We start from the raw sequence: 115343 nt of genomic DNA on the forward strand, positions 1-115343 counted from the left end.
ATATTGTTCAAACTGCGATGAACTATTTTCAACTCCCCGTAGATCTTATTCTGGGGGGATTTCACCTCTCCAAAGAACCTAATATTCGTCCGACCATTGAACAGCTTCGAGCCCTAAAACCCCGACGCCTAGGTGTGTGCCACTGTACGGGGATGAATCAATACTGTTCAATAAAGCAATCCTTGAGTACACCCGTCGAATACATGTACACCGGCAGAACTATTTCTTTAAATACGGAGGCATAATCTTCCCATGCGTTCCACTATCCGCCTCGATAATTGGCAGTTTTCTCCGGCTTCCTCCCCCGACCCCCCCGCCTGGCAGGATATAACCCTCCCCCACACCATGGTGGAACTCCCCTACAATGGTTTCGACGAGGAAGAGTTCCAGGTAACCGGGTATTACCGTTGTGTCGTCTTCGGCTCCTTGGAATGGCACGATAAGGAGGTGATTCTCGAATTTGACGGGGTTATGGGCGATGCAAGGGTATCTGTCAACGGTGAACCCATTACATCCCTCCAGGGAGGATACATTCCCCATCAGGTGGCCATCCACCCCTACCTCAATCTTGGCCAAGAAAACCTCATTGCGGTAGCCCTGGACTGCCGGGAAAACCCTGAAACCCCGCCCTATGGCCGGGTGGTGGATTTTCTTGGTTTCGGGGGATTATACCGCCCGGCGAGACTGATCATCCGCAATTACCTGCACCTGGAAGATCTCAGGGTTACCACCATTGGCATTGGCGAAGGGCACCCGGGATTTACCCTGGGTGTACGTATTTCTCCTGGGGGTTCACTAGACCAGTCTCACGATGCGGAGGGCCTTCAAATCACCCTAACCCTCACCTCCCCGGAATCCGTCCCTTGGCATTCAGAGCCCCTAGCAATACAAGGCGCGGGGATAGATCTTAGCTTTCATCCCCCGGACCTCATTCTTTGGGAACCCGATAGGCCCCATCTCTACACCCTGAGGGTGGATCTGATAGCTCCGGGAACCACCCTCCTTGACCGGATTGAGATGAGAACCGGGTTTCGTGAAGTGGCATTTACCCCGGAGGGATTTTTCTGCAATGAACAGAAACACTTCCTTATTGGCCTAAATAGGCACCAGACCTTTCCCTACCGGGGGGCAGCAATGCCGGAACGCATCCAGCGTCGGGATGCGGAAATCCTCCGGCAAGATCTGGGCCTGACCGTGGTCCGAACCAGCCACTACCCCCAGGATCCCGCATTTTTGGACCGCTGCGATGAGCTTGGCTTATTCGTCATGGAGGAGATTCCAGGGTGGCAGTACATCGGTGACGATTCTTGGAAACAGCAAAGCCTCCGGGACTTGGAGGCCATGATCCGAAGAGACCGACATCATCCATCGGTGGTTCTCTGGGGAGTGCGCATTAACGAAAGCCCGGATGACACGCCGTTTTACCGGGAAACAAACGCCCTGGCCCGGGGCCTTGACCCAGGGCGGCAGACCGGCGGGGTCCGGAACTTCGCCAGGAGTGAGCTACTTGAGGATGTGTACACCTTCAACGATTTCAGCCACGACGGCAGCAATCCGCCCCTGCTCCCAAAACACCGGGTAGCACCCAGATCCGCGCCCTACATGGTAACCGAGCATACCGGGCACACCTTCCCCACAAAACGCTACGATCAGGAGGAGCGCCTGATCGAACATAGTCTGAGACATCTGCGAATCATTAACCACGCCCTGGCCATGAAGGGCCTCGCCGGGGTGATCGGATGGTGCGCCTTCGATTACCACACCCATCGGGAGTTCGGCAGCGGCGATCGGATCTGTTATCACGGGGTGTATGACGCATTCCGACAACCCAAGTGGGCAGCCGCTGCGTATTCGTCTCAGATGCCCCCGGAACGCCGTCCGGTGCTCCAGCCCCTGAGCCTCTTTGCTCTAGGAGAGCGCAACGGCGCACTCACCATGCCCCTGACCATCCTTACCAACTGTGATTCCCTGCGGATTTATCGAAATGAGGAATATCTCGGTGAGTTCTACCCGGACCGCCGCTCTTGGCCCCATCTACCCCACCCGCCGGTACACATCCAGGAACTGATAGGAACCCGCCTTAGCGCATATGGCTTCTCTCTCCGGGCTCAAACCCGCCTCAAGAGGATATTCGGCGCCATCATGGAAAAGGGCGAAAAGGGGATTTCACTGCTTCAAAAACTACAGTTGGCCGGGATTGTCCTTCTCCGGGGCATGAGTCTGCTCCAAGCCCGGAGAATGTTCGAAGCCGTTAGTACCGGCTGGGGGGAACCGGAGCAAATCTGGAGGTTTGAGGGAATAGTTGGTAACCGCCCAGTGCTGCAGCGCAGCTTCGGATCCAGCCGGGCTTCAGCACTACTGGTAGACCCGGACAATACACTGTTAGAAGCTGGGAAACCAGACGGAACCCGGGTAGCCATATCCTTGGTTGATCAACACGGTAATACCATGCCCCATGTAAGTGAGGCTGTACAGGTAGGGTGCACCGGCCCCGGCCATCTCGCCGGACCGCGCCAAGTAAGCCTGACCGGTGGGGTGAGTGCCCTTTGGGTCCTCACTACCGGCGAACCTGGAATCATCACCCTAACCGTGTCCTCCCCACGGTTCGGTGTATCCTCCCTACGCATAGAGGTACGATCTGCACCGGACGTGGCTCGGTAAAAATGGAGTTTTGAAAGAGGCTCTTGACAGTATCACTCCAGAAAATCGAAACTAGTAATGGGTATATTTAAACGAAGAGCCAATTGAAAACGTCATCTGCACATGGCTTGTACAATAATTGTAAAAACGTAACGAGGTACTATTGTGGCACGAGGAACTATACATCAGACCATCGATTTATTACAGCGAGCCATCACCCAGCTTGGGGCAGAACTCCCCCCCGGGCAGGTGGAGAAAATTGGCGTTATGGTAAACAAGGCCATGAGTGTCCAGGGTAGGACCTTTCACACCCCTGAACATGTCTTGGCTCTGGCGGATCGAAGCAATCCCCACATCACCTTGGCAGCCCTGTTCCATGACATTGTGTATTTTCATGTCGACGAAGGTTTTTTACCCGAGATTAAAGAAATTCTCGAACCCTACCTATCCACCAATGCAGCCGGCGACCTGACAATTTCCCAGGGAATCAGCCGAAAAGACCGCGCCTTTTGGGGTACCTGTGCAGTCTTTGGATTCAACCCCGGGGATGTATTGAATCCCTTCTCCGGAATGAATGAGTTTCTCAGTGCCCTGGTCATGAACACGCTGCTGGTGGGGTTACTGAAAGATCAGGATTTGTTCATTACCACACCCTGTATAGAAGCAACCATACCCTTTCGCCCCACCACTCCCGAGGGGAAGAGTCCGGCGGAGGTATTGGCCGAACGTCTTAAGCGGATCAACGTACAATTTGAACTCAGCCTTCCTGAGTCCGGCATTGATACCTCGGTGCAGTGCGCCGTACAATTCGCAAACCGGGACGTAATGAACTTCGCCGAGGAGGACGTGGCGCGTTTCTTGGATAACACCTGGAAACTCCTGCCAGAAACCAACCCCGCCCTCCGCCACCAAGGAATATACACCATCGGGCACTACCGCCATGCTCTTCAGAAAATGCTCGGGTTCTTAACCGGGCTTGAACCCCAGCGGGTATTTTCCCAGTACAAGGGGGAGCCGTCTGATGAAAAATACCAACGTCTGCTGGCCGGTGCTGACCGGAATCTAAAAACAGCCCGCGACTACCTGGGAATTAAACTCGTGACGGCGGTCATTCTTGAGGCCTTTGCCATGGCTACCGGGGGTGATGCTCCTATTTCCCTGTTCCTCGGCGATTTGGATCCCCATGGCCCCGGGGGCAATATCGAAGATTACCTTCCGGAGGTTTCCAAGGACAAAAAGCCTAAAGATGACCGACTCTTCGCCCTGCTTTCAGAAGGACGGGCGAACGAATCCTACTTCGACCTAAAAAACTCTCCCCTGTCTTGTTTCATCTATCAACACCTCGGGATAGAAGAATGCCGAGTAGTTAAGAGTAAAACAGAAGAACTTATTGCCGGTTCGATTTCCCCAGAAGGCTTTTTAGCAGGGCTTCCCCGGGAGATGGTTTCGGCTGTGGCCTCGGCCATCGGGACCATGGCATGGACAAGAAAAGCCGCCCTGGACTCACTCATGGCAAGACTGAGATCCTAGGACGCGGCCCGTCAGACGTCAGCGTACCTAAAAGGGGGTACCCGTATGGCTGAATGGCTTGTACTGTTCCAACCTGAGCCTAGGGTTCCTCCGGGAATGAGCTCACATCAGCCCCACGGCCGAAGGTGATCTCATCTCAAATTCCGGCCCTGCTGAGCTCCTCCCGCCGAGTACGCGCCCCCTCTTCTAATCCCCGGGCATTCATAATCAGCATCTGTAAACGGTTCTCGATATTTGCAAAACTCGTATCCGGGTCATAGTCCAAAGAGAGAATCTGAATATGGGGATACAGCTCCTTGAGTTTTTTAATCATCCCCCTCCCGGTGATATGGTTCGGGATACACCCGAAGGGATTAATAATGACGAAGGAGTTTACCCCCCGTTTTGCCAACTCAGCGATCTCTCCCGGAATGAGCCAGCCCTCTCCGGTGGTATAGAGGGGATCAATGATCCCCTTCATGGATTCCATCATATCTGTCAGATCAAAATGCCCCTCATAGAGGTGGAACGCCTGCAACTCCCGTTCCACCTGGTGAACCATCCACGCAAATAACTTGGATGTTACCCGGCCGACAACCGTGGATAACTGGGGGAAGGGAAGCAGCCTGCGTGCCGCCTTGATGGAATCGATTACAAAATCTCTTCGAAAGAAATCACTCAGGGTCGCCTCCACAACCTCCAAGCCGTTTTGTTCCAAATAGGATTCCACATGACCGTTAGCTACCGGGTGAAAGTTCATGAGTATCTCGCCGATTACCCCGACCCGGGGATTCCGTGTGGTCCGATCCACTTCGATCCGGTTAAACCGCTGGACCATTCGCCGAACACTCTTCCGTACCCCGCGAACCCCCCGGTGCACGGATTCCAAGATATCCCTCAAGGATGCTTCATAAGCCCTCTGAGCCTCACCGGGACTTCGTTCATAGGGCCGCACCATACGTACCAACCGCTCAAGAGCATCAATGGCCGGAAGCCCGTGCATCATCTGCAGCCGGAACCCCAGCCCAAGACGGAACCCGGGATGAATCCCCTTATCATCTCGACCGGTGGTAATAATCGGAACCTCCGAGTATCCTGCATCGTCCAGGGCCTTTCGAGTGAGGGGTACATAGTGTCCGGCCCGGCAGTCCTTGCAGTTATTAGCAATACCCACGGCTGCCCTGGATCCCTTCAATATCCCGGATTCCAGACTGCGCAGAGCCTCCCCGATGTTGATCTGCGCAGGAAAACAAATATCGTTATGAACATAGCGTTTTCCCAGCTCAATGGCTCGTTTATCCGCCAGCGGCATTACCTTGACCCTGTAGCCCTTGGATTCTATCACCCTGCCGATGAGCATAGAGAAGGATGGCGAAAGATTCGGAATCAGAATGGTCCGTCCCTTCCGGTCCCGTTTGGTAAACATGGTTTTATATGGGTTATCCAGGGGATTCCAATGATACCGGCTCCTCTGTAGCCGCCGTTTCGCCTTGATGGTTTCTATGAAGGAGGTGATCCGAACATGCAGAGGCCCGAGATTTTCCCCCTCGTCAAGTTTCAGGATGAGCATCTCCTTCTCAGATTTCGCATGGAGAATCCGTACCATCTCATCGCTAATTACTGCATCATGCCCGCAACCAAAGCTTACAATCTGCACGAGCTCCAGCCGGGCGTTCTTCGCCACCCCCATGGCAGCAGCCAACATCTTCCCATGAAAGGGATTCCACACATCCATCCGGGAGGCCCCCAGGTCTTCCCGTCCGAGACTTGGCAGGGAATCCAGGGTGAGCACCGGAATACCCAGCTTTGTAAAATGCTTCGAGAGGGAATGGCAGACCAACTCGTCATAGTGATAGGGCCTGCCGGCTAGGACGACGCCGAACTCACCTTCCTTCAACCCTCCAAGAACCTGTTCGCCAGCCTCTTCCAGGGTACGTTTGTACATGGCCATAGCCCGTTCCCCCACCTCGATGGCCGTGTACACGATTCTATCGGATACTCCAAAAACTGCCCGAGCCCAGGATAGAATCTGCTCATCCTTGCGCTGTTTGTCATACCAATGGAATACCGGATTATCCAGGGGAATTCCGTGGCGACCCAAAGGATCATCGCTGTTCCGAATTACCAGGGGATACCCAGCGACCACGGCGCACATATGCTTGCTGTCCCGGGCAGTGGTAATTTCGGAGGGCACACGAATCATCATGGGCATAAAAATCCGATCTACCCCCTTGGCTATCAGATTCTCAACATGTCCATGGGCCAACTTCCCCGGAAAACATACCGTATCCGAGGGAACCAGGGGTAACCCTTCCTCGAAGAGCGGGTAGCTGGACCGGTCGGACACCACTACAGTACATCCCAAGGCTGTAAAAAAGGCCTTCCAAAAGGGCAGACTCTGATAGAACTCCAAGGCTCGGGGCAGCCCGATGCGGATACCAGCAGATTTCCCCTTGAACTCACCGCCATAGTCCTGGACCAGCAGCTTATTCTGGAGTTCGACCAAATCCGGAACAGCCGAGAGTTTGGTATTAATATCCTTCAGGCGTTGACGTACCCCCGGATCATGGGCCTCCCCCAGAACCTGGCCGCGTTCACAGCGGTTACCTGTCACATAGATCCCCTGACCCGGAAACTCTACTGCAGTCCGATTGCAGTTATTCGAACAGAAGGGGCAAATCAGCCCCGGGGTGGTCCGATAGGTGAACCCCTCGATCCCTTCTAAACCGATGAAGCTGCTAGTGCGCGGACGTCTCTCCATATCCTGTTTGGTCAGCAGGGCTACCCCCAGGGCCCCCATCTCTCCCGGAAAAGGCGGCCGCACCACCCGCTTGCCCGTATAAAGCTCCATGGCCCGCAGAACTGCATCGTTCTTAAAGGTTCCCCCCTGTACCATGATGGTCTCTCCCAGACTATCAATGTTCGATACCCGGACAACCTTGGTGAATACATTCTCGATAATGGACTTACACAACCCCGCCAGAATATCGCCGGTGGTTTTGCCGTTCTTTTGTTCGGTGATGATGGAGCTGTTCATAAACACCGTACAGCGGCTTCCAAGGCAGGAGGGCTCGGTGGATTCAAAGGCCCGCTCCGCAATCTCCTCCAGGGGTATTCCCAGGCTCCTGGCGTAGGTCTCGATAAAGGAACCGCAGCCGGCTGAACAGGCCTCATTCAATACAATCCCCGTGACAATACCCCCATCCAGTTGAATCGCCTTCATATCCTGGCCCCCGATATCCAGGATGAATCCTACATCCGGGTTAAAGCGTTTTGCCGCCTCTGCATGGGCTACGGTCTCAACATTGTGGTAGTCGGCCCTGAGGGCTGCAGCGAAGAGATGCTCAGCGTAACCCGTCGTTCCAACCCCTAAAACCTCGACTCTGGGATTGTTCTTCTTAATCTGGAGTAATCCGGTCTTCAGGGCTTCCAGGGGCTCACCGGCATTTCCGGAATAGTATCGGTCAAGGATCACCCCATCCTCGCTAATAAGCACCATCTTGGTGGTCGTAGAGCCTCCATCAATCCCTACATAACCCCGGGCACGATCCGCACCGGCATGTGATGGGGTTGGCGTACCACGCTGATCGTCCGACCCGGCACTCCCTGGGACCAAGCCGGTACTCTGATCGTCCGGCCCGGCACTCGAAGAAGCCTTCGCCTCACACGATTCGATCCCCCATACCCTGGAATGACGCTGGTAAAACTCGGTACGCTCTCCGTCATGCAAAAATAGGGGCCGGGAGGAAAAATCTGACCCGTTTACATCCAATCCTTCAGGAAGTGCTGAGCCCAGCCCCCCCGCCTTCCCGGAAACTGCTTCAGACACACCGGTTGGGAAAGAACGATCCAGACCTCGGCCCGGAGAGGGGTGTTGGAGCATGGCAAGTCCCCGATCCAGGGAGAAATCACAGGGCTGCTGGGGAAACATCCCGTCCCCCCCAAGGGCAGCACCGTAGGCAACCAAGATCTCCGGCTTTGGAGGGAGGATGATCTGATCCTCCGTCAGCCCCAAGCGCTGGGCGAATACCTGGACAAGTACGGGGTTAAAGGTCAGCGGGCCGCCCTCGAAGATAACCGGGGGATGAATCTCCATTCCCTGGGCAAGTCCGCCGATGGTCTGTTTGGCAATAGCATGAAAGGTTGAAAGAGCGATGTCTTCCCGGGAAACCCCCTGATTCAGCAGAGGCTGAATATCTGTTTTAGCAAAAACACCGCATCGTCCGCTGATCTCGTATACCCGGGATCCATTCTTGGCAAGAGTGCCGAAATCCTCGGGCCGTACATGGAGCAACTCAGCAATTTGATCGATAAAGGCACCGGTTCCCCCGGCGCAACTGCCATTCATCCTCATATCCGAGGCAATGAGCTGCCCGGTCTTCTCGTCCTGCCTGAAAAAAATAACCTTCGCATCCTGGCCGCCCAGTTCAATTGCTACCCTGGTTCGGGGGAAGAAGGTCTTTACAGCGAGGGTATTTGCCACAACCTCCTGAATAAAAAATCCACCGGTACGGGAGACAAAGGATTGACCACCGCTCCCGCAGTAGCTCACCCTCCAGGGGACCGAACCGAATCGTTCCGCCAAGTCTTCAAGTACATTCCGCACCACCAGACTCGGTGCAGCGTTATGCCGCTGGTATCGGCTGTAGAGAAGTCTAGTATCGGCTGGATTCACCACCGCCGCTTTAACCGTGGTAGACCCCACATCTATTCCGACAAGAAGGTAGGTAGTATTCATATCTGGAGATATGCTATCCCATTGGCTATTTTTGGGCAATATACTGGTTATGCTGGACTCTTTTTCCCAGGAGAAGTATGTTGAATGGTACACAATGCGAAAACTCCCAGAACCCCGGTTCTGAAAGAGGTGTACACAATGATAGGAAAACTTGAAGGCCTGATGTTAGGATCCCTCCTGGGTGATGCCTACAGCCTAGGCGCCCATTGGATATATGACACGGATCGTATCGATGAACTCTACGGCACCCCCGAAGGGCTTACCAACCCCCTGCCCGATTCTTTCCATCCCGGTAAGACGGCAGGCGATCAATCCCCCTACGGCGATCAGATCTTGATTCTCATGGAATCCCTTCTTCAATGCCGTACCTTTGACCAGGGTGATTTTACTGCCCGATGGAAAAAGACCATGACTGAGTACCCGGGCTACCAAGATCATGCCACCAAGGTAACCCTGCAAAATCTTTCAAGAAAAAATCCTCCTGTCCCCTCGGGTTCAACCTCCACTGATCTATCAGCCGCTTCCCGAATTGCCCCCCTGGCGGTGCTTTACCATGAAGACCTGCCGTCCTTGGTAGACGCTGCAAGGTCCCAGAGCGCGGTGACCCACAACTCCCCGGGAGTACTTGAGGCAGCGGATTTTTTCGCCCGGGTTCTCTACCGGGTTCTCGGGGGCGAACACCCTACCCTGGCTATGCACCAGGTTATTTCCCAGGGGCTGTATAGCAAACAGACCACAGATTACATCAATGCCGGTTTGAACCATACCACTGCAAGCACCCGCCAAGCCGTGGCCGACTTCGGTCAGGCCTGCGGGATTTCCGGAGCCCTCCCCTCAACGGTGTACATTATTAAGAAACACGAAGGCAGTTTTCTCCACGCCCTGGAGCAGAACCTTTTGGCAGGAGGAGACAGTTGCGCCCGAGGCCTCGCTATTGGTATGATCCTTGGGGCATTTCACGGAGCATCAGCCCTTCCGGACTCCTGGCTTTCCCAACTGAAGGCCAAGGACGAGGTCGTTCATTTTCTTGACAGTGTAATCCTCAGGTAAAGCATTCCCAATTACCCACCGACTCAAAGATTAGTTTTTTCCGTGATGAGTTAAAAATGGTTTGGGGAGAACCGATAATAGGTGCTATAGTGTGGTTGTAAATTCTGGTACTAATAGATAGGAATTCTTGTGATAAAAAAAAGTAGCCTTCATATCGAAAAACGACCCCTTTCCCTTAAAAACAATGGCCACCTTAGCCTCTTTCCCGTTGGTACCGGCAGTGCCTTCACCAAAAAGCTGTACCAAAACAACGTTCTCCTCATCAAGGGAGACCAGCATATCATGGTAGACTGCGGCACCCGGACTCCCGAGGCCTTCTATACCCTGGGAGTACCGATCACCACCATCGAGAACTTCTTGGTCACCCACAGTCATGCAGATCATATCGGCGGTTTAGAAGAGGTCATGCTCATGGGCAGGTATGTGACCAAGAAAAAGCCGAATATCATTATAACCCCCGAATACCAGAAGATGCTCTGGGAATACTCCCTCCGGGGCGGGGCAGCCTACAACGAGCGAAACGGGGGCAGCCTGCTGCATTTTGATGATTTTTTTACGGTGTACGCCCCTGAACCGGTGACCGGTCTGGGCAGGGATGCGTGGCGGATTGAATATCGAGGCTTTTCCCTGACCCTCATCCGTACCATGCACTACCCCGATAGTGCGAAATCATGGCGGGAAAGCGCCTACTCCATCGGACTGGTCATTGACGACCGCATCTTTTTTACCGGGGATACCAGGTTTGATCCCGAACTGATCCACGCGGTAGTGGACTCCTACCCCATCGAGTGGATTTTCCACGATGTCCAGTTTTTCCCCGGGGGTGTCCATACCCCCTTTGATGATCTCCTAACCCTGCCGGATCAATACCGAGAGGTCATGCACCTCATGCATTATCCCGATACCTTTCAGGAAAAAGAACAGCTGGTACTTGATAACGGCTTCGCTGGCTTTGTACATCAGCATCATTACTACGATTTCCCAGCAGTCTGACCCCCGGCACCTGAATCACCTCAAATTCCAGGGGAAAATCCTGGGGTTCGATCCATCGGACCTCACCGTCTAACTGCATGGGAAGCCTACCGTGGTAATCCACCACCATCTTCGCTGCCCGGTGCAGACCCACCCGGGGATCCTTCCCGTGGCTTCCACGGTAGAGCTGGGATTTAAGAGCGATGTTCTGGGCTACCGTACCCAGGGGAATAATACAGACATTCTCCTCCCCGGGCAGTACGGGCAATCCGTTTCCGTAGGTACGAAAACCGCTGGCACCCATGCAGATGATCCCCGGGATTAATGCTGGCACCTGGAAATTCTGTACGGTTTCCGAAGCATGGGACTCCCTCGGATTCATTCCGCGACCCTGGCCGGCCGGCTGCTCCGTGGAGCCAGGGTACGTCTGCAACCGGATCCGGGCCTCTCCCAGGTTGTATCGGCTCTTGTAGGAAAGAACCCCCAGGTCCGCGGCAAACTTATAGATATTACCGGGTAAAATCCGCTTATACCGTTCTGAGAGGAAAACCACATAGGCATCCAACCCGAGACCGGCAATATTCCCCGCCACAGCCACCTCACCCCGGGCCGTGGTCACCCGAACAGCCCTGGCCTCAGGAGCCGCCAGACCCGCCCGGGCATACAATACCCCGGCTATATCACCCGAGGATAAAAGATCCACTCCGTCATTCCCCGTTCCCATGGGGACTCTGCACAGCCCAACCACCGCGTCATCCGCCCCCGGTGAAGAACCCGAGGTACGCGCCGAACCCAGAGATGGACCATTCCCCGCCCCGGATCCCAGGGATTCTATCAACCCGTTCAGAACCTCCAAATGGGTGCCGTCACCCCCGATGCTCATGATGAGATGCTCCGGCCGATCCGTTTCTCGGGACGGAATCCATCCCCGAGCCCCCTCGGTTTCTGGAGAATACGGCCAATCCCGCCCTGACTCGCCCTGGGATCGGTTCTCCCGGGAAGAAGCCGGGGGATACTGATCATCCTCCTGCACTCCAGCCAGCTGGAACCGGTCCAGGATATCCCTGGCAATAATACTGCCACTGCCCGGAGCCTGGGTGGGGTAAATGCTTATCCGTGCCCGGGCTTCAGAATGGGACATGACCATCTCCATAGGCAAAAACGCCTGGATTCGCGATTCCAGATCATCAAAAAACTGGTTCCGCACAGCCTCCCGCATGAACCCCCCGGCGGCGGGATTAAGGATAACATGCAGCATGGGTCTACAACCCCGGGATTCACTCCAATACGGACTCCGGGATATGATGTGCGCACATAACTCGGTCAGGTGCCGGGAAATCTGTTCTACGGTCATTGGTCCCCTCTCTGGTGCCCTCCGCCGGCGGATACTGGGTGTAGAATTTGAGGCAGGGTATACACATCCCCGACAGAATCCACAAGAATCCCCCCCATTCCCAACTCCAGGGCTGGCTCTATATCAACGCCGAATCGATCACCCACAGAAATACACTCCCCTGGGGGTAATTCCAGAGCCTCACAGGCGGACCGGAAGGGCTCAAGGCTTGGTTTTGATTTCAGGGTCGTATCCAGCCCCACCAAAACCCGAAACCCCTCCCCGATCCCCAGGGCATTCAGGGTTCGCCGGGCAAGGTCCACAGGATTATTGGTTACAACCCCGAGGGAGTACCCTTCCGCCAAGTGAAAAAGGGTGTGCCTAAGGTCGGGATCGGCCGTCAAAAAATCCTCCGGACGAATTTCTTCATTCCGCCAACGTACGCTGGTGGCCATATCCACCCCGAGAGCCAAGAAGGTATTGCCGAGACTAGGCTTGTTACCCCGATGTCCGGCTGCATACCCGCGCCGAAACTCATCGACCCTATGACCAGCCTCATTCAGCTCCCAGCCCATCTCCTCCGCCAACCGCCGAACCAGCACCGCTTCCTGATGCTCAGCGTACTCCCGGTGGGTGTACAGGGTATTATCCATATCAAAAATTAATGCCCGCCCTCGGGGCGGCAGGGAAAACACTCTCATGGCATCATTGTAGATTGCCAATATGGAAATTAGCAAGTAAGTTTAGACAGTGAACGGCATCTTCCATTATTCCACAACCTACCTCCTTGCCCTCCGGGCCGGATTCTCTGCAACCGATGCGCAAATCTTAGCCTATGCAGCCAACTATGTGGATCACAACCTCGTCCCCCTTCAAATCCGTCTGCCCTCCGGACAGGTATACCGGACCATACCGACCCACCATTTCGGATTCTGGGATCCCAGCCAAGAATCATCGGTATGGCTCCCCTTTCATTTTTTTCCCTCGGGCGACCAGGCATGCCGGGAATCCTTCCGGGGTGATTCGAAGGCCAGAAGCTCCAATCAGGCAGCCCTAAACACCCTGCCCTCCGGCGCTCCAGTCAAAGAACTGCTCATCCAGGCCCTCAAAACCCGAAATCTCTACCGGATCGGCATAGCCCTCCATACTTTCGCGGACTCCTGGGCCCACCAGGAATTCACCGGCCGCAACCAACCATGGAATACCCTGGAATCCCTCTCCCCCGTGCCCCCCATCGGCCACGCCCAGGCCGGCCGCAACCCCGATGCCTACCACACCATATGGTACGACCCTCGGTTAACCCCGGAACACCGCATCATCCTCAACCGCCGGAGGTTTATCGCCGCTGCCAGGAAGATTTACCGCTATCTCGCCGCCTACAACCACCGATCCCTGGACAACACCGACCTGGTCATCATGGAATTGGAGCAAATCCTGGGACCCCAGAATTTCTCCGCCAGCTACGAAGATTATTTCTGGGAAAAAACCGACGAAACCCGGCGCAGCAAACCCTACAGCCTCCAAGGGCTTGCCTGGAAAGCCGCTCGCCAGTTTGGTTTCTCCGGTCCCCTCCCTCCGGCTCAACATCTTGGTAAGACCGATGAAGAGCTGGAACTGGACTTCTCCCTGGCCCTGAATCTGGCCCCCTACCACCGTCAGGAGTGGAAAAGCCAAGCCGTCGAACTCCCCGACGCCCCGCTCCTGGATGACCAGCAGCAACGCCGGAGCGACACCTACCTCTGGCTGAAACATGAACTGGGGGTGAAACAAAACCTACTGGAACCCCAGGTTGTCACGGCAAAACCCAATTTCGAGCATTCCCACTATTACGCCTGGATGGAGGCCGCTAAAGAACAGGCCAGGGAAGCCGAGGGGATTATCGCCAATACGGTGTAATCTAAGGGCCTACCCGAGGACGACTATCTCCATACCAGCCCGGGTATGAGCTGGTACGACATACCATCCTATGTCCCCAGCCCACAAATTCCGTCACCCCCACCCGAGCCGATCAGGTCCGGCACTGATGTATCCACATCGGTCTTCATCACACCCCGCAGTCTCCCAAAACAAGCTCCTGCATCGCCCGGGACCATAAGCCTTCCAGCCCCCGGCCCCGGGACGCTATTCATAACCACCGAAATCGGCTATACTCCCTGATCAATTCCAACAATAATGTTTATGATCCCTTCCGGTTTATAAAATAAGGAGAATATAAGGTGTCCTCGACCCGTGTACAAAACCCAAACATTCGTAATATTGCCATTATCGCCCATGTAGACCATGGAAAAACCACCCTGGTAGACGCCCTCTTCCGGCAGAGCGGAGTCTTCCGGGATAACCAAGAGGTAAACGACCGTATCATGGACCGGGGAGATATCGAACGGGAGCGGGGTATTACCATCTCGGCTAAAAACTGTTCCATCCTCTGGCGCAATACCAAGATTAATATCCTCGATACCCCGGGACACGCCGACTTCGGCGGTGAAGTGGAGCGCGCCCTCTCCATGGTGGATGGTGTCATTCTCCTGGTCGATGCCGCCGAAGGCCCCCTCCCTCAGACCCGGTTCGTACTGAAAAAGGCCCTGGAAGCAGGCCTATCCCTGATTACCGTTATCAACAAGATCGACCGCGGAGATGCCCGCCCCCAGGAGGTCCTGGATGAGGTGTACAGCCTGCTCATCGACCTGGATGCCCAGGAGGATCAGCTGGAATTCCCCCTCTTTTACGCCATCGGCCGGGACGGAATCGCCCAAAAAACCCTGGATGAGAAGGGAGACAATCTCCACCCCCTTCTTGACGCCATCCTCGATGAGCTGCCCGGTCCATCCTACAAACCTGATGCCCCCTTCCAGATGCTGGTCAGCGACCTGGATTACAGCGATTACCTCGGCCGCCTTGCTATCGGTAAGGTTGTCAACGGCAGCGTCAAAGCAAATCAAGAAATGGTCTGTGTGGGTCATGGTGATTCTGTGACCCCCCTCCGAATATCAAAACTGCAGACCTATCAAGGGCTCAGCCTGGGCGACGCCGATTCTATACAGCCCGGGGACATCGCCATCATAAGCGGTGTGGAAAACGTCCACATCGGCGACACCATCTGCACCAAAGAACAACCCCAGGCCCTGAAGCGTATTACCGTGGATGAACCCACGGTAGCCATGAATTTTTACCGGAATAACGGTCCCCTAGCGGGCTCAGAGGGGAAATTTGTTCAGGGCAGTAAAATCTGGGAACGCCTGCAAAAAGAGTCTCTCCGGAATGTAGCCATTCACGTGGAACCCGGGGAAGATAAGGAAAGCTTCGTGGTAAAAGGAAGAGGCGAGTTCCAGATGGCCATTATCCTGGAGACCCTGCGCCGGGAGGGCTACGAACTCTGTGTAGGCCGTCCCCGTGTCCTAAACCGCCAGGAGAACGGTCAAACCCTGGAACCCATTGAACATGTGTTTGTCGACTGCGAAGACCAATACGTTGGGGTTGTTACAGAAAAATTATCCATCCGCAAATCCCGAATCATGACCATGGTTAACCACGGAACAGGCAGAACCCGGGTCGAATTCTCCGCCCCCAGCCGGGCACTCATCGGATACCGGGACGAATTTCTTACCGACACCCGCGGAACGGGACTGCTGAATTCCTACCTCATGGGCTATGAGCCCTACCGGGGAGACTTCCCCACCCGAACCAGCGGCTCCCTGGTGTCCGACAGGGCAGGCAAGGCCGTCCCCTACGCAATCTTCAACCTGGAACCCCGGGGCCGGATGTTCATTCAACCCGGCGATGTAATCTATGAGGGTATGATCATCGGAGAACACAATCGATCCGGCGATCTAGAGGTAAATCCGGCTAAGGAAAAGAAGCTCTCCAACATGAGGGCTGCTGGCAAGGACGAAAACGTCGTACTTACCCCCGTTACCCCCCTAACCCTGGAATCCGCACTGAACTTCCTCAGCGCCGATGAACTCCTCGAGGTTACCCCGAAAAGCCTCCGGCTTCGCAAACGCATCCTCACCAGCCATGAACGCAAAATCGCAGAAAAGCGGGCCGCCGGCAACTGGCAGGGCTAACGACCTGCCCTAGGACAGGCTTCCCTTCCGGGTTAGGTGGACCGAAAAACCGGGCCGGATAACCAGGTTTCCCCAGCAGCCTACCCCGGATCCTTTCTCAGGGTGCTTTGTTCAATCTGGAGCACTATCCAGCCTTGTACCCACCTTGTAGCCTATCCCGCACCGGGTACAAAAAAACCCAAGCTCATTCCGAGCCTGGGCTTTTTCTTCCGGGAGCACCCCGGTTCAATCTAATCCGAACCTAGATTCGGATTCAATTAGAACCGACGGCCGCCCCGTCCGCCACCGTCAAACCGACGGGGACCACGATCCCGATCCTGGGGAGGCTGAGCTACGTTAACCCGCAGTCTGCGTCCATCGAATTCCTGATCGTTCAGAGCTGAAATTGCATCCTGAGCAGCTTCGTCGGTTTCAAACTCAACGAAACCAAAGCCCTTGGAGCGGCCAGTCTGACGATCGATGATGATATTCGCAGAGAGAACCTCACCGAACTGTGAAAAATGATCCCGAAGAGAATCTTCGGTGGTTTGGTAACTCATGTTACCAACGTACAATTTATTATTGGCCATTGCCAACCTCTTTCGTCCGGGCTACAAATCCGGACTTGAATTAAGGACACCGACGGCGTCCCCTTCGTCTTCTTCAAAGCTTCTCTGTAGCCCACCCATACGAGGTTCGCAACGATCAAGAAAGTCTTCTCTGGAAAAACGGCAGTCAAAAGCTCCAACGGAGTCCTAGGTGACTACAGGATCAGAATAGGGCCTTTTACAGGGGTTGTCAACAGAACGGACCGCTAAGAATACGAAAAGATAACCCCATCACTCAAAAATACAGAATAATCAGGAGCATTTATGATTCACCTGCCTCTAATACCTCCCGCAGCATCTGGGTATAGGGCCGGCTCTCCACCCTATCCCTGGAAATACCCAATTCCTTCAGAAGGGAGAAGAGCTCAACCTCGGTTTTTTGAATGAAGGCAGGATCATCTATCCGGGTATGTTCATGAAACACCGACTCCAGTTCTATAAAATGCCCAAGCCCCTCCACCTCGGATAATTCCAAAAGCACCCTGCCGTAGGCAAAGGCCTCACCGCGCTTACGCTTGCGAATCCGGAGCCTAGCCCCCATGCGCTGGATGAACTCCCGAAACACCCCCGGATCATCAACCCGGAATTCCCCTTCACGGTTCATCTCCAGGCCATCCCGAATGGATTTGTCCTTAAAGGTTACCGTTGCCCTGGAGCCATCCACCCGGAGTCGAAATTCTCTACCTTCATCCCGAGCCTTCCCGGAAGGGCTGATCCTGTAGTATTCGTCCTGTTTATCGTAGCGGCCCGTACTACGGGCACCGAGCCGCTCTATCTGCTTCCTCAAAGCCCCCGGATCATCCACCCAGGCCTTTATCTCAATCTCCCAGTTCATGGCTCACCACCTCGTCCGATCCGGAACGCTCTCAATCAAAGACCACGGTTTTGTTGCCGTAGGCCAGAACACGGTGCTCAAGATGCAGTTTAACAGCCCGGCTCAACACCAGCTTCTCTAGGTTCCGCCCCTTCATAATCAGGTTATGCACCGAATCTTTATGACTAATCCGGGTAACATCCTGTTCGATAATCGGCCCCTGGTCCAAATCGGCAGTGACATAATGGCTTGTCGCCCCGATAATCTTGACACCCCGGGCAAAGGCCTGGTGGTAGGGTTTCGCCCCGATAAACGCAGGCAGGAAGCTGTGGTGAATATTGATAATCCGGTTTGGAAACGTGGATACAAAATCGTCGCTGAGAATCTGCATATACCGGGCGAGCACCACCAGATCAATCTCATGCTCCCGTAACAGCTCAATCTGCCTAGCCTCAGCCTCCGCCTTATTCTTCTTTGCTACCGGCACATGGTAGAAGGGGATCTCAAAGGCCTGGCAAATCTCTTCCATCTGGGGATGGTTACCGATGACCAACCGGATATCCGCATGGGTCTCTCCCTCCCTATTACGCAGGATCAAATCATACAAACAATGATCGTACTGACTCACCATAATCGCCATCCGGGTTGCCCGACTCGAGAAATGAATCCGGAAATCCATATCAAACTTTAACGCAACCGGTTCAAAGGCTGTATGAATTTTTTCCATGGGGATTTTAAAGCCAGCCAGACTCCATTCCACCCGCATAAAAAAGGTCCCGGACTCTCCGTCGCTGTGCTGATGGCTATCCAAAATATTACCGCCGTAGGTAAAGATAAAATGACTCACCTCAGCAACGATACCCTGGGTATCGGGGCAAGAAAGCAGCAAAATAGCCCGTTGGGGATCATCACCCCCGGAATATGCAAACGCCATACAAACCTCCCTGTTGAATCCCCAGTATGGCAGAGAATCCCTGCCGAACTCAAGAACAGCCCTCACAATTCCAGGGCATTAACTTGGGTAAAAAACCCCAGGGTTTGTACCTCATCCTCGGTTAATCCCCTACCCAGTTTACCCGCGTACTCTTCCGCGCATCCCTCTGCATCACCCCTGTCCCCCACGAACTCCGCCATCTCCGCCATGGGCAGAAGAAGCTCCTCCAACCCCTGACGGCTCAGGGGATCCATATGGCTAATCACGTACCAATCCGTCCCGAAACCCAAGAGCCGGTGTACCATGGCAATAAATTGCTCCACTCTGTAGCCGTACACCCCCCGGTACCGCCGGCCGTAGATCGCATCGCCCAAAAAAGTAACCCCGTACTCGGGCACCACCACGGCGAGGCTGTCATCCGTATGGGGTGAATCCAGGGGCACCAGGCTAACCTCCAGCCCCCCAAGATCGAGACTCCTTTCATCCCCTACCAGAATATCCAGACCACCGATCTTCCGCTGAGCAGCCTCGGGGATCTCTCGGCGGATGCAGTCCCGGCTGAAGGCCGGCAGATCACCGGCGCGTACCATGGCATCCAGGCCCGAATCGCTCCAATCCTTGCCCCTCAAGCCCTCCAGTTCCCGGTCGGTTTCCCCTCTCCCGTAGGCCTTCAGCCCGCACCGAGATAAATCGTCCAGACCGAGAACGTGGTCCCAATGCCAGTGGGTCAGCACTACCCGATCCGGCGACGGTAGAACATGCTTCCGAATCCCTTCAAAAAAATCAGCCACATGCCCGGGGCCCATTCCGGCATCCACCATCAACGCCCCTTCGGTACCCCGGACATACCCCAAAACAGGCCGGTCCGTCCGTTCATCCTGGGGAAGGTACCACACTCCGCCGTTTAGACAGCGTAATCTTCGAGACTCATCGGTAATCATACGCCACTGTACCAACCGAGCCTTCCCGTCTGCAAGCACTTTTCTTGTTCCACCAAGTCTGGCATACTCCTAGGTACTATGAAGGATGATTCGAATGCCACCCCAACCCAAATACAGGAACTGCAGCAGAAGGTAAGCTTTCTGGAAGCCCAACTCCAGGATATGTCCGATGTCGTCTACCAGCAGCAAAAAACCCTGGATCAGCACCGCCGCACCATCCAGGCCCTTACTGCGAGGTTCCAACAAGCCGCCGAGCTCCTGCCCGGCCTCGCATCCCAGGCCCCCCACGACGCCCCGCCCCCCCATTATTAGCTCCCCGCGCAACAACCCCTAGTTTTTTCCGGGTAACACCCCAAGTTTCTTGAATTGTTACACCCAGGGAGTATACTGTACAATACAGACCAACTTTTCCTGGAGGAAAACCCTATGCGACTAAAACCAACCAACCTGGCGATCCTCGCCATAAGCCTTCTGGCCCTCTTCGGCCTCACCAGCTGTGAGTGGTTCGAAGTAGAGGTACTCTTATATCCCGACGGTTACGTAATCGACGTAAAAACCGGCTCGCCCCTTGCGGGTGTAGAAGTAACCCTGACCAGCACCGACGGTAAGTTCACCAAGACCTCATCGGAAACCGGTACAAACGGGTATTATGAGTTTACCGGTATTCCCAATGGAAACTACAATGTCACCGCCTCTAAATCCGGGTACACCTTCACCAAGGAGCGGACCCAGATCAGCAGCCTCTTTACCCGGCTGCCCCAGCTCGGGGGCTTCGTAACCGATAATGCCGCGGTGCTCACCTTCGTAACCTTCTGGGACGAGGATTATAAGGACGTGGATACCTACTTCAACTATCCCACCGCAGTCGGCGGGGGCCTGTATGATCCATCAGGTGCTTTTAATATGTTTACTGATGCATCCGAGTACAACAAGTTTTATGTTCCTTCATCAATCGGTGGTGCTCCCGACTATGCTCACCCCGAGTTCAGTTCAGATAACCGCACAGACGTCTACTACAACAATCCCATCGTAAAAGACGGAACCGAGACCCTGGTAGAACTGGATGTAGACAACCGGGGCGACTCGGATGACCAGCCCGGGGGACCGGAAACCATATCCCTGTATTGGGCCCCCTTCATGCAGCATAATTATGGTGCTCTGAGCGGCGGAACGGAGTACGTTGTAACCAGCGCAGATGATCCTTCCAAACTCCCCCCGGGAACCTATAAGTGGGTCGCCTCCTTCGATTACAAGGTAAACGCCTTCAATGCGACGAGCTCCACTGGTGGCGATAGCGACAATAGCCTTCTCAGCACGGCAGACGGCACCGGCGGGGCCAACCCGGTATCCTACGTCTTCTCCGGTTCAACCCTCCTGGGCAAGTTCACCCTGCCGGAGAACATCGACATAAAACACGCCAACATGGTGCGTATAAACTACTTTATGAACTCCGATAGCAAGGAGTATTTCCAGATCCTCCCCAACATCGAGGCCCTGGCACCCCGTAGCGCGGACGATCAAACCGTCAACCAGATCGTTGTTGCCCCGGGGCATCAGCGCTAACAACCAGTATCTGCGGGCTCCGGAGACCCTTCCGGAGCCCGGACTTATGATGAGGAAACCAAACTATGAAGCGAAACAGTGTACATACCAGCAGAATCGGCACCCTGATTCTGGCAGCCCTGCTCATGATCCTTGCCGCCTCAGGGCTCTTTGCCCAGGCATCTGCCGGGGGCCGGTCCCGGGGCGGGGTATCCACGGTAACCCTGCAGATTGATTCCAACATTCGCGGAGCGAATGTTTACATCAACAACGACCTCCAAAACCGCGGTGCCCCCCTGACTCTGGAGCTGCGGCCCGGAACCTACAGCATCCGGGTAACCGCCAAGGGCTACCAGGACTTCGAAACCACCGTCAACCTGACGGGTAATCAGACCATCCGAGCCGATCTCCAGCCCCCGCAGTTCAGTTTGTCCGTGAATACCAACGTATCCAACGCCCAGGTCTTTGTGAACGGCAACCGAATCGGCACCGGCAACAGCTCTGCCAGCCTGAACCCCGGCACCTACACCATCCGGGTAACCGCCGACGGATTCCAGGAGTACTCCGGCCGGGTTACCCTGAACGGGAACCAGACCGTTAGCGCCATCCTCCAGCCCGTCCGGCACACCCTCACGGTTAATTCCAACGTAAAAGAAGCATCGGTCTACATCAACGGTGACCGCCTGGGAGATAGCGGAGTCTCTACCAGCCTGCCCCGGGGCACCTACACCATCCGGGTTACAGCGCCGGGCTACCAGGAATTCACCACCAACCTGACCCTAACGGGCAATCAGACCCTCCAGGCGGCGCTCCAACCCCTAAACGGCCGTCTGAGCCTGGCCTTCCCCAACAATACCGCCAATGTGTTCTACTTCGTCAACGGCACCCGCTACCAGGTTAACTCCCGAAGCGGCCGCAGCGACCTTGATCTGCCTCCGGGTAACTACCGCATCAAGTTTACTGCCGGTGGTATCGAAAGCCCCGAGGTCCTGGTTACCATCCAGGCGGGTCAAACCACCGCCCTTACCCCCGTTCTGGGGTTCGAATAGATCCCTAGGATACAAAAAAAGGCTGCTCACCCGAGCAGCCTTTTTTTATTAGTCTTTTATAATGCGTTACAGCTTCTAACTTTGCCCATCCGTGAGCTCCCCCTGGAGCCGCGACACGGGAAGTCACGGTATATCCGGTGTGGCTTACAGGCTTTTGCGCGCTAGTAGCTCATCTCATCCGAATTAGCTTCGGGGCTTGTAGTACCGGATCCAATCGATGTACATGTATTTCGGAAACCCTGTAGTGGCGTCGGGATCGTAGGTGTAGGTTCCCCCGACGGCGATATTGAAAATCACATAAAAGGGCTGATGAAACTCACTCAGGTGGTCCTTGTTTATAAATTCCCGGTGCACTTCCCTGCCGTCGATGGTCCAGAGGATTTTCTGGGAATCCCACTCGATCCCGTACACATGGTAATCATCACCCCAAAGCCCGTCGGGATGCCCTTGGGAACCGTGACGGTACTCCCAATTATCCGTTTCGTTGGAATAATGGATCGCCTGGCCCACCGTGGCATGTCCGTAGTAACTATCCACGTTTTTTGCTCCTGTTTCCAGGATATCTATCTCCCCTGAAGCCGGCCAATCGGTATCCCCCCCCGTTTCTCCGATGGAATCACCCAGGAGCCAGAAGGCTGGCCAGATCCCCTTCCCCGTGGGTAGCTTAATCCGGGCCTCCAGACGTCCGTAGAGGAAGGTTTTGCCCGGAATATCCGAGGTTCCGTCATTGCCCCCGGGATTCGAGATAACCCTGGCGGAGGTATAGTTGCCCGCCTTGTGAAGCCCACCGTTGTGGCTGGCTTTGATGACCAAATTACCGTTCTGGGTATAGGCAGTGGATTCCTCGGCGGTGTACCGTTGCCATTCACCGTTATAGGGGTTCAACAACTTCTGGCGGGTCCAGGTGTTTGTATCTAGGGTTTCCTGGTTGAACTCATCGTACCAGGTTAGCTTCCAATACGGGTCTTCGTCAGGGGGTGCATCTCCGTCCTGGCCTTCCTGGGTTGAATCTTCATCCTGGGAATCGGGTTCCTGGGTTTCCGAGGGATCCTGTTCCGAACTGAGAACCCACTCGCATCCCAGGGCGGTGAGGGTTAACCCGAGCCCAAGGAACAGTATCAATACTCGTCGAACCATGGTTCGCATGTAATCTCCTATGTTTGTTTGTTTCTTATTAAAACTTATGATACCAGCGAATACCCCAACTGTCCAGAATTTACCTAGAGTGAACGGATTCCCGCGTCTACTCTACGGTAACCTTGTCGATGTCGCTGGTATAAATGGGAAGGGAAAAGAGTTCAAACTCACCGAGGTAGTCCGGGACAGCTGCCCGGGATTCGCCCAGGAACCAGCGGTACCACTGAAGCTGCCGGAACTGTGAGCCGGGCATGAGAACCCGGGTGGGTTCAGTGCCAGATTCCCGGAGAGCAAGTATCTGCCGGTACACCTCGGCGATGAGCTCCCGGGGATCATCGGGCGTACGGCCGTTACTGGGGTTCATGCGAACCTCTTGGGTTGTAGAAGGGGGAGCAAGAAAAAGGACCCCGGCGGCCTGACGCGTTGCGGCGGATCGGCACCCGGAGTCCTGGCATTACAATCACCTTTTAAAAACCTACTTGAATAGATCGAAGAGATTGTATTTCTGGTAGATGGAAACCATGATGATGGAAACCACCGACATGATCTTGATCAGAATATCCAAAGAAGGACCGACGGTATCCTTGAGAGGATCGCCCACGGTATCCCCGATAACTGCTGCGCTATGAGCCTCGGAGCCCTTACCGCCATGATGCCCCTGCTCGATGTATTTCTTGGCATTGTCCCAGGAACCGCCGGCATTGGCTGTGTAGAGGGCGAGGAGAATCGCAGACAGGGTCGTACCGATCAGAAGCCCGCCTACAAAGGTCGGCCCGAAGAGGAAGCCCGAAAGGATCGGGGTCAGTACCGAAATAACCGCAGGCAGCTTCATTTCCCGGAGGGCACCGGCAGAGGAAATTTCGATACACAGCCGGTAATCGGGTTTGCTTTCACCGGTAAGAATCTTCGGATCCGCCTTGAACTGGCGCCGAACCTCCTGAACCATCTTCCTGGCTGCGTTCGCCACTGCCTCGATGAGAATTCCCGAGAACAAATAGGGAAGCGCTGCACCCACCAGGGCTCCGGCGAGGATCAGCGGATCAATCATATTGAGCATAAGGGTGAATCCGTCGAATTCTTCGGGGGTTACCTGGGAATAGAGAAAGCTTGCGAAGAGCGAAAGGGCTGCCAAGGATGCCGAACCGATGGCAAACCCTTTTCCGATGGCAGCGGTTGTATTGCCAACGGAGTCCAGTTCATCGGTGATTTCCCGGACCTTAGGGGCAAGTTTGGACATCTCGCTGATTCCTCCGGCATTATCCGCAATGGGGCCGTAGGTATCTACCGATACCGTGGCAACCACAAAACTGAGCATTCCGATGGCTGCCATGGCGACGCCGTACAATCCGGCAACCAAGTAGCTTCCGATAACGGCGGCAGCCAGAACGATTACCGGAAAGAAGGTGGATTTCATTCCGGTGGCCATTCCCTCGGTTATATTGAGGGCAGTTCCTTCTTTGCTCGCTGCCGACACATTCTGGGTCGGTTTAAAATCGTAGCTGGTGTAGCGTTCGGCTAATTGCCCTACCAGGATTCCGCTGGCGATACCGAGAAGCGCCGCGATCCAGGGGCTCATGAATCCGAGGTTAAAGCCCATGGCCAGAACCTCCTGGGCAGTAAAATCACCCAAATACAGATAGGTAAATACCCCCGTTCCGATTACCGTCAATCCGGCGGCGGCAAACACCGATAGATTGAGCTCCCGGTGGGGATGGTCACTGACCTTCTTGGTTATGAGGAAGAGAATTCCGAGGATTGATGCAATCACACCGATGGCGGCAAACACCAAGGGAAACATGATAAGCGCTGAGATAAACTCGTCGCTGACAACCCGCTTAGCGGAAGGCAGTGTGTAAAACATGTAGGCGGCCAATACGACGCTGGAGATCAGCGATCCTACATAACTCTCCAATAAATCGGCACCCAATCCTGCGACATCACCCACATTATCACCAACATTGTCGGCGATGGTAGCAGGGTTCCGCGGATCGTCCTCGGGGATATGGGCTTCGGTTTTTCCAACCAGGTCGGCTCCCATATCAGCGGCCTTGGTGTAGATTCCGCCCCCTACCCGGTCGAACATGGCAATAATGGAACAACCCAGGGCGTAGCCGGAAACGGTCATGGTAAAGGGAATAAAGTTGATACCAATCCAGTTTGCTTCAACCTGCAGGGCTGCGGGTTTCATCTGGCCCATGAGCTCGCCGAATACCAGATACACGCCTGCCAAGCCGAGAAGGGAAAATCCGCCGACACTTAGCCCCATTACCGAACCGCCCCGGAAGGCAACCTTCAGGGTCTGGCCGAGACTTGAGGTCTCCCGGGCCTTGTTCGCAACCCGGACATTCGCGATGGTGGCTATTTTCATACCGACCCATCCGGCGGAGGCGCTCATGGCTGCTCCCAGAATAAAGGCTACACCGGTGTACCAGCTAACCAGAATGCCGAGAACCACCGCGATGACTACCGCAATGGAAAAAATCACCTTGTATTCGTGGCGAATAAAGGCATCGGCACCCTCTTGAATGGCTGAGGCAATTTCCTTCATTGTGTCCGTTCCGGCATCCATGCGCTTAACACCGTAGAAGTTGATTGCTGCAAAACTAAGAGCACCGACAATGGCAACAATTAGGATTCCAATCATACCGTTTCATCCTTTCCGATCCCAGGGGATCTGTTGGGGGTTTCTGGTGGTTCTGCCAAGTTTCTGGTAGAATGATAGCATTGAAGGATTGTTCCCGCAATGAAAATTCTCGGTTCTTGGGGCATTATTTTTAGTTAATTAAAATTAAAAGGGATTTTTATGTCAGATTTTTCACCACCTTCGGGGCATCATGACCTCGGATCTTGGCACCAATGGACTCCCCAGGAGCGGGCTGTACTAATGTTTATTCAGAGCGGCGACGAGGTACTGTTAATCCATAAAAAACGCGGACTTGGCAAGGGAAAGATCAACGCCCCGGGAGGGAAGCTAGAGGAAGGAGAGAGCTTCCGGGAGGCGGCCATCCGGGAATGCCAGGAAGAAGTCGGACTGACGCCCCTAAATCCACACAAGGTCGGGGAGTTACGGTTCCGTTTTATGGATGGGTACAGCCTGTACGGAGAGGTCTTCTGGGCCTACGATTACCGGGGTATTGCCCGGGAAACCGATGAGGCTGACCCCTTTTGGTGCCCATTGCATTCCATCCCCTACCAGTCCATGTGGCGGGACGATCCCCTCTGGCTGCCTCTGGTGATTCAGGGGTTTCATATCGCCGGGTGGTTCGACTTTGACGGAGACACCATGCTCTCCGGCCGGGTTGATTTTTTACCGCTTAAATCCCCTAGGCCCCTTCCTCTGGATTATTCTGCTCAAGCCACCGGGCCATAATGAAAAGCCAATCGCTCAACCTATTTATAAACTGCTGGGGTACCTTTAGGTAGCCCAGGTTCAACCACCCCAGATACCCGACCAGATCGCGCTCTAGGCGCCGGCACACCGCCCTGGATACATCCAGGTGAGCCCCCGTCAGGGTATCACCGGGCAGAATGAACCCGCGAAGATGTATTTCGCCGATATCCTGGGTCTGCCACTCCTCAATAACTGCAACCTGCTTCCTCCAAAAATCTTCACCATACCCGCTCCCAAGGTACTCCGGGCCAAGGGTATCCGCCTTATGGATGGGCAGGGCCAACAGTCCTCCAATTTTTTGCAGTAGATCTTGGACGGTATGAATTCGGGTTCGGTAATCTTCCAGGTGATTAAGGTACTCCATGGCGGTGTTTTGGGCTCTTCCCCCGGCATGGTACTCCTGGATGTACTGGCTCATGGACGCCCGGGCCAGACCCAGAACGCTGGTGAGCTCATCGACATCCCCTAAAATGACAAAAACCTCATCGGATTTGAACCGTCGTTCACCTCCGATGAGGCTGCTCTTACCCTCATCACCACCCCGGGTGGTTATGGTAGAAAAATCAGTCACTCTTGTCTCCGTCTGTTACCGCATTAGCCCCGGGTCATCTCGACCGTATAGGAGGCTGACCTACACGGTGTAGTTTTGATATTCCTTAATTTTGCTCATCCCACGCAGCTTCTTCATGGCCTTTTCTTGGATCTGCCGTACCCGCTCCCGGGTAATGCCGAGGTATTTACCCGTTTCCTCCAGGGTGAATGGCCCCTCGCCCGCCAGACCGAACCGAAGCTGTATGATTTTCATCTCGCGATCGGAGAGCTGACGCAGAACCTCGTCCAGGGTGTCCTGGAGGGTCAGCTGGAAGACCATCTCGAAGGGTTCCTCGGTATTAGAATCCATAATAAGGTCGGCGAGACAGGTCATGTTCTCATCATCCACCGTTGTGTCTAAACTGGCGGTCTCCTGGCTCAATTTCATGATGTCCTTAATCTTGTCCGGCGGCATATCCAGGTAGGAGGAGAGCTCATGGACATCCGGATCGCGGCCCAATTCTTGGGTTAAATGTTTGGCAACAAAGTAGCATTTTTTTATGGTATTGAGCATATGAATGGGGATGCGTATGACCCGGCCCTTATCAGCAAGGCTCTTAATAATCGCCTGGCGTATCCACCAGGTGCCATAGGTACTGAACCGGCAGCCCTTGGTATAATCGAAACGCTCAACAGCTTCGATAAGGCCGATGTTCCCCTCATCAATCAAATCAAGAAGCGAAAGACCGCGGTGTTGGAATTTCTTCGCAATACTGACAACCAACCGCAGATTTGCGTTGATCATCTTATTCTTCTCTTCCCGGAGGGCGAATTCCAATGTATTTACCGCATCCTGGGACTCCCGGGTCTGAGAATCCTCATACTCCTTCCGGCTTTGGTTATACGCCTGGCGGAGATTCTGAATTCGCTGGCCGATTTCCCGCTCCTGGTCTACCGTTAGCAGAGGATAGTGGGCGATCTGCTTCAAATAGAGGGCAAGAAGATCTGTATCATAACCTGCTGGTTGGGAGGGATTGTCCTCAAGCATCTGAGGACCGGCAAGGGCGGGGACCACTGACTGATGTGCTTCTTTCATGTGCGTACCTTCCACGAAAATGATAATTGAGGATCATTCCTAAGTCAAGTTAAAGTATTGTGAGGCAGGGTCCTTATGGATGGTTTCAGGGTGATTCGACGACCGTATTTACCGTGGTGCTGATGCGGGGTCCACGTAACTGCCATCCTTCCAAACACTAAAATAGAGCTGCGGCTTTTGGATGACAGGGGTGATGCCCAGGGTTCCTAATTGTTGTCCGGTCTTAACCTCATCGCCGGTGGAAACCAAAAGGGTTTCGTTACCCCCGTAGATATAGATATACCCCCTGGGATGCTGCACAAAGGTTACCTGCCCAAGGGTGGAATGCGGTCCAGAATAAATAACCCTGCCGCTGGTCACCGCCAAAACCGGAGCCCCCCGCTGCCCCATGATGGATATGCCCGGAAATTTTCCGGAAAAGGTAAAACGATCCCCTTCCACCGGCCAGGAGGTACCGGTCTCGTCCCTATAGACCTGGGACTCAAACATTGTACCGCTTACCGAACTGGAGGTTGGAATGTTCGCCCGATTCTCCTGACTCCGATCAGCTCCGGCAGCCTGGGAATCCGGTTTATCTTGGCTTTTTCCGGGATTATCCGAAGGCGTCACGACCCTGGGGGCATTGGAATCACCCTGGCCTGAAGAATTCTGACCGCGGCTACCCGTTTCCCCGGAACGCTGGGCAGCCTTCGAGACGGTTAATACCGTACCAACCCGCAAGACGGAGTTTTGATCTACATTATTGAGTTCCAGAAGTTCATTGAGACCCATATTGTAGCGCCGGGCTATACTGTAGTAGGTATCCCCGGCTTGGACCTGGTGGGTGGAGGGAATTACCAGCCGCTGCCCCACAAAAAGCTTAGAAGGATCGCTGATATCGTTTTGGGTTTTGAGAAGTTCCACCTCGGTGCCGTACATCCGTGCGATGCTGTACAGGGTATCGCCGGGTTCAACCTGATGGTATACCTGCTCAGGCAAGACTGCAGGGACTAATAACACAAGCATCGCTATAACAGAAGAACCGATGATGAAGGCTCTTGAAAGTTGCCGCATACTGTTTCACTCCAGGGGGTCCTTGTGGACATGGGTCTATTCATTAACATCGGCTGCCCCGGTCGACTCTTTAGGAAAAGGCATAAAAACAGCCCCCTTGGCGGCGCATGGGGGATACTGGGGTACACGCCCATACCTTCTGTCCCAGATCCAACCTTGCGGTGCGTGGGGGATGCTGGGGGGGGCCAGGGATGGTTTTTTATAGCGGCGGAATGAATCGAGTTTCCTATCATCTGGTCTTCAGATTATCTCTCAAATCATTCCATGGGGTAACATTAAAAACCCTGTCACTATTGCGTCACACTTTTTTTAACAACAAAAAAGCCGCCTTTCGGCGGCTCTCTAATTCTTTATCTCGTAACGCTTTATAGTCGGGATGGCGGGACTCGAACCCGCGGCCTCCTCGTCCCGAACGAGGCGCGCTAGCCACTGCGCTACATCCCGAAAATGTATAAGATCGGAGTACAACCTACCGGAATATGGGAATACTGTCAATCCGCACGTGTCGCGAACTACTGATGTCCGGACAGAGAATCCCAAAATCCTGGAATTCGGTCGGATTTTACTTGCCCGGCGCTTGTAATTCCTGGAGGCAATTTGTGGAACGATCCGATAATTCCTTCCTCCCCATGGTTCGGAGCTTACCCTCCCCTGGATCCTGCTTCTGACTCTACCCCTCCGACAGGTTCGGATTGATTGACAGCCCATGGTGACCATGGTATTGTTTTCACCAATTTACCATCCCATGATTTAAATCAATAAAGGATTATTCTATGGCTGAAGAGCAGCAAAAAAAGCAAAAATTCCCGGGGGAAAATTCTGATGCTAAGAGGAGCCCGAAGGGCCGCCTGCAACACCCCGTGGTATACATCATCTCCATTATTGTCCTCCTGATAATTGCCGTAACCTTCGTGGCAGGGCCGAGTTTAAACATATTTTCACCCCAAGCCGAAAATGTTTCCTTTGGCTCCATTTACGGAAATTCCATTGAATATACCCCCGGAAGCTATTTTGCCCAGCAGCAACAGGCCTTGGCCCAGGAGTTCGCTCAGAGCGGCCAGGATGCTTCTATTCAGACCATCTATCAAATATGGCGTATCGCCTTCCAACGAACCCTGCTGCATTACGCATTTCTGGAGGAGGCCAAGAATTCTGGGTTTCGGGTCACCCAGGAGGCTGTGGATAAGGCTATGGCACAGAACCCACGATTCTTTGAAAACGGTGAGTTTAGCCCTGAACGCTACCGTTCGGTTTCCAATGTAGAGCGACTTCAACTTCGGGAGACCACCCATGCCGGTCTGATACACCAAGAAGTCATCAATAGCATTTTACAAGCTGCCCAGCCTTCGGATCCTGAAAGTGATTTTATCGCCCGGATGGGAGCGGACCGGCGCAGCTTTACCCTGGCTCGTTTTCCCTTCGCTGAGTATCCCGCTGAGGAGATTATCGCTTTCGCCCAGGAGAGCCCGGATACATTTCGGGTTAGGGAGATTTCCAGCATTACCCTGAATTCACGAGAAGAAGCCCAGGTACTTCTAGAGAGAATAAAGGCTGAGGAATTAAATTTCCAGGAAGCCGCCCGAGAGTACTCTACCGATGGCTTCGCTGCTCAGGGTGGATCCCGGGGAGCGGTCATTTTCTACGACTTTCAGGCAGAATTCTCCGATGAAGAATCAGCAGAATCAATCTTCTCGGCAGACAGGGGTTCCCTGACAGACATAGTTGAAACTAGAAACGGTAGATTTGGTTTCTACCGGCTGGACTCAGAGATACGATCCCTGGATCCTGAAAGCGACAGGGAAATGCAGCGGGTTCGTGGATACATCTCCCGGTTCGATTCCCAGCGTATTGAGGACTATTTCCGCTCCGAGGCAGATTCCTTTCTCCTTGCAGCCCAGAACCGTGGATTTGTAGCAGCCGCTCAGGAAGGTGGCATCTCGACTGTCAAAACCAACGAGTTCCCTATCAACTACGGTTCCGTAGCCCTCTTTCCCACTGTACAGGACGCAGAGGGCAACCAAATTGCTGGAACCGGAAACAACGAAGAGTTTTTCCTGGAACTGTTTTCACTGGAGGATCAGCAAATTTCAAAACCGATCGCTCTCGGCGGTGAGATCATAGTAGCCCAACTTAATTCAACCCGGACTGTTGAAGAGGAGGAACTCAACTACCTTAAAACCTTCGCTGGATACATTATTCAGGATTGGTTGGGTGCTGAGCTCGAGCGGGTATATCTTGATCCTGAGGTATACACCGACCGGTTTGATCAGGCATTTCAGCAGCTTGTGATGGGCAATTAATCCAGTTTAGTCCCATAACACTGCTGATGTTTCCTGATAGACTAGGGCCGCTGATATTTAGCGGCCCTATTATTTATCCGTACCAATCGTCCGGAGATCTAACAGTTGGAGCGTATGCATGAAGGCCATGGCAAGCCACACCGAGCCCCAATGTGCGATTCTTGTATTTGGAAGCCCGTGTCTCGTGCAGATTCAAGAATTTCTTATCACGGTTCACCCCACCTCACGTGTTTTTTTTGTAGGAAATCCTGAACAATTACCCGCCATACCCGGTTTAGAATACCTAGGTGCGGATCTAAAAACGATTCAAGAAAAGATTATAGGAATCAACTTCCGTGGTCTTCGGAGGGTCTGTGTAGAATCCCTAGGCCGCTTGGGCAGCCTACGTAGACACCTTAGCCAAATTCAACAGCTCTTCTATCAGGCCTTCGAACAATACTGGGCCAATGCGCCGAGCGTAATGGTGCTGGGGGACCGATGGATCGGCAATATCCTTCGGAACCTGTCATACCTTGGAGAATGGGGAAACTCCCCGATACCTCAGCAGCAAACCGCATTGCCGGTTCTTCTATGTGGCGCCGGTCCGTCTCTTGCGCGGAGTATCCCATTGATCCATGAATATAGAGCAAGCCTATTTATTCTCGCCGTAGATACGGCCCTACCAATCTTGCTTCAACAAGGAATCATTCCCGATGCCCTGATTGTACTTGAGGGACAGATGTGGAATATCTATGATTTCCTTCCCCTCTCTGATCGGGAGCGGAAGTCCCTCTCGTCCATGGTAATTTTCGCGGACATTTCAAGTTTTCCCAGCGCAGCAAGAATTCTCCCCCGGGAAAATGTCCACTGGTTTCTTAGTAGATTCTGCAACAGCCCTATCCTGGATACCCTGTATGCCGCGTTCCCCTGGATATCTGAGGTGCCTGCTCTCGGCAACGTAAGTACCCTGGGGTACTACATCGCCCACCATTTCATCGCCAGGAATGATGATAATCCCATCCTACTGGCAGGAGTCGATTTTGTTCCTTCCTATCCTGTCGCCCCGAGTCGTGGCAGCCTCCACCATCGCTACAGGGAATACCACCAAAGCCGGTTGCACCCGTTAGAGCCGCCCCCGGCCAAGGATTCTTCAAGCCGAGTTCAAGACAGGGACTTCAACCTATTTACTTCCCTCGCCGAGAGGTGTAACAGACCGGTATTTGTGCTAACCAGCCTCCGTACCTGGCCTTTCCCCCACCTTGATTCCATAGATTTTTTCAAACTATCCACAGCGGATGTAAACACCCCGGCGAGCGCTGTTAATTCCGGGGACCAAGGAATAGACCAGGAAACACCAGGTACCAAAACAGAGGCTGACCCGCTATCTGATTTTTTTTCAACATTATTAGAGCAGCTTGCTGAATTGCAGGCTCTTCTGCGTACAGCCTCAGATAATACAGAACAACGCACCCTTGCCCTTCTCCAAGAACTTGATTGGTTATTCTATCCCCTGCCGCCGAGCTGGTCGTTCGCAGAAATTTTCACCCATAGATCATGGACCCTCGGCCGAATTGCACGGACCCAAGACATCTTGGGAGCATTCCGGAGAACGCGATCAACCTAACCTACCCTGGGTTCACATCAAAAAGACCCAGCCCACTTCTGGTACGGGTGACCAATGCCAAGTGTCCAAACGTTAGAAAAGAGCACTCGATCCAATTGCCCCGTCCAATGACCACGTCACAGATCTGACCAGGAGCGCCGAAGGCTACAACCCCTTGCGCCTCAAAGACCCGAGAGAAGTAGCCGATGGATTACCCGGATTCGGGTTTATTCTTCGCTAGTTTTCAGGACTGATAAGAAGGCGCTCTGGGGTAGTTCGACGTTCCCCACCATTTTCATCCTCTTCTTACCTTCTTTCTGCTTCTCCAGGAGTTTGCGTTTCCGTGAGATATCTCCGCCATAACACTTCGCGGTCACATCCTTGCGTAGCGCAGTAATGGTCTCGCGGGCGATTATGGTTGAGCCGATGGCTCCCTGGATCGGAATTTTGAACTGATGTTTGGGAATTTCGTCCCTCAGTTTTTTACAGATGGCCCGGGCTCGCGGGGCCGCGCTGTGCCGGAATACGAGCTGAGATAGGGCATCAACTATTTTCCCGTTGAGCAGGATATCAAGTTTCACCAGCTCCGTAGCTCGGTAATCCAACATTTCATAATCAAAGGACGCATACCCGCGGCTCAACGACTTTAGTCGGTCATAAAAATCAAACATCACCTCCGCTAAGGGCATTTCATAGGTGATCTCTACCCGAACCTCTGTTAAGTAGACCAGTTCTGTCTGGATTCCTCTCTTCTCAACACAGAGATTCATGAGGTTTCCAAGGTAATCTGTGGGGGTGATAATAACCGCTTTGATATACGGCTCGTAGCTAGTCTCAATTGTCCCGGGTTCGGGCATCTCTTGGGGACTCTCCACAAATAACGTCTCATCATTTTTGGTAATAACCCGGTACCGCACCGATGGGGCCGTCAGTACAATAGATAGGCCGAACTCCCGTTCCAGACGCTCCTGCACCACCTCAAGATGGAGCATCCCCAGGAAACCGCATTTGAAGCCGAACCCTAGAGCTACCGAAGCATCCTTCTCATAGATCAACGATGCATCGTTTAGCTTCAATTTTTCCAGAGATTTTGTTAACTCTTCGTAATCATTGGAATCTACCGGGTATATGGATGAATACACCACCGGTTTTACCTCCCGGAATCCCGGCAGGGGGGCATCACAGCGGTGCTTACTTCCGGTTACCGTATCTCCCACACGTATGTCTGATATATTTTTTATTCCGGCAAGGAAGTACCCAACCTCACCGGCTTCGAGGACTCCAGTTCTTTCAAACCCTACCCTAAACCTTCCTGCTTCCTCTACATCGTATTCAGCATCGCTAAAATAGAAACTTACCGTCTGACCTTCCTTCAGCTGGCCTTCAAAAACACGAATATGTACAATTACGCCCCGGAACGGATCATAGTGGGAGTCAAATACCAGAGCCTTCAAGGGTTGTCCGGAATCACCTTGGGGGGCGGGAATCTTCTGGACAATGGCCTCCAGAAGATCTTCTATGCCAATTCCCATTTTTGCAGAAACCTGCACGGCATCCTCGGGATCCAGACCAAGATCCTTTTCTATCTGCTTGAGTGTTCCAGGTATATCAGCCCCGGGCAAATCTATTTTATTGATAACCGGAATGATCTCGAGCCCATGATCAAAGGCAAGATACAGATTTGATAAGGTCTGGGCCTCCACTCCCTGGGTAGCGTCCACCAGCAATAGTGCGCCCTCACAGGATGAGATGGCCCGAGACACCTCATAGGTAAAATCCACATGGCCGGGAGTATCGACCAAGTTGAGTTCGTACATACTTCCGTCTTCACTCTCGAAGGGAAGCGTCACTGCCTGGGATTTTATTGTGATGCCGCGCTCGCGCTCAATATCCATGGAATCCAGCATTTGATCCTTAAAATCGCGATCAGCAACTATCTTTGCCTTTTGTATAAACCGGTCAGCAAGGGTTGATTTTCCATGGTCAATATGGGCAATAATGCAAAAATTTCGTATTTTATCTCGGGTAATCATCTAAGGGGACTATACCGCATTCACCCTGGCAAGTGCAACTGGATTACCTATATATCAAATCCGGCCTTTCGGATTTCCTCGAATAGACTATCCCGCTGAATGGGCTTTATTAGGTACCCGGTTGCCCCCCCCTTGTTAAACGCTTGAATAACATTACTTGGATCCTCAAGGGCTGTTACCATAATCGCCCTAACCTCGTCCTTCTGCCGAAGACCCATGGTTTTTTCAACATCGCGAATCTGAACCAATGCCTCTTGACCGTCCAGCCCAGGCATCATAATGTCCATGAGAATCAAATTATACGGTTTTTTTTCCTGCCAAGCTAATTTGAATGCCTCCAAAGCCTCGTTACCGTCTACTACAAGATCCAATACAACACCGGGAATCTCTCGTAACAACGTACTGATAACCTTCCGAGAACCAAAATCATCTTCCGCCACCAACACTTTCATTGCTGTACTCCTTTTACCTTCACTATTCGGCACCTTGATCAAACTGCACCAGAGGCTCCATCTGGGTAATTATATCCGTGACGCCGGCGATATCATCCCGACGTACCGCTAACAGAAGCTTAAACAGCAGGCGTCTAACCTCCCCCTCCTCATCCCCGGAAACCTGCCGCTTTAACACTGCAATGGACTTTTCCACTAATTCCGTTTTACCCTGACGCACCAGGGCGACTGCTCTGGAGCAAAGCCCTGAAAGATCCAGTTGATCATCAGGTTTTTGAAAATCCAGAAGGATTTGACTTATACTGCTTTCTAAAGCCGCTCCCCGTACCGGTTTAACCAGAATGGCGTTAATCCCATTTAAATACATTTTCCTAGCATCATCGTGGGAGGAGTAGGCGGTAACAGCGATAATAGGCAACTGCCGTGCAACCCCGGCAATTTCGCCATCCCGAATTCGCCTGGCAATCTCAAATCCGCTTACCCGAGGGAGCCCGATATCCAAGCAACAGATATCCACTGTTTCACTCTGAAGAATAGCGATAGCCTCTTCAGCATTTCCTGCTTCCCAGACCAAGGCTCCCATCTTTTCTAGGTGCTTCGTGAATACCAGCCTATTTATCCCATCATCCTCCACAACCAGAACTCGCACTCCGTCCAATTGGCCGGAGAACTTCTTTGCATCCAAAGCGTCCTCTGAAACCGGGATATCCCGTGCCTGATGTATGGTTGTTGTAAAATCCTCCACCGATGCAGATATCGGTAAAAACAAGCCATGGGGATTAACTCTCCGCCATTGCAATTCCCGGGATCCCAGACCCGTTGAACCAAAAACGATTGGTCGAGCGGTATAATGTATCAGGGATCTAAGCCTCGGTGAATCCAGCTCAAGCTCACTACTCAGGAATAGTAAATCAGGGGACTCCCTCCCTTCCATGGTTGATTCCTCTGGTGTAAATACAATCTCCACCCCCTCAAAGGCTTCCTTGAGCCATGCAATGAGCCCCGAGGGCTGTTTGTTGTTATCGCAGATCACCCCAACCGTACATGATCCGATATCCTCGAGGCGCTTCCGGATTTCATCACCAATGGTATGAGAGGCAGATTCTCTGTGAACCGGGAGTTGAAACATAAAAGAGGTTTCCAGGGGTGTGGAATATTCTAAGGAGAGTTTCCCACGGAGGTACTGTGCGATAAGGGTGGAAATTGTAAGGCCTATGCCCGTCCCTCCGAAACCACGATTCCTCCCCCCCTCAGCCTGATAAAAAGGCTCGAATATTTTCTTACGTCGGTTCTCAGGGATTTCTCTTCCCGTATTTCGGACAATAAAGACAAGCTCGGAAGCCCCTCGGGTTACGTGTAGGGAAACGGACCCAGCTTCCGTAAATTTAACAGCGTTACTGATAAGGTTATTCAGGGCCTGGTGTACTCGTTCCTCATCGCTCAGTATTTGTGATGGTATTTTAGGGTCGATATGTAGGGAAAATTGAAGCCCCTTTTTCTTGCATTCATAGATCCAAGGGATTACGAGGGTCTTTAGGGAATTGGTAATCTCAAAAGGCGCTGGTTTTACAGATACCCCTTGCTCGCTCATTCTGGAATAATCAATGATGTCGTTTATTAATACCAGCAGCCGAGAAACAGCATCTTTGGAAACACCGAGAAAATCACGAACCTCCGGATCTTGTACCTTCTCAAGAGATAAATCAGTCATTCCTTGTATGGAATTCAGGGGTGTGCGGAGTTCATGGGTGAAGGCAGCCAATAAGCGTCTACGGTACTCTATATCATCCCTATCGGTCTGGTGGGAGGAAAACACCGGCATGGTTAGCCGGCACTCACCCTTGAGGATCTCATCCTCAGAAAACGTCTCCCAGGAGATACTTCGGATATACCTACGGATGGATTGGGATTCTAAAGACTGGTCTTCCTCACCGTTCAGGAGAATACTCACTAATCCCATTGCTTCCGCCCGAATACAGCATTCCTGACTCGGTAGTTCAGTAATATCCAGAGAACTCGGTACTACCCATATTTCCGGTGTTAGTGTCTGAGAATGCAGATTATAGGGACGCAGGGCATCACCCTTCCAATCCGCGCTATATTCTATAGTTTCCCCGGGCAGCAATAATTTCACGAGTGAATCAATACGTTTCTTTAGGTTTTCAGAAATTTCATTCGGGTGATGAGTCCCCACAACGAACACCACCAGGGGTTGATTCATCCTATCCTTCTTGCCTTTCGATTATTGAATCAATCTCATCGGCAGAGAAAATTTTATCGATGTCCAGAATAATAATAAACTGCTCATCTCGTTTTCCAACCCCTTGGAGAACCTCATTCTTCAATCGAGTTCCAATACGCGGTGCGGGGTCAATTTGATTTTCTGGAATCTCTATAACCTCATTTACCTTATCGGCCAGAGCGCCAAGCACCACTTCCTCACCATTAACCCCAACCTCAAGCACAACTATCCGGGTATCGAGGGTTTTCTCTGCCTGCTCAAGGCCGAACTTCAACCTCAAATCCAATACCGGTACTACGGATCCCCGAAGATTAATTACACCCCGCATATACTCAGGCATCTTTGGGATCCTGGTGAGGTCGTTGAGCTCAAGCACCTCTCTTACTCGCATAACCTCGATCGCATAGGTCTCTCTACCTAATTCAAAGGTTAGGTACTGATTTTTTTGTACAATATTATCCGCCATAGGTATCCTCCCGCTTATTATGAGATGGTATGTACTGCCTCTAAAACGCCCTGGGGAATTTTGTCCAGAGGCAGAATCCGGTCAATTACTCCCCGTTTTATCGCCTCCTTCGGCATACCGAACACAACGCTTGACTCCTCATCCTGGGCAATGGTAAACGCACCCGCTGATTTTAACTCTTCCATTCCCCGCGCCCCGTCATCACCCATTCCTGTCATTATTACACCTATACAGTTTTTCCCTGCATAATTCGCTGCAGATCTAAATAATACATCCACCGAGGGGCGGTGCCTGCTTACCAGGGGGCCGTCCTTGATCTCCACAAAATATCGGGCGCCTTGGCGCCTTAATAAACAATGCCGGTTGCCCGGCGCGATTAACGCCGTACCCCGCAAGACAGGGTCATTTGTTTTGGCTTCTTGCACGGTAATCGTACAGAGGGAATTTAGCCGCTGCGCAAAGGCTGCAGTGAATTTTTCCGGCATGTGCTGCACGATCACAATACCCGGGCAGTCCAAGGGCATCGCCTCCAGAAACTCTCGTAATGCCTCGGTCCCCCCCGTTGACGCACCAACAACACAGAGCTTTTCCGTTGTCTCGATAGCTTGGCTCCGCCTTCCCCGCTCCAATACAGCATCAGCAGTGAGCTTCGGCTTAACCTCCATCCGCGGCAGCGACGCCACAGGCTTACCGGTAATTGCCGTCTTTGCCTTGGCTGCTGCCCGGATTGTATCGGCAATCCTTGTTCTGGCTTCCTCTAAGAATATTTTGGTCCCGACCTTCGGCTTTTCTATGATGTCAACCGCCCCTAATTCGAGGGCTCGTAAGGCATTATTGCTTCCACCCTCCGCTTTCGATGAACAGATAACAACCGGAAGGGGATGTTGACTCATCAACGCCTTCAGAAAGGTGATACCATCCAACCGTGGCATCTCTATATCCAAGGTGATTACATCGGGAATGATTGACTCCAGCTTTTTAGCTGCAACCACCGGATCGGCTGCCGTCGCAACCACCTCGATATCGGGTTCCGCATCTAGGAGTTCACGTAGGGTCTCACGTACCACCGCTGAATCATCGACAATTAACACTCGGATCATGGAATCTCCATCGCTCCTTATCTGCTCTCTGCTTCAATCTGCCCAGCCAACCGGACCAGACGCTTTACATCAAGGATTAAAGCCACCGATCCGTCCCCCAGAATCGTAGCTCCCGATACCCCCTCAGCATCCCGGTAGAGCCTGCCGAGGTTCTTCACCACCGTCTGATGATCTCCGATGACAGTATCCACAATGACACCGACCTTTTGATCTCCAGAATGCACGACCACAACCTGTTGGAGTACCGGACTATCTCCAGGCACCTCCAGTACATCCCGAAGATCTAGGATGGGGAGGGCCTCATCACGGTGCCGCATAATGCCTTTACCGCTCTGCCGCTGTTGAACCGAGTATTCCAGGCATTCTTCAACCAAAGATAGGGGAAACACGTAGTGTTCGCCGCCGGTATGAACCAAAAGGCCTTCGATAATAGCCAGAGTAAGGGGAATTTCCAAGATCATTCGGGTATATTGACCTATCCTGCTCTCAATTCTGAGGTTTCCACCCAGGGATTCAATCTCCTGTCGAACCACATCCATACCCACACCACGGCCGGAAACCTGGGTAACCTGCTCTGCCGTGGAAAAACCGGGTTCCATAATCAGCTGAAATAGTTCCGTCTCGGGTAAATCAGCGTTACTGGGTAGAAGGCCTTGCTCAATCGCCTTCTTCTTGATCCGTTCGGCATCTAACCCTCTTCCATCATCCTCTATAGTGATTACAACACTTGCCCCTGAATGTTCAGCCCGGAGAGTCAGGGTGCCCTGGGCCGGTTTTCCCGTGGATGAACGGATATTTGGCAGCTCAATACCATGATCAATGCTATTTCGGATGAGGTGTACCAACGGCTCATTGAGGCGTTCAATTACCGTTTTATCTAATTCGGTCTCACCCCCCACGGTATGAAAATCTATATCCTTGCCAAGATCCGCTGACAGATCACGTACAAGTCGCTTAAACCGGGTAAAGGTAGTGCCAATGGGGAGCATCCGGATACTCATGGTGCTGTCTCGCAGTTCCGCAGTGAGCCGTTCCAACCCTTCGGCGATGAGTTTCAGTCCTGGGTTGTCCCCCTCTCCTGCTGTTTGACTGAGCCGAGCCTGCAGGGTAACCAACTCTCCAACCAGATCCACGAGACTGTCCAGTTTTTCACTGCTCACCCGGACTGAATTGGCAGCACTTTCCTGCTGCAGTTTTTGCCTTGTTCGACGGATGTGTTCCTGTTCTTCCAGAGCGGCCTGAACATCCCGGGATGACAGACCCTGCTCGATGAGTACCTCACCGATCCGTTTCTGAAGCTTAATGGCCTCCTTGAGCCTGGTATCGTCAATAACCCCACGCTCTACCAAAATTTGTCCAAGACGAAAATCCGTTGCATCCTGGTTATCCTGGGGATGATCGATTATCCGAATCTCTACATCCGCAGTATCCTGAACGAAAAGAAAAATATCCTGAATCTCAGGTATTCCAGCATGGGTGGTTATAATAACATCCCAGGAAAAGTAACAAACCTCAGGATCAACCTTTTGTAAGCTGGGCAGGCTATGTACGTAGGGTACAATGGTGCTTTCACCCAAGGCGCGCAATTCTGCAAGCAGGTTTAATGGTCTGGTGCCGTTCTGGAAAATCTCCGGCTTCGGTTTGAATTGCACCCGGTATGTGGTCAGGGATGAACTCTCCCTGGAGTCCTCTCTTCCACCCGGATGGTCGTGCCGCCCTTCCCCCTCCTGTAACGGGGCGGCCACCACAGCTGTCTCATCTTCCTCATCATGGGAAGCTACGCCGCATAAATCACGTACCTTTGTAATAATTTGCTCTGAAACACCGTCAAGCTCCGGATCCGGTTGGCCGTCAAGTTCCAATAATTCACGAATATGATCCCTGGCGTCGAGCATGACGGTAACTAAATCGGAAGTAACCGCGATTACCCCTTTTCGGACCTGATCAAACATCGTTTCCAATTCGTGGGTGAATTGCGAAATGTGCTCAAAGCCAAACATGGCTGCGGAGCCCTTGATCGTATGCATCGCTCGGAAGACGGCACCGATTTCTTCGGTATTACCGGGATTTTCCTCTAACGAAAGCAGCGATTGCTCTAATCCGAACAAGAGTTCCCGGGCTTCTTCTCGAAAGGTTTCTTTAAACTTATCCATCCCGGTTTTACTCATACCATACCCTCCTCTACCCATTGATCAAAGATCTTTCCGAGTTCCTGGGGGGTTAAGTGTTCCTGTTGGATAATACCTGCATCGGTGAGGGCTTTTACAAAACTCGTCGACAACGGTTCGGTAAACGCCAGTTCTAGGGACCGTGTAGCCTGGGTTTTCTTGAGTGCAAGAAGTATCTGTATTCCCGATAAATCCATGGATTCAACGTCCCCGGTCTGTACCATGATCGGACTTTTTTTCTGAATCAGGGCCTTACAGGTTTTTAAAAGCTCGGGAATATGGGCTATGGTGCAATCCCGAGGCAAGGGCAGAACAGATAATTCTCGCTTCATCACAAACTCCTCTACACACGATGCTTCACGCCCTTTTAGTATAATCTAAAAAAAGCTGTTTATGGATATATATGTAGCCAATTGAAGGAGCTCATCCATATACGCCTTTTCTCTACGGTTTACCTTTATTTGGATGGCAGCTACCTCGTCCTCCTCCATGTATATCCAGTTATTCAATTCAAAGGTATCGTACTCACTCAATCCGGCAGACTCCGCAAGTCCATCGGGGAATACCTCAGTAATAGAAAATTTCGGGTTCCATCCGCCGAGGTTCTGAACTTCCATGCCGAATAAGGGAGGAAACCAGCTTTGCAGGAATCGTTTTGTAGAAAGCACCTTGGCAAAGGGCATAGCCGGTCGCTGTTCTAAAAACACAGGTATTTGGAGGTCTTCACCATTCTTGCTCTGAATACCGAGTACAACTATATCACCAATATCCCTGGTGATGATTTCATACTGCAGATCCGGCAGGCTCGTTATACTTAGACCGTTAATCGAGGTGATTCGATCGCCGGGCCTAAGGGGAATATCTGCCCCTGGACCAGTAGGATGTATATACGTAATGACAAGTTCATTTCCCTTTCCCTGGGCAGCAACACCTGCCCAAGGATACATCACCGGTCCTTGGGTAAACAGATCACCGAAGATAGGAAAAATCCACTGAGCTGGAATGGCAAAGTTCACCCCCTCAAACTGCTCAATCCCCGCGAACACGACCCCAGCTACTCGACCAGATGGTTCAAAAATCGGTCCGCCGCTATTGCCGGGATTTATCGGCATGTCTATTTGGGTAACCTCTCCGATTTGTAAAAACCGGCGTCCGAGTGCCGAGACGATTCCCAGGGTAAGGGTGTTCTCCAGTCCACCCGGCGAGCCTGCGGCAAACATGGATTCACCTGGCTCAAAACGGGTAGAGAAATCAAGGGACACCACCCCGGGAGGATCAAGTTCAACCTTCAGTAGCGCCAGATCCAGTACCTCATCATACCCCACCACCCTAGCCGGCACCCGATATTGGGAATTGGATGATTCGGAAAACGGCTTAATGAACAGTCGAGAAACCCCCTTATAGGCAGGATCCACCTGGGAAGCAATGACATGGTAGTTGGTTACAATATACCCTTGGGGATCGACAAAAAATCCGCTGCCGAGAACCTGATCAGGTATCCCCATACCTGATTCGATTCTCATTCCTTGATCTACCCACACAGTAACGGCTGCCCGAAGTACAGCGGTTGTCCTCCGGTTTGCGGTAAGGCTGACAGGTTGATTTTCTTGAACATCCATACCCAGGATTTCCAGGAGTTCGAAGTCATTCAAAACCCGAGCCAACCCAACCAGGACCTCTTTTTCTTCAGATGGTAACTGTTCAATTCTCTCGATAAGGGAGCGATGCTCTCGAATCAGCCACTTAAACTGGTAGGCTAACATGGCCGGAGGATCGTCGTTGGCCATAACGCGATTTACCAGAGCCCTCCACGCCTCTTCTACCTCTTCCTCAGCATCCCCATCCCGGGTTAACGGAGCAGATTGAACAGTATCCGGAAAAAACCGGGCAAGCAGAGCCAGGTTCCTTCGGGCTTGCTGGTCATCTGAGCCTGGGCTATGGGTGGACGGCTTTGTACTGCGTAGTTCAGCCTCGGATTTCTGTATTACCTCATGAAGATATTGTTCCTGATCCGGGAAGCTTTGGGTCTCTAACAACGCTATAGCCTTGGCTATGCGCTCTAGGGGCATAGATATTTGATCAAAAATGATAGAAATATCCGGCTGCGATTTCCAGCTACCACCGTCAGTACCCGGTTCAATCACAAAGGTTCTACAGGCGGAGATGCTGAGAGCTACAAGTCCCAGCACGACCATGTGCTTAATTCTCGTCACGGGAGCTCCTCAATGCTGCTTGTATTTGGTAGTAATGAAACTCTGAGGTTTTTATCGACTCAAGTATCATCGGATATCTCTGCAATGGGGGTGATGGTCCAGCGGGAATAAAAACCTCTAACTCACCCCTGGGCTCTGGCTGGTAGATTTCGAGGCCTCCAGGTTCTAACCGCATGATTTCAAATCTCCCGTCCTCCTCAGTGTCAATCATGATGACCTGATCTATCCCGGATAGTCCTTGGGGCTTATCAAAACGCTGTATCTCAAAATAACCATTTCGATGGTGATCCTCCGCAACCCCAGTGATTTCACCTTCAGACAAGAACTCTATCCTGAGGAAATCGGCAGATCGTTGGACCCGTTGGTAGGCGAGATTCTCCGCAACCGGTACAATCGACTCAGCCGAAGTATCACCCATAACGAGGGTGTGCATATAGCTTCCTGGAAACCCCTGAAACCGGGTTAGGTCTAGGGACGAATCCACGGCTCTCCAGGGAAGAGTCAGGCCCGGCAGAATCCAGGTCTCCTCCCTAGATGCACCGCTCCGAAAGTGAACCCTATCCAAATAGGGATACCCGGAAAAAATAAACTCATGGTGAGCTCCAGGATGATTCACCCGGACCAGTACGGGAAGCCGAGAATCAAATTGAATAACCCTATCCATGTATCCGTCCTGATCCTCATCGTATTCCCATCTCTTGAGCGCTTCCTGATCATACCAATAGTACTGGTCATACTGGTTGTCCCCATCGCTGTCATAGACCATGGGGCGTGTCCCATTGCCAAACATTTCCAGAAGGTAGGCTCTAAGCCGATTAAGAACCTGCTCATCACTGACTGTATCAAGTACTGTGGTTATAACCTCCCTATCTATGATTTCCTGGGAGAAAAAATGTTCCTCTAAGGCAGCCAAGATGCGTGGATTATTCCCTCGAACGTCCTGCAGGTAGAGTGCAACCAGACCGCCGTTGTCACGCCCGCCGGATTGCCAGTAAAACCTGATCCATTCCTCCCTGGTTTGTCCCGCATCAAGTCTTTCGATGAATCTACGAAGATACCACAGGTAGTCCTTTTGTTCAGTTGAAGTCAAGGATAGGAACTGCTCCTCCTTCAATCGAGGCGGAATATGATCCGGGAATAACAATCCCCTGATTTTAAGTGAGTTCGGATACCGCCCTTGGGCCTGCCGGATAAAGGATTGAAAATCCGCCCTTCTACCAGCCTTAAGGATGAGTTCTAAAGCAGTGGCAGTACTCTCTGAAGACTCCAGGATCTCCTGCTGAGTTAAGGCCTCCAGGTGATAAAATGCCCGGTCGAAGTTTTTTGTTGTGGCATACAAACCTATCAACTCTTCACGGCTTTCCCGGGGCAGAACGTGATGATAGCGGGAATATATAATCGCATCTTCAAATAGTTCGATACGATCCTTCACCGGCTGATGGGAGGTTACCCCGAGGACATGCAGCAAATCACTGTTAGTACCATCAAATTCCACACCTGCCTCGGCAAGAGTCCTACTTGATTCAATGTCGTTCCGTCGTAACAACTCGACCGCTTGTTCAGCGTAGTAGTTGGCCAAGGTTCGGTTGATAGCCTTGACGGAGCCTTCATCAGAAACCTCTTGACCGGTGAGGCCCCAGCTTACTGCGATAAGATAAAAACACAAAAAGCACCACCCTTTGGGCAGTGCTTTTCTTGAAGTGGGAATAGATGGTGATAGCTGATTATTTCTGTGTTTTTTCTTCAAGACCGACAACTTCACGCACCTCCACATCAGTAAGCGTCTCTCGGCTCATGAGAGCACGAGCCAGGGATTCCAATTTATCTTTATTGTCGACAATAATCTTCCTAGCTTTTGCTAATCCGTCATTGAGGATTTTTGAAATCTGCTGATCAATACGCTGTGCAGTCTCTTCGGAATAATCCTTATGGGTTGCGATTTCTTTTCCGAGGAAAATGGGTTCGTCCTCCTGACCGAAGGAAACCGGACCAAGATCGCTCATTCCCCATTCACAGACCATCCGTCTTGCCAGATCAGTAGCCTGTTTTAAATCATTCTGTGTCCCAGTGGTGGTTTCTCCGTACATCAGATCCTCGGCGACATACCCCCCGTAGGCAATTACAATCCTATCCTGCAGCCAGCCCTTGTTACGGCTGTACTTATCCTCATCGGGCAGACTGATAGCAACACCCAGAGCCCTGCCTCGGGGTACTATGCTCACCTTATGCAAGGGATCCGCATTGTCAAGGTAATAATGGAGCAGGGCATGACCTGCCTCATGATACGCCGTCGCCAGCTTGTCTTTTTCACTGATAACCTTTGACTTACGGGCAACTCCCATGAGCATCTTATCTCGCGCCTCTTCGAAGTCCTCCATCTCAACATACTCCCGGTTTTTCCGAGCAGCATAGAGGGCCGATTCGTTCACGAGGTTTGCAATATCCGCTCCAGATGCTCCGGGGGTAGCTTTCGCAATTGTAGTCAAATCAACCGATTTGCCAAGGGGGATTTTTGAGGCATGAATTTTTAAAATCGCCTCCCGCTCCTGCATATCCGGCATATCTACGACAACTTGCCTATCAAACCGGCCCGGGCGTAGCAGCGCCGGATCCAAGACATCAGGCCGGTTGGTGGCGGCGATCATAATGACCCCGTCTTTTGTATCAAACCCGTCCATCTCTACCAGCATCTGGTTCAGGGTCTGCTCCCGTTCATCGTGTCCGCCGCCATACCCAGCACCCCGGGTTCTGCCCACAGCATCAAGTTCGTCGATAAAAAGAATACAGGGGGCATTTTTCCGGCCCTGATCAAACAGATCCCTCACACGGCTCGCACCCACACCTACAAACATTTCCACGAAATCCGAACCGCTCATATGGAAAAACGGTACGCCTGCCTCCCCGGCGGTAGCCTTGGCTAACAAGGTTTTACCGGTTCCGGGCATACCGACCAATAATACCCCTTTGGGTATCTTCGCGCCCATTCGGGTAAACCGTCCGGGATTTTTCAGGAACTCCACCACCTCCTGGAGTTCGTACTTCGCTTCGGTTTGGCCGGCAACATCGGCGAAGCTGATCCGCTTATCATTATTTACATCCACATACCGCTTGGCCTTGCTTTTTCCAAAGGTAAAGGCCTTATTTCCCCCACCCTGAACCTGGCGAAACAAAAGCCATATAAATACAATTCCAATGAGTATGGGTAGGAACTGAATTATCACCGCGAAGGGACTGATGGGGCTTTCTTCACCGCTAAACCGTACGCCCTGTTCTTTGAGAAGAGGAATGAGGGTCTGATCTGTGTAGGGAATCCGACTGATGAACCGGCCGTATTCTCCCTCCTGGGATGCTAATTGCCCCTCGATCTTTCGGTAATCAATGATTTTTACCGATGCTATCTCGCCTTGCTCAAGATAGGCCAGGAACTGGGAATAGGGTATTTCTCTACCCATACCACCCGTACCGGGAAGAAACATGAGAATAAACAGTCCAAACAACCCTATAACCAGAAACAATGCAAATCTATTGTTCTTAAAATTAAAATTAGGTTGTCGCGGTTCCTGATTACCGTTGTTTTTATTCTGATTGTTGTCACTCACTGTGTAACTCCATACCGCGGCTCTATGTGAAAAACCAAATCAGGTTCAGATGCCGCTGAATTTCTTTTTTTTAGCGGAATAACCATGGGGGATTCCTCTTGCTGAAACACAAGAATTGCAGTCTTCTCCCCTGCCTGCTCCAATATAATACAGAAACCCCGTAAACGCATAGGAACATGATACTCATGCCATAGTTTGGAGATTGGTTTTTTAATACCATTCTGTAACAAGAAGTACTCACCCAACCGCGGAGAACGCAGTAGTATATCTCCTGGGGGAAGCCCACCGCTTTGGCGCACCACTAACTCATGGGTTTTTACGGGCAAAGGCAGTCTTCGTTCAAAGCTACCACCCTTCTTCAGTACACAAAGATACCCTCTTTTGCTTTTCAGGGCAAGCTCAGGATTAATCACCACCTCCCGGTTATCACGGTAGATGACAATCCCGTAACCCGAGGTTAGGGCTCCATCCTTGAGATTTTGGACCGCAGAGGAGATAAATCCTCCGGAGAACCGTAACCCCCGGGGGCCACCATATCCGTATAACGCGTCTTTTCGATTCCCGGGGTGACGGGTATGCAGCAGGGCAATTCCCCTCTTAATCCATTCCCCAAGAACCTCGGCCTCGCCTGTTTCTAATGCAGAGACTGAGCCCAGGCAAGAACTAGTCGAGGCGTGATATTCCCAGGGGAAACGCTGGAAGAATGCCGATTCCAGGATCTTTAAGGTTTGATAATCTTGCTTAGAACCTTCGAATCCCCGTAGAAGATTCTTATCCAGGCCGGGGTACAGACTTCGAAGCAGGGGCAGGGCCTCGTGTCTCAACCGATTCCGCAGATACTCCGACGAAGCATTGCTGCTGTCCTCATGCCAAATCCGGTGGTGCGCTCCAAATACCTGATCGAGGTAGGCCAGAAGCTGGTTCTGGGGTATTTGAAGCAAGGGGCGAAAAACCGGAGGGGCTGACTCAGGCATTCCCTCGATACGATGGAATGACCGACCGGAACAGATTTGATGCAGGATGGTCTCAAGCTGATCATCACGGTGGTGCCCCAGGAGGACGGCTTCGGCGTTGAGTTCCTTCTGCAGCCGTCTGAGATGGAAAAGCCGGAACCGGCGGGCCCGTTCTTCGGTACTATACCCCTTCTCTACCAGAGATGTTCCTGGATTGAGGAGATTTCCATGGACACGAATCAGGGGGACTCCCAGGGAAATACAAACGCGCGAAGCCAGGGCGAATTCGTGAGCCATTTCATCCTCTTCACGTAAATGGTGGTGGATGTTGACGGCAATCAACTTAATACGTGGAGAACCAGAGGTGGAATGGGGGCCCCTTGGGCGGGATTCCCCATTGCCGCCCCATCCCCCTGGAAGGGTCAATCTGGCAAGCAATGCCAATAAGGCGGTGCTATCTTTACCCCCAGAGAACCCCAGCAAAAGGGTGGCTCCGGGACTGATTCCAAACTCATCCAGCTTCCTATTCAGGAAGCTCGGTAGGTCGGTTAATATAGTGGAGGCCATATTCAGGCTCCTTAATGAAACGCTTGATTCCTTCTACAGCATGGATTATTGCTTGCCCATACCGGAACATCTCCGGCTCATCGGGCTGCCCCAGGACATAATCGATAACCGTTTCTCCGGGACCGGGTCTGCCAATACCAACGTATAGAGGAATAAAATTCTTCCCTAAAAATGATGATACAGATTTTAATCCATTGTGGCCTGCAGTGCCGCCCTTACTTTTCATACGGATTCTGCCCGGTGCTAAATCCATATTATCCACCACCACCAGAAAAATGGTGTCCTGTTGGGCAATATTGGGCGGCTCGTGATCCTGGGGCTGATCCGTTCTCAAGAAGGATTGTACCCACGGAATGACATCACCGCTGCGGTTCATATAGGTTTGGGGCTTAACGATAAGAATTCTGGCAAACCGGGCCCCTTCATCGGGATATGAAAGACCTATAGATAGGGGTTTACACGGTACCCGGCGCAGTTTGCAGGAAAGCGTCTCTGCCAAGGCATCAATAATCCAAAACCCGGCATTATGCCGGGTTTTGTCATAGCGGGATCCCGGATTACCGAGTCCTAAGATTACCAGTGTTTTACCGGGGGAAGGGCTATTCTTCTTCAGCAACAGCTTCTCCGGCTGCCTGTTCCTCGGTCTCTTCAGTGATCACGGCCTTAGCATGACCGATGGATGCAATAACCTGCTCGGGTGCATTCAGAATCCGGATGTCATTTCCTAGTTTAACATCACCGACGTGTACGGCGTGTCCCGCATCGAGGGTGGTTATATCGATTTCAACTACCTCGGGCAGGTCCTTGGGAAGACACTCAACCTCGAGCTCATGAATGGTGTTCTCCAGGATTCCGCCCTCGCGAACCCCCTTAGCGGTTCCGTTAAGTTTGATGGGCACATGAGTTCTGAGGGTTTTCCCCGTTTCAATTTCATAAAAATCCAGGTGAACCATTTTGTTTTTAAGAATGTCCGCCTGGTAATCACGAATCAAGACGCTGTGTTTCTTCTTTCCGATGGTCAATTCAATGATTTCGTTTTCAGAAATGTGCTTAAATGCTCGTTCAAATTCCTGGGCATCTATGGTTACACTTTTTGGTTTTTCGTGGCCGTACACAACAGCGGGAATAAGGCCTGCAGCACGCAGACGCCGGGCTTCGCCGGTACCATTCTTATCCCGGAGCTGTGCGTTCAGGGTTTTAACTGCCATGTAATATCCTCCATAAAATAGTAGCTGGGACGGCAGGATTCGAACCTGCGCATGCCGGGACCAAAACCCGGTGCCTTACCGCTTGGCGACGTCCCAATATGCTTGGTGGTGCTAAACCATAGCCAAAATCGTGAGCATTGTCAAATGGAAATAGTAAAAAAAACTGGGAAATAAGCCGGATTCAGACCCTCGGTATGCTAACTGAAATCGTGAAAATCATCACCCTCTATCGTCTCGCTATCCTCGGGCAAATCTTGATATGCCTTCAGAATAGTATCTTGTAAAGAGGTCCTGAAATCGGAATTTATCGGGTGGGCTATATCTTTATAGTCACCGTTCTTCGTTTTTCGGGAGGGCATGGCGATGAATACCCCGTTTTTCCCTTCGATAATTTTTACATTGTGTACCACAAAGCAATCATCAAGGGTAACAGTTACATACGCCTTGAGCTTACCGTCGGAATTCACTCGCCGAATCCGGATATCTGTGATCTGCATATCATGCTCCTTGCATACTCGGTGCACCGAATTTCAGCCTCTGCTGCGGCACTTGCGTGACCACCTCTGACAGGCGTTATAGTAAAAGTATATGCCGTTTTACACGTCTGTCAAATAAACTATGGATTAACAAAGAGAAAGTTATAGTAAATGAGGTACCGTTAAAACTCCGTTTTGAAAGACCCCTCCGTTGGAGTACCAGAAATAAATCATTCTTTTATCATGAGTTACTTTTATTCCACCAGAGTACAGGCGAATGCCTGATGCAATGTGCCCGATAAGGATTATTTTAATGCATTGAATCCGTTCGGTAGTGACAGCCCAAGGATCGGTGGTTCCCGGCTGCTGCCTTAGTGATGAGCGTACCGACCAGTACGGCATTTCTAAGCGCCAAGATAGATTCCCCAGCCCTGGCTTCCTGATAAAACTTTTCAATTCTATGGGTAAAGTAGTTAAGATCGGCTAAGGCCCTGTCTAAACGACGTTTACTCCGCACTATTCCCACATAGTTCCACATCGTGGATTGCAGGGTGAACATATCATGTTGGATGAGGAGGGGATCAAAATCAATGGGCTGTTTCGGATACACCCAATCGGGGATGGATGCTATAAGGTTATCCCGTAGGGGTTTTTGCTGGATTGCAGCATGATGTCCTGCCCTGATTCCGAATACCAGGGCTTCTAGTAAACTGACCGATGCGAGACGGTTAGCCCCATGCACACCGGTGCAGCTGCTCTCCCCAACCACATACAGCCCGTCGATCTCGGTTTTACTGTGTTCATCCACCTTTATGCCCCCGCAGAAATAATGGGCAGCCGGCACTACGGGGATGGGTTGATTTACGATATCAATATCCAGGGCCTTACACTGCTCGTATATGCCAGGAAAACGATCGGCGATGTTTACATGGGTGATATCCCGGGCATCCAGGTACACATATCCGGTTGATCCGTCCATCTCTCGGTAGATAGCTCGTGCTACCTCGTCCCGGGGAGCAAGGTCACGCAGCCGGGGATGGTACCGCTCCATGAAATACTCGCCTTTAGTGTTGAGCAGCCGCGCCCCTTCCCCGCGTAGAGCTTCAGTAATGAGAAACCGTTTCACATCCCGGTGGAAGAGCACCGTGGGATGGAACTGGACATACTCAGCATTAATTATGGAACAGCCAGCACGGTAGGCCATGGCGATGCCGTCTCCGGTAGCGGATTCAGGGTTGGAGGTATGGAGGTAGAGATTGCCTATTCCTCCGGTGGCTATGACTGTTGATTCTGCGTAGAAAGGCCGTATTTCACCGGTCTGTTGATTCAAAACGTATGCACCCAGGGCGCGGTGTCGTTTGTACCGTTGTTGATAATCCGTACTATGGTGGGTATTGGTAATTATATCCACCGCGATATGCCCGGAGAGCAGGGTTATTCCCGGGCAGGACCTGGCATACCCAAGCATCTGCTCCTGGATTGCTCTTCCCGTCTGATCATTAACATGGAGGATTCGCCGAACCGTGTGGGCTCCCTCCCGGGTACGATCAAACTCACCTTCCTCTCCGCGCTCGAAGGGTACCTCAGCCTTGCGTACCAGATAATCTGCGACGAGTTCAGGACCGGACTCAGCCAGAATCCGCACCGACCTAGAGTTGTTCAGACCTGACCCGGCGTCGATGATATCGCGAATGAGGAGGTCGGGGCTATCGCCGATCCCGGTTTCTACAATACCTCCCTGGGCGTAGAGGGTATTTGACTCGGTAAGATTTTCGGATTTAGAGAGTACGGTCACAGTGAGTCCCTGCTCTGCCGCAGCCACCGCTGCCGAAAGCCCGGCGAGGCCCGATCCAATAACTAACAGATTGCTTCGTCTTGTCGTATCTTCCATTTTTTCATCCTCACCGGTTTTACCCGGCACACCCCCCTCAGTCTAGTGCACCGGTAAATTGCAGAGAAAAATTCATGGTTTGTACCGAGTGAGTCAGTTTTCCTGCAGAAATATAATCCAGTCCAAGGCTGCCAAATACCCGGAGTTTTTCCTCATCCATATCACCCGAGGCTTCAAAGGGTACAACCCTTCCTCGGTCCTGACGAAGGGACAGCGCCATCTCACAATCCCGGGGGCTCATATTATCCAGCATAATCCAGTCTGCCCCCGCATCAAGGGCTTGCTGTACATCCTCCAAAGATCGGCATTCAACCTCTATGAGAAATTTTGTTCCGTACACCTGCCTCACAGCATCCACCGCCCTCCGAATACCACCGGCGGCATCAATGTGGTTGTCTTTCAGCATGACCATATCATACAGTCCCATGCGATGATTCCTCCCGCCGCCGTCTCGAACAGCCTGTTTCGAAAGCCTCCGAAGGCCCGGAATGGTTTTCCGAGTGTCAAGTATTTGGGTATCGCCCACGGCAGATAAAATCTCTTGATAGTGCCGGGTTTTTGTTGCGACACCGCTAAGGTAGCCTAAAAAATTCAACGCGAGGCGCTCAGCGGTCAGGATTGAGGAGATTTTTCCAATCACCTCAATTATGCAGTCTCCCCCTTCAACCGCTTCTGAATCATTCCGTAGAATTCGGAGAGTAAGTCCGGGATCGACCGTATGAAACACCTCTTGTACAACCCGGGTACCGGAAAGCACGCCCCTCTCCCGGGCCACGATTTTTGCCCCGCCGGTCTGCTGGGAAAAAACCGCCTGGGTTGTGATGTCCCCGGCAGAATCGAGATCTTCTTCCAGGGATAGTTCCAGAAGCCGCTGTAGAAACGAGGGATCGTCTGGCATACTCATTGGTCCTGCTTTGTATCCTGGGGATCAATATCGATGGATTGTCCCTCGAACCATAATCGCTCCAGGGCATAAAAATCCCGGGCCTCCTTCGTCATGAGGTGCACCAGGAAGTGACCACAATCAATGAGGGTCCAAATATCTTCACGCAGATGTTTTGTGCTGCCCCTGGTGTATACGTCCTGCTCTGAGAAAAATTCTTGTAAATTCCGTACAAGTCCCTTGAGCATTGCAAAACTTGATACCGTACCGATTACGAAGTAATCTGCGATACTGCTTCGGCCGGTTAAGTCGATAAGACTCACATCGCCGGCATTGCTTTCTTTTAGGAACTGGGCCGTCATTTGTGCCTGCTCCAATTTAGTTTTCTGGTCTAACATACCAACCATCAAAATCCTTTCCTAATATCACCGTTACATCAACGGCGTTTTCGTTTTCTCCGCTACCGGGAATTATATTTTCGCCCCGGATCATAGCCCCCACACGCTGGGCAGCCTCCTCTATAGTATGGTAAATGATTTGCGTCTCCTCTACATCCTGTTGATCCGCATTAGCAACCTCGACGACCTCTATCCCCTGGTTTTGGAGCATCTCACTGGTACGCCTTGCCAGACCGTTAATCCTGGTACCGTTTAGTACCTCAACCCGGAGGGTTCCCTGAGCAGCAAAGAGTTCATCGGGGGTTTCAAGATTCTTTTTTATTTGATTTACCGAATCTCGAACTAACTTGCCTTCAAAATGGGGAAACAGCAGTGATAGCTGTCCCTCCCCGGTCTGTACCAGCCGCTCTGTTCCTAGGATTCGCTGGGTTATCGGGGTTTCGTAATCTACTTCCGCTAAGAACTCCGAGAGTTTTTCAATGGAAGAGAGCTCAAGATCGGACTCGATGAGAGAGCCCATAATTTCCTGGAACACGCCCTGAGAAAAATACTCATGGCTCGTACCCAGCCGCTGGAAAAACCCTTGGGTAAGGGTGAACTGGCGGTTTGTGCGTTCCGCTGGCTGCTCCTCGCTCTGAACGAACCCCAGAAGATCAAGCACCTTATCACCGTCCAGCACCACGTTTCCATTGGGAATCCGGTTGATGTCATCCGCATCCTCTCCCCAGGTATCTATACTGTGTTCCAGGAACACCGGAAGCCCGCCTACCAGATCGGTGAACCGGGAGAGCCCCGATTCTTCAATGATGAGATAATGGTGGATTGGTGTTCCGAGAAACTTGGTGAGAAGCTCCCGGTAGGCTTGAATGCCCTGTTCTTCGTAAAGCACACCTACACGGTCAACTCGGTTTAGTTGGTTGATTATCTGGCCTAAATTATTGGGGATGGAAATTTGAGCCATCTTTCCGCTGGATTTGTTGAAGATTAACACTTGGGTAAGTTCGATATTATTCTCATCGGTGATGGCGAATAATACCGTTACGTTCTCGGTGCTCTCCAAGGTCCTTGAAAAGGGATCCTGTTGGAGCTTTACCCCGAGAAAGATTCCAAACATAATCACTGAGAGTACAATCAACCCAATAAAGATATAGATTGGATCAAATAGCCTGGGTTTCATAGGACACCTGCGTTTTTGTTGAATCGGTATATGCGTTCCGGGCCTCTTGTTCCATATCAAGAGCCTGACCACTCACTGTTTTACCCCGGGACCGAGCATGTTCGATCACCCCTAGTACCATCCCGTGGATGGAGGATTCAGCCAGGATCTGTTGGTAGAAGCCCTGGTCTATGTATTTTCTCCCCGGTTCCACGTAATCCGCCACATAGAGAATTCGACCTACCAGCCCCATACCGGGTTTTCCGAGGGTGTGATGCTGTACGGCCTCTAATATATCTTCATCGTGGATTCTATACTCCTCTTTTAAGATCTGTGCTGCCACCGGCCCGTGGAGTAAAATCGGGCGTTCACGGAACTCGTACCGTATCGAAAACCCTCGGGCTTCCAGGTATTGAATATATTTAGATCCGTCCCACTGCCTTGCCAGGTCATGCCCGAGAGCGGCGAGTCGCACCTTTTCCAAGGAGCATCCCAGGTTTTTTGCAATTTCTTGGGCTGTACCGCTGACCCGAAGAATATGCTCGAAGCGTCTGGGGCTCACATGCCCGGGTAAACGTTGGAGTAGGAGGCGAGATACCTTCCTAAACCGAATAGAGCGAGTTTTCTCGTATATAATCATACACATCCTCTGGAAGAAGATATCGATAGGGCTCATCCCTTCGAATCGCCCGGCGTATCATACTAGATGATATTTCCAGGCCTGGGTTTTCCAGGGGGATAATCCAATCAGGATCCCGTATGAATCCCCCCAAAAGATTCTCCTCATCTTCCTTGGTGTAAATAATGCCTGGTCTCCGAAGGACAATCAAGCGTACAAGAGAAAAAAGTTCCCCTGCCCTGTACCAGGTCGGTAGTCCCTTTACCAGATCATATCCGACCACCAGACCGATTTCCCCGGGACTGCAGCCTAGTTCTGCCATCAATGCAACCACGGTGTCATAGGTATAACTGAGCCCGCCCCTACGAAGCTCGGAATCGGACACCACAAAACGCCGGTTTCCCCGGGTCGCCAGGGTCAACATTTCTAGGCGGTGACGAGCTTCGACGGGGTTATGGTCCTGTTTATGGGGAGAGACTTGGGCAGGCATGAAGATGACAGACTCCGGTCCCACCCCATGAAGGACGGTATCCGCTATGAAGAGGTGCCCGATATGGACGGGATCAAAACTTCCACCCAGGAGCGCATACCTTACCATTCAGAATCCTGCTGGATATCAGCTAGGAGCTTTGCAGGCCTTGAGTTTTTCTCGGGTTCTTCTTCTGGGGTTTCTGGCTCAACGGTTTCAGTCATCCAGCCGGGAGCCTGGATTGACGGGGATGTTTCCTTATCCTGGGAACTAGCCTTTGATTGGGCTAGGGCAAGAAATTTTTTACTCGCCTCGTCCAGATGGAGACGGCTGGTAGCACTTATGCTGAGGATATCTTCATCGGGTAGAAGATCAGCAGCCTGAGCTGCCGCCTCCTGTCCTTCCGGGATATCCACCTTATTAAGGAGAATGACCCGGGGTTTTTCCAATAGAACAGGATTGAATCCCCCTAGTTCAACCATGAGGTTCTGAAAGGCCTTGTCAATGGGCATGGGATCAGACGCATCGATGATAAATGCCAGTGCCCGGGTGCGTGCGATGTGCTTTAGAAAGCGCAGACCGAGTCCGGCTCCGTCATGGGCGCCCTCAATAATTCCGGGGATATCCGCCAGAACAATATCTTCATTGTACACGTTGAGGACCCCGAGGTTGGGGATCTTTGTAGTAAAGGGGTAGTTTCCAATCTTGGGGTTCGCGGCGGTCATCAACCGTAGGAGGCTAGATTTACCCGCATTGGGATACCCAACGAATCCTATGTCGGCGATGAGGTTTAACTCCAATCGTACTGACCGGGTTTCTCCTGGCATCCCGTCCTGAGCGTACCGCGGGGCCTGACGCCGCGAAGTCGCAAAATGGCTATTGCCCTGACCACCGATTCCGCCCTTCAAAAACACGATCCGTGTATCGTCTACCAAATCCAGGAGCACCTCACCGCTGCTGCTATCCCGTACCAGGGTTCCGGGCGGTACCTGGATGATCAAATCCTGGCCGTCCGAGCCGTGTTTTTTTCTTCCCATGCCGGGCTGGCCGTTCTTCGCGGCATAGGTCTTGTTGGGGCGTAGATGGGTAAGCGTCTTCAGGTTACGCCGGACCTCAAAGATGATATCTCCGCCACGGCCTCCGTCCCCGCCGTCCGGCCCTCCCTTGGGTACATATTTTTCTCTTCGGAAGGAAACACTGCCATGTCCGCCGTCTCCGCTGGTTACGGTAATTTTTAATTCATCTACAAAGGAATTCACCACTTTCTCCCATAAGATACCCTACACGGGTATAACAGCAAAAAAAACGCCACAAACCCTGAGTACTCAAGGATCCGCGGCGTTTTGTCCTAGGGGCTGATCAACCCAGCCCGGTATTGTCTAGTACCCGCTATTGGGCTGCAACAGGGGAGATGTTGATGAGCTTTTTGCCCCTTCGGGTTTTAAACTCAACCGCACCGGCAGTGGTGGCAAACAGGGTATCATCCTTCCCTATGCCAACATTCTCGCCGGGGTGGAATTTTGTTCCCCGCTGCCGGACAAGAATCTCACCAGCCTTCACCAGCTGTCCGCCAAATCGCTTTACGCCTAACCGTTTACTTTCTGAATCGCGGCCGTTTTTGGAACTACCGCCACCTTTTTTATGTGCCATGGTTCTTCTCCTACCACAATAGTACTGTTACCGGTGTATCTCATCCAAGTGAACCTCTTGGGGAAATTCACTCGATGCGCCGATTAATAGGCTGTAGAGTACATCCACAGCCCCCTGGAACCACTCCTCTGATGAAGGAGCAACCCCTCGTATTTCAATTTCAAGATGGCCGGGTCCCCTGCTCGTTCCATGCAATTCCACTCCGGACCTGGCGCTCACCGCCATCCCGAAGTGTTTTAGTGCTGCAGAAACAATAGCGCAGGGAATACTCACGCCATTATAGGGTTGGGCATGACCGGATGAACTAATGCATTGAAGCTTTCCATGGGAAAACTCAAGTTCCAGGTTAATCATGCCCCGTACGCCTCTAGGCCAGGCTTACTTCCTTTATTCGGATAAAGGAGTAGTTCTGGCGATGTCCCTGCTTCCGCTGGTAATCTTTCCGGCGCTTGTACTTGTAGACGATAACCTTGTCGCCCTTGGCATGCTTTTCCAGTACTGCAGTCACCTTCGCACCCTCTACATAGGGCGCACCGACCTTGATTGAATCATCTCCGCGGAAAAGGAGAACCGTATCAAAGTCCAGATCCTTTCCCTCTTCGGCTTCAATCTTATCTACCTTCAGCAAGCCACCCTTTTCAGCTTTATACTGCTTGCCTAAAATCTCTACCATTGCGTACATAATCGTTCCTATTCATCCTTTTGAGATGCAAAATATTTTGAGGTAAACAAATACCATCTTTTCCGGGAGAGGTCAAGCTCCCACCGAGGAAGTGTCGTCTCATTTATCATGAGGCAATAACCAATTACAAATGAATTTTGCACGTGGCATGCGCAAAAATGGGAAAAAATAAATCTTTTCACAGAAATGATTTATTTTCATCGGTCCCGCGCATGGTAGTTGCAAAACACAGGTTTGCAAAAACCTCGCTCTACTATAAATTACTTGTAAAGAAGTGTCCAGTAATTTGGCACAGCCTCCCCCCGGGGCACTTCTACCCCGTCTTACCCCGGAAGATTCGAACTACCCATGAGTGCGGTGTCGATTTCTTTTGCCGCACCCCGGCCTTCATTAATCGCCCAAACAACCAGGCTCTGGCCCCGACGGGCATCACCGGCAGCAAAAATCTTTTTGCGGCTGGTACGGTAGGATCCGTATTCAGCTTTCACATTGGATCGTTGATCCGCTTCCAATTCTAAGGCCTGAAGTAGTTCCTGTTCCGGACCAAGAAACCCCATGGCAAGAAAGACGAGATCAGCGTCCCAGACTTCCTCGGATCCGGGCACCTCTTGAAATGTGGGTCGCTCCCCAGGCTCCTTACTCCACTGGACGCGCACAGTTTTGATCCCCTTCAGTTCACCCCTTTCATTACCGATGAACTCCTTGGTTAAAATCGACCACTGTCGGGGATCCGCCCCATAGGCATTATGTGCCTCCTGGTGACCATAATCACTTTTAAGTAACCGGGGATAGGTCGGCCAGGGGAACTCGTCGGTTCGCTCCGATGCGGGTTGAGGCATGAGCTCAAAGTTGATTACCTGGGCCGCCCCGTGACGGACGCTGGTTCCGATACAGTCATTACCCGTATCTCCCCCGCCGATGACCACCACACGCTTGCCAGCTGCAGAAATATAGGCTCCGTCCTGCAGGTTTGAATTAAGTAGACTCCGGGTGTTTTCGGTAAGGAATTCCATGGCAAAATGAACGCCCCGAAGCTCTCTTCCGGGAACGGGTAGATCCCGCGGCTTGGTGGCTCCGGTGGCAACAAGAATTGCATCGTAGGATTCTACCAAGTCACCGGTACTAACAGTACGCCCGACCTCAGTTCCCGGGCAAAACTCCACCCCCTCCTGCTCCATGAGCTTGATACGTTTGGAAACCAATCCCTTGTCCAGTTTCATATTGGGTATACCGTACATGAGCAGGCCGCCGATCCGGTCCTCCCGTTCATACACGGTGACAGAATGCCCGGCTTGATTGAGCTCATCTGCGGCAGACAACCCAGCCGGCCCGGATCCGATGATGGCAACCCGTTTACCGGTCCGCTTTTTGGGCGGGCGGGGCACTACCAAACCGCTGGCGTAGGCCCGGTCGATAATGGCAGCCTCGTTATCCTTTATCGTTACTGCGGGTTCATTAATCCCCAGTACACAGGCCGACTCACAGGGAGCAGGACAAACCCGCCCGGTGAACTCGGGAAAGTTGTTCGTTTTCCGCAGGCGGTAATAGGCCTCTTCCCATTTTCCATGGTAAATGAGGTCGTTCCATTCTGGAATGAGATTATGAATAGGACACCCGTAACTGGACTGGCAGAAGGGAACCCCACAATCCATACAGCGAGCTCCCTGGTCCTGGCGGGTCTTGTCATCGTATTCCTGTTGGAATTCCGAGAAATCTCCAGCCCTTTCGGCGGGTTCCCGCCACTGTACCTTCTTCCGTTCTATTTCCATAAAGCCGGTGGGTTTACCCATGGATGGCCTCCTTCTGTAATTTCTGTTGATCAAGAACGTGCTGAAACGCGGGAGCGATTACCCGTACGAAACGGGGCAGTTCTTCTTTCCAATTATCGAGGATGTACTGTGCCCGGGTGGATCCCGTGAGGATTAGGTGTTCTCGGATCATAGCCTCCAGGTAGGCTTGTTCATCCTCCCCGGTAACTGGTCCCAGGGTAATCATTTCCGGGTTAACCAGATCCTTGAAATCACCCCTATAATCCCAGACATACCCAATCCCTCCGGACATCCCTGCCCCGAAGTTTCTTCCGGTTTGACCGAGAATAATAGCCCGACCACCGGTCATGTATTCACATCCGTGATCTCCGACCCCCTCGATAACCACCTCAGCTCCTGAGTTCCGAACACAAAACCGCTCCGCTGCAGTTCCGCGAATAAATGCCCGTCCGGTAATGGCTCCGTAGAAGGCCACGTTTCCGATGATAATATTATCCTCCGGGGTAAACACCGACTCCTTGGGGGGGTACACGATGACCTCGCCGCCGGAAAGTCCCTTACCGAGGTAGTCGTTGGCATCCCCTTCCAGCTCAAACCGGACGCCCGAGGATAACCACCCGGCGAATGTCTGCCCGGCAGAACCGGTGAACTTCACATGAAGGCAGTCCTGGGGGAGCCCCTCAAGGCCGTAGCGGGATGCAATTTCGTGGGAGAGCATGGTTCCCACTGCCCGGTCGGTGTTTTTCACCGGCAGCTCCAGGCGTGTCGGGGTTTTGGTATCCAGGGTGGATTTTGCTCTGCGGATGAGCTCCCGATCCAGTATTTCGGAGATTCCGTGGTCCTGGGGAACACAACAAATGCTGCCCGAAGGGGCTAGGTCGTTCCGGGGCCGGGCAAGGATCCGAGACAGGTCTATACCCCGGCTCTTCCAGTGTAAAACGCTGTCATCGGGTTCAAGCATATCGGTACGTCCTACCATTTCTTCAATCGTCCGGAATCCGAGCTCAGCCATTAACTGCCGGGCTTCCTCTACCATGAACCGCACATAGTTGACCACATGTTCAGGCTTGCCGGTGAATTTCGCACGTAAGCGCTCATCCTGGGTGGCGACACCCACGGGGCAGGTATTTTTTTGACATTTCCGCATCATAATGCATCCCACGGTTATCAAGGCCCCGGTGGCGAATCCGAATTCCTCCGCTCCTAACAATGCAGCAATAACCACATCCCTTCCGGTTTTAATCTGACCGTCGGTCTGGAGCACAACCCGGCTTCGAAGATCATTCATCACCAGGGTTTGATGGGTTTCGCTGATTCCCAACTCCCAGGGAAGTCCGGCGTGTTTAATACCGGTAAGGGGGCTGGCCCCGGTACCTCCGTCATGGCCGGAAACCAGGATGTGATCCGCATGGGCCTTCGCAACACCGGCCGCAATGGTACCAACCCCCACCTCGGAAACCAGCTTCACACTGATCCGAGCCTTGGGATTCGCGTTTTTAAGATCGAAAATCAGCTGGGCCAGGTCTTCAATCGAATAAATGTCGTGGTGGGGAGGCGGACTGATGAGTCCTACTCCGGGAGTGGAGTGTCTGGTTTTGGCAATTACCTCAAATACCTTATGGCCGGGAAGCTCTCCCCCTTCCCCCGGCTTGGCTCCCTGAGCCATCTTTATCTGTATTTCATCAGCGTTTACCAGATAATCGATGGTAACCCCGAACCGGCCAGAGGCGACCTGTTTAATGGCAGATCGCTTGGAATCTCCGTTCGGCAGAGGTTTAAAGCGTTCAGGCATCTCTCCACCCTCACCGGTATTGGATTTCCCGCCAATTCGGTTCATGGCGATAGCCAGGGTCTCATGGGCCTCCTGACTAATGGAACCAAAACTCATGGCTCCGGTAGCAAAGCGTTTCATGATACTCTCGGCAGACTCAACCTCATCCAGGGGGATTGGGGTTCCCGGCTTAAAGCGCATCATACCCCGGAGGGTGGCCTGGTCGACGGATCTCTGGTTTTGATGCTGGGAGAAGATGTTATAATGATGCTGGCTCTCCTGGCGAACCGCGATCTGAAGGTTCGCGATAGACTCAGGATCCCACATGTGCTTTTCCCCGCCATAGCGGTAGGAATAGTCCCCAGGATTCAGAAGCTCTGATCCAATGGGCTCGTTGCCCTCCGGAAAGGCCAGGTGATGCCGCCGGGATGCTTCGAACTCTAATTCAGCAAAGCCGGCCCCCTCGATTCGGGAAGCGGTGCCGGCAAAACAGCGGGATACCACCTCAGATGCTAATCCCACTGCCTCAAATATCTGGGCACCCTTGTAACTTTCCAAGGTTGAAATCCCCATTTTTCCGAACACTTTCAACATCCCGTACTCGATGGCGGAGAGATAGTCCTCCTCGATCTTCTGCCGGCTGATCTCTCCCTCAATCTGTCCGTCCTGATCCATCATCCACATAGCCTCAAAGGCCAGGTATGGATTAACAGCATCAGCACCAAAACCGACCAGGGTACAAAAATGGTGAACCTCCTTGGGTTCCCCCGATTCAAGTACGATGCCGATCTGCGTACGGGTATGGTTTTTTACTAAGTGATGATGTACTGCACCAGTGGCCATCAGGGCACTCAGGGGAATCCGTTCGGCGCCTGCCGACCGGTCGGAAAGGACGATTACGCTAAACCCCTTGGCAATAGCATCGTCAGCCTCGCTGCAGATCCGGTCCAGGGCCTCTACCATGCCCTCCTCGGAGGACTGTACCAAATAGGTAATGTCAATGGTCTGGGCCTTCCAACCCCGGTGGTCCATGGTTTTTATCTGCGCGAGCTGGGTATTCGTGAGAACAGGATGCTCCAACATCAACCGGTGGGCATGCTCCGGTTGAATATCCAGGAGGTTCCCCTCGGGCCCGATGTAGGTCTTGAGACTCATAATAACCGATTCACGGATGGAATCGATGGGAGGGTTGGTGACCTGGGCAAAGAGTTGTTTAAAATAATCATAGAGAAGTCTTGGTTTATCAGAGAGTACCGCCAGGGGCGTATCGTTGCCCATGGACCCCAGAGGCTCCTTACCCAATTCTGCCATGGGTTTTAACACCTCACGCAGGTGTTCAAGGGTAAATCCGAACATCTTCATCCGCTGGAGGATGGAGGTACGGTCAAGATCGGGAACCATGCCTGGAACCGCTAAATCCGCCAGGGTTATCCGCTGTTCTCCTAACCAGTCTTCATAGGGCCGAGCGGAGGAATAGGTCTCTTTGAGTTCCTCATCGCTGACGATTCGTCCCTGCTCAAAATTTACCAAAAACATCCGGCCCGGCTGAAGGCGTCCTTTTTTAACCACCCGTGCCGGATCAATATCCAGAACCCCCACCTCGCTTGCCATGACAACATGGTCGTCATCTGTCACATAGTAGCGGCTGGGACGCAAACCATTCCTATCCAACACCGCGCCGATGTACCGTCCATCGGAAAAAACCACCGATGCCGGACCATCCCACGGCTCCATGAGATTAGAGAAGTATTCATACATAGCCCGCTTTTTGGCCGGCATATGCTCATGGCGCTGCCACGCTTCCGGAACCATCATCATTACGGCTTCCGGGAGCTCCCGACCCGACATAAGCAGCAACTCAAGGACGTTATCGAAGTTTCCAGAGTCCGAAAGATCAGGTTCGTTGATCGGGAGAATCCGGGTAATAGAATCACCAAAAACAGGGCTGGCCAGTTTGCCCTCACGTCCCCGCATTTTATTCACATTACCACGAAGGGTATTAATCTCCCCGTTATGACTCATGAACCGCAGTGGCTGCGCCCTATCCCAACTCGGAAAGGTATTGGTAGAAAAGCGGCTATGCACCATAGCGAGGTGACTCGTATAGTCCGGGTCTTGGAGATCAGAGTAATAGGCGAAGAGCTGCTCGGGTGTCAGCATGCCCTTATACACCATAACCCGGGTTGAGAGGCTGCAGATGTAGAAAAAATCCTCAGGATCATACTCCTTGGAGCCCCGCAGGGTGTTGGTGGTCTGCTTCCGGATTACATACAATGCCCGTTCAAAATCCCCGGGTTCGATGTGCTGACCAGCCCCGATAAAAACCTGCTTCATCACAGGCTCAGCACTCAAGGCCGATGGTCCAATCATTGAATTATCCCGGGGCAGCTCCCTCCACCCGAGGAGCGTCAGACCCTCGTCCGAAATGGCTTTTTCCATCACCGCAATGCAGCCCCGGCGAAGATCATCATCCTGGGGAAAAAAGACCACCCCTGCGGAATACTGTCCCCTTCCGGGAAGCTCAAGCCCCAGATCTTCTCTGGCAGCCTTTTCTAAAAACCGGTGCGGCAGGGTTGTTAAAATCCCAGCTCCATCACCGGTGTTTTTTTCTGCCCCAACGGCTCCTCGATGGGTCATCCGGACCAGGATTTCCCGGGCGTCATCCAGGATCTTTCGGCTTTGCACTCCCTTAATATGAGCGACAAACCCGACTCCGCAGTTTTCATGTTCATAATCCGGACTGTAGAGTCCATATTCTTTAGGACGTTGTCTTAGCGCCATAGCTGCTCCTCTAGTTACAGTGATGTCCAGGATCTTCAAAGGCTTGGTATTCAGATACAGCGACTGGATCTCCGGTATCCATGGAGGAGAGGTTCCTCTGCCCCCAAAACCGCCGTAGTAAGATGCTGGTCTTTCTCTTTGTTCGTATCCCCTGGATGGATAAATATGCAATTTTTATGCCAAGACGACGCGAAACAAAAATAATTCACCATCAGGGACCGTATTTGAAGCCGCCGCTCCCCAACTCTGGGGAATCGCGAGAGGAATCTTTGATAATCCCTTACCTTAAAAGGGGTTACAGAATCACCCAAAACACGACAAAACCGGTAGTAAAATAAAAAAATGGCTACCCACGATCAGAAATGAATCCTGAAGCATGGATAGCCTGCATGGGAGAACCAGAAAACCTACATAATAGTAGGTAGGCATACATTTATGTACTACATTGATGAAAGAAATGGCACATTAATAAGATTCATTCCTGATTTAAGCACCTGCAATACAGCCCCGGCTAAGGCAACCCGGGCCTGCACCAATTCCGGAACAGGGGCATTCAACATGGGATGATCGTGATAGAACCGACTAAAGGTCTTTGCCAGCTCGTACAGATAGCCAGTCATTGACGCGGGGTTGTATTCCATACCCGCCTGGGACACAATGCCGGGGAAGGAGCCGATGAGCTTTACAAGCTCCCACTCCACCTCTTCAGTAAGAACTGCGGCTAGATCCTCCGTCATCGGGGGCAGATCCTTACCCCACTTTCTGAGCATGCTAGATATCCGGGCACCGGTGTACTGCAAATACGGTCCGGTGTTCCCGTTGAATGCCAGGGAATCCTTCGAATTAAAAATCATATCCTTGGTGGGGGTTGTCTGCAGCAGATAGTAATGCAGGGCCCCCAAGGCGATTTGGTGACTTGTGGCATTCAGGTCTTCTACCTGATCCTGGCGTTCCTTGGAGACTATTTCCTCCTTCGCCATGGCTGTTAGCTGGTCAAGCAAATCGTCGGCGTCCACCACCGTTCCCTCGCGGCTCTTCATTTTACCCTCGGGCAGATTCACCATACCGTAGGATAGGTGGTAAAGATTTGAAGCCCAGGGATACCCGAGCTGAGACAGCACATGGAACAACACCCGGAAGTGGTACTGCTGCTCCGAGGCCACCACATAGATAAGGCGATCAAAGGGCCAGTCCTTGTGACGGTTTATGGCCGTCCCGATATCCTGGGTGATGTAGAGGCTTGTGCCATCCTTGCGGAGCAGAACCTTTTTATCCAGACCGATGGGCTCCAGATCAATCCAAACCGTCCCCTCCTCGTCCTTGTAAAAAATATCATCCTCAAGCCCCTGGAGAATCTCGCTTCGGCCCAGAAGGTAGGTTTCGCTTTCGTAATACACCTGATCAAAACTGATTCCGGTCCTTTGGTAGGTTTCCTCGATCCCCTCTACGGCCCATTCATTCATCTGCTTCCAGAGCTTCATGGTTTCGGCCTCGCCCTGCTCCCATTGGTGCAGCATTTCCTGAGCCATGGCCTCAGCCTGGGGATACTCCTTTACCCAGTTGGCATAGGCTACATAGTACTTTCCTACAAAATGGTCGGGCTTAATTCCCGTGCTCTCCGGGGTCTCCCCCTCGCCAAAGCGCTGGTACGCCAGCATGGATTTACATATATGAACACCCCGGTTATTTATCAGATTCACCTTGCGAACCTGGGCGCCGTTAGCCTTCAAAATCCGAGCAATGCTTTCTCCGAGGGCATCGTTCCTCAGATGCCCCAGATGCAGGGGTTTATTGGTGTTCGGACAGGAAAACTCAACCATGATCTTTTGACCGGCCAGACTATCGGTAATCCCAAAGCGGTCCTGCTGGGTATGTACAGTTTTTAAGAGATCTAGAGTGATTCGACGGCGGGGGAGTCGCACATTCACATAGGGCCCCATGGCCTCGGCGGTTCCAAGATTACCCCGGCGGAATTCCTCCGTCAGACCATCGCCGGTGACCTGTTCCCCACCCGGAGAGGTCAGCGTCTTCTCCCCGGCGATCAACGCCTCCAGCACACCAACCACGGAAGCACTGATCTGGGGCGGCCCCACCCGCAATACCTTGGCGAAGGCAAACATAGGAAAGGCCACATCCCCGAGCTCAGCCTTCGGGGGCGTTTCCACCTGAAAATCAGCCAGACTGCTGGTGAATTCGATATCCCGCTCCCTAGCGATCTCCGCCAAAACAGCAAATAAGAGTCTGCGCCACCGTTCTTTCATCTGTTCCATCTCAACTCCTCCACGATTCATAAAGCTCTGCTGTAGGCAGCCAGAACGCAAGCATCCGACCGGCCCCCCGCCGTTCCCGGCATCTATGGGACCATAGTACTTCCTGCTCAGCGGTACAGAGTCCGGTCCCCCCGAGCCACTGCATCCCCATATCCAGGGTAGCCAACCGGTTTGCTTCCTGAATATCAATACTCGGCATGAGCCTGCCGGAAAATTCACCCGTACCCTGTGCCCTTCCGACAGCCCCGGCGCCGAACCGGGATACAAACACCGCAGCCCTATCCTCGGTCACCGGATAGCAACGGCTGCAAATGCCTGGCCCACTATACACAGAGATATCTGAAAAAGGAATCCCCCAGTATCTATTCATTGCCCGGCCGGCTACCATAGAAATCCCGCATCCCTGCCATCCGGAATGCAGAATTCCCCTCACCTCCCTACCTGGAAGTTCGCCCCAGATATAGAGGGGATGACAGTCCGCCACCAACACCCCGGGGACAACCTGTTCCAGGTCGGTAACAACGCCATCGGCATCCATGCTCCGTGCTAAGGCACCAAGCTCATCCTGATTTAAGACAGGCATGGTCCGGAAGGATACCGAAAGGGTATACCGATCCTCGGGTGAATCCGGCAGGTGGATCCACCGCCCCTCTGCTACTCCCAACCGACCGGTCCATCCCTTGCCAGTCCGGGTAAGCATCTCCGAGGAATAAATCACCACCCGAAGGCTGTGGACCTGGGAATGCACCAACAGAGTTCCATTAGCAGAACCGCTTCCGGCAGCCCCGGTAAGAGCAGCATATATAGAATCAGGATCCGGCTGTCCGTCTCCAATCCGGCGGGTGCTTATACCGGCGGTGAATCGGCCTCGGGACAAAAGGCTGAGAAAGTTCCTATCCATGGTACTCTTATGTCAAAAAAGTTTTAGCAGGTCAATTAATACGCCTTGACAACAGAAAAAAAGTGGTTCACCTTAGTATTGTTATGAACCATTACGATTCTGCCCAAAACTCCATCATCATTCTCATTATTATTGAGTCTCTGATGTAGTGTTGGGAAGGAGCCTGTAGGGTAACAGCCGTCTTCCTGGAAGACGGCTTTTTTTTTAATCAAAGGAGTGTTCTATGTCGGCACATACAAAATCGGTAGCTATCTTCGATACCACCCTCCGCGATGGTATGCAGGGGTTGGAAATTAACTACTCCCTGGAGGATAAACTCTCTATAGCAAAAAAATTGGACGAAATAGGCATTGATTATATCGAGGGAGGATTTCCCCTCTCCAACGATAAGGAGGCCGCCTTCTTTAATCACTGCAAGTCCATGAGCTTTTCCCATGCCAAGATTGCCTCCTTCGGTAGCACCCGTAAACCTGGCGGAAAAGCTGAATCAGACGGCCATATCCGAGCGCTCCTGGAGGCCCAAACTCCAGTGGTGGTTATTGTCGGCAAAACCTGGATGGCCCATGTGGAAAAGGTATTAGGGACCACAGCGAAAGAGAACCTCGCCATGATTGCGGATTCCATCAGCTTCTTAAAAAGGGAGGGCCGTGAGGTTGTCTTTGATTTAGAACATTTTTTCGACGGATACAAGGATCACCGGGACTACGCCCTGGAGGTTCTTAAAACCGCCAGCCATGCCGGAGCAGATGTTCTGGTACCCTGCGATACCAACGGCGGAACCCTGCCCCACGAGGTATCCGCTATCTACGAAGATCTAAAAAGCCAATCCTTGGCACCCCTCGGCGGCCACTTCCACAACGACTGCGGTACTGCCGTAGCTAATTCCTTAGCAGCGGTCCAAGGTGGAGCGGTGCATATCCAAGGCACCATCAATGGATGGGGGGAGCGCTGCGGCAATGCGAACCTCTGTGCGATTATGCCCAACCTTACCCTCAAAATGGGGTATCACGCCGCCTGCGCGGATCATATGGAAAAACTTACCAGTTTATCCCGGTTCGTTGCGGAAAAGGCGAATATCATTCCAGATAAGCGTCAGCCCTACGTCGGTATCGCTAGCTTTTCCCACAAGGCAGGTCAGCATGCCGATGTCATCCTCAAGGCCGCCCATCTCATGGAACATTTGGATGGCAGCCTGGTAGGGAATCATCGCCAAGTGCTGCTCAGCGAACTTGCCGGAAAATCCACCATCGTGGAAAAAATGAAGAAATACGGCAGCTTCGAAAAGAATCATCCTGCGGTTGAGACCCTCATCCGCACCCTCAAGGATAAGGAAAACGACGGGTATGAATACGAAGCCGCAGAAGGAAGCTTCGACCTGCTCATGCGTCAGGCATTAGGGGAGTACAAACAGCTCATTGAACTCAAGAATTACCATCTTGAATCCTATAAAACGGCGAATGCCCAGTCCAAGACTGTCGGCAGGATGTTTCTCAGCGATCAGGGACGGGAGGTCATGGGAGCTGCGGTTTGTATCGGCCCGGTTGAGACCCTGGATGGTTCGCTCCGGGATGCCCTCAGCCCCCACTACCCCTTCCTGGATGGTCTCCGGCTTACCGACTACCGGGTCAGGGTACTCAACCCGGAGAGTGCCTCGGCAGCCAAGGTCAGAGTCTTTATAACCTCCACCAACGGAGATGAGGAATGGACAACGGTGGGTGTAAACGAAAACATCGTCGAGGCGTCATGGGAGGCATTGGTGGATAGTTACGAATACTATTACAACAACCACTATGAGGAACTACCGCCCGAGGCCCGTTGATGCTATACTAAACCCATGGGGTAGTGAAAAAGTACATGGGAGGCACCGTTTGAAAATTCAAGGCCGTATTTTTTCCGTTATTTTCTTGGTCCAGATTACCTTTCTTATCTCAATTGCGCTGTATTTTGTGGTTCTGCTGCAGCCTGTCGCACGGATCCAATCCGAACAGGTGGTGCTTCAGCAACTGGAGGGTTCAATCCACCGGGAGGTACTCACCCTGCACAGAATCCTAACCGGGCAGTTTGATCTGGAGACTCAGAACTACCGGAGAAGCTCCCAACAGACCCTAGAAGCCTTTGAGAATGTTGCAAGCTTGGAGTTTATTCCGGGGATTTCCAACTCCGCTGCAGAAGCCATCAATTCCATAGGTCGGCTGAGCGGTTTGATTCAGAATAACCGGACCCGGTTTTTTGAGGCAGCTACAACCCTGGCCCAGGCTGCCGAAGCGCAATTTAGTTTCCTGCGGACCTTCCAAATTAAGCGGCTCATCGAAGAGGGCCAAGCGTACCCCGAGGTGCGCCAGGCTGCCGCCCTCACCCTCTCAAGTAAGGCGAATCTTATCGATAGTCTGGATTCGTCTCTGACCGTATTAGATACCCAGAAAGACAACCTCGCCGGCAGTATTCAACGCTTTGAAGCACGTTCGAACCGGATCGCTCTCATTCTGATCGCCGTATTCTTTCTCATCAACTCGGTCTTATCCATATTTATTTCACGGTCTCTGATAACGGGCATCCGGGGTATAGAAACCCTTATCAGCGGATTGACCGAGGGAGACCTTCGGGCCAGAAGCGCCAGCACCAGAAAGGACGAGATCGGTCGTCTGAGCAGAAACCTGGACAGCTTCACCCTCAGACTTCAACAAATTATCGGCCAAATCCAGCAGGAATCCCAATCGAACAGGGTGGTTCGGGAGAAGATCGTATTCTCTGTTGATGAAACCTCCGGAGCTGTTAACGAGATCCAGGGGAATATGCAGTCCATTCGCGGGGTGATGGAGCACCTGGATACCACCATTGAGGGCATCGTATCGGCGAATAAGGAGCTGATTAACGGCCTCCAGGTTACCGATCAGATGGTCCAGGACGAGACCCAGATGGTTCAGCAGGTTAGCACCGCGGCGCATACCCTCTCTCAGTCCTTAACCGGAACTCTAGAGATTACCAACAGCAGTAACGAGTCTACCAAGGAACTGGTTACCATTACCGAAAGTAGTAAAAAACAGTTCACGGAAACCGTCCGCGCCATATCCGAGGTAGATCAACGGGTAAGCGATATTACCCGGATGACCTCTCTCATTGAGGATATCGCAGCCCAAACCCAGCTCCTAGCCATGAACGCCGCCATTGAGGCCGCCCATGCGGGTGACCGTGGAGCGGGTTTTGCCGTGGTCGCCCATGAGATCCGGAAACTGGCTGAACAATCATCGGGGAACAGCAAAGAGATTTCTGATGCGGTTAAGCGGATTCTTGCGGTAATAGACAGTGCCGGCGAACAAAGCAAGGAGATGGAAGCCGCGTTTGATACCATGACCCAGGCAATTGACGAGGTTTCTTCGCGGTATGACCGGCTCTTTAAGGAAATAGCTTCCATGCAGGAGGTGGGAAATCAGATTCTCGGTTCAGTTTCAGGCCTCTTGGAGGTAGCGAAAAAGACCCAGGGGACATCCCAAGGCATGAAGGGGCAGGCGTCCGACGTACACAGCCATATGGATGAGGTACAGAACCTGTCCCACCAGGTCTATGCAGGCATGGAGGAAATAACCATTGGAATCACCCATATCAATCAGGAAATGCTTAGCCTGAGGGAACAGACCGATTCAATGGTTAAGACCAGCGAAACCCTTGACCAAGAGCTGCAGTTCTTCAAGACCGCCCGGGAGCCTGAATCGACCCCCGGGGAAGCAGAACCCGAAACTACCGAGTCTCCGGAACCTACAACCGCCCAGACGGAAGGGGACGGGGAATAACCTCTCCGGTGAGCAGGTATTTGATTCCTTCCAAGGCGGCCTTGGCTGCTGAGGTCGTGGTGGTGTAAGGCACCTTGTTCTTCATAGCCTCAATACGCAGGTATCCGTCATCCTTCTGTGTATACCGTCCCAGGGGTGTGTTGATTACCAGATCAATTTTACCAGCCTGAAGGTGATCCACGATATTCGGGTGGCCTTCATGGTATTTAAGAATGACCTCCGCGATTATGCCCTGGGAGAACAGGTATTCCGCGGTGCCCCGGGTTGCCTTTATGGCGAAACCCATCTGCTCCAGCTCCCGAACAATGGGCACGATCTTCGGTTTGTCATAATCGTTGACAGCCACAAAAACACTGCCCTTGGTGGGAAGGATGGTACCGGTTGCGGCTGTGGCCTTAGAGAAGGCCTCGCCGAAGCTTGCTCCCAGCCCGATCACCTCTCCGGTGGACTTCATCTCAGGACCGAGCATGGGATCGGTATCGCGGAAGCGGTCGAAGCTAAACATCGCCTCTTTTACCGCCCAGCCTGTTATGCAATCGCCGAGACCCACTCCGGGAATTCCGGTGTGGTCGTCGTTTATAAGCCCTTGGGCGGCAAGATCCGTGCCCTCCCAGAGCTTAACCGCCGCATCTACCAGGTCCACTCCGCTGGCCTTGGAGATAAAGGGTACGGTTCTACTGGCCCGGGGATTTACCTCGAGAACGTAGAGAACTCCGTCCTTCACAGCAAACTGGATATTCAAAAAGCCCTGGACACCAACCTCCCGGGCTATCCGGGCAGTAGCATCAACCAACTGTGACCGAATATCCTGACTTGCCTCATAGGGCGGGAATACACAAGCACTGTCCCCGGAGTGAACTCCGGCTGCTTCGATATGCTGCATGAGCCCGGCAACGTAGACATGTGTCCCGTCCGCCAGAGCGTCCACATCGTATTCGTATGCATCCTCCAGGAATTGATCCACCAGGATGGGTTTTTCCTCCGAAACTTCCACATCGGTTCTGCCCAAATACTCGGCGAGTTCCTGTTCATTGAAGGCGACCATCATACTCCGTCCACCAAGGACGTAGCTTGGCCTTAACAGTACCGGATACCCGATCTCCTGGGCATAGGCTCGAACCTGACTCATGGTTCCAGCGCTCCGGTTTTCCGGCTGCCGCAGGCCGGTCCGGGTTATCAATTCGGCGAAGAGCCGCCGATCTTCGGCGCCTTTGATGCTGCCAACTGGGGTTCCTACAACCCGGGCACCCCATTGCTCCAGGGCTTCAGCCATGTTCAGGGGTGTTTGACCGCCCAGCTGGACCACCACATCCCTGATTCCCTCAGCACGCATAATCTCTTTTACGTCCTCAAGGGTAAGCGGTTCGATGTATAACCGGTCGCTCACATTGAAGTCCGTGGAGACCGTTTCCGGATTCGAGTTGATGATTACCGTTTTTACCCCCTGACGCCGGTACGCCAGAGATGAGAGGGTACAGCAGGTATCAAACTCCAACCCCTGACCGATCCTGTTCGGCCCTGATGCCAAGATTATCACCCCGCGATCTTGCATAGGGTGGCTCTCGTTTACTTCGCCGTAGGTGCTGTAAAAATACGGGGTTTGAGCCTCAAATTCTCCGGAGCAGGTATCCACAAAATGGTACCCCGCATGGATCCCCGCCTCTTCACGGCGGGCTTCGATCTCCCGAGGACTCAGATGGGAGGCGCGTTCACCGAAGGTTGCCTGGCCTACCAGCTTCGAGATCCTCTTATCGCTTAATCCGAGGCGTTTTGCCTCCAACAGGAGTTCATCGGTTAATTCCTGGCGCGCCAGCTTCTTTTCGAGCTCGGCCTGCTCATGCATCCCGTAGAGAAACCAGGGGTCGTAGCCGGTCAGATCGGCAACCTGCTGAATTGCAGGATACCCGCCCCTCTTAATGGCTGTGTATGCCGCGAAGATTCTCCGAGGATGCAGTTTTTTTAGCATGGATAGAATTTCTTCATCGTTTAGGTGGGCCAGGTCTTCCAAGCCCTCAAAGCCGAACTCTGCGGCACGGATGGCTTTATTTAGTGCCTCCGAAACGGTCCGGCCCAGGGCAAGACTCTCCCCCACACTTTTCATCTGGGTACCCAGCTCAGCATAACCCCGGGGGAATTTTTCAAGCTCAAATCGGGGCACCTTTACGGCGGCATAATCCAGAGAGGGCTCAAAACATGAGACCGTCTTGCCGGTGATATCGTTCATGATCTCATCCAGGGTAAACCCGACGGCTAACCTGGCAGAGCTCCGAGCAATGGGAAAGCCCGTGGCCTTACTAGCCAAAGCCGATGACCGGCTTACCCGGGGGTTCATCTCAATGACGATCATCCGTCCGTCCTCGGGATTAAGGGCGAACTGAACATTCGATCCGCCGCAATCCACCCCTACCGCCCTGAGTATTTCTATGGAGGCTGTACGCATGCGCTGGTACTCCACATCCGAGAGGGTTTGTATTGGTGCCACGGTAATGCTATCCCCGGTATGAACGCCCATGGGATCTATGTTTTCAATACTGCAGATGATAACGGCATTGTCCGCCTGATCCCGCATGACCTCCATTTCGAATTCTTTCCACCCCACAAGGCTTTCTTCAATAAGGATTTGATGGACGGGGCTCTCAGCCAAGGCCCTCTTAATGAAGGGCCCAACATCTTCCCAATTGTTGGCGATACTGCCTCCCCGGCCGCCCAGGGTATAGCTGGGCCGGATAATGAGGGGCACACCCTGCTGCTCAGCGAAGGCCATGGCCTCATCGTAGTTGTGAGCCAGGGTTGATCGGGGACTGTCCAGGCCGATTTTGGTCATGAGGTCCTTAAACTTGCCCCGGTCTTCGGCGAGCTCGATACTTTCGATGCTTGCCCCCAGAAGCTCTACATTGTACCGCTCGAAGACTCCGGCACGCCCGAGGTCGAGGGTGACATTGAGGGCGGTCTGGCCGCCCATGGTGGGCAGGACTGCATCCGGGCGTTCCTTGGCGATGATGGCTTCCAGGTAGGGTACTTCCAGGGGATCCATGTAGATGGTGTCAGCGGTACCCGGTGTGGTCATGATGGTTGCCGGGTTCGGGTTGACCAGTACTACCTCGTAGCCTTCTTCTTTTAGGGCTTTTACGGCTTGGTTACCCGAGTAGTCGAACTCACAGGCCTGACCGATTACAATTGGACCGGAACCGATGATGAGGATTTTCTTAATGTCTTTTCTTGCGGGCATTAGCGATTCTCCTTCGTTTTACTGGTACCGGCTGGTTTGCTGGGTGAGTAGCCCGGTATTCCCTGGAGGAATGCCTCGAAAATCCAGAGGCTATCGTAGGGGCCCGGTGCGGATTCAGGATGGAACTGGGCACTGTATATCCGAAGCTCATCGCTGTATATGCCCTCGTTACTATGGTCGTTGGCATTGCGGAACCAAACCTTTACGGTGTCGGGTAAGGATGCTTCATCCACAGCAAAGCCATGATTTTGACTGGTAACAAATACCTTCTTCGTTCGTTCATCCCGTACCGGGTGGTTGATGCCATGGTGCCCAAACTTCATTTTGTAGGTCTTAGCACCCACCGCTTGGGCAATTAGTTGATGCCCCAGGCAGATACCGAAGACGGGCACCCTACCGATGAGTTTTTTAATGGTCTGTATCTGTTGATCAAGGGTCGCAGGATCCCCTGGACCATTGGAGATCATGACTCCCTGGGGCTTTTGGGAGAGGATTTCTTCCGCGCTTGCCGTAGCAGGATAGCTTACAACCCTGCACCCCAGCTTGTTGAACTCACGCACAATATTAGCCTTCACCCCGCAGTCCAACAAGGCGATGGTGGGCCCGCCTTGGGCGGGATTTTCTACCACAGCCCGGGTACCTACCTCTGGAACCAGATTAAGACCTTCCATGGCGGGATAGGCCTTCAGATATTCCATCCCAGCCTGTTTCTCTTGATCGGACAATTCTGATGCCTGGGGATCGCCGGAACGCAGGATAAGTCCCTTTTGGCTCCCCCCGTCCCGGAGTGCCAAGGTTAACTCCCGGGTATCGATTCCGCTAATGCCGGGGATTCCATGTTGATTAAGAAAGGCGTCCAGAGTGATGCGCCCCTTGGGGACCGGTCCCCGATACAGACTTCGGACGATAAACCCAGCAGCCTTTACCGGCCGGGTATCGCAGCTGGCACCCCGGTCATCTATAGCGCGGCTGCTCTCGTTCCAATCACCCTGGGCACCGTAATTCCCGATATGCGGGTAGGTCATGGTGATCAGCTGACCGGTGTAGGAGGGATCGGTGAGAACCTCATGGTACCCAGACATAGCAGTATTAAAAACTACCTCGCCCACTGCCGAGAACCGCAGAATTCCCTTATCCAGGTCGCCAACCAAGGGGGCTGGATATCCAAATGCCTCCCCGGTATACACTGTCCCGTCCTCCAGGAGCAGATAGGTTCGCTCGTTCATAGGCCGTCCTTTTCCCATTGAGGTTTTACCCATCGTATGCTTGTAGCCGATAGCGTAACTAACCCTCGGCAGGCGCTCAAACCTTACCCAGTGCGCAAAGGGCTGTAGCTGTTCACCCCGGCGAGGCTACCTCGGATTTTATCCCGGACTGCTCCGCCCTATCTGGCATACTGTACATGGTTCTACGTACTACATTCGCCTTAGGTTAAAAAAAAACCGGCTATGGAGCCGGCATACGATCGTCACGGGTAGCGACAGCACATTCGTGCAGTATGCCTGGACGCTTCCACAGGCATCGGTTTACTTCCCGGGGAGGATTTGAACCCCCACAAACAGAACCAGAATCTGTGGTGCTACCGTTACACTACCGGGAATTGATTCGACGAAAAATTATCAGGTTTACAGTACCCTGTCAAGCAGATTCATTCGCTTTCATAGGTAATGATGGTACGAACGGGAACCGGGTCTAAAAATTTTTCATAGCCTAAAAACGGTAGACCGATTACTCCCAAGGCCCCCACAACCATTGCCCCAGCTTCCTGAAGCATTGCACCTCCAGCCTTTAGGGTACCCCCGGTGGCAATGAGGTCATCAAGCAGCACTACCCTGGATCCCGGAGTAACATCCTCTTGGTGCACGAATATCTCATCCTCACCGTATTCCAAGGCATAGCGTTTGCTCAAGGTCTTCCCCGGCAGCTTTCCTTTTTTCCGGAGTAACAGCACCGGAAGCCCTAATGCCTGCGCAACCGGGGTGGCAAACAGAAATCCCCGAGCCTCAATTGCGCCAATCACCTGGGCGTTCAAATCCTTGGTGATAGCCGCTAGTTGGTCCACACAATAGCGGAATGCTTCGGGGTTCATAAGGATGCTGGTAATGTCATAAAAACAAATACCCGGTTTGGGAAAATCCGGCACCCGCCGGATGGCCTTATCCAGTTCTTGTACTGTCATAGGTAGGGACTATACCATGGGAGGCCGGCCTTGCAAAGAAGCAAGAAACCCGTAATTACCTGGATTCCGCCGCCTGATCCCAGTTCCAAAAAAACCGCCTTGCAAAGTCTCTATGCTGCCCTCATACTTTAGCCATGCCGGTAATTGTTCCTATAGCCAGTGGAAAGGGCGGTGTTGGAAAGACTATCACCGCCCTGCACCTCGCTCTCGGTCTTGCCTCCCATGGAAAGGCAGTGGTTTTGGTAGACGGGGATTCAGGTAGTTCTAACCTGCACACCCTGTTGGGTGTGCCGAAGGAACAACCGGGTATCGGGAGCATCATCCAACGGCAAGAGCGCCACATCTCCGATCTAATTCTCGCCACGTCAGCCGATCATCTGTTTTTTATCCCGGGCGACGGCTGGAATACCGGCACCTCCAACCCTCCCTATTGGGTAAAACGTCGTCTCGGGAAGGAGCTCCAGGAACTGGTGGCCGATTTTGTGATTCTCGATCTGAGTCCGGGCACCGGATTGTTCACCCTGGATATGTTTCTTCTTTCAAATTTTGGGCTGGTGGTAACCACTCCGGAAATTCCATCCCTTTTGAACAGTTACTCCTTCATAAAACATGCGGCTCTGCGGAGCATGCAACAACTTACTCCGCGGAACACCCCGGAAGGCGCATTTTTTGAGAACCTACACCGTCGCAACATCGGCAGCAAAGGCACAACACTCCCTCACCTCATCGAGGAATTGCATTCCCAAAACCCTGAATTAGCTGAGCGTTGTAGCGAACAGCTAACCCTGCTTAGACCCCAATTGGTTTTGACTCTGGGGACCAATCCCAAGGATTTAGATTTCGGATCAACCCTCCGGGACGTAACCATGGCGCATCTGGGTGTAAAGAGTGATTTTATTGGTTTTGTCCCCTGGTACGCCCAGATGCGGAGTCTGGTCAACGGTAAGAACAACCTGTTTTCTCAGGCACCCGATAGTTCCACCGCTAAGTCATACCGCCACCTAGCACAACGGGTCCTGAGTTTTGAAAACAGCGTCACCAACCGGTACATTCCCCCTGATCTTGAGGAACTCGGGAAAGAAAGTCAGTTTTAATCTCATGAACGCATGGGCTTATGAGGTAATCCGTCTGAATCCTGGAACCTTGGCATACACGGTCTCATCCAGTCCAGATCGCAGACCGGCGGTAAGATAATGGAAGGCAAGCCCAGCAATCATGGCTCCGTTGTCCGTACAGAGGTCCAAAGGCGGGTAGTATGCCCGGATATCCTGCATACCCTGCAACCGGTCGCGTAGGTAGCTGTTTGCAGCCACTCCACCCCCCGCAACAACCCGGTTGATTCCTGTATCCCTGCACGCTGCCTGAAGCTTTTTCAATAGGGTGTCTACAGCTACCCGTTCAAAGGAAGCACATATATTCTCGATACTCCGGGGCGATTCCCCATCCCAAAAAAGGTCCTGCTGATTGATGACCGCGTTTTTAAGGCCTGAGTAACTCACATCGTAGGCATGACCGGATTTATACAGATTGGCAAAGGGGAACTGGAAGGCCTTGGCATTACCCTTCCGGGCGAGATCATCGATAACCTTTCCGCCGGGGTACCCCAACCCTAGATGCTTGGCGACCTTGTCAAAGGCCTCCCCGATGGCATCATCTATACTGGCGCCCAGCACCTCCACCGTTAGTGGCCCGGATACCCGGGCTATGATGCTGTGGCCGCCGGATACCAGAAGCCCGATAAAGGGATAGTCGATTTCTGCAGAGAGTTGGGGCGCATATAGATGAGCTAAGACATGATCCACCCCTACGAAGGGAACCTTCCAGGACAGGGACAGGGCTTTTGCGAAGGTTAGTCCGACAATCAATGATCCCGAAAGTCCCGGGCGATTTGTTACCCCTATACCCTGAATATCTCCCGGTGATAGCCCCCCCTGCTCCAGAGCCTGATGAAACACCGGCAGAATCCATTCTACATGTTTTCTGCTGGCAATTTCCGGTACGACACCGGCGAAGGGTTTGTGAAATTCTATTTGAGTGGCGACTACGTGACTGAGTATGGTTTTTCCATCCTCCACCACCGCGATAGAACATTCATCGCAGGAGCTTTCTATCCCTAGGATCTTCACGGCTCACCCCTCATAATAATACTTGAGAGGTTATTAAACTCGTACCCGGATTCTAATATTGCCGGATACATATCGATGAGGACCTCCGCAAGAGTCTCGGTCCAGATATGACCTATCATCACGGCGTATCCCCGCTTATTAGCTGTTTCCAAACCCTGTAGTACAGCTTGACGGATGGATTCCCGATCATTCTGATTGTCTAAAAAAATATCCCGTTCCACTATTGTCATTCCTATCTCAGCAGCCACCCGGGGGGCCACTGTTTCTGCGGTTGTTCGCGAATCCAGAAAAAACAGATTCTGTTTTTTCAACTCATCCAGGATAATATTCATCAGCCGGGTATCCTGGGTGCCAGCCGATCCCATATGGTTATTTACCCCGACTAAACCCGGTACATCCTGAAGGTTGCGTCGTAGAAGGTCACGCACCTCTTGGTCCGGCATCTCATCCCGGATGGTTCCGGGACCCGGTTCTATTCCACCCTGGGATTCCAGGGGTAAATGAAGGATTACTTCCTGTCCCGATGTGCGTATAATCTCGGCGGATATCACCGAGTCATTCAGGGCTGGAAGTACGGCAAAGGTCATTTTATCCGAAAAGGACAGGAAGGGAGTTAATAGCCCCGCATCGTATCCCACATCGTCAATGACCACCACCAGCTGGGGTGCTCTACCACCCATGGTTTGCGCCGGAGGAATTTCCGGAACAGGCTCCCGGGTACCAGGAGGGCTGGTTCGATCTTCCCCTCCCTCCCCCTTAGTTCCTGGATCTTCATCGTACTCACCCTGGGGTGTTGCATCCCCCTCGGGGTAGGTTTCCGGACCAATGGCCGGTTCCTGGGGTTCAGTGGGTTCTGGGATGATCTGGGTCCTGGAGTCCCAAGTATCAACCCCCTGATCCTGCTGGTCCGAGGAAGGTTCAGGGGTACCGGGGGCATGAGAATCACCAGGAGGATTTAAAAGCAAAACCAGGGCAAAAAGAAGCACAATGATCCCCACCAGCAATACCGTTACCTGGCGGATAAACCTGTTTCGAGCCTGGCTGGGAGTAGGCTTTTTTTTATTGTTTCTGTTGGGTGCCCCATGGGTTGTTGATTGTGTCATGCGTTAGATATGAAAAGGTACGATAGTTCGCGTGGTTGGTCAATCGAAGACTTTCGGAGATTTAACCCTCCGGCCGGCCCGGCAGCTGGAGCCACCGGGGATATTCAGAGAAATACATCCTTAAGCTCTTCGGCCATGATCCGAAGTTTTCGTATGGACCGCATTTCAATTTGCCTCACTGTTTCCGGACTCACGTCGAAGACCTCTGCAATCTCTTTCAGGGTCCTTTTTGCTTCACCGTTCAGTCCGTATCGAGCACAAAGCACCCGCCGCTCCCGGGCCTCCAGACGATCCAGGAGATCTTCCATGGTATCATGAACCACCTTCTGCATAAGAAACCGGTCAGGAGAATAGGAATAATCTAGGCAAAGATCATAGAGGGTGCCGCCGTCGCTTTGAAGCTCACTATCGAGACTTACTACTGTTTCTGATAGACTCATAATGGAAACCACCTCGTCCCGGGTTACCCCTAAAAAATCGGCGATTTCTTCTGCCCTGGGTTTACGCATAAATCGCTGACTGAGGACGTTATAGGCAGCCTGAATTTTTTTCAGGGTATCCTCTTTCCGGTGGGGCAAGCGGATCTGACGCTTTTTATTCGCCAGGGCTCGGGTGATGCTCTGCTTGATCCACCAAGAAGCGTAGGTAGAAAACCGTACTTCCTTCCTGTAATCATACTTGGACGCGGCCTGCAGTAACCCAAGATTCCCTTCTTGCACAAGGTCGAGGAAGGTCACGCCGGGACAGATGTACTGCTTCGCGATTTTAATTACCAGGCGAAGGTTAGATTCGATAAGGCGTTGTTTGGCATCAGGATCGCCGGCTTCGATTCTTCTGGACAATTCAAGCTCTTCATCGAAGGTCAGCAACGGATTTCGTTTGATGTCATCGAAGTAGGATTGAACACTGTCCTCACCATTTACCTGTTCGGATTTTGTTTGCTGTTTCACCATTGGTAACCTCCGCTATTGATAAAGCAACATCCATGCCAAGCATGAATTTTTTGAGGCGTTTTTATATCTCTTTATATTGCAATGGTATAAAAAACGCCCCGGAGATATAACATCACCAGGGCGCCACTTGTGTTACTTTTTTTATACAAATTCAAGAATTACTACGATATGCCCGGGCAGCCTGATCCGTTCGAGTTATCTGTCCCGCAGCCCGGGCTATCATCCCTGTGTCCTGGACTGCGGACAATTCCGTCGTGTCCCTGGAATACTGCTGTACAATCATTTCTGCAATCCCGAAATTCCCGCTCTTAGACATTAGACGGGAATACTCGGTGTACAGCATGTCTTCGAAAACGTTCTCGGCCATACCACCATCCACTAACCGGTTTTCTTTGTTGAGGGTATTTTTCATGGTGTCCAGGAGTTGCTTAATAAAGATAGACTCAAACTCCTTAGCAACCTCGCGAAGCTTGCTGTTTTCCATGGAGGCATCTATCCGTGGAAGACTGCTATCCTGACTTATGGCTTGAAACCGACCCAGTACCTGAGCTGCACCTACATCCATGATCTACGCTCCTACCGCTTCAGGTTTGCCGCGATTCCCAACATGGAATCACTGGTCTGAACAGACTTCGAGTTAAACTCGTAAGCCCTCTGAGCAACGATCATATTGACCATTTCCTTTACTATTTCTACGTTTGACATTTCCAGGAACCGGTGGACGGTTTTTCCCATCCCATCGAATCCCGGCTGCCCGCCGATGGGATCTCCACTAGCGTTAGATATTTTGAAGAGGTTCTCTCCCACAGCCTGAAGTCCAGCAGGATTGGTGAACCGGTACAGTTCCAGCTGTCCCACCGTCACAGGATCATCCTGTCCGGGTAGGTTTACGGTTACGATACCGTCCTGGCTAATAGCAACCGATTCTCGGATAAAGTTTTCCGGCAATACCAGCTCGGGCATCAGACGGTACCCGTTGGAACTGACGAACTGGCCATTGCTATCAATCTTGAAGGCTCCGTCCCGGGTATAGCCGTAGGTACCGTCATACATAAGCACACGGAAAAACCCCTCACCCTCTATAGCTACATCACTGACGTTCCCGGTATTTTGTAGGCTCCCCTGGGTAAATATTTTCTGGGTAGCGCTTACCTTCACTCCATGACCGATCTGAACCCCTACGGGGACTAGAGTCTCTTCCGTGGCAGGAGTTCCTGCCGTTCTGGTCGTCTGGTAAAGCAGGTCTTCGAAGTCAGGACGGTTCTTTTTGAATCCTGTTGTATTAACGTTCGAAAGGTTGTTGGAGATTGTATCGATATTGAACTGTTGTCCAATCATACCGCTCGCAGCGGTCCATAACGACCTCATCATAATTTAGGGCTCCTTCTTCGATTCAAAAAGATTCAAAAATCCGTCTACTATCGGGCTGCCTGCATGGCGCTGTTAATGAGTTTATCGGCAGCTTGGTCCTGTGACTGAATGACCTTCTGGTTGGCCTCATAGGCCCGGTTTACTTCGATCATCTGCACCATCTGTTTTACCGCATTGACATTTGAGGTCTCTAAAAACCCTTGGCGCACCTGAGGCCGGTCGTCACCTACCAGCTCCCTAGGATCCCCTGAATCAGGGGTAAAGCGGTAGAGACTCGAACCCTGTTTCTGCAGATAGCGGGTTCGATCCACTGTTACCAGGCGAAGACTATCCACCATCTCGGTCTGATTCCATTCATTTTCCTGCATGGAGACCAAGCGTTGGGGATCATCGGCGAATTCTGCATTATGAAAAATGCGCCCCTGTTGATCCACCATAAAATTATTAGCCTTTACCGAAATTGGGCCGTTCTCGCCCAGCACCGGATAGCCCTCTTTTGTTACCAAAAGCCCCTCGGGTCCGAGGTGAAAGGAACCGTTGCGGGTGAGTCGTTCGCCCAAGGGAGTCTGCACCACGAAAAAACCCTCGCCTTCCAAGGCGACATCAAAGGGGTTCGTTGTTTCCTTAAGAGATCCCTGTTCAAAGATGGTGAATAACTCGTTGAGTTCAACCCCGGTTCCCAGCTTCCCCACCACAGGGGCCTTATCGACACTTCCAAGAATGGGATATTCCTGGGAGGGAGGAATCATGGTGAGATTCGTATTCATTCTCCGTAAGAGAAGTTGAGGGAAAGCCTTATGGATGGACCTATCCTCCTTGTACCCTGTGGTATCAACATTGGCTAGGTTATTTGAAATGGCATCCAACCGCCATTGCTGGGCCATCATTCCGCTCGCGCTGGTGTACAATCCTCGTAACACGGTTCCTCCCTGGGGTCGCGCCGATCATCATCAGATCACGGGTTCTACCCGCAACGTTAATAACCAGGGTATGCGCTCATGATACCCTGCTCTTTTCTGTATCGGCCGCATGGCCCGGGAAATTAACCGTATGCATAGACGGATTTCGTTATTTCTGGTATAAACTTTTTATTAATTGGTGCCAAAATAGCTCAGAGGTAGAGCAGCTCACTCGTAATGAGCAGGTCGAGGGTTCAACTCCCTCTTTTGGCTTACGAAATGCCCAAGTGCCTGTGAACCATGTCAGATATAGGGGAGCCCCCCAGGATTAATCCTGGTGACGGTGTCATTACGGTGAAGGCGGTTCAACCCTTTGAGCACAGGTATAACGCGCCTACGGTTGTACCAGAGCAGCTATTAGACGTGGGACGATGGTTGTCAGGCAGGAGGTGAAGGAATTAGACCTTCCTGCCATCACCATCGGTGAACATTCCAAGAATGATAAACACAAGATCTACAAGCCAACCAATCCCGAACAACCCACCGGTAAATAGGTAGAGGAGCCCGGTTCCGGTCTTGCCTACGTAAAATCGATGAATCCCAAGGTATCCGAGAAAGAAGCATAGCAACAATGCCGCAAGCCTGCTCTTGGGTGACGATCCATATGCCATAATGTTCCTCCTATTCAATTGCATCATACTACGGGGCCTATTCCGGGTCTGCAAGCATTTTTTTTCTTGGGTGATGTACCCCCTAGGTCTTGGGTAACAGAAGGTAAACAACGCTGGATACGACGACTCGGTTTACTGCCCACGCCATGGGTAGGATCACCAGCACCAAGGGGTACAACCTTCTGCATACAAGGTGACCGGGAGTAGTCACACGCCAGGGGCTTGTCAACCAGGAGTTGTCATTCTGCCAGCCGGAAGATGGTAGCGGGGAGGTTATAGGCTATCGTAGAATAAGCACCACGGAGGAGTGCTATGATACTGAAAGACAAGATACGGGCCCTACGGGTAGCATCGGGTATGAGCCAGGAGACCATGGCGGAGCAGCTTAGTGTTTCCCGACAAGCCGTTGCAAAGTGGGAACTTGGCCAGAGTGTTCCGGAGGTTGAAACCCTGGTGACCCTGAGTCGCATGTTTCAGGTAAGCCTCGACCGGTTGCTGAAGGATGAGAACGACTGTCTCGGGCCCCTTCGTCCCGGGGATGCCGCCGGAGGGGTTGACTCCCTGGTGGAAGAGGAGGCCAAGCGGTACGGGGTTCAGGGCTTCTGCTCATTCCTGCTCCGGGCGAAGGCAGCAACCTATGCCGGGAAGGGCCCGGAGACGGAATCGTCACGCCCCTCCAGCCACGACCTGGAATACCGGGAGGGCCCTCTTCTCTATGTAGATACATTTCTGGGAGGAATGGCGTTCGCCGGAGAGGAGGCAGTGTGGCTTGACCGAACCCCCCTATGGAGCATGAATTACCTAGGAAGGGTTACCGGGGAGGGGTTCTCCGGGGACTTTCTAAAGGAAGCCCTGAAATCAGGGGTTCCTAGTCGACCATACCGGGGGCCTGAATACTTCTCCCGGGGCGAATACACCTATATCAGCCAGGTCAGCGGTACCATGGACTGGTTTGAGGGAAGAGAATTCATCTACGTCCGGGGAACAGAGGTATACCAATGCCTGTTTCATGGCGGGAGAATCGTGTAATCCCCCAGAACCCCAGGAGAAAACCATCTCGACATGACACCCATGAGTGATTATGGTATATACAGTGAGATGGAGGTTTGGGCATATGAACATAAAAAGGCTTTTCCTTGGCGTACTGACCGCTGGACTACTACTTTTGGGAAGCTGTAATCTACCCAATTCTTCGGGGCTTTCAGGCAGCATTACCGGCACGGACAGCTCTGGGACCACGGAAATTATTGTTGGAGACACCACCAGGGATCTGCAGCTGGAAGGGAGTTACCAGATTGATGCAGGAACCTTGACAGTCGTAATTACCAACCCCGATGGTGAAGAGGTGAGAAACGAGAACTATGGCCAGGGAACCTCGGGTTCCGTTAACTGGGCACTGGAAAGCAGCGTCGGAACCTGGAACCTCCAGGTGAATGCCAAGAGCTTTTCCGGTTCCTATGAATTCCGGTTCGTATACTAGGAACTCTGGAAATCATGAACGTTATTATACTCGGCGCAGGCCGGGTCGGTTTTTAGCTGGCGAAACAGCTTTCGGATGAGGGACGCCAGGTAACCCTCATCGAGAAAGACCCGGCCAAAGCCCGGTATGCCCAAGCCCAACTGGACTGCATGGTGCTGAACGATGAAGGGAATAACCTGACCCTTTTAGCTAAGGCCGGTGCTGCGGATGCGGATTTCTTTATAAGCGTTACCGAATCGGACGAGATGAACCTTCTCAGCTGTGGTCTTGTCTCCGGGGAGTTTCAGAAACCAAAAACCATAGCCAGGGTGCGAAACTACGACTACTCCGAGGCGACGACCTGGGACAACCCCCTATTCGGGATTGATCACATCATCAATTCCGAGATTGAGGTTGCCCGGGAAATAACCAATATTATTAAACACGGCGTTCGAAGCAATATCATGACCCTGGAAAACTCGTCGCTGCAAATTCGCAATCTGACGATAGACGAAGAATCACCCTTCAAATATAAGCCCCTCCAGGAACTGCGATCATCTATTGCAGTAGATTTTATCGCACCCTTTCTGCTCAGGATGGAGGAGTACATTATTCCCACAGGAGCCACCCGTCTCTTGGAGAATGACAAGCTTTTCATCCTGGCCAGCGAATCAGGGTTCGAAGCCATCTTCGAACTCGCCCACAAAAAACCCCAGGGGATAAGAAAGATTGCCTTTGTAGGCGGGAGGAATGTTGCCTGCTTCCTGGCAGATTACCTCGGAGATCAACAACACGACCATATCTCCGATACCGTTACGATCTGCTGATTGCCACCACGGGAAATCAGGAGCTAAATATCATTTCTTCCATGTATGCAAAGCGGAAGGGGGTTCAGCGGGTAATCGCGCTTGTAAACAAGGTGGGCTACACCAGTATTACCCAGGAGTTGGGAATTGATGTCGCGGTGAGCATGAATACAACAACGGTAAAAAGCATCCTGAAACGGATCCGGAAGGGCAATGCCCGGAGTATTCATACTATATCGGAGAGTAAATTCGTGATCATTGAATTGTCTATTGTAGACAACTGCCCCGTTCTGGGTCAGGCAATCAAATCACTTCGCTTTCCTAAAGACAGTCTCATTCTGATGGTAACCCGGGATGGCAAGAATATTATTCCCCGGGGGGATCTGACCTTTCAAACCGGCGATCATGTGGTGGTGATTTCCCATCAATCAACCATTAGCGCATTGATGAGTTATTCAGCGTCCTATGATTCATGGATTTTTTGTACTAGGGGTAGTTTCGGCCATCGTGGGCATTCTCTCGGGTTTTATGGTGATTCCCCTGCTCATTGCCCTGGGGTATGGTGAGGGTGCTTCGGCGGCAGGCTTCGGAATTGCCATTGGAATAGCCGCGGTTTTTGCCCTGGTAATCCAAGTCGTTACGAAGCTTCTGTCCAGGGGCAAGACTGCTGAAAACCTGACACCCAATGATGGGTTCCTGATTGTAACCTTGAGCTGGGTGTTGGCTTCTGTGATGGGGGCCCTGCCCTTCTATATTTCGGGCTGACGGCGGTTCAGACCATGTTATTGATGGCGGGGGGTATGGACTGGTTTGATGCGTCAACCCATAGTTTCGCAACCATGGCTACCGGTGGATTCAGTACCAGGAATACGAGCCTCGGGGCCTTTTCATCCCCCTACATTCATGTAGTGGTGACCATCTTCATGGTTTTAGCAGGGTTGAACTTCAGACTTTACACCGTACTGGTAATCCTTACTCCCACCTTTTGGCGGAAGTAGACGGAAGATCCGGTTTGTCCCTACAATCCCAACTCCAGCTGATCGGAGAGGGGTGAGAGGCTCGTGTAGGGACCGGGGCCGGAAGAAGGTGTTCCCCGGAGGAAGCTATCTCCGAGATCGGCGGCTTCGGCGAGGCTCTGCCAGACAGGCAGCAGCTGGTGTTGTATATAGTGGGCGTAGTCTATGGGGGCGTGGCGAATCGAAAGGGGCTGAGGTCCCTGGGTTGTCATGAGGTATTGAATCCGGCCCTTTTGACGGGTCCAGCCCAGGAGCCGGGCAGCCCGAACCTGGGGCGGTGCGCCTTTTTCGTATTCCTGGGCTGGCCGCCGGAGAATTTTTTTGTAGACTAGTTGATCATCCAACCTGCCGGCGGTTAGGGAGGCGGTGAATTCCCGGACGAAGCGTTCAAGGGTTTCCGGGGGAGCATCGGAGAAAAGCAGGGTCAAGAGCTCCCGCTGAAAGTTCTGAGCCAGGGGGGTGTAGTCGCTCCGGGCCGCCTCCATGCCCTTGATTTCGATTGTCTCAGGGTCTCCCCTTGTACCGGCATAGCCTTTGGCTCTTCCCCGGATCGGTTCGCCAGGGAGGGTTGAACGCAGGGGGGGCAGGAGAAAACGGCGGTACCAGGTTTCAAAACGGAGCTGGATGCGGCTGGCAACCTTGTAGGTTTCTTGGATATATGCGCCCAGCTCGGCAGTGGCCTGCTCTGCCATGGATGAGCCACGGGCATTCAAATCACCCTGTACCCCCCCGGGTAGGGTAACAAAAACCGAATCCGTATCACCGTACAAGACGCTGTAGCCCTTACGGGTAAAAAAATCCCGGGCGAAATGCAGACACACCTTCCCAAAACCCGTGATGGCACCGGCGAGCTCGGTTCGGCCGTAGGTGCACCCCGGCGAACCCAATACGCCGTAAAAACTATTCATGAGAATCTTGTAAACAAAGGCTCCGACCTCATCCCCGGATGCGAGGCTGGCTTCCCGGTTGGTTACATAGGTATCTAAGAGACCCGGAAGAATACCCGTCTGGCGGGAGAAGCGTGCACCGTTGGGCGCGGTGATGAGGGTTTCCGGGTTATCTGGGGGGGATGCTATCGATTCAGCCCGTTGGAAGGAGAGGGGATCAATATTGAAGGTGCGCATGATGGACGGGTAGAGGCTGCGGAAATCAAAGACCATGACCTGGGAGAAGAGGCCCGGGACGGGTTCCAAAACCGTGCCTCCCGCAGCACCGGTGACGGGTTTCTGGGGTTTTTCGGCGGGAGGAAGAACACGGCGTCGTATGAGTTCCATGGCGTAGATCCGTTCAAAGGCGGGGATGCTGGTCCAGGACATTTCCAGGTTCATCCCCGTGAGGCGGGCCCGGGAGACGGTTAACTCATCCATCCTGGTTGTCTTTAGGATGTCTAGTACCAGGGTTGCATCTTCCAGACAGTACAGGCAGTAGTCTTGGGGGGATTCCCGGCGAAGGGTTTCGAGGAGCTGTATTTTTTCCGGTCCGCTCTGGTGGATGAGCTTGCCCCGGCCCAAAATTTGGTTAGCCACCGTCTCAAGGCGGTGGTCGGGAAATTTCAGGCCTGAACTGCGCATTATCCTCATGGCATCCACCACCTGTCTGCCGGGTACCAAGACCCTGGTGAGTCCCGAATTGGTCTTCCGAAGGGTGGAAGGTTCCCCCACTGCCCTGCCGAAATCAAAATCCATTCCCAGTGCCTGGAAGCGCTGGAACAACACAGCCATATCAAACTCCGCCACGTTCCAGCCGGTTATGACATCCGGATCCCATTCCAGGAGCATAGCGGCGCATCGATGGAGCAGCTGGGCCTCGTTTTCGCAGATCAAGATCCTGGGGTCCCGGATTCCGTGGTAAGACTCACCCCAGAACAATACCGCCTGATTTCCTCGGGTATCTGCAAGGGATATTGCCCGGACTTGGTTCCTGGGATCTGTTTCGATGTCCAAGGAGAGCCACACCAGGGTGGTGTTCCCATCCCAGGGGGTGATCTCCGGATTATGCAGGAAGTAATCGACCCGCCTGCCGGCAGCCCGGGTTCCCCGAAGGAGCACGGGGCCGCGGATGCCTGTGAAGATAAGAAAATCATCCGCCGGGGAAAGCCCCGACCCGAAGGCTCCCGGATCGGAAGGCCGCGCCTTCTTGAGGGGTTCGCCCGCAAAGCTCTGCCATACCCCCTGAGGATCGGGTCTGAAGAATGCGGGCCGGTACCCGAGAATTTGAGCCGCGAAACTCCCTCCTTCGGCGAACCGTCCCGCAATACGGAGGGTATTCCGGTAGTTCCAGGTATCGGTAATAAACCCGGCGTAAAGACCGGGCTCTTCCGGAGAAGATTGCTGGATGCTGGAGATCATTGCACTTCAATACTACACTAGGAATTGGATTGTTTCTGCACCCGCCGGTAGGCGTCCGCCCACTGAACAAATGCGGGGGCGAGCCGGGTCTGAATCCATACGGTTCCCCGTCCGGTAAACCGGCACACCAGCCCCTCTCCGGAGAAAAAGAGGCTCTTGAGGCCGCTGACCGGCCGCACATCGTAGGTCAGCCCCTGGGTGAATGCTGCAATGTATCCGGTATCGACTACATAACTATCCTGGACATCGATGGCCAAGATACCTCCATAGGAATTGAACCAAAGATCCCCTCTGCCCTCGACCCCGATCATGAAGAGTTTCTCACCGGAAAAGAACCCTTTCCAACCTTGGAAGTCGGCGCGAACCTCAAGTTCGGGACTGGAGGCCAGATACGCGGAGTTTTGAATGTAGACCCCCTCGTCCTCCAGGTAGAGATGGGTGATATCACCAGGGCAACCGGGGGCTATACCGATGGTGCCGGAGCCCTGGGGTGCACTAAACTCATTCTGGAATAACCGCTCCCCGGAGAGCAGCCGTCCAAGGCCGCCTTTGGCGCTGGTCTTCATGGCCAGAGAAGAATCCATATAGGCCATGGCTGAGGCCTCCACCCGGAGAGATTGGCCTTGCTGGAGGGTTACCTCCGCCAGGGCATAGTCCGGGGATGCCTCAATGGAATATCTATAATCGGATTTTTGACTGTTCATGCCGTTCTCCCTACTGTTTCTTTGCGGTCAGATGGGGTGTCAACTTCGCTCCCAGGGCTCGATCGCTGTGGGTCTGACACCATACCCTTCCGTGACCGGTGAAGCGGCAAACCAGCCCCTCCCCTCCCAGAAAGGAGGATACCCAGCTTTTTCCGGCCTTGCTGACCGAGAACTCCAGCCCCGATTCAAAGGCTACAATATTTCCCGTATCGACGATGTACTCCCCTGAAACATCCACGGGGTATATGGCACCGAAGGCACTGAGCAGGACTACACCACTCCCCGAAAGATTGAGCCATACGAAATTCTCTCCTGAAAACAGGTTCTTAAAGCCTCCCCATTGGATGTCCATGGTGATTTCATCGCTATGGGCAACAAAGGCTCCGCTCTGGGCTGTCAGCTTCATTCCCGGCTCCAGCTCTACCACTTGCATATCTCCCGGCAAATCCGTCGCAAGGTAGATCTCACCGCCTCTGGATCCTGCGGTAAAATGATTGAGAAAAAAGCCTTCACCGGCCAGGCTTCGGCTCATTCCCTTGAGGGCTGCCTTCAGACCCTTACCCTTGCTTACCCGGGTTTGAATCCCCATATCCTCGGACATGGCGATCATAGCACCACCCTCGGCGGTGCAGGTTTCCCCGGGAGCCAGGGTCAGATGCGCGGCGGTGTTCGCCGGACGTTGCACAAGATTTATAGTCATCCTTCTTACCCCCTTACCGGAATTTCGGATTTAGCCAGGCTGCCAACCCCCGGATACTCCGGGTCTGAAGGTACACCGTTCCCTGGCCCTGAAGACGGGTTACCAATCCCTCCCCGCCAAAAATGGAAGCGAAGGCACCGCCGGGAGCACGGATTCCCAGGGATAGGCCGGGATCGTAGGCTACCAGATGCCCTGAATCCACCAGAAGCTCGCCCGAAACCTGGCGCGTGAGAATCCCCCCGTAGGCACCGAACCAGAGAATACCCTGCCCCCGGGCCCGGAGCTTCACCAGTCCCTCGCCACCGATCCAGGAGGCGAACCCCGCCCAGGCGGTGGAGAGACTGACCCCGGGGGTGCAGGCAAGAAAACTGCCCCGCTGCAGGCAAATCTCCTGGTCGGGACCCAGGGCGATCTCCACAATTTGGCCGGGCACGTCCTGAGCTAACACCAGATTTTGAGAAACCGTCTTGTTGTTCCGGAAATGGTTTACAAAGAAGGATTCTCCCCCGAAGGTCCGCTTACCCAGGGCTGAAAAAAACCCCCCGTTGGGTTTAGCGTCCATATCTAAACCGGCATCCATGGATTGCATAGCACCGGATTCCGCAATGACCTGTTCACCCGGGTCAAGGGTAATGGTTATGTAACTAAAGGCTGTTCCGCCCTCAAGTACCGCCTTCACAACCGGCCTCCTTGTTTCTAGTCTCCTAGGTATACGGATGGGATAGCGAGGCTCCTTCGGAATACCGTTATACCGGAACCTTGCGCTGGACTAAGAAAAAAACTCACTGTTATGCCAATTGCAGATGACTTGCGCGATCGGCTGTAGTGAAAGTCTAATGCAGGATTTTGGACTCTGCAAACGTCCCTTTTACTGGAGGCGTTAATCCTGGGATGTCTTTCGCAGCCCAGCCGTCAAATACCGCCAGAACGCCTTGGGATGCCACCACGGTTCGCCCTTGGATTCGGTCTCTGCGATACCCTGGGGAACGGCGTATATCCGTACCAATACGCTGGAGATGAGTAGGATATCCGAGAGGATTCTCATGTAGAATAGTACCACCAAAACCGAAGCCACCGCCCCGAGGATGAGTAACCGTGCACCCAATCCCAGGATAATCCGGGAACCCAGAACCGCAAACGCCTGACTCGCACCCGCCGCCAGGCCGGCGATTACCAGGGTCGGTATAAACCGCAGGATACGGCCGGAAAAGAGATAGTACATGCCTGCAATAATTACTGTGTACAGCATCCAAGCCGCAAGACGGGACAACAACCCCGATACCCACCCCGGCAGTACCACCAGGGAACTCGCCACATCCAGCAGCGGAGTGAGCACAGCACCGGCGTAGAACAGTAAAAGAAACACCGCCATGAGCGGAATGGCAACCACCCGGTATACCAGGGTCTGCTGCATACTAGAACCGAGCATGGTGGCCATACCCGTACCAAGGTCGGTGAACAGGGTATTCACGGCGTAGAGAAACGCACCGATGGTCACAAAATCCAGGGATGACAGGGACGGAGCCTCCCCGAGAACCCTGTCTATTACCTGCTGCTTTATATCCGGGGGTAAAAAACCCAGGAGCTGGTTCTCGATGAGGGTCATTACCTCGGGGACCAGGAGTACGGATCTGAGGCTTACCAGAATAAAGAGCAGGGGTATGCTTCCGAAGAGCAGGCTAAAGGCTATGCCCTTGGCCAGGATCGGCCCGTTGTTGGCATCGTAAATGCGGAAGAAGCGCAGCAGCCTCATGGTGCTGGTTAGTTCCCTGGCCTTCGCCAGTCTACGGAACCCGGTACGGCGCCGATGCACCTTCGGTTTCCGGTCCATTAAAAGCCGCTGCACCCGCTTCGAGCCCTTGTCGGGTATCTCCTTCCGTTCTTCTCTAAATGCCATGGAACGGCTCCGGCTTAGGTAAGCTCAACCCGGCCGCCGGGGGCTGAGGAACGTTTTTTCAGTACGGTGGTGCAGTGAGGACACCGCAGGGCCTTGATGTGAATGACCGACTGGCAGTAGGGGCAGGTCTTGGTGGAATCGGGCTCCCCGGCTCTTTCCGAGGCGGGGCCTTCAGGAGTACCCTGGTTCGAGGGCGGTTCAGGTATCCCCCCTGGTTTTTTAGGCTGCCAACCTTCCTTAAAGCCTTCTGCCAGGGAGTCCCTGGTTCGCACGGCAATGAAAATCACCAGGGCAATGATGAAGAAATCGATTACGCTTTGAATAAAGGATCCGTAATTCAGTACCACTGCCCCCAGGGTAATACTCAGGCTGGAAACATCCACCCCTCCCAGAAGCACCCCTACCCCGGGCATGATAATATCATTTACCAGGGAGTTTACGATCTTCCCGAAGGCACCACCCATGATAACCGCGACGGCGAGATCAACCACATTTCCCCGTTTAATGAACTCTCTGAACCTCATTTCCCCTCCTTCTGAAAATCCCGGCTGGGAATGTTATGGGATATCTCCTTGCCCATGCTGATCCGCGGCTCGGCTGCATACCCGTTTTTACGGTAGAACTCCTGAACGCGGCCGTTGTAATCCATTATTTGCAGATTGATTTTAACGCACCCCAAATCCGACAAGGCCTGCTCGGCCCGGCGGAGCAAGGCGGTACCCACCCCTTTGAGGCGGCTGTTCGGATCAACCCCCAGGCTGTAGATCCAGCCGCGGTGTCCGTCGTATCCGGCCATAATTGTGCCCAGGAGATTCTGGGATTCCCGGGCAATGAAAAACAGCCCGTCCTGCCGGGACAGCTTCAGATCAATGACAAAGCCGGGTTCGTTCCGTGCATCCTGGTAGCCGAAGACCCGTTGCCACAGGTCTTTGACCGCCTCTCTGTCCTCAGTATCATTGTAGATTCGTATTTCCATGGTTAGAATTTATTGCCCTTTTCTGCCTATTAGTCCATGGGTAACAGAGAAAAATCCGGCGGCTGCACAGAGAATCAACCCTACAACTGCAAAATCCGATAGCTCCTCCGCCTTGAGGATGGAATACCCAAGGACTGCCGGGGAATACAGCAGCAGGGCCAAGCCGCCGAGAATCTCAAAGCGCACCGCCAGGATGGTGCACAACAGCAACATAAACCAGGTGAACAACCGCGGCAGATGCCGGGCATACCCGGTAAGTCCCGGCTCGGGGTGATGCATGGAATAAAAGAGCACGAACCAAAGAGCAAAGAGGATGGTAGAAACATGGAGCCCCATGAGTATACGGGTACCGGTGGAGTGTTTCTTCACGTTCATATCCGCAGTATAGTTCATTTTTTCACAGCCTTCCTCACCGGAGAATAAAAACCGGTCTAGTGCCGCAGCATCAAACCCTGGGAACCCGGTTTCGGTTCCCAGAGAATCCATGGGTGTACCGAGGGTATCCCAGCCTGGTATGCCCCGATCCTCAGCCAATACAAGCCATGTATGCCCGGGAAGTTTCTCTGAATTGATCTAATTTGGCCAATCAGGGGCCTATGAGCGATGAAAATCATTTCTCCCATAGATAGAAAAACAGCGCCTGCCTCTGTTTGTAGATAATCCAAAAGTATCTATTTTGCCATAGCCAATTTTGGTCATTCGTCCGGAACCGTCTTGTGCATACCGGAAACTGGGGCCAAAATTCAAGAAACCAAATTCAAGGAGGTAGTTCGCCATGAATGAACTGCACAGGGAATTATTGGACGAGGAAAAAATCCTCTGGAATACCATTGTGAAGCGTACTCAGGTTGCCATGAACCTCAGTGATGATGAGACCCGGAAGGTGGAGGAACATAGTCTTCTGCGGATGTTCGGGCTTCTGCCCAGCTTTGCCGGCTGCCCGAATCCCGAAGGAACCGGATTCCTCAATGTGTTAACCTATCTCGGTGAGCGTAAAGCCGGCCGGGATCTGTTCCTGCACGGCCCCGAACATGACCGGGACATAACATCCCGTCTTCAGCCCTTCCGGAATATCATGATCCAGGGAGATCAGGATGTCGTAGAAAAGGGTCTTGCCCTGGCATCCCTGGTAATGCTGAAAGATTATCAGGAGGACCTACAGACAGACCGCGAGCAGAACAAGTATAATCCCTTGGCTGCTGGAGCATGGAATTTCGAGGAAATCCAGAAAAAGCTCACCGCCACGGTTAGACGCGTTACCTCCCGGCGGCTGGACGCTGTCTTTGCCCTGGGGATGGTGACAATGGCGTTTTGGAACGTAGGTTAAAAAGCGCAACAAGGATACGCATGGAGAAGCGGATAAATATTCTGTTCATAGGATTCGGGTTGATTGTCACCCTGACAAACAACCTCTTTCTAATTGGGAAACACGGTATAAGCCTGGCTCTATTCACGGATCCACTGTTCCTTTTTCCTGTCATCGGAACTCTGTATTTCTCCCTTCTCCAACTTACCCGAGGTATAATAGTCAAGATTTCACATATTGTGTTCTTGTTTATCATCAGTGCAGTAGGGATTACTGATGATCCCAATTCGGTTTACGGCCTGGGGTTCATGCTTATGTGCATTTATCTATTGTATAAATATGGATACCTGCACAGCCACTTCGTGGCGAAGAGCATAGGCCTCATGGCCGTGGTGTATGCCCTGATCTTGACTTCTATTCTCGGAAAAACCCATGTGAGCATAGGGTTGAATGTTATGGCCTTTGTCCTGTTTTTCTTTGTTGCCTTCTTCCTTGGCGAATGGCAGTGGATTCAGACCCTCCGTCAACGGGATAAGGACTACAAACAGCGCATTCAGGCAATGTCCGGGGAGCCGATTGATCTTGAGGCCCTCAAATTTACTAAACGTGAGATTGATGTTGGCCGGTACCTCATCCATTTCCAGGAAACGGATAAAGAAATCGCCTGGCGGATGCAGGTATCACCCGACACGGTGCGGAATCACCTGAAATCCATGCGGCGCAAGGCGGGGGTCGGTACGAAGCAGCAACTCATCGAGAAGATACGTTGGTACTACGGGCACGAAGATTCCCCGGATTCCACTATTTCTTAACAGCCCACCGTACCCCGGAACTGAAACCACAGCAGCCTCGCCATGAACTGGGCCGGGACCCTCGGTCGGCGAGTCTCTACCGGTTGGCCCGATCCCGGGGCTGGGCCAGTGGTTTTACTGAACGGTAAATCCGCCGTCAATCATCATCGTATGGCCCTGGAGGAAATCCGGAGCCTCACTAAGCAGCCATAGGGCGGCTCGGGCGATTTCCTCGGGCTCGCCGATGCGTCCGATGGGATGCCCCTTGTTGTACATCCGTTCCTTCTCGGCATTACCCTGGGTACTCCGGTAAAAGATATCGGTACGCACCGAACCCGGGGCGACGGCGTTTATTCGAATCCCCTTGGAAGCAAACTCTAGAGCCGCCGTTTTTGTTATAGCATCAACACCGTGGCGGCTGGCTGTATAGGCGACCCTTCCCTGGCGAGCAATGGTTCCGCACACGCTGGACATGTTAACGATACTCCCGTGGCCCTGGGGCACCATCATTTTAAGCTCCCGTTGAACCAGCATGAAGGTTCCCCGGAGATTTACGTTCATAATCTTATCCCATTCCTCCAGGGTGCTGTCCAGGATGGAGGCTTTTTCACCGTCAATACCTCCGCAGTTAAATGCGCCGTCTAACCTCCCGTACCGGGTCCTGATGTATGCGAAAAGCTCGTCAAGCTGATCCTCCCGGGATATATCGCAGGGCCAGTACTCCGCGCTAAACCCCTTACCCCTGAGGCCGTTCTGAACCTCAACGCCCCTGTCCTCCCGGCGGCCAACGAAGATGACCTGGGCGCCTTCTCTGCAGAAGAGCTGACAGCTGGCTTCTCCGATACCGCTGGTACCGCCGGTTACAAGGATTCGTTTATCATCCAGTTTCATTTAAATAACCGCCCTTTCGGGTACCTTACAGTACCGCTTCAGAATGAGTTCCAGCTGTTCTTCTTCCGTACGGCTCAGGCTCTCCAGGGTAAACCGAAGCAGACCGTTACTCAGCCTGCTGGCCAAGGTGCACTGTCCCTTGGCTGACCCCGCACCCGATACGACGAGTACAAAGTCGTACACACCTCGGTTGGGAGGGCGGGTATCCCTGGGCGGAACCCTGAGGACCAGGGTTTTCAGGTTTAGCTCCTGCAACCGGGCCTCCTGCCATACAGATTCCTCCTGGGGTTTGACCAGAAGGGTATAGTCCAGGTCGGGACCGGGGATAAAGGGCAGCAGGCCAAGCTCGTCCCGTTTTAGCCGCCGGATCCGCTTGAAGGCTCCGCTGCCTACGGTGCTTCCGCTACAGGTTACGCGTCCCAATTGGGAGCCGTTCTGGTGGATGGTGATATCCAGGGTGACGCTGGTCCATGCACCGCGATGCTCCCGTTTTTGGATGACCTCCGCCCGAAGGATGATGGGCGCATAGAGTTCCAGGAATCCGGTGAACCGCGCTTCCAGGAGATCAAGAATCATGTGGGAGTGTTCTCGGCTTACCCCGCCGAAGCTGTGGGAACAGGCAATGATCATTTGGCGGCAGGCCTCGAGGATCATAATTCCCGGCACATGCTCATTGGGATGCTCGAAGAAAAACTCATGGGAGGTATCCACCACCATGTTGGCTAAAAAGATATCCCTGATATCCTCCTGGGGAACCTGAGGGTAGCCGAGGGATTCCAGAATTGCCGAGGCCCGGGCCTGGGTTCCGTTATCGATATAGTATTCGGCCTTTCCACCCTGTTTTATAATTCGATTGAGCAAATCGTCATCCACGGGGGACTCGAGATAGTAGCGGGTGCGCTCCCGGGAATCCTGGTGGGGGCTGTACAGCCGGGTAAATTCTTGGGATGTTTCCTCGGGCAGCGCCTGTAATACCTCCTGATACTGTCCCTTGGTCAGCCTGAGGGCACCCAGGAATTCCCGGAGGATGTAGCGTTTCCCCTGGCCGAGGATGGTAGGACAGCCCAGGGGCCGGTACACCCGGAGTAAGAGTTGGTAGTCTTCCGGGGATACATGCCCTGCTGCCAGCTCCATGGTTTCCAGGGGAAGCGCCCGGGGTAAGATCCGCCGTAGATTCGAGAGCAGAACGTTCTTACTATGCTGTTTATGCACCAGGGTGCGGTTTATGTACTGGTCCATTGCTGACCTTCCTTTTCTAGTTGAGCACTCTGAAACTTGGAGAGGATGGCTTGGAGCTGGTTGACCACCTCCATGTTTCCCTGGGACGTTTCCTTCAAGCGGGAAATCATCTGGGATACCTCCACATTGCTCCGGCTCTGTTCGGTGGTCGCTTCTCGGATGTGGGTGGCTACCTGCACCAGATCCTGCATTTGCTGGTCCATAACAGAACTCTGATCCTGGAGCTCCCGGGTCCGTTCTTTGATGCTGTTACTGGCATCCACCACGCTGCCCACCGAGGAGAGAATCTCATCGGTTCCGGCCTTCTGCTGCACCATGGCGGCTGACACCTCGTTGATGAGCTGGGTTGTTTCCTGGATGTCCTGGAGTATGCTGCGGAAGGCTTCGCCGGCCTCCCTGGTTTGGGTGACACCGGCCTCCACCCGGCTGGTCATGGTGCCGATCTGCTGTACGATCTCTTTGGCTTGTACCGCACTGTTCTCTGCAAGCTTCCGGATCTCCGCCGCCACTACGGCGAAACCCCGGCCGGCATCCCCCGCATGGGCTGCCTCGATGGCGGCGTTCATGGCGAGGAGGTTTGTTTGGCCGGCGATATCGGAGAGGACCTTAACGATGGCCGATACCGTATCGGTGGCCTCCTCTACGGCCCCGATAGCCTGTACGCTCTGGCGGATTTTCTCCTCCCCGGTCCGGGCTGCCCGGGTTAGTTTTTCCCCCAGGGTATTGGCCTGCTGGGTGTTCCGGGAAACCGAGGCTATGTTTCCAGCCATTTCTGTCATAGCACCCGAGGTCTGTTCCACAAAGGATGCCTGGTTTTCCATATCGCTGCCGATGCGCCGGATGCTCTCCTGCATGGCGAGAATTTTCTTCCGCGCCGAATCCACCGCCAGGGCCTGATCGTCCGAACTGGAGCTGATCTGTTCCACCGTGGTTACGATCTCGTGCATGGCATCCGAGGCCGCAGAAATGGAACCGTCCACCACCTGACTGGAATGGGAAATAGAACCCGCACTCCGGGCTATACCGGTGAGCATACCGGCCAGGAGATCCATAAACCGGTTGATAAGGTCTGACAGTTGCCCTACCTCGTCGTAACTGGTAATGGCAATACGCTCGGACAGGGCATCGCTGCCCTCCAGGATGTCCCGCATCTTACGCTGCTGCATGCGGATTTGCATGATCAGCTCCCGGGAGTACACCAGGGCTATCAAGGCAATGATTACTGCCAGGGCTATCCCCGCCCCGAAGAGAGACGACCGGACCTGAGCCTGCTGGGCGTTAAAATCCCTTTGCTCAAGACTGAAGGCGGGAGGCACCGAAAAATCCCCGAAGCGCCGGGAAAAATCCTCCTGGGCCTGGGCGAGGCTCTTCTGTCCGAGAACAACCTGCTGCAACTCCGCGGAATAGGCGAGCTCGATCTCGTAGGCAAAAACCAGCTTGGGAACAAAATAAGAAATCCCATACAGAGCCAGAAGCACCGTGATGAGCATGGTCTTCCGGTTTAGGCTCATGTCCTTGAATCCCTGCTGTTCAATCCGGTGGATGCCCATGAGGCTCCGGGCCCGGGCCAGAACCTGGTTGTTCATGGAGGTTTGCACGAAGGCGTAGACGCCGGAACTTGAGAGGGTAAACACCAGTTGAAACCAGAGCCGAGGGCTGGCTATATCGCTGAAATATCCCTGGGTGGAAAAGAAGAGAATGGTCCCCCCGAAAAAACTCAAAAAGTTGAGGAGGAGGATGATTCGGGGCAGAGCAAATATACGGCCCTTCGCCCGGGCCATTTCTTTGGGAGCGACCGCCTGGGAGGATTCCAAGGCCTGGGCAACCCGCTGGATGGGTCCGGTGTAGAAGTAGAGAAAAATGCCGAAGACCGCCAGGATGGGCAGGACGTTCCCGGTCATGAAGGTTAGGTAGTAGGTGAAAAGACCGGATGCGGTGCCGCTGGCGGTCACCGCTCCTTCCAGCAGGTAGTCGGTGACTGTCAGGACCGTCAGGGCTGTGAGAAACACAATAACGGTATTCAATACGATCCGGATGGATATTGTCGCGGCAGGTTGCTTCATGGGTCCCCCTAGGGAATGTACGCCTGGGCTATTTCTTGGCTGTCAGGGTAGTTGTAAAATCCACCAAGCCGTCCCTGGGCATCCACATCCCAGGAATTCACGGTGTGAACATGGTAGGACTTTCCGGTGGCGAAAACCGTCCATTCCTCGAAGAGCACCACATCGCTGCGGTTCCCTTCGCTGACCTGGAACATCTGGATATTGTAGGGCTGGGCGGTGCCTGCCAGGTTCTGGATGAATTGCAGAATATTCTCCTGCCCCTCATAGATTCCGGCGTAGGGGTAGCTTTCCTGGTCGCCCTTGAAGTAGACCGCGGCATCCGGGGACAGCATGGCCATAACCCCGGGAATATCCCCGGCGTAAAAGTTAGCGTAGAGCTGATCCACCAATCCGGTCAGGTCGTAGTCGGTGGGACGGATCCGGAAATCGTCTCCGGGGTGCTGGATGTCCTGGAGAACCTGATCGGATGGGGTCTGATGGGCTCTGGTCCACAGCTGGGTATCATAGTAGACCCTGGTTTTCGTAATAGACCCTTCTTCGCCGAATTGGAAGAGAAATACGAACTCCATATCGACCCTGGTTCCTGAATCCTTAAACCGGCCCCGGAGTCGTACATGGGAACTGACATAGGGATCCTGGGCAAGCTGGTACTGTACCTCAATATCGTGAATATCCATGGTGTTGAAAAGCTGGCGGAAATACTCGGAGATCTGGAACCGGCCGTTGTAGGTGCCGGCCAGGGGAACGGCCTGGGGGTCGTAACTGGTAAGGATGAGCTCGGCGTAATGGGGAAAAAAGTATCCTACCAGGGGGCTTTCATGCTCCAGGAAGGCAAAAAACAATTCCAGGTAGTATTTCCGGGCAGCTCCGAGCCAGGTGCCGGTGTGATTTCCATGCCGGGAAACCGGGGCATCCCCCACCCGGGTATCGTAGAACGAAGACTGGCCGGGATACTGGGGCGGATCGGGAACCTGGTCAGGCAGCTGGGTAACCGGTGCCGGGGATTCATCAGACCCGGAAGGCTCTGCCAAACCGTTGGAACACGAGGCAAATACCAGGAGAAGGAGGGCCATAAGGACGGTCACCCCCCGGGGAAGCAGGGTTGATTCAATGACTGGTCTGAAGACTCCGGCGGTATCAGCGGGAGAGGTGCAGACCGGGCGTTTTGAACTGGCGGTGCGGTTGGAATCGGCCGGTGCGGGGTTGTATTCTTTCATAAAATAACAGTAGAAGCACCATCAGGCAGTGTCAATTTACCAGTAGTCTATTATCTCTAAATGAGTCTGACCATTTTTAGCAAACCATTTTTGGCTAGGCGTGGTATGATGGGTTTCTTCATGGATTATCGAGCAAAACTACGACGGGTTAGTCCCGATGACTATAAACGGCTCAGGCGATTCGACATGGAACGCCGGCCTTACAAACAATGGCACATCCTCCGGCCCCTGACATGGCTCCTGAGCTTCCCCTCGGTGTGGAAACGACGGCTCCGGGTACATAAACGAGACATGGAGAAGATCAAGCCTCCCTTCATTCTCCTGTGCAACCACATGGCATTCATCGATTTTAAGGTCACCACCGCCGCCCTCTTTCCCTGGCGGTCCAACTACGTGGTTGCCATCGACGGATTTATCGGACGGGAGGGGCTTCTGCGCTTTGCCGGGGGGATTCTAAAGCGCCGGGTAACCTCGGATGTGTTTCTCATCCGCCATCTCCGCACCATCCTGCATCAGCATAAAAACGTTGTCAGCATTTACCCCGAGGCACGGTATTCCCTCATCGGGGTGCCTGCCTACATTCCCCCCTCCCTGGGGAAACTCCTTAAACGGTTCAAGCTGCCGGTGGTAATGCTGCGGATGCACGGGAACTACCTGTCCTCTCCGGTTTGGAATCTGCGCCAGCGCAAGACCCCCATCGAGGCTGAACTGTTCCGTCTGTTTACGCCGGAAGACCTGCTAGGCATGGATACCGGGGAAATCCACCAGGGCATCCGCCGGGCCTTTGAGTACGATGAGTACGCCTGGCAGCGTGACCGGGGTATCCACATAACCGAGGAGTTTCGTGCCGAGGGCCTGCACCACGTGATCTACCGCTGCCCGGCCTGTGAGACCGAGTTTGCCATGAGATCCCGGGGCAGTATCTTGGAATGCGGCCACTGCGGGAAACAGTGGCGGATGACGAGTCTTGGGCAGATGGAGGCCCTGGATGGTCCCACGGAGTTCAGCCATCTGCCGGATTGGTACCAGTACCAGGTGGAGCAGGTTCGCCGGGAGATTGAAGCGGGACGATACCGCTTTGAGGATGAGGTGCGGGTGGAATCACTGGTGAATAACCGGGGGTACTATTTCGCTGGGAATGCCCGGGTTGTTCACGATAACACGGGGTTTACCCTCCAGGGCGATCCGGCGTATTTCTCCGAGATCGTTCATAAGTCGGTCAGGTCCATGTATTCATGCCATATTGAGTATGACTATTTCGGGAAGGGTGATTGTTTTGAGCTATCCACCATGAACGATACCTACTACCTCTACCCCCTGAACAAGGTGAATGTGGTGACAAAGATCCTCATCGCCACCGAGGAGCTGCACCAATTGGCACAGCGGAAGGAATCAGCTCGGGTGGTTATTCAGCCGGAATAGTGCTTGTAGTAATACACCGCCAGCTGGGTACGGTCTCGGAGTTGGAGCTTCTCCAGGATGGTACTCACATAGTTTCGTACGGTGCCCTCCCCGAGATACACCTTCTGGCTTATTTCCCGGTTGCTGAGCCCCTGGGCGACCTGCTTCATGATCTCGAATTCCCGCTCGCTAAGACCCCCGCGGTCTTCATTTCCGGTACCGGGCTGGGGAGTGGCGGTCCTGCGGAGCACGAGGGACGGAATCCGGTCTGCCACGGCATCGCCGAAGACCCGCTGGCCCTGGTACACCGAGCGGAGGGCGGGAACAATACTTTGGTAGTTTTGCTTTAACAGGTATCCGGCTGCTCCCATGGTTAAGGCCTGAATAATGTACTGGTCGTCTGAGAAGGTGGTGAGAAAGAGTATCCGTGCCTCGGGATGGTCCTGCAAAATGGCTGCGGCCGCCTGGATTCCGGTTTTCCCGGGCATCCGGATATCTAAAAGAAGGATATCCGGGCGATGAACACGGTACAGCTCAATAGCCTGATCCCCCGTCGTACCGAGGTTCACCACCCTGAATTCCGGATCGGTACAGATGATGGTCTTCAGAGACTGGGCAACCAGGGGATCATCATCCACCACAAGGACATGTATCATGGGTTAGCTCCCTTCGTTGGTTTGGGGAGGGTAATGAAGATGCGGAAACCCATACCCCGGGAAATCTGCATCCTTCCCCCCAGGGCTTCCACCCTGTCGTGCATGTTCTGGAGGCCTAAGCCTCCCGTCCTTCCCAGAAGTGTTCCGAGGAAGTCCTGGGATTCCCCGGCTCCCCTCGACGTTTCGGCGCCACCCTGCGCCCGAGAGCCCCTCGACGTCCCGGCTCCCTCGGGCACCCGGGCGCCCCTCGAGGGGGTGTGCTGCAGTCCGGGCAGGGAGATTCTCCCGTGATTGGATGGGGTCGGGGAACCGTATTCTACCCCGTCGTTCTCCATAACGAGCTGGTAAAATCCGGGGTGTTCCCGGAACCGCAGGATAAAAATTCGGGCCCGGCTATGCTTCATGAGGTTCGCCAGGGCCTCCTTGACCATTGCAATGATTGCATAGGCCGTATCCTTATCGGGTTCGGTGTACAGATCGATGCTGTACTCACAGGAGCAATGGGTCACCTCCCCCAACAACTTTTCCAGATGGTGCTTTACATCAATGGCCTGGGCATGGAGTTGGTGCACGCTGCTGCGGATGCTGGTCATTCCCTGGTTCAGGGTATCCTGGAGTTGGTCCAGGGTTTGGCGGCAGATTTCCGGAGGGGAATCAGGAGGGGCTGCGGGGTTGTATGTCCGGAGGGCTGCAACCTGAAGCAGGGCCCTGGAGAGCAGATGCCCCACGTTATCGTGAATGTCCCGGGCTATGCGGGTCCGTTCGTTCAGGGTGGCGAGATGGATCTCCGCATCCTGACGCTCCAGGAGCTGGCGTTGCCGGGATTCTAACCGGGCATGGAGCAGTTTGGATTCATCCCGGAGATTGTAATAGCGGCGGCCAAGCCGGGTTAGTTCCCGGGAGCGTAGATAGAGCACCAGGGCGGCGGTACAGACCACCCCGGTGAGCACCAGGCCCTGGGGACCTAAGGCGGGATATGCCGCTGCCGAGGCGGCCAGGGAGGGCAGCGCCCAGGGCAGTTTGCGGGTTTCAAGACTCCCGTAGAGTACCAGGGGGAGGAAAACCACCAGGAGAGGGACTGCCATGCATAATCCGGCGAAGATCAGAAGCAGAAGGATGCCGAGAACATGTGAATCACCCAGATACAAAAAGAACCCTTGAATGACTACCACCAGCACCACCGGAAGTACCAGGGTCTCAGGCTGGAACCAGACCCCCGCCCAGGTAAAACTCAAGAGAAATAACAGCAGGTATTCCAAGAGCTGGTTCAGCACGTTCGATTCCTCCTCGGGTTTAGGGCGGCGCCTCGGACCCATGGTACCACCAACCAACCGGTGATATCCATGGGTATTCTTCCCGGCAGCCTCTCGTCCCCAAGAAAATGACATTTGTCACCCCCATTTGTGACACCCGGCACTACCGTTTTCCCTTCAGCGATCCTACAATTCCGCATATACAAGGAGATGACATGATAATACGTGTACAGGATCTGGTTAAGCGATACGGCGACCTTCAGGCCTTGGATCACCTGAGTTTTGAGGTACGGGAGGGAGAGATTTTCGGTCTCCTTGGACCGAATGGATCGGGAAAGACCACGGCTATCAACTGCATGCTCTCCCTGCTCAGGTACGACAAGGGGGAGATTCGGATTTTCGACCGGCCCATGACACCGGAGAGTTACAAGACCAAGGCGGAAATCGGGGTGGTGATGCAGGATGTGGCGGTGTTCGACGTCCTGACGGTGGAGCAGAATATCGACTACTTCTGCGGACTCTATGTCCGGGATACCGAGCGGCGCCGCAGGTTGGTGCAGGAGGCGATAGCCTTTACGGGGTTAGGGGGATTTGAAGGCTTTCTGCCAAAAAAACTGAGCGGCGGCCTGTTGCGCCGGCTGAACATCGCTTGCGGCATCGCCCATAAACCCAGGCTCATCTTCATGGACGAGCCCACGGTGGCGGTGGATCCCCAGAGCCGGAATAAGATTCTGGAGGGCATTAAAGAGCTGAACCGCCGGGGAGCCACCATCATCTACACCTCCCACTACATGGAGGAGGTGGAGCAGATATGTTCCCGGATTATGATCCTGGATCATGGCCGGGAGATTGCCTCGGGAACCAAGCAGGCTCTAAAATCCATGATCGATTTGGGTGAAAAGAATAGTTTTGAGGTCTACGACCTGCCTGAGGAGGAGTTACGGGAAATCCGGGGTTTGCCCGAGGTAGCCGAGGCGCATTACCAGGACAATATGCTGGTGGTGAAAAGTCACCGGGGCAGCAACATTCTGGAACGTCTCCTGGAGTTTTTACGGAGCCGGGGGATTGTTTTCGGCCGGATATACTCCGAGCAGCCGAGCCTGAACGATGTGTTCCTGGAGATAACCGGCCGGGAACTCCGGGACGGAGGTTCCCATGAATAGCCATATGTTCCGCTACCGCCTTCGGGTGCTTCTCCGGGATAAAGAAATGGTGTTTTGGACCATCCTCTTTCCGATTCTTCTGGCTACCCTGTTCAGCATTGCCTTTGCGAATATTGAGACCGGCGGCAGCCTGCTGCCGATTCCCGCTGCTGTCGTTACCCCCTCGGAGGACAGCGCGTTGGATGAGGTGCTTACCCAGGTGAGCCGGGGGGATGATCCCCTATTGAAGCTGCAGCGGGTAGATCTTTCTAGGGCCAGGGAACTGCTCCGAGAGGGTGAGGTAGCAGGTATCATCCTGCCCGGTGATCCGGTTGGCTTGGAGGTGGCTTCCTCGGGGCTCGGCCAGAGTGTGTTACGGAGTTTTCTGGATCAGTACGTCCAGGCCCAGGCCGGCATCACCCGTATTGCCCGGGAGAATCCTGATGCCCTGCCCGGGGCTGTCCGGGCGTTGGGGGTTGTTACGGACTTCACCCAGGAACAGGTTCCAGGGAGGGCGCCTCTAAATCTCTTGATGGTCTTTTATTTTGCCCTCCTGGCAATGTCCAGTTTCTACGGGGGGTATTACGGCCTTGCAGAGGCCCTGGATATCCAGGCCAACCTGAGTAGCCGGGGTGCACGGGTATCCCTGGCTCCGGTACATAAGCTTTCCGGACTACTCTCCAGCGCTGGAGCGTCCCTGGTCATCCACTTCCTAACCCAATTGCTGCTCTTGGCATACCTGCGTATCGTGTTGGGGGTGGATTTTGGTACCCAGCTGGTCCTGGTGATTCCCACAACTCTGATGGGATCGGTGCTGAGTATTAGCCTGGGGGCTTTTATCGGGTCAGCCCTGCCCTGGGGGGAGAACATCAAAAACGGGGTGATTACTGCGGTGAGCATGATCGGATCCCTCCTCGCGGGACTCATGTTCCCCGGACTAAAACATCTTGTTTACCAGCACGCCCCCCTGGCGGCAAAACTCAACCCCGTGGGGCTCCTGGCCGATGCCTACTACGCCCTGTACTATTTTCCCGATCTGGAACGCTACTACCAAAATCTGGGGTTGTTAGCCGTCTATGCCCTGATATTCATCCTCGGTTCATACCTCTTTCTAAGGAGACGCAGCTATGACAGTATTTAACCTTTCTCTGCGGCTTATAAAGCGCGATATTCCCACCATGGCCCTTTTTATCGGCCTGTTTCTGGCTATTTCGGTGATTGTGACCCTTTCAGGTTCGGACACCCAGATTCAGAGTTTTCAGCAAACCCGAGTCCCCATGGCCTTTATACCCCAGGAAACGAACCCGATTGTGGACGGACTCCGGGCTGAATTGAACAGTATTGCCGAGATCGTCCCCCTGTCAGCAGACCTGGACTCCCAATTGGATGGCTTGTTTTTCGGGGATGTGTCCTACGTCCTCACCGTACCCCTGGGATTCACCCAATCCTTTCTAGATCGTATACAAGCATCACCCCTGGGAAGTCAGACCCTGGATTCCCTGGCAGCTCAGGTTTTGAAACCGGCGGTACCCCTGGAAAAAATCCTCGGCCCCAATGAAACCCGGGGCGTTTACCTGGATATGGTCATAAACCGGTACCTCAACACCCTGGCGATCTATCGGGCCGCCATGCCTCAGGAACCTCTTGTGGAGACCGTCCGGGCCGTCCGGGAGGATCTTCGCAGTAGGAGCCGGGTAACCATGAGTCCGGGGCTGGTTGCAGATGGTTCTCAGACGACGGTAGACAGCCCCAATCCGGCTCCGGCGGCTGCCGAACAGGCCCAGGTCTACTTCAACTTCCAGGCCTACTCTCTCCTGGCCATCCTGATTCTCGGGATCAGCACCAATCTTCTGGTGTTTAACAACCGGAATATCCGAATGCGTCTCGCCAGCTCACCCCAACCGGCCCGGAGAATCAACCTGTCCTTGGCGGCTGCAAACTTTCTCTTTGCCCTGGTGTGCTGGTCTATTATGGGAATTGCCAGTGTCATTTTTATACCGAACATCCTACAAAGCGGAAGAATCATACCCTTTCTGATTAATTCCCTGGTGCTCACCTTCTGGGCTGCCAGCCTGAGCTTCCTCATTGCCCATCTGGCGAAGAGCAGAAATGGTATTAACTCCATAACGAATGTGGTGGCATTGGGAACGAGTTTCATAGCCGGGGTATTTGTTCCCCATGAACTCCTCGGAGAGGGAGTACTCCAGGTTGCACGCTTCACCCCCACGTTCTGGTTTGTCCGGGCCAACGGGCTGTTTGCCGGGCTTCCGGGTTCACAGGGGTTGGGCGCGGTGCTGACAAACCCCGAGGTAATTCAGAGTGTAGGGCTCCAGATTGGATTCGGACTGGCCTTCCTGGCAGTGGCTTTGGTTCTTGGGAAGGGAAAACAGACCCGGGCCGCCTAACTCTGATGTATGCCGTGCCCCACTCTTCCCGAGAGGTCTGACTGCCAGTCTGCCGGCCAAACTACCCTCCAGTCTGCCGGCCGGCTATTCAGCCATGGTGAAGACCTGGTCTATACCGCTGTTTATATGCTCCTGGAGGCGCTGCAGTTCCGCTAAGGCCTCCTCCTCGGAGGTGTACTGACCCAGCACCTCCGTGGCCATCTCCAGGGATGCTGCCCCGCCGTAGGCTACTACCAGGCTGAATTTACTCCTGCTGCCGAAGTTTTTCTGTACCGAGATCCCGGATATCCTGGTGATGAGTTTCTTTTTATCTTGGGTTCGTATCCACATGATGGCCTCCTTGGGGTTATGTGTATTGCTGTTGGCGCATAGATAGAGTTTCTTAGAAACCCTCAGTCGGACTAGGTAGCCAGACCGGTCAGCTCCTCGCTGAGACGCCAGAGGTGTGCGGCGTCCTTGGGGTCCAGCGCCCGTTTTGCTGGGCGCTTTTCCCGGCGGTTTACGAAATACCGGCCGGATATACCCTCCACCTCGGGGCTGGTGGCGAGGTAGTAGGCGGTATCTGCGCCTTGGCAGGGTGTTTTAAAGAAGGGTTTTAATAGGCGGGTTATCCCCTTGCCGAACCCAGTCTCTCTGTTAATACCCATGTTGGTTGCGACAGCCCCGGGATGGAGCATGGTGACCCATGGCCCCTTTCCTTCCAGTCTCCGGTCCAGTTCGTAACCAAAGAGTAAATTAGCCAGTTTCGAACGGCTGTACGCCCGGATGACCGTAAAATGCTCTTCAAGCTGCAGATCGTCCCAGTACATCCTTCCGATGGAATGGGCCCCGGAGCTGACGATAATAATTCGTCCAACAGGACCGCCGCCCTTGGGTTTGAGGGCCGGCAGCAGGAGGTTGGTGAGTAAAAAATGTCCCAGGTAGTTCACCCCGAACTGGAGTTCAAATCCGTCAAGGGTTTCGTGGCGGCCGGGTAAAATCACCCCGGCATTATTCACCAACACATCCAGCCGGGAGTGCCGGGTCAGAAAATCACCACAAAACCTCCGGATGTCATCCAAACTGGCCAGGTCGCAGATAGCGAGTTCCGGATTGCTTCCGGGGACCTCAGCTCGAATCGTTTGGAGAGCAGTTTTGCCCCGCTGGTTATTCCGGCAAAGCATTATGACCCGGTGCCCATCCATGGCAAGCCGTTTAGAGAGGGCCAACCCCATTCCGCTGCTCGCTCCGGTTACGAGGATGATTTTTGAAGAATTCTCCATATTCCCACTATATCATGGAAACACCCGATACTTACAAGGCAGACCCTCGCAGACTCTTGCAATCCCAAGAGTTGAGAACCGCGGGAAGGCTTGGCGGCACAGAATATGGGAAACGAGTTGGATTAGAGCTGCCCTAGGGACGCATGGATATCCAGTTTTATCCCCTAGGCATAGGTCAGATAACGAGCCAATCCTTCCTGGGGACAAACCCGCCGTTATTGCGATATCGGGGGCTCCCTCAAGCCGGCCAGATTTTCCGGCCGCCGCCTGGAGCGACAATATCGTCGATGAGGGCTAATTCCCGGGCTGACAGGGGTCCTTTCTGGGCGGCGTTAACATTGGAAACGAGCTGGTCCACCCGTTTTGCCCCTGCTATGACGCAACTCACATCCCGGTTTGAGAGCAGAAACCCCAGGGCAATCTGGGCCAGATTCTCTCCGGGAAAGGCCTGACGCAAACCCTCTACCCGTTCAAGATCAGCCAGATACTGCCGATGTTGCTCTGGATCGCTCTGCCAGGCTGACCGGAAATCATCCTCTTCGAACTGGGAGTCAGGGGAGAACTTGCCCGTTAGAATCCCCATAGCCAGACCGCCCCGGATAATCGTGCCGATACCCTTCTCCCGGCAAAAGGGAAAGATATTCTCTTCGGCAGTGCGGTTTAGGATACTGTAATCGATCTGAAGAGTGTCCTGGTTCCCGGCTTGGGCAAAGGCCCGAATGTAGGGCAGATCGCTGGTACTCACCCCGTAGGCCCGGATCTTTCCCTGTTCCTTCAGCCCCTCGCAGCCCCGGATAAACATCTCCATGGTGGGCTCCTGGAAGTTCACATGCCACTGCAGGACATCAATGTAGTCCGTCTTGAGCCGTCGGAGATTTTGTTCCACCTCGGCCATAACCCTCTGGGCACTGGTATAGGCAGATCTGCCCGCCTCCCCGTCGAAGCCCTTCCAGCCGATCTTCGTTCCCACAACGAAGCGATCCCGTCTGCCCTTCATGGCCCGGCCAAGAAGCTCCTCGCTGTGCCCGTCTCCATACACATCCGCAGTATCAAAAAAATCCACCCCCATCTCCAGGGCCCGGTTGATAGCCTCCAGGGACTCCCCGTCCTCGGTATGACCCCAACCGCTGCCGCCCATAGCCCAAAGCCCCATTCCTAGAGGGTTAACCGTAATTCCTGTCCGTCCAAGCTTCCGTTTCTCCATTACTTCCTCCCTGTTTTAGGGTGATTCCACCGCCTCTGTTTGTTTCTAATGGCAATTATAACCCGGTCTCTAGGGTGTGGCGAGGATTAGTTTCTCTTGGGTGCACCTGGGAAGTCTCGGGATAGGTCGGTGTTATCGGCAGCAGTCCCGGGAGAATTCTCTGCTCTTAATTAATACCTAGTGCGCAAAAGGTTGTAAACTACACCAGATATAGCGGTGACGCCTGGTGGCCTGCCCAGGGACAGTGCCGCCGAAGGTAAAAGTTACAACCTTTTGCGCACTATGTAATTAATAGGGTTTATACAGGATCTGATTTTCAGGAGGACTTTTATACAGGTTCTTTTTTAACGCCTCCGGGGCAAATGGCCTCCCGTGGGAAGGCAAAATTACTTCAACATTCCTATTTAGAATGTTCACCCAAGATTCATATACCTGCGCAAGGTCCTCATTATAAATCGTAAGGTACCGGGTTCCGGCCCAATTGAGGAAATTGGATGCTAAATCACCGGCGAAAAGATAGCGGTTCTCTAGTAGTAACGAAACCGAATCGTCCGTATGACCGGGGGTCGACAGTACTGCGGTATCAATCCCCAGGTGTGCGTCCAACGATACTTCAGCTCCCCGGAGAATACGATCCCGATTCCGGGGTATAAACCCAGGAAATTGATGATCCCACCAGGGCGAAACAGCCTTCTTAAGATGAAAAAGGAGGTTCACACCTCCATTCACAATAGCCCCACCGTTGTCGGTATTATTCCTACCCCGGGCTATAAGAGGAATAGACCGTTCATGAATCAAAACCTGGATATCAGGATTTTCCGATACTAAGATTTGAACAAAACCAGCATGGTCATCATGATGGTGGGTTAGCAGCAAAAACCGAATATCCTTGGGATCCACACCCTCTTGGAGGATTAATTCCTTGAATAGCTCATAATTATGGGGATAATTGGTATCGACTAATAAATACCCATGGGGTAACGGGATGAGGTATGAGGTAGTCATATCCATAGTAACCGGGATAATTCCATCAGGCATCGCCTTGGGGAACCGTCTATCCGCAATCACGATCCACCCTAAGAACGCTATAACCGCAATACCGGCTGCTGCCAACCAGCCGATGATCACCATCCTGTTCATCCTACACCACCCCCGCAGCTAAAAGGAAAATCGCCAGCCCGTGGGTCACCACAGCGGGAATTACCCCGTAGTGCCACCGAACAACACCGGCCAGACAGCCCTCCCAGAGGGTAAAGACCAGTAACCCTATCCCAAGATCGGTTACCGTGAAGGCCAGAAACAGATGTCCGAAGGAGAACAAGACCCCGCTGAGAACCGCAGCCTTCCCCGGGGCCACCTCCTCCCTGGTGGTGAGCCACCCGAACACGTATCCCCGGAACAGCACCTCCTCAAGGAAATTCCCTCCCAGGGTAACCATTAATAAGAATGGGATCATACCCCGGGGAACCATGCCGCCCCGTTCATCCAGGGGAATAGCGAGTCCCTGATAGATAAGCAGTGGTGCTGCAACGACAAGCGCCCCGGCAAGCCCGACGAGCAGCCCTGTCCACCACCGCCTTCGAAACCATACCACCGTTTCAGCTAAGGCTGGTGAAGCCACCTGAAACAGAAGAACCAGTACAACGCCGCTTGCTCCCAAAAATGCCAGGACAAGCGGATCGGGGTAAAACCGGAGCCAAATACCACCCTGGCTCCCGATCCGCCACAATCCCAGGGGAGTCATGGCATCCCGGGTAAAAATAAAAACCATAATAAAAATACCCAGGTGCCAGAGGGGACTGTTCCTCTTCAGCCCCCAGAGCAGGACCCCGCCCAACACCAGACCGGGAATCAAAACCATCACATACTCGAGAATTAGGTGCACTGGAACCGCCTTTTTCTGAACGTTTGTTCACAAAGTATCACATACACACGGAATCTCGTCAACAAATTGAACATAGGTTCATTTCTTGTTTGATTCTCGGGGAGGGTACGCGGTACAATAACCGTCATGCCAAGCAGGACACGACAAAAAACGAGGACAGCGATTCTATCCGCCGGGTTGGAATTGTTTCAAAACCCCGGATATTACAAAACCGATATCCGTGCCATCGCCAGAACAGCAGGCATCGCCATCGGTTCGTTCTATAATTATTTCCCGGATAAGCTTCACCTGTACCTGGCGGTCTACCGCCAAGAACATGAAAAAATAGCCGAGCGGTTCCTCCTTCTCATTAGGCAAGGAATACCGGAAAATCCGGATCCTCGGGCCCTGGTGCTAAATCTTCTTCAATTTCAAGCCTCTGCCCACAACCATAGCAAAACCTTCTACCTTGAATCCGATCTCCTGGGTATCGCTGAACCTGAGGTCGCTCAACTGAAGAATGAACTGGATAGCCGGCTCCTTGACCGGCTATATCCGGTTCTCAAGCCCCTGGTACGCCCCGATATTTCCCTGGAACTAGGTCTGCCTATCCTGTACGATCTCATCGAATCAACCATTCACTCCCTCGGTGAGGAGTCCGAGGATAGGAAAGGGCAGATCATTACGGAGTTGGCAGCGATACTGAACTCCTACTTATTCAGATAGAGCCCCGGACTACTGTACCGGCCCGAATACTCCTCCAGGGCCCGCCGGGTGTGCGTTTGGATAAATTCCGTCTTTGCTTCGGTATATCCGTCTCGGTTATGCCTGAACTCGGCAAGGAGGCTCCTCTTCAGGTCACCGTACCGCCGTGCAATATCCGGGTGGACCCTGAGGTAATCGCGGAAGTACAACTCATTCCAATCACCCAGATACCGGAGGTGGAGGTGAAATACCCGGGGAGCGTACCCCTGGGGAGTGTAGCCCTTGTTGAAGACCATCCGCGGTCCCGTATCAGATCCGGACGGATTTCCCCGGGCATCCCCGGGGGCCTCACCCTCTCCCGGGGCATTCCCGCCGGATTCTTCAGTTCCTTCTCCTCGGTTTTTCTCATCCCCAGGCTGCACCGGATTATCCCGCTGTTCAGACATGAGGGTCCATCCTAAGGACTCCAAGGCCGGGCGGAACCGGTCCAATCCGATACAGCCGGGCTGTTGGTGGCCATTCCCCTGGAAATGGGTTTCCTCGGAAATCCTCCCCGGATTTTGATGAACCTCTAGGAGGATGTCCACAGTGGGTTTAGATACCAGACCCGGAATCGCGGTACTCCCCACATGGTTCATCCGGGCCAGGGCCTTACCTAAACCCGCCTGGTCCAGACCGGCTGTGAGAGCCCGGGATTCATCCTCATACCACCGGGGATATTCAGGATTATACTCTTCCAGAATAATAGGAAACAGCTGCCAAAGCTCGGCCAAACTTAATTGAGAAAGTTCCTTGTCATGCGCATTAACCATGGTTTTCCCCAGTAAAAAACGAGTTTATTGTTTCATCTATGACTATATCCGATACCAACCCCATGAATCCAGTGAAACCGTTTTCCGGACTCAAGCCTACCCTGGTCGTGCTAACCAGTCTGGTATTACTCGGTCTCGGGTCCTGCGCGGTCTTCGGTCCCTCCTATCAGCCCGATACCCAGGCAACCGATCTTGCCTCCCTGCTCGAACATCAGGGCTGGTTGGACCTCGGGGACGATTAGATTTCCCTCCTTCCCCAGGGCAAGAAACCTGGAGCCTCCCCGGCGGATTCGGCAATCATATCCAGGGAGGACCAACAGAATCAAACCGCTGAGGTGATGGTTGATTTTTTATCCCGGCACCTGCGTTAACAGGGCTCTAAACCCCGGCGGACTGCCCGTCCCGGTATTGTTAAATCACCGCCTCCAAACCGGAGCGGTCGATGATCCGTATAACCCCGGGGCTGGGCTGATTGATCAATCCTGCCTCCTGGAGGCTGGAGAGTTTACGGGAGAGGGTTTCCTGGGTCATACCCAACTGGCTCGCCAGATCACCCTTGGTCATGGGAAGGGTAACCGTCGAGCTGCCCCCTGACAAATCCAGAATGGCCCGGGCTATCCGGTACTCCGGGGAGCTGTGCTGGTTCTGCTCCAGCCGAGTCTGAAGCTGCTCCACCCGGGTGCTTAACTCCTCCAGGGCCTTCAATGCGATGGAAGGGAAGCGCTGCATGAGGGTCTTTAAGGCTTCTCCGGGAATGACGCACATCGTACAATCCTGGAGAGCCTCGGCAAAATCCGTACGGGGCATATCATGGAGAACGCTCAGCTCTCCCATGAAATCCCCCGGACCCAAAACCCGGATGACCTGAACCTTTCCGGATTCGGAGATCCGGGAAATCTTCACCCGCCCCTGGTGGATCACAAAGAG

At 53.1% G+C, this 115343-nt stretch carries 102 protein-coding genes and 4 tRNA genes (2 of these 106 running past the window's edge); 31 read left to right on the forward strand and 75 right to left on the reverse strand.

The annotated features are described in order from the left end of the window. The 3 genes from DC28_RS01480 to DC28_RS01490 all read left to right on the forward strand — a co-directional run. Positions 1–245, forward strand: partial view of an MBL fold metallo-hydrolase gene (locus tag DC28_RS01480; protein WP_037544836.1) — the 3' portion only. 562 nt of this gene lie to the left of the window's left edge; only the last 245 of its 807 coding nucleotides appear in the window; the start codon falls outside the window, past its left edge; the stop codon is at positions 243–245. A gap of 7 nt (positions 246–252) precedes the next feature. Further along, a complete protein-coding gene (locus tag DC28_RS01485) occupies positions 253–2661 on the forward strand; it encodes a glycoside hydrolase family 2 protein (RefSeq protein ID WP_052078315.1) in 2409 nt (802 codons plus the stop codon). Positions 2662–2805: 144 nt separating this feature from the next. Further along, on the forward strand, positions 2806–4170 hold the full coding sequence (locus DC28_RS01490) for a hypothetical protein (protein ID WP_052078316.1): 1365 nt from the start codon (positions 2806–2808) through the stop codon (positions 4168–4170). A gap of 136 nt (positions 4171–4306) precedes the next feature. On the opposite strand, the gene DC28_RS01495 is transcribed toward DC28_RS01490, so the two are convergent. Then, positions 4307–8887 (reverse strand): acyl-CoA dehydratase activase, encoded by a 4581-nt coding sequence (locus tag DC28_RS01495; RefSeq protein WP_052078317.1) that lies wholly within the window; start codon positions 8885–8887, stop codon positions 4307–4309. A 138-nt stretch (positions 8888–9025) separates the two neighbouring features. Here DC28_RS01495 and DC28_RS01500 point away from each other — a divergent pair, with 138 nt between their 5' ends. Together DC28_RS01500 and DC28_RS01505 are read left to right on the forward strand one after the other, a co-directional pair. Beyond that, positions 9026–9937, forward strand: coding sequence for an ADP-ribosylglycohydrolase family protein (locus DC28_RS01500; RefSeq protein ID WP_037545106.1), 912 nt, complete (start codon positions 9026–9028; stop codon positions 9935–9937). A 129-nt stretch (positions 9938–10066) separates the two neighbouring features. Beyond that, positions 10067–10930 carry an MBL fold metallo-hydrolase gene (locus DC28_RS01505; protein ID WP_238565741.1) on the forward strand — a complete coding sequence of 288 codons (864 nt, stop codon included), beginning with the start codon at positions 10067–10069 and terminating at the stop codon, positions 10928–10930. Here the strand turns inward: DC28_RS01505 and DC28_RS01510 are convergent. Together DC28_RS01510 and DC28_RS01515 are read right to left on the reverse strand one after the other, a co-directional pair. Beyond that, on the reverse strand, positions 10824–12263 hold the full coding sequence (locus DC28_RS01510; protein ID WP_037544841.1) for a diacylglycerol/lipid kinase family protein: 1440 nt from the start codon (positions 12261–12263) through the stop codon (positions 10824–10826). The genes DC28_RS01505 and DC28_RS01510 overlap by 107 nt on opposite strands. Then, positions 12260–12943 carry an HAD family hydrolase gene (locus DC28_RS01515; protein ID WP_037545111.1) on the reverse strand — a complete coding sequence of 228 codons (684 nt, stop codon included), beginning with the start codon at positions 12941–12943 and terminating at the stop codon, positions 12260–12262. The genes DC28_RS01510 and DC28_RS01515 overlap by 4 nt, the downstream gene beginning before the upstream one ends. A gap of 49 nt (positions 12944–12992) precedes the next feature. Here DC28_RS01515 and DC28_RS01520 point away from each other — a divergent pair, with 49 nt between their 5' ends. Then, on the forward strand, positions 12993–14138 hold the full coding sequence (locus DC28_RS01520) for a DUF6765 family protein (protein ID WP_037544843.1): 1146 nt from the start codon (positions 12993–12995) through the stop codon (positions 14136–14138). A gap of 320 nt (positions 14139–14458) precedes the next feature. Further along, positions 14459–16306, forward strand: a complete 1848-nt coding sequence (gene typA / locus DC28_RS01525) for a translational GTPase TypA (protein ID WP_037544844.1) — start codon at positions 14459–14461, stop codon at positions 16304–16306. A 257-nt stretch (positions 16307–16563) separates the two neighbouring features. Here typA and DC28_RS01535 read toward each other — a convergent pair whose 3' ends face one another. From DC28_RS01535 to DC28_RS15050, 4 genes are all read right to left on the reverse strand, one after another. Next, complete coding sequence (locus tag DC28_RS01535) at positions 16564–16875, reverse strand: RNA recognition motif domain-containing protein (protein ID WP_037544848.1); 312 nt, start codon at positions 16873–16875, stop codon at positions 16564–16566. 280 nt (positions 16876–17155) lie between these two features. Further along, positions 17156–17728, reverse strand: a complete 573-nt coding sequence (gene cyaB, locus DC28_RS01540; protein ID WP_037544850.1) for a class IV adenylate cyclase — start codon at positions 17726–17728, stop codon at positions 17156–17158. 31 nt (positions 17729–17759) lie between these two features. Next, complete coding sequence (purU, locus tag DC28_RS01545; RefSeq protein ID WP_052078320.1) at positions 17760–18641, reverse strand: formyltetrahydrofolate deformylase; 882 nt, start codon at positions 18639–18641, stop codon at positions 17760–17762. A 62-nt stretch (positions 18642–18703) separates the two neighbouring features. Then, complete coding sequence (locus DC28_RS15050; protein WP_156104531.1) at positions 18704–19582, reverse strand: MBL fold metallo-hydrolase; 879 nt, start codon at positions 19580–19582, stop codon at positions 18704–18706. 78 nt (positions 19583–19660) lie between these two features. Here DC28_RS15050 and DC28_RS01555 point away from each other — a divergent pair, with 78 nt between their 5' ends. From DC28_RS01555 to DC28_RS01565, 3 genes are all read left to right on the forward strand, one after another. After that, on the forward strand, positions 19661–19894 hold the full coding sequence (locus DC28_RS01555; RefSeq protein ID WP_037544852.1) for a SlyX family protein: 234 nt from the start codon (positions 19661–19663) through the stop codon (positions 19892–19894). 114 nt (positions 19895–20008) lie between these two features. Beyond that, positions 20009–21145, forward strand: a complete 1137-nt coding sequence (locus DC28_RS01560) for a carboxypeptidase-like regulatory domain-containing protein (RefSeq protein ID WP_037544853.1) — start codon at positions 20009–20011, stop codon at positions 21143–21145. 65 nt (positions 21146–21210) lie between these two features. After that, the gene (locus DC28_RS01565) at positions 21211–22173 is read left to right on the forward strand and encodes a PEGA domain-containing protein (protein WP_037544856.1); all 963 of its coding nucleotides are present in this window, start codon (positions 21211–21213) and stop codon (positions 22171–22173) included. Positions 22174–22356: 183 nt separating this feature from the next. Here the strand turns inward: DC28_RS01565 and DC28_RS01570 are convergent, their stop codons facing one another. The 3 genes from DC28_RS01570 to DC28_RS01580 form a co-directional block, all read right to left on the reverse strand. Beyond that, a complete protein-coding gene (locus DC28_RS01570) occupies positions 22357–23319 on the reverse strand; it encodes a glycoside hydrolase family 16 protein (RefSeq protein ID WP_052078322.1) in 963 nt (320 codons plus the stop codon). A 97-nt stretch (positions 23320–23416) separates the two neighbouring features. Further along, positions 23417–23674 carry a hypothetical protein gene (locus DC28_RS01575; protein WP_037544858.1) on the reverse strand — a complete coding sequence of 86 codons (258 nt, stop codon included), beginning with the start codon at positions 23672–23674 and terminating at the stop codon, positions 23417–23419. 111 nt (positions 23675–23785) lie between these two features. Next, on the reverse strand, positions 23786–25954 hold the full coding sequence (locus DC28_RS01580) for a sodium-translocating pyrophosphatase (RefSeq protein ID WP_037544860.1): 2169 nt from the start codon (positions 25952–25954) through the stop codon (positions 23786–23788). Between the two features lie 159 nt (positions 25955–26113). Here DC28_RS01580 and DC28_RS01585 point away from each other — a divergent pair, with 159 nt between their 5' ends. Next, entirely contained in the window at positions 26114–26680 is a 567-nt protein-coding gene (locus DC28_RS01585) for an 8-oxo-dGTP diphosphatase (protein ID WP_081941782.1), read from the forward strand. On the opposite strand, the gene DC28_RS01590 is transcribed toward DC28_RS01585, so the two are convergent. The 4 genes from DC28_RS01590 to DC28_RS01605 all read right to left on the reverse strand — a co-directional run bounded on the left by DC28_RS01590 (position 26634) and on the right by DC28_RS01605 (position 29825). Continuing rightward, positions 26634–27272, reverse strand: coding sequence for an ATP:cob(I)alamin adenosyltransferase (locus DC28_RS01590; RefSeq protein WP_037544863.1), 639 nt, complete (start codon positions 27270–27272; stop codon positions 26634–26636). The two genes, DC28_RS01585 and DC28_RS01590, sit on opposite strands and share 47 nt — an antisense overlap. 60 nt (positions 27273–27332) lie before the next feature. Then, positions 27333–28280 (reverse strand): sigma-70 family RNA polymerase sigma factor, encoded by a 948-nt coding sequence (locus tag DC28_RS01595; protein WP_037545124.1) that lies wholly within the window; start codon positions 28278–28280, stop codon positions 27333–27335. A gap of 156 nt (positions 28281–28436) precedes the next feature. Next, positions 28437–29381, reverse strand: a complete 945-nt coding sequence (locus DC28_RS01600; protein ID WP_037544865.1) for a LysM peptidoglycan-binding domain-containing M23 family metallopeptidase — start codon at positions 29379–29381, stop codon at positions 28437–28439. 371 nt (positions 29382–29752) lie between these two features. Then, positions 29753–29825, reverse strand: a tRNA-Pro gene (locus DC28_RS01605). A gap of 329 nt (positions 29826–30154) precedes the next feature. On the opposite strand from DC28_RS01605, the gene DC28_RS01610 reads away from it, so the two are divergent. Both DC28_RS01610 and DC28_RS01615 read left to right on the forward strand, forming a co-directional pair. Beyond that, a complete protein-coding gene (locus DC28_RS01610) occupies positions 30155–31681 on the forward strand; it encodes a peptidylprolyl isomerase (protein WP_037544867.1) in 1527 nt (508 codons plus the stop codon). A gap of 118 nt (positions 31682–31799) precedes the next feature. Beyond that, complete coding sequence (locus tag DC28_RS01615; RefSeq protein WP_037544869.1) at positions 31800–33284, forward strand: 6-hydroxymethylpterin diphosphokinase MptE-like protein; 1485 nt, start codon at positions 31800–31802, stop codon at positions 33282–33284. Between the two features lie 206 nt (positions 33285–33490). Here the strand turns inward: DC28_RS01615 and lepA are convergent, their stop codons facing one another. The 29 genes from lepA to DC28_RS15055 form a co-directional block, all read right to left on the reverse strand. Beyond that, a complete protein-coding gene (lepA, locus tag DC28_RS01620; RefSeq protein WP_037544871.1) occupies positions 33491–35296 on the reverse strand; it encodes a translation elongation factor 4 in 1806 nt (601 codons plus the stop codon). Between the two features lie 47 nt (positions 35297–35343). Beyond that, positions 35344–35748 carry a response regulator gene (locus tag DC28_RS01625; RefSeq protein ID WP_037544874.1) on the reverse strand — a complete coding sequence of 135 codons (405 nt, stop codon included), beginning with the start codon at positions 35746–35748 and terminating at the stop codon, positions 35344–35346. Positions 35749–35770: 22 nt separating this feature from the next. After that, complete coding sequence (locus DC28_RS01630; protein WP_037544875.1) at positions 35771–37969, reverse strand: hybrid sensor histidine kinase/response regulator; 2199 nt, start codon at positions 37967–37969, stop codon at positions 35771–35773. A 1-nt stretch (position 37970) separates the two neighbouring features. Further along, a complete protein-coding gene (locus tag DC28_RS01635) occupies positions 37971–38456 on the reverse strand; it encodes a chemotaxis protein CheW (RefSeq protein ID WP_037544877.1) in 486 nt (161 codons plus the stop codon). Positions 38457–38473: 17 nt separating this feature from the next. Continuing rightward, positions 38474–39556 (reverse strand): protein-glutamate methylesterase/protein-glutamine glutaminase, encoded by a 1083-nt coding sequence (locus DC28_RS01640; protein ID WP_037544879.1) that lies wholly within the window; start codon positions 39554–39556, stop codon positions 38474–38476. 17 nt (positions 39557–39573) lie between these two features. Beyond that, the gene (locus DC28_RS01645) at positions 39574–41724 is read right to left on the reverse strand and encodes a chemotaxis protein CheA (RefSeq protein ID WP_238565742.1); all 2151 of its coding nucleotides are present in this window, start codon (positions 41722–41724) and stop codon (positions 39574–39576) included. Continuing rightward, the gene (locus tag DC28_RS01650) at positions 41721–42056 is read right to left on the reverse strand and encodes an STAS domain-containing protein (RefSeq protein WP_037544881.1); all 336 of its coding nucleotides are present in this window, start codon (positions 42054–42056) and stop codon (positions 41721–41723) included. The genes DC28_RS01645 and DC28_RS01650 overlap by 4 nt, the downstream gene beginning before the upstream one ends. A gap of 45 nt (positions 42057–42101) precedes the next feature. Next, positions 42102–43937, reverse strand: coding sequence for a S1C family serine protease (locus DC28_RS01655; RefSeq protein WP_156104532.1), 1836 nt, complete (start codon positions 43935–43937; stop codon positions 42102–42104). Continuing rightward, positions 43924–45603, reverse strand: coding sequence for a hypothetical protein (locus tag DC28_RS01660; protein ID WP_037544882.1), 1680 nt, complete (start codon positions 45601–45603; stop codon positions 43924–43926). The genes DC28_RS01655 and DC28_RS01660 overlap by 14 nt, the downstream gene beginning before the upstream one ends. A 58-nt stretch (positions 45604–45661) precedes the next feature. Continuing rightward, positions 45662–47536 (reverse strand): ATP-dependent zinc metalloprotease FtsH, encoded by a 1875-nt coding sequence (ftsH, locus tag DC28_RS01665; RefSeq protein WP_037544884.1) that lies wholly within the window; start codon positions 47534–47536, stop codon positions 45662–45664. Further along, the gene (gene tilS / locus DC28_RS01670) at positions 47533–49056 is read right to left on the reverse strand and encodes a tRNA lysidine(34) synthetase TilS (RefSeq protein WP_037544886.1); all 1524 of its coding nucleotides are present in this window, start codon (positions 49054–49056) and stop codon (positions 47533–47535) included. The genes ftsH and tilS overlap by 4 nt, the downstream gene beginning before the upstream one ends. Continuing rightward, entirely contained in the window at positions 49013–49672 is a 660-nt protein-coding gene (gene pth / locus DC28_RS01675) for an aminoacyl-tRNA hydrolase (protein ID WP_052078325.1), read from the reverse strand. Before pth ends, tilS begins: the two co-directional genes overlap by 44 nt. Beyond that, positions 49656–50264, reverse strand: a complete 609-nt coding sequence (locus tag DC28_RS01680; RefSeq protein WP_037544888.1) for a 50S ribosomal protein L25 — start codon at positions 50262–50264, stop codon at positions 49656–49658. Before DC28_RS01680 ends, pth begins: the two co-directional genes overlap by 17 nt. A gap of 24 nt (positions 50265–50288) precedes the next feature. After that, a tRNA-Gln gene (locus DC28_RS01685) sits at positions 50289–50360 on the reverse strand. A gap of 101 nt (positions 50361–50461) precedes the next feature. Beyond that, positions 50462–50761, reverse strand: a complete 300-nt coding sequence (gene spoVG / locus DC28_RS01690) for a septation regulator SpoVG (protein WP_037544890.1) — start codon at positions 50759–50761, stop codon at positions 50462–50464. Between the two features lie 289 nt (positions 50762–51050). Beyond that, positions 51051–52631 (reverse strand): L-aspartate oxidase, encoded by a 1581-nt coding sequence (nadB, locus tag DC28_RS01695; protein WP_037545133.1) that lies wholly within the window; start codon positions 52629–52631, stop codon positions 51051–51053. A gap of 37 nt (positions 52632–52668) precedes the next feature. Continuing rightward, complete coding sequence (nadC, locus tag DC28_RS01700) at positions 52669–53535, reverse strand: carboxylating nicotinate-nucleotide diphosphorylase (protein WP_052078326.1); 867 nt, start codon at positions 53533–53535, stop codon at positions 52669–52671. After that, positions 53532–53912: a ribosome silencing factor gene (gene rsfS / locus DC28_RS01705; RefSeq protein ID WP_238565743.1), complete on the reverse strand. Its 381-nt coding sequence runs from the start codon at positions 53910–53912 to the stop codon at positions 53532–53534. Before rsfS ends, nadC begins: the two co-directional genes overlap by 4 nt. Continuing rightward, positions 53893–55089: an LCP family protein gene (locus tag DC28_RS01710; RefSeq protein ID WP_037544895.1), complete on the reverse strand. Its 1197-nt coding sequence runs from the start codon at positions 55087–55089 to the stop codon at positions 53893–53895. The genes rsfS and DC28_RS01710 overlap by 20 nt, the downstream gene beginning before the upstream one ends. Continuing rightward, on the reverse strand, positions 55070–55630 hold the full coding sequence (yqeK, locus tag DC28_RS01715) for a bis(5'-nucleosyl)-tetraphosphatase (symmetrical) YqeK (RefSeq protein ID WP_052078327.1): 561 nt from the start codon (positions 55628–55630) through the stop codon (positions 55070–55072). Before yqeK ends, DC28_RS01710 begins: the two co-directional genes overlap by 20 nt. Before the next feature lie 40 nt (positions 55631–55670). Beyond that, entirely contained in the window at positions 55671–56285 is a 615-nt protein-coding gene (nadD, locus tag DC28_RS01720) for a nicotinate (nicotinamide) nucleotide adenylyltransferase (protein ID WP_037544896.1), read from the reverse strand. Then, entirely contained in the window at positions 56279–57415 is a 1137-nt protein-coding gene (gene obgE, locus DC28_RS01725) for a GTPase ObgE (RefSeq protein WP_052078337.1), read from the reverse strand. The genes nadD and obgE overlap by 7 nt, the downstream gene beginning before the upstream one ends. Positions 57416–57545: 130 nt before the next feature. Further along, a complete protein-coding gene (gene rpmA / locus DC28_RS01730; protein ID WP_037544897.1) occupies positions 57546–57806 on the reverse strand; it encodes a 50S ribosomal protein L27 in 261 nt (86 codons plus the stop codon). A gap of 27 nt (positions 57807–57833) precedes the next feature. After that, on the reverse strand, positions 57834–58160 hold the full coding sequence (locus DC28_RS01735; RefSeq protein WP_037544898.1) for a ribosomal-processing cysteine protease Prp: 327 nt from the start codon (positions 58158–58160) through the stop codon (positions 57834–57836). A 13-nt stretch (positions 58161–58173) separates the two neighbouring features. After that, positions 58174–58479 carry a 50S ribosomal protein L21 gene (rplU, locus tag DC28_RS01740; protein ID WP_456242871.1) on the reverse strand — a complete coding sequence of 102 codons (306 nt, stop codon included), beginning with the start codon at positions 58477–58479 and terminating at the stop codon, positions 58174–58176. A 332-nt stretch (positions 58480–58811) separates the two neighbouring features. Next, positions 58812–60278 carry a glutamate synthase subunit beta gene (locus tag DC28_RS01745; protein WP_037544900.1) on the reverse strand — a complete coding sequence of 489 codons (1467 nt, stop codon included), beginning with the start codon at positions 60276–60278 and terminating at the stop codon, positions 58812–58814. Continuing rightward, the gene (gene gltB, locus DC28_RS01750; RefSeq protein WP_037544901.1) at positions 60271–64809 is read right to left on the reverse strand and encodes a glutamate synthase large subunit; all 4539 of its coding nucleotides are present in this window, start codon (positions 64807–64809) and stop codon (positions 60271–60273) included. Before gltB ends, DC28_RS01745 begins: the two co-directional genes overlap by 8 nt. A gap of 440 nt (positions 64810–65249) precedes the next feature. After that, entirely contained in the window at positions 65250–67079 is a 1830-nt protein-coding gene (gene argS / locus DC28_RS01755; RefSeq protein ID WP_037544902.1) for an arginine--tRNA ligase, read from the reverse strand. A gap of 1 nt (position 67080) precedes the next feature. Continuing rightward, a complete protein-coding gene (locus DC28_RS15055) occupies positions 67081–67980 on the reverse strand; it encodes a polyphenol oxidase family protein (RefSeq protein WP_052078328.1) in 900 nt (299 codons plus the stop codon). A 223-nt stretch (positions 67981–68203) separates the two neighbouring features. Here DC28_RS15055 and cimA point away from each other — a divergent pair, with 223 nt between their 5' ends. Then, complete coding sequence (cimA, locus tag DC28_RS01765; protein ID WP_037544903.1) at positions 68204–69799, forward strand: citramalate synthase; 1596 nt, start codon at positions 68204–68206, stop codon at positions 69797–69799. A gap of 49 nt (positions 69800–69848) precedes the next feature. Further along, positions 69849–71768, forward strand: coding sequence for a methyl-accepting chemotaxis protein (locus tag DC28_RS01770; RefSeq protein WP_037544904.1), 1920 nt, complete (start codon positions 69849–69851; stop codon positions 71766–71768). On the opposite strand, the gene carB is transcribed toward DC28_RS01770, so the two are convergent. The 4 genes from carB to DC28_RS01790 all read right to left on the reverse strand — a co-directional run bounded on the left by carB (position 71734) and on the right by DC28_RS01790 (position 77176). Beyond that, complete coding sequence (gene carB / locus DC28_RS01775) at positions 71734–74997, reverse strand: carbamoyl-phosphate synthase large subunit (protein WP_037544906.1); 3264 nt, start codon at positions 74995–74997, stop codon at positions 71734–71736. The genes DC28_RS01770 and carB overlap by 35 nt on opposite strands. Beyond that, the gene (gene carA / locus DC28_RS01780) at positions 74997–76223 is read right to left on the reverse strand and encodes a glutamine-hydrolyzing carbamoyl-phosphate synthase small subunit (protein ID WP_052078338.1); all 1227 of its coding nucleotides are present in this window, start codon (positions 76221–76223) and stop codon (positions 74997–74999) included. The genes carB and carA overlap by 1 nt, the downstream gene beginning before the upstream one ends. A gap of 303 nt (positions 76224–76526) precedes the next feature. After that, positions 76527–76597: transfer RNA gene (locus DC28_RS01785), tRNA-Gln, on the reverse strand. 48 nt (positions 76598–76645) lie between these two features. Beyond that, positions 76646–77176 (reverse strand): adenine phosphoribosyltransferase, encoded by a 531-nt coding sequence (locus tag DC28_RS01790; RefSeq protein WP_037544907.1) that lies wholly within the window; start codon positions 77174–77176, stop codon positions 76646–76648. A gap of 134 nt (positions 77177–77310) precedes the next feature. On the opposite strand from DC28_RS01790, the gene DC28_RS01795 reads away from it, so the two are divergent. Continuing rightward, entirely contained in the window at positions 77311–78270 is a 960-nt protein-coding gene (locus DC28_RS01795) for a P-loop NTPase (protein WP_052078329.1), read from the forward strand. 18 nt (positions 78271–78288) lie between these two features. On the opposite strand, the gene tsaD is transcribed toward DC28_RS01795, so the two are convergent. The 6 genes from tsaD to flgF all read right to left on the reverse strand — a co-directional run bounded on the left by tsaD (position 78289) and on the right by flgF (position 83649). Further along, positions 78289–79302, reverse strand: coding sequence for a tRNA (adenosine(37)-N6)-threonylcarbamoyltransferase complex transferase subunit TsaD (gene tsaD, locus DC28_RS01800; RefSeq protein ID WP_037544908.1), 1014 nt, complete (start codon positions 79300–79302; stop codon positions 78289–78291). Continuing rightward, on the reverse strand, positions 79299–80405 hold the full coding sequence (locus tag DC28_RS01805) for a divergent polysaccharide deacetylase family protein (RefSeq protein WP_081941792.1): 1107 nt from the start codon (positions 80403–80405) through the stop codon (positions 79299–79301). The genes tsaD and DC28_RS01805 overlap by 4 nt, the downstream gene beginning before the upstream one ends. Before the next feature lie 104 nt (positions 80406–80509). Further along, the gene (locus DC28_RS01810; RefSeq protein WP_037544909.1) at positions 80510–81358 is read right to left on the reverse strand and encodes a sigma-70 family RNA polymerase sigma factor; all 849 of its coding nucleotides are present in this window, start codon (positions 81356–81358) and stop codon (positions 80510–80512) included. 151 nt (positions 81359–81509) lie between these two features. Then, entirely contained in the window at positions 81510–81923 is a 414-nt protein-coding gene (locus tag DC28_RS15060; RefSeq protein ID WP_052078331.1) for a rod-binding protein, read from the reverse strand. An 11-nt stretch (positions 81924–81934) separates the two neighbouring features. Continuing rightward, complete coding sequence (flgG, locus tag DC28_RS01820) at positions 81935–82729, reverse strand: flagellar basal-body rod protein FlgG (RefSeq protein ID WP_037544910.1); 795 nt, start codon at positions 82727–82729, stop codon at positions 81935–81937. Between the two features lie 47 nt (positions 82730–82776). Continuing rightward, positions 82777–83649 (reverse strand): flagellar basal-body rod protein FlgF, encoded by an 873-nt coding sequence (flgF, locus tag DC28_RS01825; protein ID WP_037544911.1) that lies wholly within the window; start codon positions 83647–83649, stop codon positions 82777–82779. Positions 83650–83829: 180 nt separating this feature from the next. Here flgF and DC28_RS01830 point away from each other — a divergent pair. Beyond that, positions 83830–83901, forward strand: a tRNA-Thr gene (locus DC28_RS01830). A gap of 185 nt (positions 83902–84086) precedes the next feature. Here the strand turns inward: DC28_RS01830 and DC28_RS01835 are convergent. Next, positions 84087–84299, reverse strand: a complete 213-nt coding sequence (locus DC28_RS01835; RefSeq protein ID WP_037544913.1) for a TM2 domain-containing protein — start codon at positions 84297–84299, stop codon at positions 84087–84089. 312 nt (positions 84300–84611) lie between these two features. On the opposite strand from DC28_RS01835, the gene DC28_RS01840 reads away from it, so the two are divergent. From DC28_RS01840 to DC28_RS01865, 6 genes are all read left to right on the forward strand, one after another. Further along, the gene (locus tag DC28_RS01840) at positions 84612–85328 is read left to right on the forward strand and encodes a DUF5680 domain-containing protein (RefSeq protein ID WP_037544915.1); all 717 of its coding nucleotides are present in this window, start codon (positions 84612–84614) and stop codon (positions 85326–85328) included. An 85-nt stretch (positions 85329–85413) separates the two neighbouring features. Further along, positions 85414–85779 (forward strand): hypothetical protein, encoded by a 366-nt coding sequence (locus DC28_RS01845; protein ID WP_037544917.1) that lies wholly within the window; start codon positions 85414–85416, stop codon positions 85777–85779. A gap of 56 nt (positions 85780–85835) precedes the next feature. Beyond that, a complete protein-coding gene (locus DC28_RS01850; RefSeq protein ID WP_280937881.1) occupies positions 85836–86585 on the forward strand; it encodes an NAD-binding protein in 750 nt (249 codons plus the stop codon). A gap of 41 nt (positions 86586–86626) precedes the next feature. Further along, positions 86627–87130: a TrkA C-terminal domain-containing protein gene (locus DC28_RS01855; RefSeq protein ID WP_037544921.1), complete on the forward strand. Its 504-nt coding sequence runs from the start codon at positions 86627–86629 to the stop codon at positions 87128–87130. Next, entirely contained in the window at positions 87093–87329 is a 237-nt protein-coding gene (locus DC28_RS01860) for a hypothetical protein (RefSeq protein WP_037544923.1), read from the forward strand. The genes DC28_RS01855 and DC28_RS01860 overlap by 38 nt, the downstream gene beginning before the upstream one ends. A gap of 35 nt (positions 87330–87364) precedes the next feature. Beyond that, positions 87365–87562 carry a potassium transporter TrkG gene (locus DC28_RS01865; RefSeq protein ID WP_202962946.1) on the forward strand — a complete coding sequence of 66 codons (198 nt, stop codon included), beginning with the start codon at positions 87365–87367 and terminating at the stop codon, positions 87560–87562. 20 nt (positions 87563–87582) lie between these two features. Here DC28_RS01865 and DC28_RS01870 read toward each other — a convergent pair whose 3' ends face one another. The 8 genes from DC28_RS01870 to DC28_RS01905 all read right to left on the reverse strand — a co-directional run bounded on the left by DC28_RS01870 (position 87583) and on the right by DC28_RS01905 (position 94691). Then, complete coding sequence (locus tag DC28_RS01870; RefSeq protein WP_052078332.1) at positions 87583–89928, reverse strand: DNA polymerase domain-containing protein; 2346 nt, start codon at positions 89926–89928, stop codon at positions 87583–87585. 17 nt (positions 89929–89945) lie between these two features. Further along, positions 89946–90632, reverse strand: a complete 687-nt coding sequence (locus DC28_RS01875) for a TIGR00266 family protein (protein WP_037544929.1) — start codon at positions 90630–90632, stop codon at positions 89946–89948. A gap of 10 nt (positions 90633–90642) precedes the next feature. Next, positions 90643–91332 (reverse strand): TIGR00266 family protein, encoded by a 690-nt coding sequence (locus DC28_RS01880; protein ID WP_037544932.1) that lies wholly within the window; start codon positions 91330–91332, stop codon positions 90643–90645. Positions 91333–91345: 13 nt separating this feature from the next. Further along, on the reverse strand, positions 91346–92011 hold the full coding sequence (locus DC28_RS01885) for a TIGR00266 family protein (RefSeq protein WP_037544936.1): 666 nt from the start codon (positions 92009–92011) through the stop codon (positions 91346–91348). Positions 92012–92212: 201 nt separating this feature from the next. Next, positions 92213–93229 carry a YihY/virulence factor BrkB family protein gene (locus DC28_RS01890; RefSeq protein WP_037544938.1) on the reverse strand — a complete coding sequence of 339 codons (1017 nt, stop codon included), beginning with the start codon at positions 93227–93229 and terminating at the stop codon, positions 92213–92215. Positions 93230–93243: 14 nt separating this feature from the next. After that, complete coding sequence (mscL, locus tag DC28_RS16820) at positions 93244–93753, reverse strand: large conductance mechanosensitive channel protein MscL (RefSeq protein WP_052078333.1); 510 nt, start codon at positions 93751–93753, stop codon at positions 93244–93246. After that, on the reverse strand, positions 93750–94205 hold the full coding sequence (locus DC28_RS01900) for a GNAT family acetyltransferase (RefSeq protein ID WP_037544940.1): 456 nt from the start codon (positions 94203–94205) through the stop codon (positions 93750–93752). The genes mscL and DC28_RS01900 overlap by 4 nt, the downstream gene beginning before the upstream one ends. Positions 94206–94214: 9 nt before the next feature. Then, the gene (locus tag DC28_RS01905) at positions 94215–94691 is read right to left on the reverse strand and encodes a hypothetical protein (RefSeq protein ID WP_162180175.1); all 477 of its coding nucleotides are present in this window, start codon (positions 94689–94691) and stop codon (positions 94215–94217) included. Between the two features lie 289 nt (positions 94692–94980). Between DC28_RS01905 and DC28_RS01910 the strand changes: the two genes are divergently transcribed. Further along, positions 94981–95532, forward strand: a complete 552-nt coding sequence (locus DC28_RS01910) for a hypothetical protein (RefSeq protein WP_037544944.1) — start codon at positions 94981–94983, stop codon at positions 95530–95532. Positions 95533–95552: 20 nt separating this feature from the next. After that, positions 95553–96323: a helix-turn-helix transcriptional regulator gene (locus DC28_RS01915; RefSeq protein WP_037544947.1), complete on the forward strand. Its 771-nt coding sequence runs from the start codon at positions 95553–95555 to the stop codon at positions 96321–96323. Between the two features lie 114 nt (positions 96324–96437). Here the strand turns inward: DC28_RS01915 and DC28_RS01920 are convergent, their stop codons facing one another. The 4 genes from DC28_RS01920 to DC28_RS01935 are packed head-to-tail and all read right to left on the reverse strand — an operon-like array spanning position 96438 to position 101712. Next, complete coding sequence (locus DC28_RS01920) at positions 96438–97193, reverse strand: SDR family NAD(P)-dependent oxidoreductase (RefSeq protein ID WP_037544952.1); 756 nt, start codon at positions 97191–97193, stop codon at positions 96438–96440. After that, positions 97194–98432, reverse strand: a complete 1239-nt coding sequence (locus DC28_RS15065; protein ID WP_052078334.1) for an AfsA-related hotdog domain-containing protein — start codon at positions 98430–98432, stop codon at positions 97194–97196. Further along, positions 98417–100495, reverse strand: a complete 2079-nt coding sequence (locus tag DC28_RS01930; protein ID WP_037544955.1) for a methyl-accepting chemotaxis protein — start codon at positions 100493–100495, stop codon at positions 98417–98419. Before DC28_RS01930 ends, DC28_RS15065 begins: the two co-directional genes overlap by 16 nt. A gap of 8 nt (positions 100496–100503) precedes the next feature. After that, complete coding sequence (locus DC28_RS01935) at positions 100504–101712, reverse strand: nuclear transport factor 2 family protein (RefSeq protein WP_037544958.1); 1209 nt, start codon at positions 101710–101712, stop codon at positions 100504–100506. Positions 101713–101772: 60 nt separating this feature from the next. Here DC28_RS01935 and DC28_RS01940 point away from each other — a divergent pair, with 60 nt between their 5' ends. Continuing rightward, positions 101773–103134: a lysophospholipid acyltransferase family protein gene (locus DC28_RS01940; RefSeq protein ID WP_238565744.1), complete on the forward strand. Its 1362-nt coding sequence runs from the start codon at positions 101773–101775 to the stop codon at positions 103132–103134. Here the strand turns inward: DC28_RS01940 and DC28_RS01945 are convergent. Both DC28_RS01945 and DC28_RS01950 read right to left on the reverse strand, forming a co-directional pair. Then, the gene (locus DC28_RS01945) at positions 103122–103769 is read right to left on the reverse strand and encodes a response regulator (protein WP_238565745.1); all 648 of its coding nucleotides are present in this window, start codon (positions 103767–103769) and stop codon (positions 103122–103124) included. The two genes, DC28_RS01940 and DC28_RS01945, sit on opposite strands and share 13 nt — an antisense overlap. Further along, positions 103766–105157, reverse strand: a complete 1392-nt coding sequence (locus DC28_RS01950) for a sensor histidine kinase (RefSeq protein WP_037544961.1) — start codon at positions 105155–105157, stop codon at positions 103766–103768. The genes DC28_RS01945 and DC28_RS01950 overlap by 4 nt, the downstream gene beginning before the upstream one ends. 80 nt (positions 105158–105237) lie before the next feature. Between DC28_RS01950 and DC28_RS01955 the strand changes: the two genes are divergently transcribed. From DC28_RS01955 to DC28_RS01965, 3 genes are read left to right on the forward strand one after another with little or no spacing between them, the layout of a single operon-like run. Beyond that, positions 105238–106185, forward strand: coding sequence for an ABC transporter ATP-binding protein (locus tag DC28_RS01955; protein WP_037544964.1), 948 nt, complete (start codon positions 105238–105240; stop codon positions 106183–106185). Continuing rightward, a complete protein-coding gene (locus DC28_RS01960) occupies positions 106178–107305 on the forward strand; it encodes an ABC transporter permease (RefSeq protein ID WP_037544966.1) in 1128 nt (375 codons plus the stop codon). Before DC28_RS01955 ends, DC28_RS01960 begins: the two co-directional genes overlap by 8 nt. Then, positions 107292–108569, forward strand: coding sequence for an ABC transporter permease (locus tag DC28_RS01965; RefSeq protein ID WP_037544968.1), 1278 nt, complete (start codon positions 107292–107294; stop codon positions 108567–108569). The genes DC28_RS01960 and DC28_RS01965 overlap by 14 nt, the downstream gene beginning before the upstream one ends. An 84-nt stretch (positions 108570–108653) precedes the next feature. Here DC28_RS01965 and DC28_RS01970 read toward each other — a convergent pair whose 3' ends face one another. From DC28_RS01970 to DC28_RS01990, 5 genes are all read right to left on the reverse strand, one after another. Continuing rightward, positions 108654–108899, reverse strand: coding sequence for a hypothetical protein (locus DC28_RS01970; protein WP_037544969.1), 246 nt, complete (start codon positions 108897–108899; stop codon positions 108654–108656). 71 nt (positions 108900–108970) lie between these two features. Then, positions 108971–109831 carry an SDR family oxidoreductase gene (locus DC28_RS01975; protein WP_037544971.1) on the reverse strand — a complete coding sequence of 287 codons (861 nt, stop codon included), beginning with the start codon at positions 109829–109831 and terminating at the stop codon, positions 108971–108973. A 238-nt stretch (positions 109832–110069) separates the two neighbouring features. Further along, positions 110070–111035: an aldo/keto reductase gene (locus tag DC28_RS01980; protein ID WP_037544973.1), complete on the reverse strand. Its 966-nt coding sequence runs from the start codon at positions 111033–111035 to the stop codon at positions 110070–110072. Between the two features lie 288 nt (positions 111036–111323). Beyond that, positions 111324–112175, reverse strand: a complete 852-nt coding sequence (locus DC28_RS01985) for an MBL fold metallo-hydrolase (RefSeq protein ID WP_081941794.1) — start codon at positions 112173–112175, stop codon at positions 111324–111326. Position 112176: 1 nt separating this feature from the next. Further along, complete coding sequence (locus DC28_RS01990) at positions 112177–112920, reverse strand: CPBP family intramembrane glutamic endopeptidase (RefSeq protein WP_037544977.1); 744 nt, start codon at positions 112918–112920, stop codon at positions 112177–112179. 126 nt (positions 112921–113046) lie between these two features. Between DC28_RS01990 and DC28_RS01995 the strand changes: the two genes are divergently transcribed. Continuing rightward, positions 113047–113625 (forward strand): TetR/AcrR family transcriptional regulator, encoded by a 579-nt coding sequence (locus DC28_RS01995; protein WP_081941795.1) that lies wholly within the window; start codon positions 113047–113049, stop codon positions 113623–113625. On the opposite strand, the gene DC28_RS02000 is transcribed toward DC28_RS01995, so the two are convergent. Next, entirely contained in the window at positions 113610–114416 is an 807-nt protein-coding gene (locus tag DC28_RS02000; RefSeq protein WP_037544983.1) for a GrpB family protein, read from the reverse strand. The two genes, DC28_RS01995 and DC28_RS02000, sit on opposite strands and share 16 nt — an antisense overlap. Before the next feature lie 38 nt (positions 114417–114454). Here DC28_RS02000 and DC28_RS02005 point away from each other — a divergent pair, with 38 nt between their 5' ends. After that, positions 114455–114658, forward strand: coding sequence for a hypothetical protein (locus DC28_RS02005; protein ID WP_037544985.1), 204 nt, complete (start codon positions 114455–114457; stop codon positions 114656–114658). A gap of 169 nt (positions 114659–114827) precedes the next feature. Here the strand turns inward: DC28_RS02005 and DC28_RS02010 are convergent, their stop codons facing one another. Beyond that, positions 114828–115343, reverse strand: the 3' portion of a protein-coding gene (locus DC28_RS02010; RefSeq protein ID WP_037544988.1) for a Crp/Fnr family transcriptional regulator. It continues 165 nt past the right edge of the window; the window shows 516 of its 681 coding nt (coding positions 166–681); the start codon falls outside the window, past its right edge; it ends in the stop codon at positions 114828–114830.

The organism is Spirochaeta lutea (assembly GCF_000758165.1).
GTDB lineage: Bacteria > Spirochaetota > Spirochaetia > DSM-27196 > Salinispiraceae > Spirochaeta_D > Spirochaeta_D lutea.

Coding starts and splice junctions, on each gene's coding strand:
- DC28_RS01790 (WP_037544907.1), bottom strand. CDS start 77,176: ATGACAGTACAAGAACTGGATAAGGCCATCCGGCGGGTGCCGGATTTT.
- DC28_RS02005 (WP_037544985.1), top strand. CDS start 114,455: ATGACTATATCCGATACCAACCCCATGAATCCAGTGAAACCGTTTTCC.
- DC28_RS01805 (WP_081941792.1), bottom strand. CDS start 80,405: ATGACACAATCAACAACCCATGGGGCACCCAACAGAAACAATAAAAAA.
- DC28_RS01940 (WP_238565744.1), top strand. CDS start 101,773: ATGAGTCTGACCATTTTTAGCAAACCATTTTTGGCTAGGCGTGGTATG.
- DC28_RS01495 (WP_052078317.1), bottom strand. CDS start 8,887: ATGAATACTACCTACCTTCTTGTCGGAATAGATGTGGGGTCTACCACG.
- DC28_RS01630 (WP_037544875.1), bottom strand. CDS start 37,969: ATGAATCAACCCCTGGTGGTGTTCGTTGTGGGGACTCATCACCCGAAT.
- DC28_RS01635 (WP_037544877.1), bottom strand. CDS start 38,456: ATGGCGGATAATATTGTACAAAAAAATCAGTACCTAACCTTTGAATTA.
- DC28_RS01955 (WP_037544964.1), top strand. CDS start 105,238: ATGATAATACGTGTACAGGATCTGGTTAAGCGATACGGCGACCTTCAG.
- DC28_RS01585 (WP_081941782.1), top strand. CDS start 26,114: ATGTCAGATTTTTCACCACCTTCGGGGCATCATGACCTCGGATCTTGG.
- DC28_RS15050 (WP_156104531.1), bottom strand. CDS start 19,582: ATGATTACCGATGAGTCTCGAAGATTACGCTGTCTAAACGGCGGAGTG.
- mscL (WP_052078333.1), bottom strand. CDS start 93,753: ATGAGGTTCAGAGAGTTCATTAAACGGGGAAATGTGGTTGATCTCGCC.
- tilS (WP_037544886.1), bottom strand. CDS start 49,056: ATGGCCTCCACTATATTAACCGACCTACCGAGCTTCCTGAATAGGAAG.
- DC28_RS01960 (WP_037544966.1), top strand. CDS start 106,178: ATGAATAGCCATATGTTCCGCTACCGCCTTCGGGTGCTTCTCCGGGAT.
- DC28_RS01970 (WP_037544969.1), bottom strand. CDS start 108,899: ATGTGGATACGAACCCAAGATAAAAAGAAACTCATCACCAGGATATCC.
- DC28_RS01845 (WP_037544917.1), top strand. CDS start 85,414: ATGAACATAAAAAGGCTTTTCCTTGGCGTACTGACCGCTGGACTACTA.
- DC28_RS15060 (WP_052078331.1), bottom strand. CDS start 81,923: ATGGATGTAGGTGCAGCTCAGGTACTGGGTCGGTTTCAAGCCATAAGT.
- purU (WP_052078320.1), bottom strand. CDS start 18,641: ATGGCGTTTGCATATTCCGGGGGTGATGATCCCCAACGGGCTATTTTG.
- DC28_RS01930 (WP_037544955.1), bottom strand. CDS start 100,495: ATGAAGCAACCTGCCGCGACAATATCCATCCGGATCGTATTGAATACC.
- DC28_RS01535 (WP_037544848.1), bottom strand. CDS start 16,875: ATGGCCAATAATAAATTGTACGTTGGTAACATGAGTTACCAAACCACC.
- DC28_RS01610 (WP_037544867.1), top strand. CDS start 30,155: ATGGCTGAAGAGCAGCAAAAAAAGCAAAAATTCCCGGGGGAAAATTCT.
- nadB (WP_037545133.1), bottom strand. CDS start 52,631: ATGGAAGATACGACAAGACGAAGCAATCTGTTAGTTATTGGATCGGGC.
- DC28_RS01575 (WP_037544858.1), bottom strand. CDS start 23,674: ATGAACCCCAGTAACGGCCGTACGCCCGATGATCCCCGGGAGCTCATC.
- DC28_RS01985 (WP_081941794.1), bottom strand. CDS start 112,175: ATGAACAGGATGGTGATCATCGGCTGGTTGGCAGCAGCCGGTATTGCG.
- rplU (WP_456242871.1), bottom strand. CDS start 58,479: ATGGTAGAGATTTTAGGCAAGCAGTATAAAGCTGAAAAGGGTGGCTTG.
- DC28_RS01570 (WP_052078322.1), bottom strand. CDS start 23,319: ATGCGAACCATGGTTCGACGAGTATTGATACTGTTCCTTGGGCTCGGG.
- DC28_RS01645 (WP_238565742.1), bottom strand. CDS start 41,724: ATGAGTAAAACCGGGATGGATAAGTTTAAAGAAACCTTTCGAGAAGAA.
- DC28_RS01915 (WP_037544947.1), top strand. CDS start 95,553: ATGGAGAAGCGGATAAATATTCTGTTCATAGGATTCGGGTTGATTGTC.
- cyaB (WP_037544850.1), bottom strand. CDS start 17,728: ATGAACTGGGAGATTGAGATAAAGGCCTGGGTGGATGATCCGGGGGCT.
- DC28_RS01870 (WP_052078332.1), bottom strand. CDS start 89,928: ATGATCTCCAGCATCCAGCAATCTTCTCCGGAAGAGCCCGGTCTTTAC.
- flgG (WP_037544910.1), bottom strand. CDS start 82,729: ATGATGAGGTCGTTATGGACCGCTGCGAGCGGTATGATTGGACAACAG.
- DC28_RS01615 (WP_037544869.1), top strand. CDS start 31,800: ATGAAGGCCATGGCAAGCCACACCGAGCCCCAATGTGCGATTCTTGTA.
- DC28_RS01875 (WP_037544929.1), bottom strand. CDS start 90,632: ATGAACAGTCAAAAATCCGATTATAGATATTCCATTGAGGCATCCCCG.
- DC28_RS01935 (WP_037544958.1), bottom strand. CDS start 101,712: ATGAAAGAATACAACCCCGCACCGGCCGATTCCAACCGCACCGCCAGT.
- DC28_RS01835 (WP_037544913.1), bottom strand. CDS start 84,299: ATGGCATATGGATCGTCACCCAAGAGCAGGCTTGCGGCATTGTTGCTA.
- DC28_RS15055 (WP_052078328.1), bottom strand. CDS start 67,980: ATGGATAGGAACTTTCTCAGCCTTTTGTCCCGAGGCCGATTCACCGCC.
- rpmA (WP_037544897.1), bottom strand. CDS start 57,806: ATGGCACATAAAAAAGGTGGCGGTAGTTCCAAAAACGGCCGCGATTCA.
- DC28_RS01500 (WP_037545106.1), top strand. CDS start 9,026: ATGATAGGAAAACTTGAAGGCCTGATGTTAGGATCCCTCCTGGGTGAT.
- DC28_RS01950 (WP_037544961.1), bottom strand. CDS start 105,157: ATGTCATTTTCTTGGGGACGAGAGGCTGCCGGGAAGAATACCCATGGA.
- DC28_RS01860 (WP_037544923.1), top strand. CDS start 87,093: ATGGTGATTCCCCTGCTCATTGCCCTGGGGTATGGTGAGGGTGCTTCG.
- DC28_RS01680 (WP_037544888.1), bottom strand. CDS start 50,264: ATGGCAGTTAAAACCCTGAACGCACAGCTCCGGGATAAGAATGGTACC.
- nadD (WP_037544896.1), bottom strand. CDS start 56,285: ATGGTAAGGTATGCGCTCCTGGGTGGAAGTTTTGATCCCGTCCATATC.
- DC28_RS01510 (WP_037544841.1), bottom strand. CDS start 12,263: ATGACCGTAGAACAGATTTCCCGGCACCTGACCGAGTTATGTGCGCAC.
- DC28_RS01900 (WP_037544940.1), bottom strand. CDS start 94,205: ATGGAAATACGAATCTACAATGATACTGAGGACAGAGAGGCGGTCAAA.
- DC28_RS01735 (WP_037544898.1), bottom strand. CDS start 58,160: ATGATTAACCTGGAACTTGAGTTTTCCCATGGAAAGCTTCAATGCATT.
- DC28_RS01810 (WP_037544909.1), bottom strand. CDS start 81,358: ATGGTGAAACAGCAAACAAAATCCGAACAGGTAAATGGTGAGGACAGT.
- DC28_RS01580 (WP_037544860.1), bottom strand. CDS start 25,954: ATGATTGGAATCCTAATTGTTGCCATTGTCGGTGCTCTTAGTTTTGCA.
- DC28_RS01975 (WP_037544971.1), bottom strand. CDS start 109,831: ATGGAGAATTCTTCAAAAATCATCCTCGTAACCGGAGCGAGCAGCGGA.
- DC28_RS01995 (WP_081941795.1), top strand. CDS start 113,047: ATGCCAAGCAGGACACGACAAAAAACGAGGACAGCGATTCTATCCGCC.
- DC28_RS02000 (WP_037544983.1), bottom strand. CDS start 114,416: ATGGTTAATGCGCATGACAAGGAACTTTCTCAATTAAGTTTGGCCGAG.
- DC28_RS01840 (WP_037544915.1), top strand. CDS start 84,612: ATGATACTGAAAGACAAGATACGGGCCCTACGGGTAGCATCGGGTATG.
- DC28_RS01905 (WP_162180175.1), bottom strand. CDS start 94,691: ATGGATTCTCTGGGAACCGAAACCGGGTTCCCAGGGTTTGATGCTGCG.
- argS (WP_037544902.1), bottom strand. CDS start 67,079: ATGGAACAGATGAAAGAACGGTGGCGCAGACTCTTATTTGCTGTTTTG.
- DC28_RS01565 (WP_037544856.1), top strand. CDS start 21,211: ATGAAGCGAAACAGTGTACATACCAGCAGAATCGGCACCCTGATTCTG.
- nadC (WP_052078326.1), bottom strand. CDS start 53,535: ATGAGTATGCCAGACGATCCCTCGTTTCTACAGCGGCTTCTGGAACTA.
- DC28_RS01650 (WP_037544881.1), bottom strand. CDS start 42,056: ATGAAGCGAGAATTATCTGTTCTGCCCTTGCCTCGGGATTGCACCATA.
- carA (WP_052078338.1), bottom strand. CDS start 76,223: ATGAACGAGCGAACCTATCTGCTCCTGGAGGACGGGACAGTGTATACC.
- carB (WP_037544906.1), bottom strand. CDS start 74,997: ATGCCCGCAAGAAAAGACATTAAGAAAATCCTCATCATCGGTTCCGGT.
- DC28_RS01945 (WP_238565745.1), bottom strand. CDS start 103,769: ATGATACATGTCCTTGTGGTGGATGATGATCCCCTGGTTGCCCAGTCT.
- gltB (WP_037544901.1), bottom strand. CDS start 64,809: ATGGCGCTAAGACAACGTCCTAAAGAATATGGACTCTACAGTCCGGAT.
- DC28_RS01965 (WP_037544968.1), top strand. CDS start 107,292: ATGACAGTATTTAACCTTTCTCTGCGGCTTATAAAGCGCGATATTCCC.
- DC28_RS01710 (WP_037544895.1), bottom strand. CDS start 55,089: ATGAAACCCAGGCTATTTGATCCAATCTATATCTTTATTGGGTTGATT.
- DC28_RS01880 (WP_037544932.1), bottom strand. CDS start 91,332: ATGACTATAAATCTTGTGCAACGTCCGGCGAACACCGCCGCGCATCTG.
- DC28_RS01910 (WP_037544944.1), top strand. CDS start 94,981: ATGAATGAACTGCACAGGGAATTATTGGACGAGGAAAAAATCCTCTGG.
- DC28_RS01795 (WP_052078329.1), top strand. CDS start 77,311: ATGCCGGTAATTGTTCCTATAGCCAGTGGAAAGGGCGGTGTTGGAAAG.
- spoVG (WP_037544890.1), bottom strand. CDS start 50,761: ATGCAGATCACAGATATCCGGATTCGGCGAGTGAATTCCGACGGTAAG.
- lepA (WP_037544871.1), bottom strand. CDS start 35,296: ATGATTACCCGAGATAAAATACGAAATTTTTGCATTATTGCCCATATT.
- DC28_RS01640 (WP_037544879.1), bottom strand. CDS start 39,556: ATGATCCGAGTGTTAATTGTCGATGATTCAGCGGTGGTACGTGAGACC.
- DC28_RS01595 (WP_037545124.1), bottom strand. CDS start 28,280: ATGCTTGAGGACAATCCCTCCCAACCAGCAGGTTATGATACAGATCTT.
- DC28_RS01890 (WP_037544938.1), bottom strand. CDS start 93,229: ATGGCATTTAGAGAAGAACGGAAGGAGATACCCGACAAGGGCTCGAAG.
- DC28_RS01600 (WP_037544865.1), bottom strand. CDS start 29,381: ATGCGGCAACTTTCAAGAGCCTTCATCATCGGTTCTTCTGTTATAGCG.
- DC28_RS01625 (WP_037544874.1), bottom strand. CDS start 35,748: ATGAAAGTGTTGGTGGCGGAAGATGATTTTGGTTCTCGGAAGGTTATC.
- DC28_RS15065 (WP_052078334.1), bottom strand. CDS start 98,432: ATGGACCAGTACATAAACCGCACCCTGGTGCATAAACAGCATAGTAAG.
- DC28_RS01555 (WP_037544852.1), top strand. CDS start 19,661: ATGAAGGATGATTCGAATGCCACCCCAACCCAAATACAGGAACTGCAG.
- rsfS (WP_238565743.1), bottom strand. CDS start 53,912: ATGTTAGACCAGAAAACTAAATTGGAGCAGGCACAAATGACGGCCCAG.
- DC28_RS01515 (WP_037545111.1), bottom strand. CDS start 12,943: ATGAGAGTGTTTTCCCTGCCGCCCCGAGGGCGGGCATTAATTTTTGAT.
- cimA (WP_037544903.1), top strand. CDS start 68,204: ATGTCGGCACATACAAAATCGGTAGCTATCTTCGATACCACCCTCCGC.
- DC28_RS01980 (WP_037544973.1), bottom strand. CDS start 111,035: ATGGAGAAACGGAAGCTTGGACGGACAGGAATTACGGTTAACCCTCTA.
- DC28_RS01920 (WP_037544952.1), bottom strand. CDS start 97,193: ATGAAACTGGATGATAAACGAATCCTTGTAACCGGCGGTACCAGCGGT.
- DC28_RS01485 (WP_052078315.1), top strand. CDS start 253: ATGCGTTCCACTATCCGCCTCGATAATTGGCAGTTTTCTCCGGCTTCC.
- DC28_RS01855 (WP_037544921.1), top strand. CDS start 86,627: ATGTATGCAAAGCGGAAGGGGGTTCAGCGGGTAATCGCGCTTGTAAAC.
- DC28_RS01745 (WP_037544900.1), bottom strand. CDS start 60,278: ATGGGTAAACCCACCGGCTTTATGGAAATAGAACGGAAGAAGGTACAG.
- DC28_RS01865 (WP_202962946.1), top strand. CDS start 87,365: ATGGACTGGTTTGATGCGTCAACCCATAGTTTCGCAACCATGGCTACC.
- DC28_RS01560 (WP_037544853.1), top strand. CDS start 20,009: ATGCGACTAAAACCAACCAACCTGGCGATCCTCGCCATAAGCCTTCTG.